Consider the following 113923-nt stretch of genomic DNA (forward strand, 5'->3'; position numbering starts at 1 on the left):
CTTCTCTCTCTGCAAAGCTCTCTTTTTTCATTCCAATCTCTTCTCTCTCTGCAAAGCTCTCTTTTTTCATTCCAATCTCTTCTCTCTCTGCAGAGTTCTCTTTTTTCACTTCAATCTCCAATGGCTCATAAATCTCTTCTTCTTGTGGATCAGAAGATGAAAAATAGGAAAACGGAGTCATATTTCTTTCAGAAGTATCAGAGCGTACCTCTTCCTCATACTCGTCACTTTGTCGGTACAGTGGTTCAAATTCAAACTGGGCGCTTTCTTCTTGCTGCTCTTCGAACTCCTCTTGTTGGTCTTCTGTTTCTTCTACACGGGCTACACTTTGCTGCTCACCATACAAACCGGTAATGGCCAGATCAGCTGTCAAACTTAAGCAGCTTTCCTGTGGTAAATCGTAATCAAACATGTCGATGGAAACGTACAAATCCTCCATATTTTGAATACGATTTTTTGGAATCGTAATATCCAGCGGAAAACGATGATAAAATTCTGATAAACCGTCCTCACGAAACATCACGTCTTGTACTTGCTTGCCGCTTGTATATTCACGTAAAGATTGCTCTTCATTGTCGTTTTGGGCAATTTTATATTCCCCTGATAATATTAATGCTCCACGGATGGACACATATTGTTCGTCTTCTTCGATGGAGATATCTGGATCCAATGAGATGGATAATAGTTCGCTAACTTCCTGTCCCTTTTGGAACCAAATGGACTCTTCAACTGAAAAACGTAGGCAAGATAGATTGTCCTGTGTCAACTTCTCCTCCTCCTTTCAAAACATCTGCGAATTGTCGATGTCATTACAACGTATGACCGTGTTCTTCTAATTATGTATATAAATTTCCTGCGATTTCGTAAAACGTCGGTATCTATACGAATCCATATAAAGAATTGAGCATAAGCAAAAAATGCTCATGTTCAATTCTTTACTCATAAAAAAAGGTCTATCCCTCAGTCCCGGATAGACCACCCAAAAGTGTTTTTCATCTTTTTATTTTCATACGAAACGGCTCTGCTCTGTCGATTTATTCCTGGAGACGAGTGAACAGAGAAACCCCTATTCACTTATCCCCTGATAACAGCAAATGCCTTCTCTGCTGCTTGAATCGTTTTTTCAATGTCTTCATCGCTGTGGGCAGTTGAAAGGAATAACCCTTCAAATTGTGACGGCGGTAAGAATACCCCGTTATTCGCCATTTCACGGTAGTATGTCGCAAAATAGTCCAAGTTCGATGTTTTCGCTTTTTCATAGTTGATAACCTCTTCATTTGTAAAGAAGAAGCCAATCATCGAACCTGCGCGATTTACTGTATGAGGAATCTCGTATTTAGAAGCTGCTGCTGTTAATCCTTCTTCTAGACGGTCTGCTTTGCGTCCGAATTCCTGATAAGAAGCAGGCGTCAATTGAACAAGCGTTTCATAACCAGCTGTCATTGCCAATGGATTCCCTGATAATGTTCCGGCTTGATAAATTGGTCCGCTTGGAGCGATGCGCTCCATGATTTCAGCTTTGCCACCGTATGCCCCAACTGGCAGACCGCCGCCGATTACTTTTCCTAAACATGTTAAATCAGGTGTGACACCAAAGTAATCTTGAGCACATTGATAATCTACACGGAAGCCAGTCATCACTTCATCAAAAATCAATAAAGCTCCGTATTGTTCAGTAAGGCTGCGCAGACCTTGCAAAAAGCCAGAAAGCGGAGGGACAACACCCATATTGCCCGCTACAGGCTCCACAATGATCCCTGCAATCTCTTCCCCAAATTGCTCAAATGCGTACTTCACACCTTCTAAATCGTTATAAGGAACGGTAATCGTGTTTTGTGCTACTCCTTCAGGAACACCAGGGCTGTCCGGTAAACCAAGTGTTGCCACACCCGATCCCGCTTTAATAAGCAAAGAGTCGCCATGACCGTGGTAACAGCCTTCAAATTTCAAGATTTTATTACGTCCTGTATAACCGCGTGCTAAACGAAGCGCGCTCATTGTCGCTTCTGTACCTGAACTCACCATACGCACGATTTCAATGGAAGGGACACGTTCAATCACAAGTTTTGCCAGCTCATTTTCTGTTAGTGTCGGTGCGCCGAAGCTTGTCCCGAACTCCGTCACTTTTTTAAGTGCTTCCACTACACGTTCGTTTGCGTGGCCGTGAATAAGCGGTCCCCATGAAAGCACATAGTCGATATACTCGTTTCCGTCAATATCATAAATCTTTGAACCTTTTCCGCGCGCCATAAAAATCGGATTCATCTTCACGGATTTAAACGCGCGAACAGGGCTGTTTACTCCGCCAGGCATTAATTGTTTCGCTTCAAGGAAAGCCGCTTTTGATTTTTCGTAGCTTCGCATTATAATACCCCTTTTATTTCATTATTGTTTGTCAGACAACCAGCGAGCAACATCTTTTGCATGATACGTAATAATTAAATCTGTTCCGGCGCGCTTCATGCCCGTCAACATTTCTAGAACAATCGCTTTTTCGTCAATCCAGCCGTTCGCTGCTGCCGCTTTAATCATGGAGTATTCACCGCTCACATTGTAGGCAACGACTGGCAGATTGAAGTTGTTTCTCACATCACGCACGATATCCAAATAAGATAAAGCCGGTTTTACAATCAAGAAGTCTGCCCCTTCTGCTGCATCCGACTCCGCTTCACGCAATGCTTCCAAGCGGTTTGCCGGATCCATCTGATATGTTTTGCGGTCCCCAAATTCCGGTGTAGATTCAGCTGCCTCACGGAAAGGACCGTAGAAAGCAGAAGCGTATTTAACCGCATAAGACATAATTGGCACATCTTCAAAGCCTGCCTCATCTAAGCCATGGCGGATTGCTGCCACGAAACCGTCCATCATATTGGATGGAGCGATAATATCAGCGCCTGCTTTCGCCTGGCTGACAGCCGTTTTGGCGAGCAAGTCAAGAGATTCGTCATTTAATACCTTTTCTCCTGCCACAACACCACAATGTCCATGGCTTGTATATTCACATAAGCATGTATCGGCAATAACCACTACCTCAGGGTAACGGTCCTTAATTCGGCGAGTGGCTTCTTGAACAATGCCATGATCATGATAGGCTCCGGACCCAACTTCATCTTTCTCAGCCGGGACACCGAAAACCATCACTGATTTGATACCTAGTTCTACAATTTCCTTCATTTCCTCATCCAACAAATCTAATGAAACTTGCTCAACGCCAGGCATGGATTGAACAACATTGCGTTTATTCTCACCTTCAATCACAAAAATCGGGTAAATGAAATCTTCCTTATGTAAATGTGTTTCACGCACAAGAGAGCGCATGCTCGCAGAACTGCGTAAACGACGATGACGTGTAAATTGTAAATCTTTCATTGCTTTTCCTCCTTACTTTCCTGCTTGAACCAAAAATGATGATTCAATACTTCTATCATACCACTTATCGTATATTGTTGTGGAATAAGATACTCAGTAATCCCGAATGATTCAGCCGTTTCCGCTGTAATCGGGCCGATACACACAATAGGACAACCTTTTATAAGTGACAGCCACGGCAAATCGCTGACCATCTCCACAAAGAAACTCACGGTCGAGGAGCTTGTAAATGTAATAGCATCAAGATTGCCGGCTGTAAGCAGTTCTCTTAATTGCTGTTTAACTGAATCATTAGGAACCGTTTCGTATACGATAAGTTCTCCGACTTCATAGCCATGTTCCTCTAACCCCTCTTTAATAACTGTTCGGGCCAAATTCCCCCGTACAATTAAAATCCGTTCCCCTTGATGTAGACAAGGCAAAAGGGATTCCAATAAGTTTTCCGCTACATATTGTTCCGGAACGACAGCCGCTTTTAGGCCATGTTTCTTTAACTCCAGTTCTGTTTTCCTTCCAACAACTGCTATCTTTAGTTTGTTCAAGATTTTTTCGTTTATATGATATTTTTGAAGAAGCTCCATTAAAAATGAGACGCCGTTTTGACTCGTTAGAATAAGCCACTGAAATGTATGTAACTCCTTTAACACTTTCATAGAATCTTCATTGTCGATCAGCTGAAACGAGAGTAAAGGCATTTCAACAGGAATGCCTCCTTCTTCTTTAATGAGCTTGGAGAAGGTGGATGCTTGCCTGGAGCCCCGTGTGACCAAAATTTTCTTTAAAAAAAGAGGAGCGTTGCCACTCATCACTTGTCAAGCTCCTCTTTCACACGTTCAATTAATTGTTTGGCTCCACGCTCAGTTAAACGTCTTGCGGCTTCATATCCAAGTTCGGTTGGATTTGTGCCTGTTAATTGTTCTTTGTAAATGATGGAACCATCCGGTGCTGCCACTAACGCTGTTAGCTGTACTTCATTCTCATTCAGCATTTGAGCATATCCCGCAATCGGAACTTGGCATCCGCCCTCCATTTTATGAAGAAAAGCCCGCTCAGCTTGAACTGCCTTGTTCGTCGTCTCATCATTCAGCTCATTTAATAATTGAAGTAACTCCTGGTCATCCTCACGACATTCAATCGAAAGGGCACCTTGACCGACCGCAGGAACACTCAATTCTGGATCTAAATATTCTGTGACAATCTCTTTTGTCCACCCCATTCTTGCAAGTCCTGCCGCTGCTAAAATAATGGCATCATAGTCCTCGTTTTTCAGCTTTTCAAGACGGGTGTCGATGTTGCCGCGAATCCACTTAATCGTTAAGTCCGAACGCTTCGCCAACAATTGAGCACTTCTGCGCAAGCTACTTGTCCCAATGACAGCCCCGCTTGGAAGCTCCGCAAATTTCTCTCCATTTTTAGAAATTAACACATCGCGATGGTCTTCACGAGGTGGAACACATCCAATCATTAGGCCTTCAGGCAGTACAGCCGGCATATCCTTCATACTGTGAACGGCCATATCAATTTCTTTATTTAACATTGCCTGTTCGATTTCTTTTACGAATAATCCCTTCCCGCCTACTTTTGAAAGGGTAACATTCAGGATTTGGTCTCCTTTTGTCACGATTTCTTTCACTTCAAATTCGCACGGAGCCCCCAGTTTTTTCAATTGATTGATGACCCAGTGTGTTTGGGTTAACGCTAATTTACTTCTGCGAGAGCCCACGATAATTTTTCGCATCTATTTCACCTCGTTATGAATACCAAATGTGGAAATTTGAGAGACTTCCAAATAGGAAAAAGTTAATAAGCAAAACTAAAAAAAGAGCCATATTCCACGTGGCAATTACTTTTCCTTGTAGACCTTTCCCTACACGCACATATAAATAAATGCTGTAAACGAACAAAACCAGGAATGAGCCTAAAACTTTGGCGTCATACCAATGGAAATTGGGAATTTTGATATAGGCCCAAATGACACCAAGCATCAATGATAGCAAAAGCATCGGAACACCGACCACATTCAGTACATACGACATATAATCAAGCTTTGACAAATCCTCAATCCGCAGCAAGCGCTTTCCCCATTTTTTTTGTTTTAACAACTTGTATTGTACAAGATACAAAATAGAAAATACAAAAGAGATAGAAAACGCCCCATACGATAAAATAGCCATCGTAATATGAATAATCAGCAATTCTGATACAAGCTGTTCGGCTTGAACAGTAGAATGATGCTGCATCGGCAAAAAGGTATGGAGTGCCATAATAAAAAAGCCAATGACATTGGCAAAAAAAACGATAAAATCAACGCGCAGGAAGCGGTTGATGGCTAAAGAAAGCGTAACAAGCACCCATGTATAAAAATAAAGTCCCTCAAAAAGAGTCAAAATTGGGAACCTGCCTGTTTCATACATCCTCAAGGCAAGGAAAACCGTTTGTAAAACCCAAACAATAGCAAGTAACCAGAAGGCCGTTTGATTCGCCTTCCGGTTATTCTGCAGAAAATCCATAAAATATAACAATACGCTCAAAGCATATAAAATTACCGTTAATTCGTAAATTCGCGTTAAATTAAAATCAACCATCAAGAAAATCCTCTCTTATGATTGATAGATAGCTTGATGAGCTATTGGCACATTGGCTGTCTTCTCTACTTGCTTTTGCTGTGCCGCCGCTTCTTCAATGTCAAAAATTTTCATGAATAATTGCAAGGATTCCTCAGCGTTTGGCTCAGCTGCAAGCTCTTTTACACGTAAAATTGGATCGCGAAGAAGCTGATTGATGATGCTTTTCGTGTGTTTGTTCAATACTTTTCGATCACGCTCAGATAAATGAGGTAACTTACGCTCAATGCTTTCCATCGTCTCTGCTTGAATGGCAAGCGCTTTTTGACGGAGAGCAGAAATAACCGGAACCACCCCAAGCGTTCCTAACCATTGTTTAAATTCGACGATTTCCGCTTCAATCATTATTTCGATTTGTCCAGCTGCTTTTTGACGTTCTTGAAGGTTTGCCTGTACAATTCCTTCTAAATCGTCTATATCATATAAAAAGACGCTCTCCAGCTCAGCAAGAGCAGGATCAAGATCACGCGGAACAGCAATATCTACCATAAATAATGGGCGTCCTTTTCTTAAGCGTTCCACTTTTTTGATCATGTTTTTGGTAATCACGAAATCTTTGGCACCTGTTGAACTAATTAAAATGTCTGCCTCAATTAAAGCACATTGAAGCTCTGATAGCCGCTTTGCTTGACCTGAAAAACGATTTGCTAATTCCTGCGCTTTCTCGAATGTACGATTCACAACCGTGACTTTTTTCGCTCCGCTGCCATATAGGTTTTGTACAGCAAGTTCTCCCATTTTCCCTGCACCTAAAATAAGTACCTCTTTCGATGCTAAATCCCCAAAAATTTTCTTTGCTAGCTCAACGGCTGCATAACTCACTGAAACTGCATTTGCTCCAATCTCTGTTTCATGATGCGCACGTTTTGCCAACGTTACAGCTTGTTTAAAAAGTTGATTAAAAACCGTACCGATCGTTTGTTTCTCTTGCGCTAATAAAAAGCTGGAACGAACCTGTCCTAAAATTTGAGTTTCACCTAACACCATGGAGTCAAGACCGCATGCCACCCGGTAAAGATGCTCAATGGCTGCATCTCCTTCAAAGATTCGCAGAAACGGTGAAAGCGCTTCTTTATCTATTTGAAACCATTCAGATAAGAAAGCTTTAACATAATAGCGTCCTGTATGCAATTGATCTACTACCGCATAAATCTCTGTGCGGTTACAAGTAGAAATAATGATGTTTTCCAGAATACTTTTTTGATTTTGTAAGGCTGTCATAGCAGACACTAACTCATTCTCATTGAAGCTAAGCTTCTCACGAATTTCAACAGGGGCTGTTTTATAATTTAGGCCTACTGCGATAATATGCATTTCCTTGTTACCCCCTCATCCAGTGAAAATAAAAAGTCATACCCATTCCATTATAGCATGTTTCGAATTGTTTCTTATAAAAAAATGTGAACAGTGTTTGAAAACATGTGATAAGATTATGAATGTCATCTGTCCAGAAAAGCGGAGCCGACTGTTTAGCACTGACGCAGGAAGAGCCGGGAGGCGCAGCTAGACAACCTTAACGTGCACTTGATACTTTTTTACATAGTAAAAAAACGTAACATACAAGTTTCCTGTATATGTAAACATCAGGAGGTTATCTATGAAAAAACAATCGGTATTCTACGGCATTATGTTTGTGGGACTTGCCGTCTTTCTTTTATTGGATCAATTCGAATCTCCATTAACGGCAAAACTTTATTCATGGCCTTCCGTTTTACTGCTGGTAGGGATTGCTATGATTGTACAAGCTTACAAATCACAAGATTTTCAACAACTGCTGCCTGGAATGATTTTAGTGACTTTAGGCATTCATTTTCATGCAGTCACGCTTTTGAACTTTTGGCCTAAGCATCTTGGCATGGTGCTGCTCATGATTGCCATTAGTGCTTTATTGAGTTCCCGCAAAAATAAATCCGGCTTTCTTCAAGGACTCTTTTTATTTGCACTTGCCATGATCATGATGTTTTCAGACCAACTAAAAACATGGACCGCTCTTTTGGAACAAAATGCTAATGATGTTTGGAAATTTTGGCCGCTACTCTTGTTAATTATTGGCTTTTACTTATTATTCTTTAAACGCAAATAAAATATTCAAGAAAAGCGGAAGCGGCTCCCTTAGGGACGAAACGCGCTGGACGCTTCTTTACCAGTTGCGCTTTCTGCTTCATTTTAAGGAACGTCAACGTTAGTCACGTCCTGTGTGACTAACGTTGACGCCTGAACATCCTGTTTTTCGAAAATGCGGGAAGAGCTAGGAGGCGTAGCTGACAATAAAGAAAAGGGGGCCTCAAACGCGCGCGTTTGAGGCCCCCTTTCTCTCGATTAATCCCTTTTTGAATCAATATAAAAGCGAGTTTGGTCTATTGAACGTTTGTAAACCTCTGGATCGCCGCCCATGCCTTATCTTTTCCTTCCCCGGTTTCGGAGGAGAATAGGATGAGCTCGTCACCTTTTTCGAGATCCAGCGTTTCTCTCGTCACTTTTAAATGTTTTTGCCATTTGCCTTTTGGAATTTTATCCGCTTTTGTGGCAATGATGATGGCTGGAATCTCATAATGTTTGAGAAAATCATACATCATGATGTCATCGTTCGTTGGTGGATGACGCAAATCCACGATAAGAACAACCGCTTTCAGTTGATCTCTCGTTGTAAAGTATGTCTCAATCATTTTTCCCCATGCTTCCCGCTCTTTCTTAGATACCTTGGCATATCCGTAACCAGGTACATCTACAAAATGAAGAACCTCGTTGATTAAATAAAAATTCAAGGTTTGTGTTTTCCCTGGTTTAGATGATATACGGGCTAAGCTTTTACGGTTAAGCAATTTGTTAATAAACGATGATTTGCCGACATTTGAACGCCCCGCCAGAGCGATTTCAGGTAAATCGCCTTCTGGATATTGACTAGGCTTTACGGCACTAATCACAATTTCTGCACTTTGTACTTTCATTTTGACTCCCTTACTAAGGCGTGCTTCAATACCTCGTCCAAGTGAGAAACAAGGACAATGGTTAAATCGTTGCGCACACTCTCCGGTATATCCTCAATATCTTTTTCATTGTCCTTTGGAATAAGGATTTTTGTCAACCCCGCGCGATGGGCACTTAGTGATTTTTCCTTTAGACCGCCAATCGGCAGCACACGGCCTCTCAGCGTAATCTCTCCTGTCATCCCGACTTCTTTACGGACAGGAACATTTGTTAAAGCTGAAACAAGTGCCGTTGCAATCGTAATCCCTGCAGATGGTCCGTCCTTCGGAACCGCTCCCTCCGGAACATGGATATGGATGTCATTTTTCTCGTGGAAGCTTTCATCTATGTTTAGTTCCTTCGTACGAGAACGAATATAACTAAATGCTGCTTGGGCTGATTCTTTCATCACATCGCCCAGCTTTCCGGTTAATACCAATTTCCCCTTCCCAGGTGTCACACTCACTTCGATAAATAACGTATCGCCGCCGACTGTTGTATATGCCAGACCTGTCGCTACTCCGACTTGGTCTTCCAATTCAGCCTGACCATAACGGAACTTTGGCTTACCTAAAAACTCTTCAATGTTTTTCTCGGTCACAACGACCCGTTTTCGTTCTCCTGACACGATGATTTTCGCCGCTTTACGACAGATAGAAGCAATTTCACGTTCCAGGCTTCGAACTCCCGCTTCTCTTGTATATAAACGGATGAGAGCCATAAAAGCATCGTCACGAAGCTGCAAATGGGATTTTTGTAAACCATGGCCCTTTAATTGTCTCGGAAACAGATGGCCTTTGGCGATTTCAAGCTTTTCTAGCTCCGTATACCCGGCGATATGGATAATTTCCATACGATCACGCAAAGGCCCCGGAATCGTCGCTAAATTATTGGCCGTTGCAATAAACATGACTTTGGATAAGTCATATGTTTCTTCAATATAATGATCACTGAAATTATGGTTTTGTTCCGGATCTAATACTTCGAGCATAGCAGCGGATGGATCCCCTCGAAAATCGCTGGACATTTTATCGATTTCATCCAATAAAAAGACTGGATTGATCGTTCCTGCTTTCTTCATTCCCTGAATGATACGCCCAGGCATTGCGCCCACATACGTACGGCGATGACCGCGAATTTCCGATTCGTCTCGAACACCCCCTAATGACATGCGGACAAAATGACGATTCATAGAAGTTGCAATCGAACGTGCAAGAGATGTTTTCCCTACACCAGGAGGACCTGCCAGGCACAAAATAGGCCCTTTTAACGAGTTCGTTAATTGCTGGACAGCTAAGTATTCCAATACACGTTCTTTTACTTTTTCTAGTCCATAATGCTCATCATTTAAAATCTTCTCTGCTCGATGGATATCTAATATATCTTCAGTCGCATTCGTCCAAGGAAGAGAAATGAGCCATTCAATGTAATTACGAATAACAGAACTTTCTGCTGAACTTGCCGGTATTTTTTCATAACGATCCAGTTCTTTTAGAGCTGTTTGTTCAACATGCTCCGGCATGCCGGCAGCTTCGATTTTCTCTTTTAAAGTCGCAATTTCTCCAGTTTTTCCTTCTTTGTCTCCAAGTTCTTTCTGAATAGCCTTCATTTGCTCGCGCAAATAATATTCCTTCTGGGTTCGCTCCATCGATTTTTTTACACGCTGACCAATTTTCTTTTCAAGCTGCAGAACTTCTTTCTCATTTTGGATATATGAAATGACTCTGTTTAAGCGTTCTTTAATATCAAACAGCTCGAGAATGGATTGCTTTTCGCTTACCTTAATCGGCAAATGGGAGGTCACGAGATCAGCCAGACGTCCCGGTTCTTCAATATCAGCAACCGATGAAAATGTTTCAGCTGATACTTTTTTGGAAAGCTTTATGTATTGACCAAAATAATCCAGCAATGTTCTCATTAATGCTTTATCTTCTAAATCAGGTTCGTATTCTTCTGAGTATGACTCAATATTGACTACGTATACTTGCTCCTGATCAGCAAACGAGATGATTTTAGCACGATTTAGTCCCTCTACTAAGACGCGAATCGTCCCATTTGGAAGTTTTAGCATTTGCTTAATTTTCGCTAATGTCCCAATACGATATAAGTCTTCTTCCGCCGGTTCATCAACCGACATGTCTTTTTGAGTCACTAAAAACACAAGATGCTCTTCTACCATTGCTCTTTCTAATGCTTGGACGGATTTATCACGGCCAACATCAAGGTGAAGAACCATTGTGGGATAAACCAACAAGCCTCTTAACGGCAGGAGGGGAACGATTATCTCTTTTGGATTCGCCATTACACGAACACCTCCAATAAATTAGTTGAATGAAATATAAAATCTTTTTACAATTCTATCTCATTTATATGGTAATGTCTAATACATAGCTGCCTGAATACTCTTCTTATAGAAACCACTGTTACTGTAAACGAAAGAGAAGAATTCGAAAAAGCTGCCCGTCTTATTTTGGACCCATTTATTAAAATCTATTTTAAAGAATGAAAATATATAAAACGCATTCAAAAGTTGAAGGTGCCGCAAAAGGAGAATAGTCCTGTTGCGGCACCTTGACCATGTGCTGCAGTTTATCACTCTCCAGTGGGCAGCAAGCCCCCTGCGGAGTATAGTTTCATGATTTATGGAAATCTCATGTTGTCAAGAATTAAATCGATTCTGTTGCAGAAAAAGAAGAACGATCATCGAGGTCCAAAATGTTTGTTTGGTTAAGCACAAGCGATACTGCCAATACCTCATCCAGATGGTTGACGGGAAGAACTTGAATATCTTCCACTTCCTTCATGATGGAGTTCATGTTCTCTTTTGGCACAACCACTATTTTGGCTCCCGCTTGTTTCGCCGCTTTTATTTTTGGAATGATACCCCCTATTGGTTTGACATGGCCATGAAGGCCGATTTCCCCTGTCATGGCCACCGTGTTTTTAATTGGGATTTTATAAATAGCAGAATAAATTCCTGTTGCCATAGCAATTCCAGCGGAAGGTCCATCAATTGGGATACCTCCTGGAAAGTTGACATGGATATCATGCTCGTGTGCCGGGACTCCCATGGATCGAAGAACCGTTACGACATTTTCAATCGAACTTCGCGCCATGCTTTTGCGGCGGATTGATTTACTCCGGTCCCCGATACTTTCTTCTTCTACAATTCCCGTTATGGTAATATTACCTTTTTCCTTTGCAGGGATTGCTGTTACTTCAATTTCCAGCAACGAACCGGAGTTTGGGCCATGTACAGCTAATCCGTTCACAATTCCGACCTTTGCTTCTTCCTGAATCTTTGGTTCGTAACGGGGAGAAAGTTGGCTTGAGTGAATAACCCACTCGATATCCTCATCTTTAATGTCATGCCGGTTGGCCGAAATGGCGAGACCTGCTGCAATCTGCACCATATTTACAACTTCCCGTCCATTTCTGGCGTATGTAGAAAATAAAGACAAACCATAATCGGAAATTGTCATTTTTACTTTTTCTGCTGCTTTTCTCGCTACGGCCGTAATCTCTTCGCGTTCCAGCTCCCGAAAGAATACTTCAAGACAGCGAGAACGAATGGCAGGGGGAATTTCGTTTGGCGTTCTAGTTGTCGCTCCAATCAAACGAAAATCAGCAGGTAATCCGTTTTGGAAAATATCATGGATGTGAGAAGGAATTTGGTTGTTTTCCTCGCTATAATAGGCACTTTCTAAAAACACTTTGCGATCTTCCAACACTTTCAACATTTTGTTCATTTGAATGGGATGGAGCTCTCCAATCTCATCAATGAATAATATCCCCCCATGTGCATCCGTCACCGCTCCTTGCTTCGGTTGGGGAATACCGGCTTGTCCCATTGCACCGGCTCCTTGATAAATGGGATCGTGAACGGAACCAATGAGAGGGTCTGCAATTCCTCTTTCATCAAAACGTGCAGTCGTTGCATCAAGTTCAATAAATACAGCAGAAGGTTTAAAGGGAGATTTGACATTTTTCTTTGCTTCTTCCAGTACGAGACGAGCTGCAGCCGTTTTCCCGACCCCGGGGGGGCCGTAAATGATCACATGCTGGGGGTTCGGTCCGCAAAGAGCAGCCTTTAAGGAGCGGATGCCGTCTTCTTGTCCTACGATATCATCAAAACTTGTTGGTCTGACTTTTTCGGCAAGCGGCTCTGTTAAAGTGATAGAACGCAATTTTCGCAGGTGTTCCATTTCTTTTTTCGATTCACGGTCAATGGAAATTTTTTGTGTACGCTGATTACGCAATAAATTCCAAAAATATAGACCAATGACAACTCCGAAAAAAAGTTGTATTACGATAACAATGTTAGTCCAACTCATATAAATCCTCCTGCATTCTTTGATGTAATTATATGCTAGTATCTCCCTGCATAAGTTGGAATAAACAGTCTTTCACACAAAAAATACCACTCGAAAAAAGAAAAGGGATTTGATGTTTGACATCAAATCCCTTTTTCGAATTAATGAGAAAGCCATCATTTTTAAGCAGATGTCTTGCTTCCTTCTTCAATCGTTGAGCCATCTTGCATTACGAGTTTTGGAGCTGATTGTTTTGCAACTGTATCAGCTGTAATAATACATTTTGCAATATCTTCACGCGAAGGAAGCTCAAACATTACATCAAGCATAATCCCTTCAATGATCGAACGCAATCCGCGCGCACCTGTTTTACGTTCAATCGCTTTTTTGGCAATTTCTTCAAGCGCCCCTTGTTCAAATTCAAGCTCTACATCATCAAGCTCGAGCATTTTTTGATATTGTTTCACGAGCGCATTCTTCGGCTTCGTTAAAATCTCGACTAACGCCTCTTCATCTAGCTGCTCAAGGCTTGCAATAACCGGAAGACGGCCAATGAACTCTGGAATTAAACCAAATTTCAATAAGTCTTCAGGCAATACTTTCGAAAGGATTTCTTTTTGCGATAAGTCTTCCTGCTTAGCTTCAGAACCGAATCCAATTACCTTTTTACCTAAACGGCGTTTAATGATTTGTTCAATCCCATCAAACGCACCGCCGCAAATGAACAAGATATTGGTTGTATCAATTTGAATGAATTCTTGATGAGGGTGTTTGCGTCCACCTTGAGGAGGAACGCTCGCTACTGTACCTTCTAAAATTTTAAGCAAGGCTTGTTGCACCCCTTCACCTGATACGTCTCTTGTGATGGATGGGTTTTCTGATTTGCGGGCTACTTTATCAATTTCATCAATATAAATAATTCCTTTTTCAGCTTTTTCTACATCATAGTCAGCTGCCTGGATTAGTTTTAATAAAATATTCTCAACATCTTCCCCAACGTACCCTGCTTCTGTTAATGATGTAGCATCCGCAATCGCAAACGGCACATTTAAAATACGGGCTAACGTCTGGGCTAGTAATGTTTTACCGCTACCAGTTGGACCAATCATGGCGATGTTACTCTTTGACAGTTCAACATCGTCAATTTTACTGTTTGAATTAATGCGTTTGTAATGGTTATACACAGCAACAGACAATGCTTTTTTTGCCGCATCCTGTCCAATTACATATTCATCTAAAATTTCGCAAATTTCTTTTGGCTTTGGAACATCTTTAAACTCTACTTCTTCCTCTGAACCTAATTCTTCCTCAACAATTTCAGTGCACAATTCAATACATTCATCACAAATATACACACCTGGTCCGGCAACTAATTTACGAACTTGGTCTTGAGTTTTACCACAAAATGAACATTTTAATTGTCCTTTTTCATCATTAAACTTAAACATGATTTCACCCCTTATAGTTATTCATTTTTACGGAGCCTTTTCCCATCCATTTAGAAAGCCAATAGAATGAAATGTTTTTCAAGTTGATGACAAGCCTCTTCTTTAAGCAATCATGATGCGGATCATTTATCTAAGAACCGTAATGTCCTTTTCCAAGCTTGGCAATAGAAAATTTCGTATTTTCTTCTCCCAAAAAATCCATTTTTCTATGTTTCCCTCAGATCATGAAGAGAAAAAGTATTGTATTGCATTTTACCATAAACGAAAACCAAATAGATACTAAAAACATTCTTATGTACAAAATTCTTTCTAAGCAAGGCTTAGTGCTTAATCGGTATGTAATTTTCATTCTACGGGACTTTCCCTTATTATAATGGACTGTGCTGTGTATCCCGCATTAACTGTCCGTAAAGTAATTTTTCTTAGCACGGAACATCAACGGTCAGTAAATGCCCGATAAGTTCAACTAACTTTCACCGGAAAAAGCTTTGGTGAGAGAAGTTTCACTTTATAAAACAAGGCACGATCAAGTCGCGCCTTGTTCTTACTTATTATTATGCAACAGTTTTGCTGTTTTCTACAAGAAAATCAATCGCTTTACGAATTTTAAGGTCTTCTTTTAAGCCTTCAACGCTCACCATACCTTTGATGTTTTCAGCAGGAATGTTGTACATTTCAGCCATTTTTGCTAATTCTGCTTCCACTTCTTCTTCTGATACTTCAAGGTTTTCAGCTTTTGCGATTGCTTCTAATGTTAAGTTGATTTTTACGCGTTTCTCAGCATCTGGACGCATTTGCTCACGAAGAGCTGCCTCGTCTTGACCAGAGAATTGGTAATATAAATCAAGGTTTAAACCTTGCATTTGAAGACGTTGTTCAAATTCTTGCATCATACGATCGCTTTCAGTGTTAAACATCGCTTCTGGGATTTCTACTTCTGCGTTCTCAGCAGCTTTTTCTACTAGAGCGTCACGAAGAACTGCTTCTGCTTCGTTTGTTTTCTCCGTTTGCAAACGCTCTTGAATTTTTGCTTTTAACGCATCAAGAGTTTCTACTTCTTCATCTACATCTTTTGCAAACTCATCATCTAAAGCTGGAAGTTCTTTTGTTTTGATTTCATGAACTTTCACTTTGAAGACAGCTGGTTTACCAGCTAACTCTTCTGCATGGTACTCTTCAGGGAATGTTACTTCCACGTCTTTTTCAGCACCAGCTTCTAAACCTATTAATTGTTCCTCGAATCCCGGGATGAATGTGCCTGAACCGATTTCTAACGAGTAGTTTTCGCCTTTTCCGCCTTCGAATGCTTCGCCGTCTACGAAACCTTCGAAATCGATGATAGCAATGTCGCCGTTTTCTACTTTGCCATCTTCTTTTACTACTAGTTCAGCATGACGCTCTTGAAGAGTTTTTAACTCGTTGTTCACGTCTTCTTCTGTTACAGTAGTGTCCATTTTTTCCACTTCTAAGCCTTTGTATTCACCCAATTTCACTTCAGGCTTTACTACAACTTTTGCAGTAAAGACTAAGTTCTGGCCTTGTTCGATTGTCTCGATGTCGATTTCCGGACGGTCTACAGGCTCGATGCCAGTTTCTTCGACTGCTTTGCTGTAAGCCTCTGGTAAGATGATATCTAAAGCATCTTGGTATAAAGATTCCACACCGAAACGCTTTTCAAATATCGTGCGTGGCATTTTACCTTTACGGAATCCAGGTACGTTCACTTGTTTTACAACTTTTTGGAACGCTTTATCTAATGCTTCATTGAATTGAGCAGCTTCAACTTCTACAGTTAAAACTCCTTGATTTCCTTCTTGTTTTTCCCATTTTGCAGACATGTATGTTTCCCTCCAAAACATGGTTTTTTAATATAGTAGTTTTGAACAGATAATGAATCTACCTTGTCCATCATCTATCTCATTCCCTACCTTGAAGTATGTAGGAAAAATTGCAAACTTTAAAAGTCTACTTTTTCGCTCACGTAGATGTGCATTATGCAACCACTATATTATACCATACAACTCTATCGTTGCAACTAAACGGGGCTTTTTATATAGTAGAAAATTCTTCAATTTCTCTCACTGTTTCAACGGCCTGGATTAACTCTTCTTCTCCTATTCCATAAAGCTCCGTCATATATTCAGCAGAAGAGTGTAATCCCTGCATGTCCATTGCTACATAATGAATTGCGCTTGCCCACGTAATGGCATCCATCGGTTCCGGAAGAAAAGGAAACAACATGAATAAGTGCCGATGCCAAAGTTCTTGTGCCACTTGCAGCAAAGTAGGGTTCAACTGTCCGATATGCTGTTCAATCGTTTTTTCCACTTCTTGGATGAACGTATGCTGGACAACAGATTGCAAATAAGGCAAATCAATCGTTAAATGCCGATTGAATTTCGTTAATTCCGCTGTTATATTTAACTCTTCTTGCAGAATCCATCTGGCTATTAATGTTTTGACAATGGGGTGAATTTGTTCTTCCTTTAAGATCTTTCGACAAAAGGATACATACCGTTTAATATCAGCGCCTTTCAAGGAACGAATCATGTCCATCTGATGGTTGAGCGTCGCACGTCGAAAACTTTCCCATCGCTCTTCCTCTGACTCTCCTACCACATCATCCCCACTGGTTCTTATTTTAAAAAACTCATACAGTTTATAAAAATGTTCGGCATGTTCGGCAGGGAGCCGCTGTTCCTGCAGTACAGCTGATAACGTTTCGTACCCCTCATCATAAGCTCCGTCCTGAATCAACACCATCATATAAATCTGCAAGACATTGTAGTAGTCACCGATTCCCTGGTGAAGCATTCCTTTACAACGCCGCTTCGCTTCTTTCAATTCTCCGACCTCAAATAAACACATAATCAAGCCAATTAGCAATTCAGGATTTTCTTCGTCCAGTTCCACCGCTTGGTGAAAAAGAGGCAAGGCTTCGTGGTACTTTTTAACCTCCATTAACGATGTTGCTTTTTCGATGATGCGCCTTTTTAAATTGGGAAAAGAAACTACTTTTCCTAAATCTTTAGAACTCATTTGTTTTCCTCACTTCACACCCGTTTGCTTTTCAGTTTAGCAAGGAATATTCTTAAAAACAAGAAAAGTTCCCGGAACGGTAAGGAGAATGAAAAGTTTAACCTGTAAACGGCAAATCCCTTTTAAATTCCCTTCTCTTCATAAGCTTTAATGAACGGTTCAAACGACAAAGTATAATCGATTTCATCCCACCCATTTATCAACATGTTTTTCCAATGATTGTGGATATCGAAGCCGCAGGCAAAACCTTGATCGTCTTTGATGGTTTGCTCCTGTAAATCGATGGTACATGAGTATTCTGCCTGCTTCGATTGTTCCAATAAGTATTTGATGTCTTCAGCGGGCAATACTATCGGCAATATTCCATTCTTTAAACAGTTTTGATGAAAGATATCTGCAAATGAAGGAGCAATCACAGCTTTAAAGCCATAATCCAACAATGCCCACGGAGCGTGTTCTCTTGAAGAACCGCACCCAAAGTTTTCATTAGCCACTAAAATGGTTGTGTCCGCATTCTCAGGATAATTTAGTTCAAACTCTGGATTTAGCGTTCCATCCTGATTATACCGCCAATCAAAAAACAAGAACTTTCCAAAACCGCTGCGTTCAATCCGCTTTAAAAACTGCTTTGGGATAATTTGATCTGTATCAACATTCGAACGATTTAATCCTGCTACTTTTCCTGTATGACAAGTAAATGGCTTCATGTTATCCCCCCTCTTATATAACCACTGATTTTTCTAACGTACGTACATCCACAAAATGGCCGTGTAAAGCGGCCGCTGCAGCCATAGCCGGACTTACTAAATGTGTGCGTGCTCCTTTTCCTTGACGGCCCTCGAAATTTCGGTTAGAAGTAGAAGCGCAATGTTCTCCTTCTGGCACTAAATCCGAGTTCATACCGAGACACATACTGCATCCCGAATCACGCCATTCAAAACCTGCTGCTTGGAAAACTTGTGCTAATCCTTCCTCTTCTGCAAGACGCTTCACTCGTTGTGATCCAGGTACAACAATGGCTCTTACTCCAGGGGCAACCTTCTTCCCTTTTACTACTTCAGCAGCTTCCCGCAAATCGGATAAGCGGGAGTTTGTACAGGAACCAATGAATACATGCTGGATAGCAATCGAGCCGATCGGTGTTCCAGGTTCCAGTCCCATGTATTTCATTGCACTCTGTGCCATCTTTCTCTCCACTTCTGTAGCAAAGCTGTCAAGTGTCGGTACCGTACCTGTGACATAGCTGCTCATTCCAGGGTTTGTTCCCCATGTAACGACAGGTTCAATTTCCGATGCATCAATCTCCAGCGTTTGGTCATACTTTGCCCCCTCATCTGTTGCCAATGCACGCCATCTTTCCACCGCTTCGTCAAACTCTTTTCCTTTTGGGGCAAACATACGCCCTTTTAAATAAGCAAACGTCGTTTCATCAGGACTAATTAAGCCGGCTTTCGCTCCAGCTTCAATGGACATGTTGCAAACCGTCATTCGTTCTTCCATTGATAAGTCGCGAATACCTTCCCCCGTGAATTCAATAATGTGGCCTGTACCAAAATGGATTCCATATTTTTGAATAATAGCCAAAATGATGTCTTTCGCCGTTACATCCTTTTTCTTCTTTCCTTGCACATGGACTTGCAACGTTTTCGGACGTGCTTGCCATAACGTTTGAGTGGCCAGCACGTGCTCTACTTCACTTGTTCCAATCCCAAACGCCAACGCTCCAAATGCTCCGTGTGTGGATGTATGGCTGTCTCCGCATACAATCGTTTTACCTGGTTGGGTTAGCCCTAGCTCTGGTCCGATAACGTGTACAATTCCGTTTTCTTCGCTTTCTAAGTCCAGCAGCTCTACCCCAAATTCCCGGCAGTTATCAGCTAATGTATCAATTTGCTTTTTAGCGATGGTATCTTCAATAACAAAACGGTTCACTGTTGGTACATTGTGATCCATAGTAGCAAAGGTCAAATCAGGCCTTCTTACTTTTCGGTTTGTTGTGCGAAGCCCTTCAAATGCCTGCGGCGACGTTACCTCATGGACAAGATGAAGATCGATATATAACAAATCAGGCTTTCCATCTTCCTGATGAACTATATGCTGTTCCCACACTTTTTCAATAATATTTTTTGGTCGCATCTTCAAAAGCTCTCCCTCTCTTCTTTCCACATGTTATAGCGTATTGATAAAATAAAGGATATCGCCCTTTATCTAACCTGCCGGGAAGACGAAGGGCGATGTCTCTGCTTATATAGGCTGGTACTCAACTATAGCAAGTCATGATTTTAGAGATAGCCGAATCATCAACGATAGCATCAATGATTTCTTCTACCATTTTTGCCGTAGAAATAAAATGCCCTCCACCTACTGATAAATCAGCCGTACGATAGCCTGCACTTAAAACTTGCTCTACCGCCTTTTCAATGACTCTTGCTTCTTCCTCCATTTGAAAGGAATGACGAAGCATCATTGCTGCGGAAAGAACGGCAGCAATCGGGTTAGCCTTATTTTGTCCAGCAATATCAGGAGCAGAGCCGTGTATTGGCTCGTATAAAGATGGTCCCGCCATGGAGAGGCTCGCTGACGGCAACATTCCTAGTGAACCTGTTAACACGGATGCCTCGTCACTTAAAATATCTCCGAACATATTCTCCGTCACCACGACATCAAATTGTTTCGGATTGCGAATAAGCTGCATAGCTGCTGAATCGACAAGCATATGATCCAATGTAACGTCCGGGTATTTCTTTGCCACTTCTTCCGCTACTTCTCTCCAGAGTCGGCTAGACTCCAACACGTTTGCTTTATCAACAGAGGTAACCTTCTTTTTGCGCTTAGATGCAATTTCAAATGCCGTTGTTATAATGCGTTCGATTTCACTGCGTTTGTAAACCAATGTATCAACAGCCGTCTCTTCTCCTTGTTCGACATTACGGCCTCTTGGCTCCCCAAAATATAGCCCTCCTAATAGCTCACGAACGATGATAAAATCAACGCCTTCAACATATTCCCTTTTTAATGGGGAGGCGTCTATTAAACTCGGAGAAAACGAAACAGGCCGTAAATTAGCATACACGTCAAGCGCTTTGCGCATAGCCAGCAATCCCTTTTCAGGACGCAAATGAGGAGGGTTGCTGTCCCATTTCGGTCCTCCTACGGCCCCAAGAAGAACAGCATCTGCTTGTTGGCACATTTCAGCAGTGGCTTCCGGAAAAGGCATCCCTTTCTTGTCAATAGCCTCACCACCAACGAGTCCATACGTAAACTCAAACTCGTGATCAAAACAATTGGCTACTGCTTTGAGTACCTCAACGGCACCTTTTGTAACTTCTTTACCAACACCGTCACCCGGCAATACAGCTATTGTCTTTTTCATGTCACCTCTCCTTTCTGCTCCATAAGAAAATGGCTTCTATATTACTTCTTGCTTTTCACGTGATTCTTGAATAAGTACAATTCGATTAATGGCATTTAAATAAGCTTTCGCAGATGACTCAAGCACGTCATAGGCTACCCCGCGCCCGCTTGCTTCGATTCCATTACATTCAATTTTGACATATACCTCTGCAAGGGCATCTGGCCCGCCGTTAATGGCTTGGATGCGATAATCGACTAACTTCATCTGCATATCCAAACAGCGGCCAAGCGTGTTATAAATGGCTTCTACGCTGCCGGCACCTGTTGCGGCTTCTTGCACAATGGTACCGTCGTATTTTTTCAGTGTAATAGTAGCTGTTGCAATTTGATTCATTCCGTGTTGAACTTGCAACGCTTCCAATTTATATAATTCGTCGCCGTTTACTTGCTTTTGAATCACAAGAGCAAACAAATCGTCGTCTGTAATATCTTTCTTTTTGTCCGCCAAATCTTTGAACTTTTGGAACAGGACATTGACTTTTTCATCAGATAAAGAGAATCCGATCTCTTCCAAACGATTGCGGAATGCGTGTCTGCCGGAATGCTTTCCAAGTACCATTGTTTTTGGTTTCACACCGACAAGTTCCGGTGAAATGATCTCATATGTTGTCGGCTCTTTTAGTACACCATCTTGATGGATACCCGATTCATGGGCAAAGGCATTTCGGCCAATTACGGCCTTGTTAGGCGCAATTACCATTCCTGTTAATTTACTGATTAAGTCACTTGTACGTTTGATTTCATTTAAGCGCATGTTCGTCTCAGTCTGATAAAAATCTTTTCGAGTATGAAGAGCGACTGCCACTTCTTCCAAAGCGGCATTTCCTGCACGCTCGCCAATGCCATTAATCGTTCCTTCAATTTGTGTTGCTCCAGCTTGCACAGCGGCAAGAGAATTCACGACTGCCATTCCGAGATCGTCATGGCAATGAGCAGATAAGTCCACTTTATGAATGTTTGGAACATGTTCTCTTAAGTATTTAAAAACATTGCCGTATTCCTCCGGCGTAATATAACCAACTGTATCTGGAATATTGATTACTTTTGCCCCTGCATCAATAACAGCTGTTACAATTTTTGCAAGAAACGGCAAATCGCTGCGGCAAGCATCTTCAGCTGACCACTGGACGACCGGAAAACGTCTGGAGGCATATTTAACCATTTCGACTGCGGTTTCGAGCACTTGATCAGGCGTTTTCTGTAATTTATGCACCATATGAATCGGAGAAGTAGCTATAAATACATGAAGCCTTGGCTCCGCACTTCCCTTTAGCGCTTCCCATGCAGTGTCAATATCCGATGTAACGGAACGGGCCAGGCCCGTTACCGATGAATTTTTAACAATGGAAGCAATTTGTTTAACTGATTCAAAATCTCCTTTTGAAGCAGCTGGAAAGCCCGCTTCAATAATATCGATTTGTAGGCGCTCCAGCTGTTTCGCGATTTCAATTTTTTCTTGTAAATTCAGATTGACTCCAGGAGATTGTTCACCGTCTCGAAGTGTCGTATCAAAGAATTTAATTTTTTGCACTCGCGACCACCGCTTCTTTCTTTTCTTTTTTAACGAATGGCATCATTGCACGAAGCTTTTCTCCTACTTCTTCAATTAAATGTTCATTTTCTTGGCGGTTAATAGCAGTAAACTCTGGACGATTTGCTTGGTTTTCTAAAATCCAGCCTTTAGCAAACTTACCTTGTTGAATTTCTTCCAATACCTTTTTCATTTCAGCCTTAGTATCTTCAGTTACAATGCGCGGACCTGTTACAAAGTCACCCCATTGTGCTGTATCAGAGATAGAATATCTCATACCTTTAAGTCCGCCTTCATACATAAGGTCAACAATTAGTTTTAACTCATGTAAACATTCGAAATATGCCATTTCAGGCTGATAGCCCGCTTCGACTAATGTTTCAAAACCAGCTTTTACAAGTGCTGTTAATCCACCGCAAAGAACTGCCTGTTCACCGAAAAGGTCTGTCTCTGTTTCTTCTTTGAACGTTGTTTCGATAACACCCGCTCTTGCTGAACCGATACCTTTTGCATAAGCTAATGCTACATCTTTCGCTTCTCCTGTTACGTCTTGATATACCGCGATTAGTCCTGGTACGCCAGCACCTTCTGTGTATGTTCTTCTTACAAGATGGCCAGGGCCTTTTGGAGCTACTAAGAATACGTCCACAAAGGATGGAGGCACGATTTGGTTAAAGTGGACACTGAAACCATGAGCGAATACAAGTGATTTTCCTGGTTTTAACACTGGTTCAATTTCTTCTTTATATACCTGTGGCTGACGCTCATCAGGAAGTAATACCATAACTAAATCAGCTTGCTCAGCTGCCTCGCGAACAGATAATACAGTGAAACCATCATTTTCCGCTTGATTCCAAGACTTACCCTGGCGTAAACCAATCACTACGTCTACTCCGCTGTCACGTAAGTTTTGTGCATGGGCATGTCCTTGTGATCCATAACCGATAATCGCTACTTTTTTCCCTGCTAATAATTGTTCGTTTGCATCTCCGTTATAATAAACTTTTACCATTCTTATTCTCTCCCTTTACCATGATTAATTTGATTATTCTGTATTTTAATATTAATAATCAGCTGGATTTATAAAATAGATGATATTTTTTGATGGGACACTTGCTTTTGAGTTCCTCTCGGAAAAGCAATCGTGCCTGTTCGCATAACTTCTTTCAAGCCATAAGGCCTTAATAAATCAAGGATGGCCTCAATTTTGCCGGACTCCCCGGTTACTTGAATAATAACGCTATCTCGGCTCACATCAATGATTGTGGCTCGAAACGGCTCAATCAACGCATATAACTCATTCCTTGAAGCCGGCGCAGAAGCTACTTTAATGAGAGCTAACTCTCTAGCAACAGTCGCTTGGTCTGTAATATCCTGCACTTTCAGCACATCAATTTGCTTATTTAATTGTTTAATGACCTGTTCGGCTGATTTTTCATCCTCCACATTAGCGACAAAGGTCATGCGGGAAATCCCCTCTGTTTCGGTATGGCCGACCGAAATGCTCTCAATATTGAAATCACGCTTTGTGAATAAGCCGGTAATGCGGTTTAACACTCCCGCTCTGTTGTTAACAGTTGCTGTAATAATTCGTTTCACGGTTTCACCCCCACCATTTCATGCAAACCTTTTCCAGGTGCCACCATCGGGTACACATTTTCAGTCGGTGCCACATAAAAATTCATTAAAACGGGTTCATTAGTTGCAAACGCCTCTTTCAATACTTCATGGGCCTCTTTTTCAGTAGCAGCCTGAAGTCCTTTAATACCGTAAGCTTCAGCTAATTTTAACCAATCTGGCTGATTCGGGATCAAGGAATGAGAGTAACGTTCTTCATAGAAGATTTCCTGCCACTGGCGAACCATTCCTAGTGACTGGTTGTTGAGAATCACTACTTTAACCGGCAAATCAAGCTCTTTAAGAACGGAAAGTTCTTGAAGAGTCATTTGGAATCCTGCGTCTCCTACAATTGCTACAACCGTCGCTTCACGGTCAGCCAATTGAGCGCCAATCGCAGCGGGGAAGCCAAACCCCATTGTGCCCAATCCCCCGGATGTTACCCATTTACGCGGCTCCTCAAATTTATAATATTGAGCCGCCCACATTTGATGCTGTCCGACGTCTGTTGTGACGATCGCTTCACCCTTTGTATATTGATGAATCAATTCAATGACTTGTTGCGGTTTTAACAGTTCATCAGATTGTTCATACCAAAGAGGATATTCTTGTTTTCTTTCGGCCAATTGTTTATGCCACTCCGTAAAGTCCCCTTTCCCGCCTTCTTGGAGTAACAATTGTGTTAAAACTTCCTTCGCATCCCCTACAATCGGAATTTGGGTCGGAACATTTTTTCCAATTTCAGCGGGATCGATATCAATATGGGCTACCTTCGCATTCGGAGCAAAATGCTTAAGATTCCCTGTTACCCGGTCATCAAAACGGGCTCCGATGCTGATAAGCAAATCACATTCATACAAAGCCATATTAGCGGTATATGTCCCGTGCATTCCTGCCATTCCCAAGTTTAAAGGATGATTAGCCGGAAACCCTCCCAAGCCAAGCAATGTATTGGCAACAGGGATGTTTTCTCTCTCAACATATTCCTTAAATTGTTGTGCTGCATTGGCATGAAGCACTCCTGCCCCAGCCAAGATCACAGGCTTCTTTGCTTTCGTTACGGCTTCTGCCAGTTTCTTCACTTGCAGCAAGTTAGGCTGATAAGTGGGTTGATAGCCTGGGAGATTCACTTCTTGATCGTAAGAAAAGTCTCCCGCTCCTGTTGCCATATCTTTTGGAATATCAATCAATACCGGACCAGGCCTTCCTGTTGTCGCGATATGAAAAGCTTCTTTAATAATTCTTGGCAAATCTTCAACATGACGGACTTGGTAGCTATGTTTGGTAATAGGCATCGTAATTCCTAATACATCCGCTTCTTGGAAAGCGTCAGAGCCAATTACATTAGAAGCAACTTGCCCAGTGAAAACAACTAACGGGAGTGAATCGATCATTGCATCTGCCAAACCTGTAACAATGTTTGTTGCACCCGGTCCGCTTGTCGCGATAACGACACCTGGCTTTCCAGAAATTCGAGCATAACCCTCTGCTGCATGAATGCCGCCTTGTTCATGACGCGTTAATACGTGAAACATTCCAGAATTGTAGAGCTTGTCATAAATTGGAAGCACCGCTCCACCAGGGTAACCGAAAATGACTTCTACTTTCTCCCTCTTTAACGCTTCAATGAGCATTTCTGCCCCACTCATTTTTACTTTTGTACTTACAGGTTCTTTCGTTTGCATGTTGGCTCCCACTGTTTCCATCCTTTCTTTCACCTCATTTTTTATAAAATAAAAAGTCTCCCCACCCCATAATAGACCTAACCATTAGTTAGGCCAAAGGGGTGGAAAGACTTTGCTCTCTCCACGGTACCACCCTTGTTCACAATCGTAACGATTGCCTCAAGAATGTGACGAATACGATCACATTCGTTTTGATAACGGGTGCATCCGCTCCTGAACACCCGTCCAACCTTACTCTTTTCATTTCAGGCTGGCGCTCAGAGGTGAGTTCGGCCTAAGGAGGTAACACCGGCTTCCAGCAACCCGGCTCTCTGTGGATACCTTTTTCCTTAGGATTACTTATCCTCTTCTTCGCTTTATATATGTCGGTTTTTAGCTTACATTGGCATTAACGTCATAAACCTTGATACCATCTGCTACTACCCTTTGACGGAATGCTTCCAGCAAGCGTTTTGTATGCTCGCCGGGTACACCCTTACCAATCACTCTTCCATCCACTTTTACAACAGCGATTACTTCAGCCGCCGTTCCAGTTAAAAATACCTCGTCAGCGATATACACATCATGACGTGTAAACGGTTCTTCTTTCACTTCGTAACCGAGCTCTTTGGCAATATCAATAATAGCATTGCGAGTGATGCCCTCTAATGCTCCAAGATATGTTGGAGGTGTATATAATATGCCTTTTTTTAGAATGAACACATTATCAGCGGAACCTTCGGCAACATAACCTTGATCATTTAACATAAGCGCTTCGCTTACCCCTGCTAAATGAGCTTCAATTTTCACTAATACGTTATTTAAATAGTTCAAGGATTTTACTTTCGGACTTAATACATCAGGGCGATTGCGTCTTGTTGCAACTGTAATAATTTCTAATCCTCTCTCATAAAGTTCCTTTGGAAATAAGGAAAGAGGTTCGGCAATAATGACTAAATTCGGCACACCGCAGTTATAGGGATCTAATCCCAAATTCCCGATCCCGCGTGATACTACCACACGAATATAAGCATTTTCTAATTTATTTTTAGCTACCGTATCTACAATGAGCTTTGTCATCTCATCTGGTGTTTGTTGAATGTTCAACATAATGGAATGTGCTGATTTATATAAGCGATCGATATGTTCTTCTAAACGGAAGACGTTGCCGCTGTAGACGCGAATACCTTCAAAGACCCCGTCTCCGTATAAGAAGCCATGGTCATATACAGAAATCTTCGCATCTTCTTTCTTTACAAACTCGTTGTTTAAATAGATCCACTGTTCTTCCACGATGTACACCCTTCCCTTTGTTACTAAAACAAAATAAAGATCTATTCCAAGATACTCATTTTTTAAATTTTTCAAAAACTTTTATTTGAGGACTATCTTACGCCGATTTTCCGGCTTCGTCAACACCTTTTTATAAATTTTTAGACAATTTAGACAAGAACAATAAATTGTATACGCTTACAATATTGGTATAGTAATCTTTCCCCTTTTCAAACTTTTTTGTTCACAAATCGAATCAGCTTAGTATTATTCCATGCCAGAAAATCTGACGAAGCCATTGTTCGGCTATATCGAATACTAATTGTTGAATTTTCTATTCACCGGCAAGTGCTTTTTACCTTTCCGAATTTCAATCATAACGCAAAAAAACGCTCCTTTCTGATAGTGACAATTCACTAACGAAAAGGAGCGCTTTACGCACACGTTCTGTACGATTATTCTATATGTAAATCCATCGGTTTCGATTTTCCGTCGAGTCATCGTATACTTGATGCGATGTGATATGTATAAAATGGCGTCCCGGGAGGGATTCGAACCCCCGACCGACGGCTTAGAAGGCCGTTGCTCTATCCAGCTGAGCTACCGGGACTTAATAACCTTAACGACAATATTTATTATAAAATGTGTTTTTTTAAATGTCAACTCTTTTTATATTTTTTAAGGGTATTCTCTCATTCATTGCTCTTCTATAATAAACGAGAGAATACCTTTTTTCAATACTTCAAACGGATTATTGCTGCATTCAATGAGAAAAGCGAAATCTTGCTGTCATATGCTCCAGCTTTGTTCCATCCACTTCATAAAACGTCACTTCCGCGTCTTCATTTTCGAGGCTTAATATTACGTATGTTTTTTCCTTACGCATGCGCGGCAGCAAAATACTGCCTGGATTGATCATTAGAATTCCGTCAATCATTTCAGCTCCCGCTTCATGCGAGTGGCCAAAACAAACAATGTGAGCACCCGTTTCTCTCGCTTTATAATGTAAATTGACAAGGGACATTTTAACGTTATGCAAATGCCCATGAGTAATATAAAATGTTTTGTCCCTGATTAGTTCGATCCGTTCATTTACATATATGCTGTCATAATCGCAGTTTCCCCTGACAGCGTAAAACCCTGCCATTTCTGCACAATCTGCCGGCAGCTCTGAATCTCCGCAGTGAATCATGGCTGCCACTTCATATTCATGACGTTTTTTAATAGCTGCCAGCTCTTTCGTTAAGCCATGGCTATCACTTATAATCAGCACTTTCATTTCAAAGCACCTCCCCGACATTTCCCTTTATCCGGCAACGTGTTACACAAGACGAAATAAAGCTGATCATTTTTTGAACATTTCATCAATGATTGGACCAAGCTGTTTTAACGCATTTGCACGGTGGCTAATTTTATTTTTCTCCTCTTTTTCCAGCTGTGCCATTGTCTTTTTTAATGACGGCACATAAAAAATAGGGTCATAACCAAAACCATGCGTTCCTTGTTTCTCTTCGGTGATCAGTCCTTCACACGTACCTTCAACAACTATTGTCTCATGGCCCGGCACAGCAATTGCTAGTGCACAATGAAAATGGGCGGTTCTTTCCGGTAAAGGAATTCCCTGCATGTTCTCCAATACTTTTTTCATGTTTGCTTCGTCGCTTTTTTCACTTCCCGCATAACGGGCAGAATAGACACCAGGCTCTCCATTCAATGCGTCAATACATAAACCCGAGTCATCTGCAATGACCATTTTATTAAATTGTTTAGCGATAGCTTCAGCTTTTAAAATCGCATTTTCTTGAAAAGTCATCCCTGTCTCTTCCACATCTATGGCTTCGGGAAAGTCCAGCACTGATTTGACTCTAATACCTTTTGGAGAAAATAATGCTTCAAACTCTTTGACCTTCCCCGGATTCTTGGTTGCGATAATTACTTCACTTTGCATCTTTTAACCTTCACTCCCTATGCTCTCCGCTACTTCACCAAGTACCGATTTTTGCTTTTCCATAAGTTTTAAAATACCTTCCTCAGCCAGGGCAAGCATACCGTTAAGCTGTTCGCGGGAAAAGGTAGCCTCTTCCCCTGTACCTTGCAGTTCCACAAAGCGTCCCTTTCCGGTCATCACTACATTCATGTCCACTTGGGCTGCTGAATCTTCCACATAATTCAAGTCTAATACTTCTCCAATTTCTTTAACTATTCCGACCGAAGTAGCGGCAAGAAAATCAGTAATTGGCAGTGACGATATTTTTTTGTCCTCCATCAGCTTTTGAAGAGCTAATGTCATAGCGACAAACGCTCCTGTAATTGAAGCCGTACGAGTTCCTCCATCTGCCTGGATGACATCGCAATCGATCCAAATCGTTTTTTCCCCCAGCCTTTCCAAATCTACAACTGAACGAAGAGCTCTTCCAATAAGACGTTGAATTTCCATCGTTCTGCCTGATACTTTTCCTTTTGTTGCTTCACGCATGTTACGCTGCTCTGTCGCACGCGGAAGCATGGAATATTCTGCGGTGATCCACCCTTTTCCTTGTCCTCGCATAAAAGGGGGAACACGGTCATCAACGCTTGCCGTACAGATCACTTTCGTATCACCGACTGTAATTAACACAGATCCTTCCGGATGCTTTAAATATCCCTTTTCAATTGTTACAGGTCGCAGTTCATTTGACAATCGTCCATCAACACGCATGTTTCCATTCTCCTTTATCCTTGATAAATGATGCTTTATGTATGATTGTTGCATCTAAATATATAAGTCATTCTATACAAAAGATGAAAGAGGTCGCCTTGGAAGCTGACCTCTTAAGAAATGTCCTCTATAGTATATCAAAAATGAAACAGTTAACAAATTGTCTGTTCCCCCTAAAAGCTCCCCGTATTAACATCCGCTGGACGAACAACAGGTTCTGTCAATTTTTTTCCGTCTTCATTCATCAGCTTCTCTTTACCGTTTACTTGAATGGCAACACTCTCTACTCCTGGTTGTTCCGTTAGAGATAAAACAAGTGATTGTAACACGTGGTCAGAGATTTTGTTTCCTTCCATATTTCCGAAAAGCGATTCATTGAAATTTAAAGTAAGCTGACCATTCTCATACTTTGGCTTATCCAACAGCTTAACATCCGTATTGAAATCAGTTACTAAGCCGGACGTTGGATTCGGCCCTTTTACCAGCTCATTTATAACTGCCGCAAATTGGTCCTTCTCATTGGCTGAAATGCGCTTTGTCACTGGAACATAATACGTTTGCTTTCCGTTTTGCGCTAAATAATAGACGGTAGCCGATTTAGTATTGGTGATATCGACAGAATTACTGCTATCCAGATTAATGCCATCTGCACGGCTGACCCCTTCGCTGATCGGTGTATTATTCACTGGCATCAATTCTTTATCATATCCGTTAATGCGAATTTTCACGCGTTCCACTTTATCGAATTGCGTTAAAGTCCATGTCACAGCCTGCAAAATCTTCAGTTCGTCTTCCGCTTTATAATTAGCGAATTCTGGTGAAAAATCCGCAATGATTGTTCCGTCTTTTTCCAATTTCACCCCTAAGACTCTTGTATCTGCCGGTAGTACTGCTCTAAATCCATTTGGAAGCATGTTTGTAACGGGGCCGCCCTCTACCAAATATTCAAGTGCTTGTTTGGCAACCCCTTCTGTTTTGGGCAGCACCAGTGTTTGAGGCACAACATAGCCGTTTTTATCAACTAAATAAAGCTCCGTTTTCACCGAACCAGCCGCAGCTTCTTCTTTTGATGTTTCTTTGTTCTCTTGTTTGTCTCCTGCCGTATCCAACGACTTCTCATCTTTCACATAGGAAACATCTTTTGGTGGATCAATTTCTTCAACTGCTTTATCTCCTCCAAATAATCCACACCCCGTTAACAGCATAGAAGAAGCTAAAATCGTAGAAAAAACGATTGTGTTTGCCTTTTTGGACATTGTTTTCCCTCCTAGGACAGTTTGTACTACTATGTATACGGGCCTTTTTTCTAATTAGACCGCTCGAACAGATTTTTATCTCAAAAATCCTCAGGACTGCCTTGGGGCACAAGAAAATAGATAAAAAAACAGGATTTCCTCTGCAATATAGGGAATCCTGTTTTTTAATGTCATTTAATTAGTGGACGTTAATGAAATATGATGAACATTACGAATAGGATGTTCAAACCACTTAGATGCAATCATTTGAAAAAGTTGATCTGAACCTGTTGTCAAAAATAAATGCTCAGCTTTTTCTTCACCGTCATTCAATAGATCACTGTATGAAAGAATGGCACTCACTTCACTTGCTGTCTCTTCCCCTGAACTAATGAGCTTCACTTTCGGGCCAATGACTTCCTGAATCACTGGCTTTAAGAGCGGATAGTGGGTACATCCCAAAATGAGCGTATCAATATCGCTATTCCGGAAAGGCTTTAATGTCTCTTGTACAATTCTCTTCGCCTCTACCCCTTCAAAATTTCCGCTTTCTACTAAAGGAACAAATAAAGGACAAGCTAAACTTTCCGCCTCCACGCGATCGTGGAGCTCTTTTAAAGCGGTAGGATAAGCATTGCTTTTAATCGTACCATTCGTTCCAATAATACCAATTTTGTGATTATTAGTGGATTTCAAGGCAGCGCGAGCCCCTGGTTCAATAACTCCCAGCACCGGAATATCCACTTGGTTTTGAATCTCTTCCAACACAACAGCTGTAGCCGTATTGCAGGCAATCACCAGCATTTTAATATTCCGATTCAATAAATAATTGGTCATTTCCCACGTAAATTGCCGAACTTCCTCGCTTGGTCTTGGCCCATAAGGACAGCGTGCCGTATCGCCTATGTAGATAATATTTTCTTTAGGAAGCTGACGCATAATCTCTTTGGCAACAGTTAAACCACCTACTCCTGAATCAATAACTCCTATTGGTCTATTCAAAAAATCGCCTCATTCGTCTTTCATTTCTAGATGTAATTGATGTAAGCTCTTTTGAAGTTGTTCAACGTCCTCTGCAGACAGATTTTTCAAAATCCCCGCCAAGTATTCCTGACGTTTTCGGATTACTTCTTCAATTAGACGCTCGCCTTCTTTTAATAAATGAATACGAACAACTCTTCGATCACTCGGATCCTTTACACGCACTACAAGTTCGTTTTTTTCCATTCTATCGACTAAATCCGTTGTTGTACTGCAGGCTAAAAACATTTTACTGGATAGTTCTCCAATGGTCATATCACCATGCTCCAGCAGCCATTGAAGCGCCACAAACTGAGGAGGGGTAATGGTATAGTCATTTAAAATCTCCCTGCCCTTTTGCTTAACGATTCCTGCAATGTATCGCAACGACTTTTCGACTTCTGCCACAACTTGCTCATTCGGTATTTGAGAATGTTGATTTGATGACATACTCATTTCCTCTCTTACATTTTTATGCTGCTAACCATTATGTTGATTCTCTATCTATTCTCTCTACTTTTCCTGCAAATTTCAAGACACAATTATATGAATCGACATAAATCATTTGACATGAGCCAAAAGCGCCCATATCAAGTAATTTATGCTTAAGCAGTTGGCAAGCAACCTCGCGGCCTCTTGCCAACTGCTTATACGAGAACCTTGTAAGCTTCAAGATGAGAGAACGGAAGGGCTTGAATAGGAGAAGATGCAAGGGCAGAGGTGAATGATATAAATAACCGGCTGCCTTAAAACAGAAATAAGGAAAGCCGGTTATTATGATCGTTCATGTTCTTCTATGCGCAGGCGTTCTACTATTTCACGAAAATGCCTTCCTCATTTTCAGGGAAGTACGGATTTAAGTGTATAAATACTTCTTTAATATTATCATATTTATTCATGAGAGCCTGTTTTATTTCTCTTGCAAGATCATGACCCTCTTTAATCGTTTTGAAGTGGTCAATTGAAATCCTTAAGTCCACTAAAATATAGTGGCCATGCTCTCTGGCACGTATTCTATCAATGCGCCTTACTTCCTTAAATTCCGAAGTTATGGCAACATATTCTTGAAGCAATTCCGGATCGACATTTCGCTCAAGTAAAATATCAAAAGCCTCGGCCAACATTTCTTTGGCAATCTTAAAAATCAGGTAGGCTACAAAAATACTGGCAACTTTATCTCCATACAACAAGAATAGAATGTCAAATTTGTCCCCGATTACTGATAAGATGACCCCGATAGCCGCCGCGATCGAAGCAACAATATCAGCTTTATGATCATATGCAATCGCTTCAATCGCTTTACTTTTGTACTGTTTGGCTACTATTAAAGAGTAGCGGTATAAAAGTACCTTTGAAACATACGAAAACAATGCGACCCACATGGCAATGATACTTGGAGCTTCAATCGGATGAAAAAAACCTACAAGTGCCTCATATACAACATATATAGATACTAAAAATAAAAGGATTCCCACTATGCCCGATACAATGACTTCCGCTTTTCCATGTCCATATGGGTGGTCCTCATCTGCCGGTTTATTGGCAATTTTTATAACTAGAAGCACAATAACCGAAGCAAATACATCAGCCGCCGAGTGAATACCATCCGCAAATACCGCGTCACTTTTCCCGTACCAGCCTATAAATATTTTGCCAACTGTTAGGAGGATATTGCTCCATACACTTATCCAAGCCACCTTTTTGGCTATGGATTCCCTTAATTCCATTGATTTCACCTCACATAGTCAACCTTTTCGTATATTACCAAATCAAATATTGATGAATCTAGAAAAAATTGTTTAAATCAATGTGTTTAGATATATACAAATACTTCTTAATGAACAAAAAAGTATTGAACGGTGGCAAAAAAATGAACTCGATAATCATTTTCTCACAATCACAGGAATATTAACCGGCTGTTCTCCTACAAAAAGTTCCCTAGAAACACGGGAAATAACCATTTACTTTTTCTCCTTTTAAAGAGATAAGCAATATTAAAGAAATCAACAGTAGCTGTCTTTATAGAAACTCCTCCATTCTAAAATCTTCTGCAGTGATTTTTCTATTGTTAAGTACTACTTTCAATCGGATAAGCTTTATCGCAAAATGATGTTATGGAAATATAAAAAAGCTGCCGGTTCTGCCGACAACTTTTCTGTTAAAATGTCCTCGCTATAAATGATCTATTTCGTACCGGGAGCCGGTTGATCGACGCCTTTAACATGGTGTCGATGACCACTTGCTTCCTCGGTATAGAAATCGTAATAATGAACATGCATACCGTTTCCAGTAGGAATGGCCGGTCCCGAATACGCTTTATAATAATGGTTGTGTCCATCTTCAAAAAGGACATACCCTTCTGTGTAGTGAATGTGGCTGCCGTCTTGTGTGGGAATTGGCGGGGACGTTACATCCAGGCATTGATGAACGTGGCCTGCATCAAAGGATGTATAGTCGACGGAACCATGATTATGGTTTGGGACAAAACCAGAAACAAAGTCGTCTTTTCCTACTCTTTTCATCTCAATCATCTCCCCCGCAATCGGTTAATCAGAAATAAGGAGCTGGAATTTGATTCACCAAAATCAGTTCCCCTTAATAATCAAATATACGGTTAATATATTGTATAAAAGCTCAAGTCATCTTATTACCTCTATCATTAAATAAAGGACTCATGATACATAAGAAATTCTCTATACTTTTTTAATCATAACACGGTTTACATTGTTTAGTATCTGCTCACAATAATATCTATGGAATCTAAAAGGAGGTTACATAATGGAGGAAAGCAAATCTCTAAGTATGTTTAACAAAAAGGAAGCAGAGTGGTCCACAAGTGATAACCCTGTATTCCAAGTCTATCAGGAAGATATACTGGTTGCTGAAGTAAGGGGAACTGACCCTGCAATCCAGCGCATTATCCCAATGCGAGAGCTGAACGATTATGAAGAAAGTAAGCTCCATGAGTACATTGGACATTTTTGTTCAAAATCATAAATAGTGAGACAAAAGGGGCTGACTCAAAAGCCTTCAGATGAGGGTAATCATCCATTTTTTCTGTGATGGGCCGTCACCGCCATGCTTGATTTTGCTGGATTTTTAATGACGGTCCATCGCGGGAGGGTGTCCCCTTTATATCACTCCAATCCAGTGTGCGACCTGATTAATGATGAATGTTACTACAACAGCAATCACAGTCGGAATTAAAAATGACATGAAAGTCCACTTCACGCTTTTTGTCTCTTTATATATGTTGAATAAGGTGGTGCCACACGGATAATGCAGTAAAGAAAACAACATTACATTCAACGCTGTAATCCAAGTCCATCCATGATCCAGGAAAATATTTTTCAAATCAACTAAATTATCCACTTCCGCCAAGGCTCCAGTTGACAGATAGCCCATCAGAAGAATGGGTAAGACAATCTCGTTAGCGGGTAATCCTAAGATAAAGGCCAATAAAATATATCCGTCAAGACCAAGTTGCTGAGCAAATGGATCCAAAACGCGGACCAGATGCATTAAGATACTTATATCTCCTGCATATATGTTGGCAAGAGCCCAAGTTAATACACCGGCTGGAGCAGCCACAATAACAGCCCGCTTTAAGACAGCAAGAGAGCGGTCGATTGTTGAGCGAACAATCGTATCAATAATTTTAGGACGACGGTAAGGCGGTAACTCCAAGGTATAGTGAGTAGGGACGCCTCGTAATGCCGTTTTGGATAGAGTCCATGAGACAGCCAATGTTATGATGATTCCAAAAAGGACGATACCAATAATAACCCCAGAAGTTACTAACGCCTTCATTCCTCCTGTATAATTGGCTGCCATAAATAAAGATGCGAGCAGAATGAGAGTACCCCACCTGCCATTACAAGGTACAAAATTATTCGTTAAAATAGCTAACATACGTTCTCTCGGAGATTCGATAATCCGTGTAGACATAATTGCTGCTGCATTACATCCGAATCCCATCGCCATTGTCAAAGATTGCTTTCCATGCGCTCCCGCTCTTTTGAATAAGCGGTCCATATTAAATGCTACACGAGGTAAGTATCCAAAGTTTTCGAGCAAGGCGAAAGTTGGAAAGAAAATCGCCATTGGAGGCAACATTACACTAATTACCCATGTTGTTCCTCTATATAATCCCAATATCAATACTCCATGCAGCCAATCTGGGGCGTGCACTGCTTGAAAAAACTGAGTTAAATAACTTTCTATTTTCCCAAACACCTCAGCCAGCATGGCAGAAGGGATGTTGGCTCCTGCAATCGTAATATAAAAAACAATTCCCAACATTAACAACATGATTGGAAACCCCCATATTGGGGACGTAAAAATTGAGTCAAGCTTTTCCGTTCTTCGATCCCGCTTTCCATTGGAGTAAGAAACTGTTTCCTGGCAAAGTTGTTGACTCAGCCCGTATAGCCGCTGCACGACCTGATCACGTAAAGATGAATTGGATAATGATTGGGCATGTATAACTAAATCAGAAAAAGAATTTACTTGTTGATTACGTGATAATTCCATGCAAATCTACATCTCCTCTCACATCACTATATTACGTTTCTTCATTTCCTCTAACAGTGACATATCTCCATCTAAGAGCCTTAGTGTCACCCACCTTACCGGAAGCTGTCCTCCTACCATTTCTTTAATTTTAGGCTCCAACTGACTGATTTTTTCTTCAGTTTCCTTGTCATATTTGATGATAAGGGGGTTCGTTGAAATTTGTCCTTTCATCATGCGATCTATTGTATCCAGCAAGATTGGAATTCCTACTTTATTTCGAGCTGAAATTTTAATAACCGGCACTCCCAATTTATTCATTAGCTTTTTTTCATTTATATGAATTCCCTTTTTTTCCGCTTCATCAATAAAGTTGATACAAACAATTACTTGACTGGTCATCTCTAAAACTTGTAATGCTAAATTCAAATTTCGCTGTAATGAAGTTGCATCCAATACTACAATCGTTAATTCGGGTTTTTCAAAAACAATAAAGTTACGGGCTACCTCTTCGTCTAGGGAGTTAGAAAAGAGGGAGTACGTTCCCGGTAAATCTATTAATTTGTAATCTATCCCTTTAAACGAAAAATCTCCTTCAGCCATGCCTACAGTCTTGCCCGCCCAATTTCCCGTGTGCTGTTTGAGTCCCGTAAGTGTATTAAATAAGGTGCTTTTCCCTGTATTTGGATTTCCAGCCAACGCAATTCGATAACTCTTGTCTTCACTCATTTAACACCACTCCCCCAAAATCTTTGAACTCTCCTCTTTACGTAAAGCAATGGTCGTATGACTAACCCGAAACGCAATCGGATCTCCCAACGGGCTTTTTCGCAACACCTGGACAGTAGCTCCCGGTACAAACCCTAAGTCCAGTAACCTTCTTCTCATCACACCTTCAACCTGTAAATCTGCAATTTGAATGGTATCCCCTACTTTACCTTCATAAAGACTTATCATATTAGACATCCCCATCTCTTTTTCTCCTAACCTATAAAATTGTCTACAATTCATTTTTTTTCCCTTAGCCAACTTTTAGTTTATAGTATGCTGTTCTTTCGATTTTGTCAAAGGATAACATTTACATCTTTTCTTTATGATAAATTTTCATAAAAAGAACCGATCAAAAATTGCTTATAGACAAAGACATAAGGGTTGTTCAAGAGTTTCAGAAGCTTTATTGATTACGTTAAAAATTTTTAGGTTTACCTTTCCGTTTTTATATACCTTATGGTAATACACACTATATATACCGTTAAACAAGATACTAAATGAAAATGAATAAAGGAAGCTGCTGACGTTATTCTCGAAATATATTCATTTTATTGTACAATAGACAGTATATGTATTGTTTTTGATTTATTTAATAGATGTAGTAGAGGGGAATTTAAATGAGAAATCAATTTATAACAACCTGCTTATTGCTTTTCCTTACAGGCTGCCAAAGTGAATCCCAGCAGGATTATTCGAATTGTAATAAAGATTGGGCGAAAGGCGATAAATGTACAAGAAACGAATTTAGGGAGTACCTATATTATAAAGCAAACGAACAGGCCATTATCGGCGATTTAGAAGATGTGACATATGAGGTTTATGGGATACAAGCTAATAAAATTAACGATAAGGTAAATGAAATTTTTGGCGAAGAGAAGAATAGATAGTTTACCTTACAAAAAAGAACCTCTCCTCAAATTTCCGGTCTCTTCTGATGTACTCATTCCATTGACGCTTGGCCTTAATTCGATAAGGTAGAATAAAAGGAGCTACTACACTACGACAGTAACTTCTTTTATAACGTTATCTCTGCTTGTTTCCAGCGGCGATTCAAGAGACTTTCTAACAGGAAAAACAGAAGAACAAAAATCACTCGCCCTGCCGGCTTTAAAAAAATTTTTTCCTCCAGAAAACGATGGCTGTGATGCTGGACAAGATAAAGGCCAAGAGTAGGATTAAGAAAAAAGCATGAGGGGAATCTTGAAAAGGCAAATCCACGTTCATACCATAAAAACTGGCCACCATCGTAGGAAATGCCAAAATGACGGTAATAGAAGCCAAAAATTTCATCACGATATTTAAGTTATTCGAGATCACAGACGCAAAGACATCCATCATGCCATTTAAAATGGTGCTGTATGTGTCAGCCATCTCGATAGCTTGTGTATTTTCTATAATGACATCTTCCAGTAAATCTCTATCTTCTTCATACATTTTCAAATAATTTAAACGAAGAATCTTTTCCAGGACAGCTTTATTCGATTTTAATGATGTGCTGAAATAAACCAAGCTCTTTTCTAAAGCTAACAGAGCATAAATTCCTTTATTTTTCATGGATTGATGCAATTCTTTCTCAATTTCGTCCGTTTTCTTATTAATCTGTTTCAAATACCTTAAGTAATAAGTGGCGATAGCATAAAGAATCTGTAAAGCAAACCGTGTTCTCTTAAAGGTGTAAAATCCCTTCATTTTCTTATGTTTGAAATCTGCTAGGATAGGCGTTTCCTTTAAAGAAACCGTAATAAAGCAGTTATTGGCTATAATCATACCAATTGGAATGGTTTCATAAATAGGAAATCCTGCTTCATCATGTGTAATGTAAGGATAATCTACGATAATTAATATATCGTTGTCCTCTTTTTCGATTCGAGATCTTTCTTCATCATCTAGAGCGTCCTTAATAAAGTCAATTGGCAAATTCAAATGATTGGCAACATAATTAATTTCTTCGACAGCCGGATTAATCATGTTGATCCAACACCCTCTAGAAATTTCCGTCACTTCTTGAAGTTTTCCAGATTCATCGCTTAAATACATCTCCAACATTACTTACCCTCCTCACTCAAATGGAGGAAGACCCATTATCTCTCAAGGGGCTGATATCCTTTAAGAGTGTATTTTTGATTGTAATGGCAGCTTCCTCAGAAATACTCATCGGTTCAGATTCCATAAAACCGTAACTGTTCAAAATATCCCCCTTTGTAATGTTTGAATAATCTTCCCTACAGTAGAAACATTTTTAATAAATGCATTCCTTAATAATCCATAAGGCCTTTTGTTATTCGGCCATTCAATATGTCTTCAATTTCTTGGATAAGGAGTTCAATCGTTTCATCGGAAAAACCGGCATCGAATACTTCTTGTTTTTGTAAAACATATATAGGGTCTTCTTGTTGTTTTTTTTGCTCATAGTGGACGGAAGCGATTACAGACCACTCTCCATCTAGCCAAATGGCAATCCGGTCAAAATCCCCTTCCCATAAAATTTCTCGAAATACTTCTTTTTCCTGTAATTCCAGGTCAAAGTCCAATTCATATCCCTCCATAAAAGAGTTCCATTATATTATACATCTAAAGCCAGGAGACTCCAATTTACTCTTTTCAAAATGTAATATTTTATTATAATGTTTATACTCGATTTCTATCAAAAATATAGCCATTTTTTAAATGATAAACAAAAAGGCGCAAATAGAAGAAGGACCGGTGACAGAGGGTAAAATAAATGGGACTTATATACATTCAAGCTCTGTAATCATTGAACTATCTTTTCCTGAATCCGAAAAAAGGACATGACCATTTTGGGAATTTTATGCACTAAACAGGGCGAGCGTTAGTTCTTCATTAGAGTTTACGAAGATTCAAGATAAGCTTCAAACTGAGATAGCAGCTTTAGATAGTTATCAGGTGGATCAATATCCGATTTTCGACTTCGTACAGCTGCCAAAGCCTGATCTCGACTCAACCCAAAACGCTGCATATAAAAGGCGGTAATGACAAACCCTAATCGGTGAATACCTAACGTATCATGCAATAGAATAGTGTGGCCAGGATCCATTAAGCTATTCATTAATTTAGTCATAGCTATTATCCATTGGAGCTCCGGGGGATGAAGAACGGTAAGCGGAGCCCAAATCATGGTTCGGTGACTGAAATCGAAAGGAGGACGATCCGGCGTTATTCGAATGTTAATAATGGCGGTAATATGTCGCTGAATAAATCCCCAATCAGAACTGCGAATTCTTCCCCCAATGTATAACCGACCGGGTATCATTTCTACAAAGCTCATTTTTTCACTCCTCTGTAAAAAGTGATGTTCATAAAATCGAAACCAGGCTTTTGATGCCCTATTTAGCCATACCTGATTGTTGCTTGAAGCTGGGGCGTTTCCTATACCTATTTAAGTAATGACTAACGAGAATAGAATACAAACAGTTTTATATGCCAATCTATAAACGAACTTTCTACGAACAAAATAAGGTCGAATCACAGTCCTGGCAAAGGGGAAAGAAATGAAGTATACTGATTTTAAAATCAACAATTTTTGATATAGGAGATGAATAACATGAAAGAAATCCCCTTACGTGATACATCATTAGAAGCCACTTTCATCGCATACGAAGCAAAATTCAAGGCTTTGGCCGATCAAAAGCGACTCCACATTATGCATCTACTTTGCCAGCACGGTTCCACTTGTGTCTGCGATTTAAGCGAGATGATCACAATGCCTCAATCCAAGCTGTCTTACCATTTAAAGATTTTATTAGACGCAGGTCTGATTAGAAAAGAAACAAAAGGGACTTGGAGCTATTATGAGCTGAATAGTGAAGAAGTAAGTCATTTATTATCTGAAAAACTTTGTTGCCTTTTCCGTCCTTCTTGCTAATTTTTTTAAGTACAACATGAAAACGAGTGGGGATTTTTTTATACAAAAGAGGATGTAGAAGTAAGAAACGGAGGTACGGGTTGATGCACGTCAAATTAATTTCTTGGCTGGAGAGCTGCTAAAAAATAGTATCAGTGCTCCGGGCCGTCGGGAAAGCTCGCTAGTTTTTCAGGTTAAAACGAGAAATTCTTTTATTTTCCATCAAGCGATTAAAAAATAGTCTTATTCTCCTTAAAGTACAAATAACCGGCTTTCCTTAACGCATAAATAAGGACAGCCGGCCATAATTATAGTTCAAGTTCTCCCATGCGCAGGAGTTCAACGACTGCTTGAGAACGCCCCTTGACTCCAAGCTTTTGCATTGCATTTGGGATGCGTACCCTTTGCAAACCTTGGGCATACTAATTAATTTAAGGACCTTCAAACGTATACTTGATGTCCACAGTTCCGTCTTGATGAATTTTAATTTCTTCAATTAATGTTTGAAATACATGGAATAAATCCTGATTTTGCAATTGGAGTTGCCGGAAGGCCTCTTTGATGGTTTTAATATTGGTTTCGTTGTGGTTATTTTGTTGGAGCAAAAATAATTGATTGTTTGCTTTTCCAATTTCTATATCAAGTTCTGCTCGTTTTGATTCAAATTCTCCCTTATTAATAAGTTGTTCTAAATAAAGATCAACTAAATGCTTCTTTTTCTGTTCCAACTTCTGAATGCTTTGTTGTATCTTCTTGGTTTGCTTTTGCTGCTCTTCCTGGGCGTTCCCTTGAAACTGCAGCGATAACTTCTCTCCTTTTTGGATCAACAAATTGATGATGAACTCACGAAAGTCTTCATATTGAATAGGGACATGATTAACACATCCATGTTTACCCGCCCTTCTATATTGAGAGCACTTCAAGTATTTCCATTCTGTACGCTCACCGTTTTTCTTTGTTTTGCATGATTGTACGATAACCATATTGGAACCACATACTGCACACTTGGCTATCTGGCGGAACTCATTCCACGGAGTAATTTTTGTCTTTTTGAATGTAAACTGTTTTGAATTCGCCTGGTCCCATATCTCCTCGCTCACTATAGGAGGATGATGTTCCTTAAATACAAACCATTTTTCTTCAGGATTACGAATTTGTTTCTTCCGTCCTCCTACTTTCACATTTGTATATTGGTTAAGTATGAACGTTCCTTTATATAATGGATTTTGAATGATTCTTTGAACCGTCGTCATTTGCCATGTATCCTTTTTCTTTGGCCTAACTCCTAAGTGATTTAATTCATTGGTTATTTTCTTAAATCCCCACCCGTTTTTGTACCACCCATAAATCTGGCGTACCACTTCCGCTTCTTCCTCATTTACAACAAGCTTTTGATCCACTCGTTCATATCCATAGGGTACTTTTCCAATATGCTCACCGCGGCGTACCTTTGCTGCCAAAGCTGCACTAATGCTAGAAGACAATGTCCGGCTATACTGAGCTGAAAACAGTGACCATAACTCAAACGCCATATCATTCTTGCCAGCCTTACTAGAGTCATAGCCCTCTTCGACAGAAATGATGCGAACTTGATGAGCAATGAACACTTCCCTGATTTCTAAGGAATCTTTAAGGTCACGGGCCAAACGAGATATAGATTTAAAGACAACCATGTCAATTTCTTTTTGTTTCACCTTTTGTAGGATAAGCTGAATGGCCGGCCGTTCCGTAAACAAGGTACCGCTAATTCCTTCATCTTTATATACCCATTGATCATCCCATTTATATCCGTTACGTTCAAGCCAGTTTCGGCAAATATCAATCTGGTTTTCTACTGAAGAGACTTGTTCGTCTCGATCAGTGGAAACGCGGACGTATACTGCGTATTTCTCCAAATTGTTCACCTTCCGCTTCCGTTAGGAGTTTGAGTTATTAAAATAAGATCAGCGAAACATTCCTCCATTTAAATATATGATTGACGCAGGACCTCATATTTAGATAAAACGCATGTGATAAAAAAATAAACCTTCCATTATGAAGGCTTATTTTTTAGGGTATGTTTGTTTTTGGGATTGTTATGGCGAACCTTGATCCATTCCTTCTTCAAAGCTGGAACAATCCAACGATCCAAACCGATTTTTCCGGCATTTGCTCCAGCAACTAAAAGGAACATTGTTAAAAGCAGCATTTGCGGATTAATACTTGTTGTGCCAGAGAACAGAAACGCGAAGTTCATCACAACGCCCATTAGAGCGGCAAACGTTGTAAATGTACCAAGAAGTAAGCCAATGCCGACGAAGAATTCTCCCCAAGGTATAAGGACATTAAATAATCCAACGTTTGGAATGGCAAAATGTGTTTTTTCTAATTGGTGTAAATACCTTCATTTCGGTCAACATTTACAACCGACAAACATGTCGCGGGCATTCCTCACAATGGCATATATTCCTTAAAGCCTCTAAATCAAAAATCACGAGTAATCCTTCATCATACCCCAATATACACTCTTTTTTTAACTGATTGAGCATTCGGTTTACCGTTTCCCGCGTTGCTCCGATCAGACCGGCAATCTCCTCGTTTGTAAACTTTCTTGTCATATAAAAAACGTTTCCATCCTTTTTTCCATAGGTATTAGTCATCCGTATGAGCGTCGACGCAAGAGCTCCATTTTTTCCAAAGAACATCAAGTCCCGCATCTTCGTTTGGGTAAATTGCTGCATATACCCCATCCATTTCGTAAACTCGATGGACAAGTCGCCATCCTGCCAGAGAAGAACCTCTAAATCTTTTTGTTGTATAACCCCTATTGTACAATCTTTTAATGCCCTGGCACTAAACATACATGTCTTTCCATCAACATATTGATATTCCCCAAACATATCATCAGCGCCAAAATGATAAAATGAAAGTTCTTTTCCATCATCCATCACTTTAGAAAGGTTGACAGCACCTTCTTTTAAGAAATAAAGCTTATCGGCTGCATCGCCTTCTTCAAAAAGATACCTTCCACTTTTCACTTTCTTTTCATACATCATCTCTTTTAGCCTGCTCATATTTTCTTTAGAGAATAAAACCGTATTAGATAGAATGGTGTTACTTAATGGACAGATTGCCTCCATGTTCCCTCGCCTCCGTCATCTTATTGATTCCGTTCATGCACTTCATCCTTTAGTCTATTGTAAGATGACAATGATTTTTTTGTTATCAGGGAATTCCCCTATTCCTTTGCAGTAATACCCTTAATTTGAGTTGAACAAATAACTAAGATAAAGTGTGAGAATGTTCACAGCTATTTGGACGGAGTTGATTTAAATTTATATATAAGTAAAATAACGGAGGTGATGGATATGTTAACAGGCGTGATTTTGGCAGGAGGTAAAAACGATGTACTGAATGACACGTTGAAATCATTTTTAAACATTTCAGAGCGCTATACCATTGATTATCAGCTTCACGAAATGAGGAAGATCTGTCAAGAGATTCTCATCGTCACAAATACTCCACAAGCCTTTTTACGATACGTTCCACGGGATATACGTATTATTACAGATTACTTTAAGAACTGCGGAGCGCTCGGAGGAATGCATTCGGCGCTTTCTCTTTCACAAAGTCCGTTTGTTTGGGTCACAGCCTGCGGGATGCCTTTTATCTCTTCACAGGCTGCCGATTATATGTCTAAACTTTGCCAGGAAAGAAAAGCAGATGCCGTTTTACCCATTCTTCATACGAAAGCCTATCCTTTTCATGGGATTTACCATAAAAGAATACTGCCTGCTGTCAAGGCACAAATTCGATTCAAAAACGGATCGCTGGAGAATCTAGTAAATACTCTCAACTGGATAGGGGTCTCTGAAAAAGACTTATACAGCATGAACATCCCGGAATCAATGGTCTTTACGATTAAAAATAACAAAGATTACGAAACAGCTCAAAACCTTGCAGGGCAAATTTCATTATGTTAATCGAATTCCTTTCTCTTTCATACAAATAATAAAGAAGGGCTTGCAAATGAAGTCCTTCTTGCCATTAACAAAAACAAGCCTTTTACTATTCGTACCTACCAGCTTCTTTAGAAAGGGATTTGTAAGAGGACTGTTGTACCATGGTTTCTCTCCGAATGAACCTCCAATATTGCCCCTATAGATCTTGCTCTCTCCTTCATGCTGAACAAACCGATGCCGTTCCTTTTCTGGCGAGTATCGAAACCGGTCCCTCTATCAACAATTAATCCTCCAATCTGATGGCAAGGTATTGATACGGTTTTCTTTTTTCATCTAAAAACGGCCCAATCGTCATATCCACCCAGTAATACGTCCCATTATACTCCGTATCCCAACAGTCCTTTTTTTACGGCATATTCTACTAATTCCGGTCTTGTTTTCATCTTTAATTTTTCCATCAGGTTGGATTTATGAGTCTCGACCGTTTTAACACTAATCACGAGCTTCTCAGCAACTTCCTTGTTTGAATAGCCTTTTGCAATTAATGTCAGTACTTCTTTTTCCCGATCTGATAGGAGAGAATAAGTGTCCATATTTCCTCCCTGCTTTAAATGGCCGACGTATTCCTCCATTAGCCTTTTGGTTGCAGAAGGATAAAGATAAGCTGACCCGCCTGCAACGGACTGAATCGCCTTTATTAATTCATCATGGGGAGCGCTCTTTAAAATGCATCCAGACGCCCCTGCTTGAATCGCCCGGAACAAATACTCTTCATCATCATGCATCGTTAAAATGAGAATATAAATGTCAGGCAACAGTTTCTTTATTTCTGAAGTAGCTGAAAGACCGTCTTTTCCATGAGGCATGCTAAGGTCCATTAATACAACATTCGGCTGTAACTCCTGTACTTTTTGGATGGCTTCATTTCCTTCTGAAGCTTCACCAATCACTTCCATATTCTTATTGTCATTCAGAAGCATTTTAAGCCCCATTCGAACAACTGCATGGTCATCAACTAGTAAAATTCGAATCAATTCCCTCACCTCTCGATTGGAACAGAAATTTTTGCTATGGTCCGTTTTGTTGATTTTATCATTTCTGCAGCAGGCGGTCTAACGGTTTCTTGCTCAAGACCTTTTTCCATAAGCTGCAGATTTGTAGATAGGCTGTACAGGTTTTGAGCAATGCCTTCATTTTGAAATTCCTTTATCAATGACCGTATTTCTTCAACCAAAACCACGTCTTTTTCACTGGATACTTGTAATGTTGAGTGAGATTCCATTCTTATCTCTCCCTTTATAAGACTTGTGATTGTTCTCTTCTGCAACCACAGCTTAAAATAAAGATGACTGCCTAATTATAAATTATAAGATTTTCATTGATAATTCTGTGATATTAATCACTGAAACAGAATTTTCACAACAAAACTAATGGATGTCATCTTTCTATTTCTAGCACGATAAGCCGGCTAGTTTATTGATTATCATAAGGTAGACTCACTCTCTATTTTTTCAATATACTTGTGAAACATTTCACAAATTAAGGGGGATGGCTCTCATGAAATGGTTACAAGGACCAAAAATGGCGATCGTGTCGTTATTCCATACATCAAAAAGTTCATGTACAACCATTTTATCAAAGGTGTAAACACGGTCATATCCCAGCTCACTAAATAGGCGATTGATGAAACATATAGAGTTACCATGACACTCGTTTTAGGAAGTCGGCACAAAATAGACCCCTTGGCGCGCCAAGGGGTTTCCACTTGTCCATTTTTCTTGTTTATGCATCATTTTATACATCCCTGATGAATCAACGTTTTCGGCTTATGAAGAAGTCTTGTGGCTCATAAAAAAGTGGGCATTTATGCAATTTCTTCTTCAATTAACCCCTCTGTTGGTCATAATAAGAATGATTTCTTAAATTATTCTCCGGCCACTCTGTCCTAATGCATAATAAATCCCATGTTGCAGGGTTTGGAAACTGTCAAATGAGGATAAATTGATATCTGTTTGAGAGATAATTAGACTCAATTCGGCAGAGATTCCCACTAAAAGGGTTTCCGTTCCAATTAGAGAAGCAGCAGAACCCAGTTTCTCAATTACACTTGCCGTATACTCTGTAATATCTTTATCCAATCCAGTCAGGTCCAAAAGAAGATACTTCGCCTTGTATTTTGGGAGATTATTTAAAGTATTGACAATGAGATCCTCAGCCCGATCATTGTCATATCTGCCTAGTAGTGGAACCACAACAATTCCTTCGAGGACGGGAATGATTGGTGAGGAAAGTGCCTTAACAAGATCTTGTAGTTCTTTGGTTTTTTCTTCTACAAGACCTTCTAATTGTTGAATTTGTTCTGCTTCTTTTTTTCTAGCTAACTGGTGAATATTTTGTGCAACATTGATATTCGAAGGAAAGTATTCAACTACACTATATTCATATCCCTCTATCTGATGTTGAATCACCTTATACCAAATATTTGTTCCGAACAAACCTGTAAATATTCCGGCATAGTGAGCAGGCACAAAATTTCCTCCCGTTTTCTTTCCTTGTGCCAGGTTGATTTTATATTCCCAACTATCCTTCAACTGAGTAACTAATGTTCTGTTTTCAGGATTTAAATCCCGAATAGAGATCTTGCCCCACCCAGCGGAGGCATAGGTATTAGTGATTAGCTCAGCAGCTTCAAATACACTTACACTCTTCATATTCCGAAAGTATTCCCCTACCACTAATCCTTGGCGAAAGCCAGTTGTCTCCAGAACAAGATTCGTTGCTTCTTCTCCAGAAATTTCTTCGATCGTATCAAACAACGTTTTCATTGCGGAAGAAATCCAGAAAAGTACAGCATCTTCACCTTCAAAAAGAAACTGTCCTTTCTCTAAATTCCATTCGAAGTTAAGTCCACCTATATTAAGTTTAGATTTTGTATCCATATAAGAAAATCCCCCTCTCAAAATCCGGGTGTAATATAGTTACAATTATATTTTTAATTGTTTAGAGAAGCAAAATTAATTGATTATCTACTCTTAATCTATTTCAACAATTGACCTTTAATTTTATTATTTCTTATTTAACTAACGCATCGGTTCAACAAGTGATGCTATGGTAAGACAAGGCGGTTATAAAAATTTGTATAAGATAATTGTTATTTTACACTTTCCAATGCTTGCTTAACATGTGCAAAGGTTTTAATAGATGACATATCAATTCCGCCATTTACAACGGTCTGAGCTAATTCAGGGCGTAGACCTGTTACAATTGTATTTATCCCTAACAAACGAAGAACGTTTTCTATTTGGTACAGATAACGTGCAATTTCTATATCAATAGTCAAAATGCCTGAAAAGTCAGCAATAAGATGATTTACCTGTAGTTCAGCAATTTGGGGAACAACTTTCTCTAAAATATATGTTGCCCTATAAGAATCGATAGCACCAATCAAGGGGAGAACCGCAATACCATCTTTAACCGGTACAATGGGTGCTGATAATTCTGCCATTTCCCTTTGCGTCTCATCCATAATTTTATCAGTAAGGCGTTCGAATGCGAAAACAGTTTCATTAAGGCTTATATCCAGCATTGCGTTTATCCGCTTTATAATAAAAGCCGTTTCTTTTATCGAAAGTCCAAACTCTAAACTAATTCTCGTTAGAATTTCAGTAAAGATGTCTCGTGTTGGTGGATAACGAACAATAATCTCTGAAATTCTTCCCCCTGAAGATGCCTCCCTTTCTCCATTTTTTTTACTCCATACAATAAGGTCTTCCGGCACTCCCTCTTTATCATCAATAAGGGATTTCCCTAAAAATCCCATAAACTCAATATACATGGTGATTGCTTGTTCTTTTTCCCATTCAGGAATCTCTAATTTCATTTTATGAAGAACACCTTCAACGATTTCAACAGCCAGAGATTCTGCATTTTCAATTAAGTAGTCAGAAACATTGAAAACCAAGGTCATTTTTAGTCCACACCTTTTTCTGTATTAATTAAATTATTATAACCTAAATAAAGAACAACGCATGCCAAAAAATTTATTATTTTGTCACACATATATTAATTCATAATAAATGAATCTTATTGACCTGCCCCCGTTTGTTGAATAACATTTGCTTTTAGTGTAAAAATATCATGAACCTGAGTTGAACTGTGGACTCACGTAAGTAACTGTCTTAACTCTTCTGTCATTTGTTCAACTAACTCAGGTCTTCCATGAAACTGAGCTGGGGTATTCTGAAAAAGTTGGATACGCCAATTTCCTTCGTTATTTACGACAACTAGAGTATGATGTGTATTGACTTTAGGGTTGATGTCTGATTGTCCAGGAGGCACCATACCTGCTATAGCACGTAAAATGGCTATATCAGAACCCAGAAAGCGCACACCTTTAACTTTGCCTACAAATTGAGCAGTGGGGTGATCTTCAAAGATCGGGTTGAGGTGTAAAAATATCTCATCACGTCCAATCGACTGACTCCCATCAAAACCAATACTCTCGCCATCCTCTGTGAACAAATCAGCCATTGCACGGGCACTGCGGTTGTTCCATGCATCTAATAGTTGTTGATAGAGTGCTTGGATTTCATTCGATATAGAAGATTTCATAATCATTTCCTCCTTAAAAGTTCTTATATACTTTCCTTGTTCCACGGCTACCAATTCATCGTAATCTACATCTGGCTCTTATTCAATTACCTAGCTGTTTTTTGTTAATAATTATCTTTCCCGATCATTTTCTTATTCAACTATCTACGTTAGCCAACCATGCCCCACTTTACGGCACCGCAGATTATAGAAGAAATTCTGTTCTTCCATGGGAGCTCAATATGAAAAACTGCGTCAGTTGTTGGGGAATAGAAGATTGGAATATATCGTTTTAAAAAAAAATATAGAAAATGTGGAGACATATCTTTACCAATTTCGAAAGGGGAGGATTTATTTTTGTTCGTACGTAAAACAAGGAGTTACAAAGATAATTATCCAAATTCTATTGCAGCGTTTGAAAAGGTTCAATTAGGAGGGTTAGAACAGACGATCCTAATTCGCGGTGAAAACCGAGATAATCCTATTCTTTTATTTTTACAATGAAGGGACTAAGTTATATTTACTCAGTCCTTTTGTCTGTTTTGTTTAAATAATGCCCCCAGTAGTTCAATATGAACCTGTTACGTTTATTGAGTAGTTGTGTTGTGCCCTGTTCTTGCACAATAAAAAAAGCCAGCATTATTTTTGCTGACGTCTGATTTTATGATTTAATTCTTATTACAAGATAAAAAATTTTTTGGTGCTACTCAAACCAAGTAGAAATGCACCATTATAAGTAAAAAATTTATGCCCACTTTAGTAACCATTTTATCTAACACATCCTATTCTAAATAGAATATCGTTGCCTTCATCGTTACAATTTAAAGTTAACATAATTTTATTTAACTAATGTTAATTGATTATAAATATTTAATTAATTCACCAAACGCCCCACCCGTTCGCTCAATAAAAAAGACAGCTTGCTTATCAAAGTAACGCCGCCTGTTAGCCATCCATGCCATATGCCACGGTACCAGAGATTATAGATATCTTCATTCTGGACCGCATCCTCTCCTTATTCAATTAAGAAAAAAGCAACCAAACCCTTTTTAGGAATTTGGTTGCTCTTTTACATTATTCAACTCAACGTATTGTTTCTGACTCGAAAAGAATGCTTCCAAGGCTGTCTTGAAAGTTTCATCCACTTTTAGGGTTCCATATGTCTCTTTACCTAGCTTCAGTGGTGATGAGCTTTTCATCCACCTCACCTCATTGCTACTATATGTCAGTAGATGAAGTGGACTATCCTACTTCTTTCAAGTTCTTTCTTCCGATTTCATGATAAGGTATACCCATTGAACTACTCCCACTTAGCTAACGCTTGAAGTGAGAGATTCCTGCGAACACTAGTGTATCCACCAGTTTCTTAGCAGGCTACCCTCGTAGTCCCTACGATTGATACGAAATTCGTATGGTCTTGCCGTCTTGTTTTTGGTTTTTTGACACTTGGTTTTCGTGCCACAAGTTTACTGGTTTCTTCTTTTTGCGACTTTCGAATGGTATAGGCGAACGACAGCCACCAGACAAGTTCTATTTACTTTTGCTTCTGTAGATAATAAAGAAAATTCTTTCCTTTACATCAGTTTGCAATCACTACGCATTACATTCGAGATGTGGTTTCGAACTGTTTTCTCACTAATGAATAGATCACTCGCGATTTCTTTTGTTGTTTTGTCTTGTACTAACAATTCGAAAACTTCTCGTTCTCTTTTCGTAAGTAACGGCTTTGGTTGAAAATCTTTCTCCTTCAATGTAACCCTCCTTGCCTGATTCAGAGTTGAACTATCGGATGGGTATAAATTTAGTCACCATATCTTATGTAAAAATGCCTCAAGCGGTTACTCGTGTTAGGAAGTTAGGCTCTATTGAAGAAAAAAATTTTTCGTCTTCCTTAACGTGCAGCAAGATTCCCAATTCAAGCAGCAGTAATTGGAGGATAACTGTCCATTAGAGCCCGTTTGCAGGGTAGTGGAGACATTAGCCTCACTTTATTTCGGCTGTTTGCGAAAGGCATTGCTTCATCTCTTCCGTCCATGGAATCGATTTACCTGTTTTTTTTGAAATCTGAACCATTGTTCCTCTTCCGGCTAAACAAAGTTCCCCCTGTCCGTTTTTTATCATGTAATGCAGATCCACAGATGAATTGCCTATTTTATTTGCTTTAACGTAGATTTCCAATTTTTCATCAAAGAAAATTTGTTTGATAAAATCACATTGTAAGTCTGCTACAACAGGCATCGCTTCATAAAGGGGATTGGTCCACTCTGCCATAAACCCTAATCGTTGAAAAAAGTGAATTCTCGCTGCTTCAAAATAAATAAACGGAACCGTATTGTTTAAATGACCAAACATATCGGTTTCGGAAAAACGCACGCGTGTTTCATAATACACATCATCAAAAGAAGACTTCCATTCTTCTAAATTATGAATATAGCTAATTTTCCCCATCTTTTCCACCCTTGTTTCCCATGAATTTTTTATATGAAACGGGCCGTCACAGAAACCCTTCACTTTAGTGGATTTCATATGACGGCCCATTTTATCAGGCTGATTATACTTGGTCGCTTCCAAAGAAATTACGGAATGATTGAATCGCTGTATCTCGGTTTAATGCCGCGATCGATGTTGTTAATGGAATACCTTTTGGACATGACTGCACACAGTTTTGAGAGTTACCGCAGTTCGCGAGTCCACCGTCTCCCATGATGGCATCTAAACGCTCACCTTTGTTCATCGCTCCTGTTGGATGTGCGTTGAATAAGCGGACTTGAGATAACGGCGCAGGGCCGATGAAGTTAGACTTGTCGTTTACGTTTGGACATGATTCAAGGCAAACGCCGCATGTCATACACTTTGATAACTCATATGCCCATTGACGTTTCTTTTCAGGCATACGAGGGCCTGGTCCAAGGTCGTATGTTCCATCGATTGGAACCCATGCTTTAACACGTTTTAACGCATCGAACATACGGCTGCGGTCTACTTGCAGGTCACGAACAACCGGGAATGTTTTCATTGGCTGCAGGCGAATCGGCTGCTCCAGCTTATCAACAAGCGCTGTACAGGATTGGCGCGGCTTACCGTTAATGACCATTGAACACGCACCGCACACTTCTTCTAAGCAGTTCATATCCCATGTAATAGGGGTTGTTTTATTTCCTCTTGCGTCAACAGGGTTACGTCTGATTTCCATGAGCGCCGAAATGACGTTCATATTCGGACGATAGGGGATTTCGAACTCTTGTTCATAAGGAGTTCCATCTGGTCCATCTTGACGAGTGATAATGAATTTGATCGTTTTTTGTTCAACCATAGTCGTACTCACGGCTTAACGAACCCCCTCTTCTTTTTTCTCTGGTGCTGCTTTCTTTTCATTTTTTTTCTTTGTATAGTCACGTTTACGAGGTTTAATTAATGAAACATCTACATCTTCATAATGGAAAGCCGGCGCTGATTTATCGCCTGTGAAGCTTGCCATTGTTGTTTTTAACCATTCTTCATCGTTACGATCCGGGAAGTCTGGTTTGTAGTGGGCACCACGGCTTTCGTTGCGGTTGTAAGCGCCCAATGTCACAACACGCGCTAATTCAAGCATATTTTTCAATTGTCTTGTAAATGTCGCTCCCTGGTTGCTCCACTTCGCTGTATCGTTAATGTTGATGTTATCAAAACGCTCCATAAGCTCTTGGATTTTTTCATCTGTTTTCAACAATTTATCATTATAACGAACAACCGTTACGTTATCTGTCATCCACTCTCCAAGCTCTTTATGAAGAACATACGCATTCTCGCTGCCATCTAAAGACATGATGCGATTCCATTTTTCTTGTTCTCGTTGCACATAACCGTCATATAAACTTGATGGCAGCGCATCTGCACTCTTTTCCAAACCGTTGATATATCGAACTGCGTTAGGGCCCGCTATCATACCGCCGTAGATAGCAGATAACAATGAGTTGGCTCCTAAACGGTTCGCTCCGTGTTGAGAATAATCACACTCACCAGCTGCGAAGAGACCTGGAATGTTGGTCATCTGATCATAATCGACCCATAAACCGCCCATTGAGTAGTGAACAGCCGGGAAGATTTTCATCGGTACTTTACGAGGATCGTCTCCCATGAACTTTTCATAAATTTCGATAATTCCACCCAGTTTAATATCCAACTCTTTCGGATCTTTATGGGAAAGGTCAAGATAAACCATGTTTTCGCCATTGATACCTAGTTTTTGATCCACACAAACGTGGAAGATTTCACGTGTTGCGATATCACGAGGCACAAGGTTTCCGTATGCCGGATATTTTTCCTCTAAGAAATACCAAGGTTTTCCATCTTTATATGTCCAAACGCGTCCGCCTTCTCCACGGGCTGATTCACTCATCAAACGCAGTTTGTCATCCCCGGGAATGGCTGTTGGGTGGATTTGGATAAACTCACCGTTCGCATAATAAACACCTTGCTGGTAGACGATTGATGCTGCTGAACCTGTATTGATCACAGAGTTTGTTGACTTACCAAAGATGATACCAGGTCCTCCGGTAGCCATAATGACGGCATCAGCTGGGAATGATTGAATTTCCATGGTTGTGAGATTTTGAGCAACCACACCACGGCAGATGCGATCATCGTCTATAATAACCCCTAAGAACTCCCAACCTTCATACTTCGTTACAAGGCCTGCAACCTCATGACGGCGAACTTGCTCATCTAATGCATAAAGTAACTGTTGTCCTGTCGTTGCACCCGCAAATGCAGTACGGTGGTGCTGTGTACCGCCGAAACGACGGAAATCGAGCAATCCTTCAGGAGTACGATTAAACATTACTCCCATGCGGTCTAATAAGTGAATAATTCCTGGTGCTGCCTCACACATCGCTTTTACAGGCGGTTGATTCGCTAAAAAGTCTCCACCATAAACCGTATCATCAAAGTGCTCCCAAGGAGAGTCGCCTTCCCCTTTTGTATTGACCGCACCATTGATACCGCCTTGAGCACATACTGAGTGAGAACGTTTTACGGGAACAAGTGAAAATAAATCAACTTGCTTTCCTGCTTCCGCAATTTTAATTGTGGCCATTAGCCCTGCTAAACCGCCGCCAACGACGATAACTCTCCCTTTACTCATCGTAACCCCACTCCTTTAAAACTGGATCAAATTATGCAAACGCTAAAATGGCACGTACACCGACGAATGCCAATACTACAAAAACTCCTAATGTCACATATGTTGAAATTCTTTGAGAACGAGGAGTTACCGTAAGTCCCCAGCTTACTGCAAATGACCATAATCCATTCGCAAAATGGAATACAGTTGATAGGATTCCAACAATATAGAACGCTAACATAGCAGGATTGTCTACGATATTAGCCATCATTTCGTAATCAACATGTGCGCCGAAGAATACTTGAATTCTTGTCTCCCATACGTGCCATGCTACGAAAATTAATGTAATAACACCTGAAACACGCTGCAATAAAAACATCCAATTTCGGAAATAGCTATAATTGCTCACATTGTTCTTAGCCGTAAATGCAATGTAAAGCCCATAAATTGCATGGAATAAGAGCGGTAAGAAAATGATAAATGTTTCTAGTGCTAAGCGGAAGGGTAAACCCTCCATAAAGCCTGCAGCTTTATTAAACGCTTCGGGCCCTCTTGTCGCAAAGTTGTTCACTACTAAGTGCTGGATAAGGAAGATCCCTACCGGAATGACACCTAACAATGAATGCAGCCTGCGGTTGAAAAACTCCTTGTTTGTTGCCATACATTAAACCCCCTTTGATAAATGAACGAATTTTGGAAAAATTACAAGATTCCCCATCCATCTTAATAGATTAATAGGTCGACAAAAAATGAAAACCTTTGCATTTTTTATCGAATAAATGTGACAAATTTATTGTACTCCCATCTACTATACCCGTCAAGGAACCAAGGCATAAATGTTGTATAAAATAAGAACAATAAACAATCTTCAATAAATGACATTATTTGGTTAATAAATGAATAAAAATGCATTCTTATAAATAAAAAATCTATCTGTAAATGCATTTTACATCTATATTTAATTAAGTGTTCATATGTCATTTTTTGGTGAATAAAAACTTTATAAACAAGAAAAGCGGGGAAAGCTTATTCATGCTCACAGCTGGACAAATCCAACACACAACCGATGCTTTCTTGTCTTTTCGCAAAAAAAGGGGTGAGACAACCATCACCTTCATATATAATATAAGCTATAGAAAGAGGGGAAGAAATTGAACAACTTATCGATACAACATGAAGAAACTTTAGATGAACAAATTTTTCCTTATTTTGGTTATAACCTGATCCGTGACGTCTTACTGCCAGATTTACTCGGCAATGAATCCCACCAAATCTTATATTGGTCTGGAAAAAGTCTGGCTCGAAAATACCCTTTAGAGCAAATACAAGATGTTATGGCTTTTTTCCTGCAAGCAGGTTGGGGTACCCTTACTCTTAGCGAAGAAAAACGTCGTGAGTTGGAATTCATTCTATCGGGTGATATTGTGACAAAGAGAATCCAAAATAATCCGAATGCTTCCTTCCACTTAGAGGCAGGCTTTATCGCCGAGCAAATTCAATTTCAAAGAAGTTGTACGGCTGAATCAATCTTAGAATTAAAAGCTAAACAAAACAAAGTTCTTATTACGGTAAAATGGGATAAAAAAGATATCATCGAATAGAGTCATCCTCCTGAAAGGGCCCGTCATGAAAATCCAGCAAAATCAGAGGATTCCGTGACGGGTCCTTTCAGTAAAGATCAACTTTTGTCATTGATTAGAGACTTATGGGACAGCCCCCATTATTCGTTTAGAAAACTAAAAATCGGTCTCTCAAGGGGCCTCGCTTTTTACTGATTTCAAATGGATTGAAGAACATCTGTTAACGCAATGCACTCTTGCTCAGATAACGGAACAAGCGGTAAACGGACAGAGCCTACATCTAATCCTTTTAACTGTAAAGCTGTTTTCACAGGCGTTGGGCTTGGCGCCGCAAATAGCGCCTTCATGATCGGCAGCAGCTTTTGATGTGCCTTCGCGGCTTTTGCTAATTCGCCGTTTTCAAAACCTTTGATCATCTCTTGCATTTCATTGCCGATGATATGAGAGGCCACCGATATAATTCCATTACCGCCAATCGCCAATACGGGCAATGTCAAAGCATCATCGCCGCTGTATAACGCAAAACCCTCATCTGTGTTAGCAATGATTTCAGTCATCGCATCAAGGTCACCGCTTGCTTCTTTAACGGCTACAACATTTGGAAGTTTAGATAGCTTTATAACCGTCTCGGCAGCAATATTTGTGACAGCACGCCCCGGAACGTTATAAAGCATGACAGGCAGGGATGTGCTTTCGGCAATCGTTTTAAAGTGTTGATAAAGTCCTTCCTGGTTTGGCTTATTATAGTATGGTGCCACCAGCATAATGGCATCCACACCGGTTTCTTCCGCTTTTTTTGTCAATTCGATGGAGGCATATGTGTTATTGCTTCCCGTACCCGCAATAACAGGTACTCGTCCGTCTACAACTTCTGCAACATGGCGAAATAAAGCTAATTTTTCTTCTGTTGATAAAGTAGGAGATTCACCGGTTGTTCCTGCAATCACCAATGAATCGGTGCCGTTTTCAATTAAATAATTGACAAGCTTGGTTGTTTTAGGAAAATCGATATTTCCTTTATGGTCAAAAGGTGTAACCATAGCAGTTGACACTTTTCCAAAATTAATCATATTTCCACTCCTTCATAACAATCCCCGTCTTTTGACGAGATGATCTTATTATTTTGCGCCTGCCATTTCTGCATCCAATTGGAAAGCTTGGTGAAGCACTTCTACTGCCCGCACCATCTCTGCTTGATTCACCACTGTTGAAATTTTAATCTCGGATGTGCTGACCATTTTCACTTCAACTTTTTCTCCTGCCAATACTTCAAACATGTCTGCGGCCACGCCTGGATTAGAAACCATTCCTGAACCGACAATCGATACTTTGGCTAACCCGCTTTCGTGCTCAATGCGTTCATACCCTAATGTGTCTGCATATTGTGAAAGTACATCTACTGTTTTCTGTAAATCGTCCGTCTTGACAGAGAATGAGATGGAAGGTTCACCGGATGATATGATGCTTTGAATAATAATGTCCACATTAATTTGATGCTTGGCCAATGTAGTAAAGATAGTGGGTAGTGTATGTAGTTGATCTTCCATTCCCACTACTGTCACGCGCGATACGTTATCTTCAAATGCAATCCCTCTTACAATTAAATTTTGCTCCATTGATGCTTCCTCCTCCACGATTGTTCCTCGCTCCAATTCCATGCTTGAACGCACTTCAAGCGAAACATGATAGTTTTTTGCAAGTTCAACAGCACGGGGATGCAAAACTCCCGCCCCTAGGTTCGCTAATTCTAACATCTCATCATAAGAAATAGATTGTAACTTTCTTGCTGTTTTGACATAACGGGGATCTGTCGTAAATACACCTGTTACATCTGTGTAAATATCGCATTTATCGGCTTGTAAAGCGGCGGCTAATGCCACAGCTGTTGTATCGGACCCTCCCCGTCCCAATGTGGTAATCTCTTTATCTGCTGTGATTCCCTGAAATCCTGCCACTACTACGATTCGACCTTCGTTCAACAAACCTTGGACACGCTCTGTTTGAATATGTTCGATTCTTGCATTACCGTGTATCGCTTCTGTCTGGATTCCTGCTTGCCAGCCTGTAAGGGATACGGCCTCATATCCTTTTTCCTTTAATGCCATACATAGCAAGGAAATCGTCATTTGCTCTCCTGTTGCCATCAGCATATCCATTTCTCTCTTGCTAGGACTCACGGATATCTGCTTTGCGAGGGAAACAAGTTCATCCGTTGTTTTTCCCATCGCCGAAACGACTACCACCACTTGATTTCCTTGCTGTATTTCCGCAATGACGCGATTGGCTACATTTTGAATGCGCTCAACAGAACCGACTGATGTACCGCCAAATTTTTGAACAATTAATGCCATACTGGACCATCCTTTACTATTCATTTTTCATATAGGCTTTTCAAATGATAGGTTTTCTCAAGGTAAAAAGTATTGGTTGAGACCAATTTTGAAAATAAAGCTGTTTTAGGAACCCGTTTACATCCTCTTTAAAAAACAAAAAAGCAATGAGATAGAAAACTATCCCATTGCTTAATATGAACAAATAGTAAAATTAAGTTCCGCAACGTGAGATAGCTCTCCAAGGTTTCATTTACCTTGACAGTCCTACATTTCTTCAATGCAAAACCAGCAAAAGCAGCAATGAGGCTGCCTTTGCTTCGGCGAATTTTCCTTTCCATCATGTTCACCGGAGCTCACTCTCCTCCCATGATTTACTCTTAAAATTCGCACCTCTATCTTCACTTCAACGTAATGAAGTGTTAAATCAATATGAAATTATTTACATCATAACAAACTTTTTGGGCTCTGACAACCCTAACTTTGCAATTTCTCAAAAATAGCTTCTGCCACATTTCTCGGAATATCGGCTTCTTGTATCTCTTCTATCGTAGCTTCTTTCAAACGTTTAACAGAGCCAAAATGTTTGAGCAGCGCTTTTTTTCGTTTTTCCCCCACGCCTGGAATGTTATCGAGGACAGACTGGAACGCAGATTTAGAACGAACTTGGCGATGGAACGTAATCGCAAATCGGTGCACCTCATCTTGAATGCGCTGCAACAAATAAAACTCCTGGCTGTTTCGCTCCAATGTGATAATTTCCGCTGGTTGTCCCATGATCAAATTAGAAGTACGGTGCTTCTCATCTTTCACAAGTCCTGCGGTCGGAATGAACAAGCCCAATTCATTTTCCAATACGTCCTCAACAGCAGCTAAATGTCCTTTCCCGCCGTCCACAATAATTAGATCCGGAAGAGGTAAATTGTCTTTTAGAACACGGCTGTATCTTCTTCGAACCACTTCGCGCATGGATTCATAATCATCCGGTCCCTCTACTGACCTAATTTTATATTTACGGTACTCCTTTTTGGCCGGTTTGCCATCGATGAACACAATCATGGCGGAGACCGGATCGGTTCCTTGAATATTGGAGTTATCAAATGCTTCAATACGCAGAGGAGCCGCAATACCAAGCTGTTCACCCAAGCTTTCTACCGCCTTAATCGTTCTTTCTTCATCCCGTTCAATCAAAAAGAATTTTTCTTGAAGAGCAATTTTAGCGTTTTTACATGCTAACTCTACTAGCTCTTTTTTCTTTCCGCGCTTCGGATGGTGAACATTGACCTCTAACAATTGCTCGACAAGCGAAGCGTCAATCGTATATGGCAATAAAATCTCTTTTGGCTTAAAATGATTATTTTGGTTGTAAAACTGACCAATAAACGTTAAAAAGTCCTCTTCCGGCTCATTATAAAACGGAAACATAGACACATCACGTTCAATCAATTTTCCCTGACGGATGAAAAAGACTTGGACACACATCCACCCTTTATCATAGGAGTAACCGAACACATCCCGGTCAACAAAATCCCCCAGCATCATCTTTTGTTTCTCAATAGTGGCTTCGATATGGGCTATTTGATCCCGGTATTCCTTTGCCCGTTCAAAGTCCAGCTCTTCGGAAGCCTTCATCATTTTTTCCGTCAGCTCTTCTTTTACCTGCTGATAGCCGCCATTTAAAAAGCGGCTAATGTCATCAATAATTTTCTTGTTTTGCTCTGCCGAAATGTCCTTCACACATGGGGCCATACATTGGCCGATATGATAATACAAACACACCCGGTCCGGAAGTGTCGAACATTTCCTTAATGGATAAATGCGATCCAGCAGCTTTTTCGTTTCATTTGCCGCCTGTGCATTTGGATACGGACCGAAATACTTTCCGTTATCCTTTTTGACTTTTCGTGTAATAATGAGACGCGGATGCTTTTCACCCGTAATTTTAATGAACGGATAGCTCTTATCATCCTTTAACATAACATTATATTTAGGGTCATGCTTTTTAATCAAATTCATCTCTAAAATAAGAGCCTCAATATCGGAAGAGGTAACAATATACTCAAAATCCACAATCTCATTCACAAGACGCAACGTTTTCCCGTCATGGCTTCCCGTGAAATATGAGCGTACCCGGTTTTTTAACACTTTTGCTTTTCCGACATAAATGACCGTTCCATATCGGTCCTTCATCAAATAACAGCCAGGCTGATCTGGTAAGATAGCCAGCTTTTCTTTTAAGTGATTATTCATTTCAATCACTCCAATTATTAGTCTATCCATTTATATAGGGTAATTTCCCCATATACCGGATCTGATAATTTACTTGATTTATATTTTCGTACTTTTTTCACCCTATTTTCAATGTTAATTCCTTGTTCTGCAAACCCTTTTAAAACATGGTCAGTAAGATAAATTGTAGCATGTTTATAATTCGATTTTCCCTGTAAAAAAATGTTAAAACGATAGACCTCTTGATGAGGAAAATTCACCTGCAGGTAATTTAGTACTCTCGTTTCTTCCCACGTATATAAAACAAACTCTTCACGTTTATCTTCCAAATCGTACGCTAACTGGTAAGTTGCCGGTAAAGAGTCAGATTGCTTTTTCATGTCCACTGCGCCAATCGTAATTTGCACCGTTAAAACAACTGTTGCAAACACCATCTTTTTTAATGTAAGCTCCGTTCTCCAGAAATAGCTCCACAAATAAAACAGAATGATGGCCGCAACCGGTATAACATGACGCGGTTTATCAATATTTTGCCCAAACAGGGCCCATATAAAATAGACGATGCCCATCATTGCTAACCATGCATCCGCTTTAAGAGTAAGCCGTTTTAAATAGATAAAGAAAAGGAGAAGAGTATATAAAAATAGGATAAGAAATGATTGACTACAAATACCGGTCCAAATAATATTGTAAAAAATCAACGTCAGGGCTCTTTGTAAAAAAGAGTGATCATCCGTAGCGGCTGTTCCTCCCCACTCGTGAAAGTGTCCATTGGTAAAAGAAAGAGCCAGTTTAAAAAAGCTAATAACTCCTCCCTCTGAGGCCATAACAGCGAATAACCAGATTAATTGAAAAAAAACAGCAAAAGAACAAAGGATAAATAGTCTTTTCCAACTCTTCAATATCTTCCATTCATGCCACCATAAAAGCAAAATTCCGCTTACAAACGGTAAATAAGATAAGCGAATTCCGAGTACAATGCTAAATAAAAACAATGGAATAATTTGAAATAAAAATTTTCGATTTTCCTTCGCTAAATGGAGAGACCAACCATACCACCAGAATGCGGCCATGGCTGCCCCTTCTGACATCGGCTGCGTAACAATGAGCAGCATATAGCTTGACGATTGAATTAAAGCCGTTGTTAGCCAAGCTTGACTAAAAGTTTGATACCTCTTTGCTAATAAATAGATGGGAACTGTTGCTGAAAGCATCATTATACTATTAAAGATGGCTAATGCTTGAGCCGGATTATTTACAAACTGATTGACAAATGTCCCGCCAAGAATAAAATAAGGATAACCTGGAAAATGAGGCTGCATTGCCAATAAATCGTAACGTTTCAATGCTAATGCAAAATCAACCTGGTCCCATGAAGCTGCATATGGACTAGCATAACTCAATTGAAAGTAATAAATCAAAAAAAGGGCACAAAAGCCAATTATAATCGATAAACGGAATGTACATCCCTTGTTTTTAAAAAATTCTCCTAACATATACCTCGTCTCCTGTATAGATAAAAAAGTACAAGACATTATGCCTTGTACTTTTTAAATAATATTTTTTGTTTGGGATTCAAGCGTCTGTACATTCTGATCTTTTTTTTGTTTAGTTTCTGCCTTTGAAGGTTGCTTTCCTGCATTTTTTGTATTAATCAATAAGTAAATGACAACAAAGTATCCAAGATAAACAATGACCTCTTCAATTGAAGGCATAGATGAGTAACCAAACAATGCTTTTAAGAAAATCCCTATATCACCGGATAAAATCGGTGCTTCTCCATTATCCCGAAGGTAATGATCATAATCAATCGGATGCTCGGGTAAAAACCAAGTCAAATCATATACATGAGGCATAACACTGCCAATAATATTTAAATCTTGCAGCATGGAGATTCCCTGAACGAGCAGGCCTGCCGCTATTAAAATGATAAACGTACCTGTCACCTTAAAAAATGTTTTAAGCGGCACACGCATTGTACCTTTAAAGAAGAAATAGCTTACTACTGATGCAATAAGCACTCCTGTAATAGCACCCCATCCTTGCATGGCAGCACCGATGTTTCCACCTGTAATCGCTGCAAAGAAAAATACGGTTTCTACCCCTTCGCGCAGCACGACTAAAAACGAGTGAATAACCATTCCAATGATATTGCCTGTCGAGATAAATTGGTCCATTTTTCCTTCCATGTTGCTTTTCAAGTCTCTGCTATGTTTAGCCATCCAAAAAACCATTTGCGTGAGCAAAATAGAAGAAATAAGGATAATACTAATTTTTAAATACATTTCACTTCCCATTGCAGCAAATCCTGTGAAAACCACCTGAAATAACATGGCTACTCCGATGCTTGCTAAAACAGCAAGACCAGCGCCTGCCCACACGTATTTTGTATATTTTTGATGGTTTACCCGTTTTAAATATGTCGTAATAATTCCGACAATCAATAGGGCTTCCAATACTTCGCGAAATGTAATCAACAGGGCTTGAATTTCCATTTTTTATTCTCCCCTCCCCGCATAGAAATCTTTATTTTCTCTTTTTAACAATTGAGTATACGACAATCATGATGATAACGGCGACAATTACAATAATTGGAATCCAGTTCTTTATTTTTGAAAGATCCGTCCAATCCTTTTTCGCTGTATTCTCCTCTGTTGCACTCTCTGAAAAATGCCCTACTTTTAAGCTTTTCAACTTAAATTCTTTTTGCAGGGATGTAAGAATGGCATCTTTGCTCTCTTTAAATGCCTCAATATCTTCTTCTCTGTTGCCTACCCCGAACAGCCCAGGGTTACCGAGCGATTGTAAGGCCTTATCAAATTCTGCTCTGATTTGTCGATCCAATTCCTGATTCTTACCTTGAACAACCGGAGATAAGGCTTCATATGTAGCAAATGCTTTCGCTATAAGCCGTTTACTTGTATCATACTCTTTAAAGTTTTTTTCAATGCTTTCTAAACGACGCGCGATATTCAAAACAAGAATTTTCTCCATGTCTTGAATAACTGCCTTACTGTCTTCATTTTTTAGATCCTTCAAGACCGTTTCCGATGGCTCTGTTCCCATGTGCTTATCAAGCTCTTCTTTTACAGTTTCAAACACTGCCTTTGCTTCATCAAACTTCGGCGGATTATTATTTAACTTTGTAACCATTTCCTTATATACTTCAGCTACTTTTTCTTCATTCGGATCACCATATGAATAGGCCGCCACTTGTAAGGTGTTAATATTAATAATGAATATTAGCATTAAATAAAATAAGAATAGTTTTCTCAATTTTTTCATTTTTTTACCCCCACAATGATAATGATAATAATTATCAATAATGTTGTCAATAACAGCATGCAAAAAAAGTTGGACCATAAAGAGAACCTCTATGATCCAACCTTCTATAACGAAATCACACAAACTGAGATTTCTATCATAAACAGACATTCCTCAAAATTTCATCCCATTTAATCGTGTACCAATAAGTGGGCGTCTTTCACGATTTCCGCTCTGGAAACGGGGGTGCTCATTTCTTTTACAATGGCCGGAATGACAGAGGTCATGTAAGCATGGAATTTAATGAACGATTTACCGGTTTTCCGAACTTGATATCGAATAGGAATTTCTTTCATACGGAATCCCTTACGTACAAGATTTAGTGTCAAAACTTGCGCATAGTTATAGTCATGAATAATTTCCGCATGTTCCATAGCCTGCCTTGTAAAAGCTCTCATCCCCGACTGTCCGTCATGAATCCACATCCTAAGTAAAATAGACTGTAAAAGAGTGAAACAATAATTCCCTAAGCGTCGGTGAATTTTCATGCCATCAATGGTTCCTAAGAAACGAGAACCCATTGTATAATCAGCTTCTCCCTGAAAAATAGGGACCAATATGTCAGGAATTTGTTCAGGTGGATATTCGTTATCGGCATCAATCATCACTCCAATATCAGCCCCCAGCTTCACACATTCCGTTAAACCGAGTCTTACCGCTGCTCCCAGTCCATGATTGTGCTTATTTTGAACGATGAAATCAGCACCTGCCTTTTTCGCCGCTTCCACCGTCCCGTCGGTCGAGCCGTCATCAACGACCAGAACCTTCACTTCCACCCGCGGATGAAAATCTCTTGGAACCCGCCTAATTACCTCTCCAATTGCTTCCTCTTCATTATGGGCAGGCAAAAATACGATTACTTGCTGCTTCCTCAATTTTGTTCTTCCTTTCTAATTGCCTCTGTTAACACAGGACCGCGGCTATGGTTCGGATATGGTGCTCCAAGTAAATAGGCGATAGTCGGAGCCACAGATACTAAGCTTTGTTTTTCATTCACAACATGTCCCTTTTTAATATGAGGCCCATGCATAAAGAACGGAACATATCTTTCTCCTTCATCCAAATGGCCGTGCCCTCCGATCCCATCAGCCTGACCATGATCGGCACAAACAATTAAGGTCGTATTGTTCATTTTTCCTTTTTCAGTGAGCCACTCCACATATTCTTTCAGCAGGGCATCTGCTTCCTCAATCTTTTGAATATACTCATCATACAGCACACCGCGGCTGTGTCCGGTTTGATCTGTGCTGATCAACTGTACAACAAGCAGATCAGGGTCTTGCTCACTCATAATATTTTTGGCTCTCTCGATAATGTTCCGGTCCGCCACATCGTTATGCATAACCGCTGTGACTGTTTCGACGTCATCTCCCATCGAATCTACCAAATGGGCAATCCCTAATAATCTACCTTTTTTGTTTACTTTTCTGAGAGCATCAAAAATGCTTTCGACTTTAATGCCGAGCTTCCACACCATATTGGACGTAATCCCGTGTTCAAAGGGATACGTTCCCGTAAACATCGACGTAAAGCAGACAACCGTCCTGGCCGGATATAGAGTCTCCATTTGTGAAAAGTCCGTTCCGTTGCGGCGAAGCTCGTCCAGAAAAGGCGTATTGGCTTCCTCAAAACGTTCCTTACGCATCCCATCGATGACCAGCACAACGACCTTCTCACTGAGAGGTTTTTCAGGCTGGACATTGTTGGTGTATGTCGGAATGACTTTTGGTTTCCAATCAAATAAATTGCGGTGCAAAATAAAAGAGAAGACAAAAATAAACAAATAAAAGCCTAACAGTCTCAGCCACTCATCACTGCCGGCATTCATTTCCCCATTGTTAAAAGTATGTAGATAATAGGTCCAAATCGATAAAACCAAAAGAAATTTAGGCATTTGCTCTTGGGCATTCCCACTCGTTGAATCACTGTTTTTTAAGACAAGTTTCCAAAAACGTGTGAAGTTCAGCCATGAAGTTCCAATGCGAAGATGGTAATAAAGGGTCCCCCAAAAGAACACGGTAAAGAAAAAATAAAGTCCCAAGGCAAAAAGCCACAATGAAATAGGGGCCTCTTTCCAAATAACTAAATAGATAATGAACGGAATCCATAAATAATTTCGTAAAAACAATGGAAAATCATAAATGAAGTACATAGTTAAAAGCGGCACGACCAATAAAAAACTGAGGCCTAAAGCCTGCAAAAAGTGGGTGCTTCCCAATTGTGACACGCAAAAAAGCAACATGGTACCTGTCACAAAAATAGGAGTAAAAGGCTTTCCTTCATTCAGCAAGTTCCAGCACCTTGCTGCCACTTTTTCAAAACTGGATGCTTGTTTCATGACTGTTTCTCCCCTTTCTTTCTCATCCACAGTCGTAATTGACTTACTGTAATGGGCATGAAAAGCAAGGCGATGATGCCTGCTGCATAAGAATAGATAAACTTATAAGCATGGCTCGTCAACGCAATAATATAGCTGTCTTCCAAAGGCAGTTTGATCAAAGTGAGCGCCCCGCTCATGATCGTCTCGTATGTAGCAATACCTCCCGGTGTAATCTGAAATACTTGACCGCCTATTGTCATGCTGTTAACCCATACACTCTCCACCGCAGATAATGAGCAACCGATCACATTTGCGATACTATACACGACAACTCCTTCGCTAATCCAGCTCAACCATATCAATACTAACAGAAAAGGAAACTGTTTCGTCAACACGCTTTCTCTTAACAGTCCAAATTGTCTCCTTCCTAAATGGCGGGCTTTTTTGAGTCCAACGAATAATGCCAAACAAAAACAAAGACCCAGTCCAAAAAGAAGAGAAAAAGGAACAACGAAAAATCGGATATAACCCGCTACTAGATAAAGTCCAATGGCTGCTATTCCGATTAAAGAAAGCATGTCAAACAGTCTCATCATCACAACAGAATGAATGGCCTCATCGATTGCGATATTTTTATTTTTGTTTCGTATGATGCCAATGCGCACCATGTCACCCGCTTTTACAGGAAATAAATGGTTGATCGCCAAACTGTAAAAAAGAGAGACAACAGCGCTTGAGAGGGTAATTTTCCCTTTCATATACATCTTCCACGCAATGGCTCTTAACAAAAAAGCTAGTGTATAAAAAAAGGTCATCAGAAAAAGCCATTGGGGATGATTCCATAGCGAATGAAGCGAAAAGTGTAATTTTGACCAATCAAACGCTTCAAGTGATATGTAACAAAAGGCTAAAACCAGTAAGATGCCAACAATGAAGATAATCTTTTTAATAAGCTTCATACGCTTTAAACCATTCAATGGTCCGGCGAATACCTTCTTCGATGGTTACCTGAGGTTTATATCCTAACAATTTGTTCGCCTTTGAAATATCAGCCCATGTATGATTGACATCCCCTGCCCGTTTTCCTTTTTGGATCGATTTCAGCTTTGGAAAATGATCGGTTAAAATGGACACAAGCTGCTCAATTGCGACAGGGTATGAAGAACCTAAGTTAAAAATCTCGGTTTCATGCTCATGATACATTGAAGCTTCTATTCCGTTAATAATATCTTCAATGTACGTATAATCTCTTGTTGTATGAGTACCGTACAATGGGATTTCCTGGTCTTTTAGCGCCTTCTTAATGAACTTGGCCATCGCCATATCAGGTCTTCCCCATGGACCATAAACCGTAAAGAAACGTAAAATCGTTAATTGAAAACCGTACAAATGTTGATAGGCCTGGCAAAAAGATTCAGCGCTATATTTGGCAGCGGCATACGGGGAAACAACTTGACCTGTTGCCATTTCTTCTTTTACCGGTCCCCCATGCTGATTGCCATATACGGATGAAGAAGATGCGAATAGAACGTGCTTTGTTCCTGTTTCCCCCGCTGCTTTTAATGCGTTGATCGTCGCTTTAATATCATAATCAACGTATTCTAAAGGTTGCTTTAAAGAAGGCGCCACTCCCGGAATGGCTGCCAAATGAACGACAGCTTCGGGTTTAAGCTCCTTAAACAGCTGCATTGTTTTTTCTTCATCCAATAAATTTAGTTGATAAAAAGAAAAGTTGCCTGCTTCCTCAATAAAAAAAAGTTGTCTTTTCTTTCGTTCAATTGAATAGTAAGGGTGAAGCATATCGACCACCGTCACTTCGTGGCCTTTTTCAATAAAACGCCTGCTCAAGTGGCATCCGATAAAGCCCGCCCCCCCTGTTATTAATACCTTCACGGTCGACACCTCTTTGTTGCATCAAAAATAAACTCATAATCTTTATGGTATCTTTTCATCATCATTTATGCAATTTCCAAATCATTGTAACAGGAAAAAAGCCGCAATGATGCGGCTTTTTTTACTAATGTTTGTCAAGACCGATGTTAATGCTTACTATCATTGACTCATTCGTACGAATGGCTGTTTTGGACTAAAATCAATGTTAAGCTTTAGCATGGTCAAAAACCCAAACACTATTTCGTATATTATTTTGCCTTTTCGATAACTGTATTTAATGCAGCCTGAATTTGAGCAAGAAGCTGATCAGCCTCTTCTTTATTCTTCGCTTTTGCCGCCTCTAAATATTTTTGCGCCTGATCTCGAAGAGTCGTATACGCTTTATCACCTAAAAGCGATTTAATATCGCTATCAATCATGTCAATAAATAATGCTCCTTCAAGAGCGGTAACAGGAGATTTTTCTTGTCCCCAATATTCTTGGCTTTCCTCATACTCATGTAAAGCAATTTTTGCGAATCCGCGTACAAATGCTTTATTGACCGCTGCCGGGTCTAATGTTTTTACATCTGTTTGCAGATCAAACTGCTTTAAAATATACTCTCCTTCTTCAGGTGCATTTTTTTGTAAGTAGCCGTATAAAGATTGATAGAAGGCCCAACCCTCTGCTTGCTCTACCTTCGCTTCAGCTTCATTTTCTTTTGCAGCACCCGCTGCTTTCGTAGCATAACCGTTTGGAAGTGCTCCTGTTGCTAAGTAAAAGGTTTTCATTAATGACTTATCCACAACTTGTTTTCCAAGAAGAAATCCTAGTTTGTCATCGTTGTCTACCGCTTTTTCAATTTCACTAAATCCGCCTGCAACCTGATCCACTAAAACAGTTCCGTATGCTGCATCACGTTTTTCAACAGTAGATTGCAGGATGGAATAAAATTCCTTCGCCTCTTCTACTTCCTCTTTTACAAGCTCTTTGTTGCCCCAATTTTCATCAACCTCAACAAATTCATGTCTCAAAGTTGTAAAGAATACCTTTTGCATCAATTTATCAAAAATTTGTTTTACAACCACTTTGTCCATAGAGCCATCTTTTCCAGCCTCTAATGCAGTTGTAATGTGTTGATCAACAGTATCTTGGAATTCTGCATCTCTTTTTTGGACAAGAGTTTGCAAATTTGTTTGATAGATGTTTATTACTTTATCAAAGTCAACATCTTTTCCTTCTTTAGCTTTTTCCAGTTCAGTCACTGCTTCTTTAAATGCTTCAGCGTAATTAGCCTCTTCTTTCTCTGTCTCTGGTGCTTTTTCTGTTTTTTCGTTACCTTTGTTTTCTGTCTGTTCTTTTTTCTCTGTGTTCACTTTCGCACTTTCCTCATTATTAGAGCACGCACTTAGTGCAAGTGATAATACTGAAAGTGCAGCTAGCAGCTTAAACTTCATTGCCATATGTATTCCCCCTGTAGATCACTCAAAATTGATAATGATTTTCATTCACAATTTTTATTATAAGAGAGAACGATTCTCATTGTCAATCTCGATTTTCAAGCCTTTTCATTATTGTCTTGTATTTGCAAAAAAATAACGCTGCCTATGTACATAGGCAGCGTTATTTTTTACGCGTGTTGAGATAAACGCTCAGCAAGTGCTTCTTTTGGTTGGAAGCCCACTACTTTATCCACCACTTCGCCGTTTTTGAATACAAGTAAAGTTGGGATGCTCATTACACCGAATTTAGCAGCAGTTTCTTGGTTCTCATCCACATCAACTTTAACGATTTTTACTTTGTCGCCCATTTCTGAGTCTAACTCTTCTAAAACAGGAGCGATCATTTTACAAGGTCCGCACCATGGAGCCCAGAAGTCCACAAGCACTAAACCTTCAGTTGTTTCATTACTAAAAGTTTGATCTGTAGCATTTACAATAGCCATTGTAATTCCTCCTAACATTTCCAATATCGAAAACTAATCACAGTATATCACCTTACATTGTTCAATGCTATTTATTTGACTCGCTTCCCGCAGCTCGCGTGCATGGCTATTTTCATACAAAAAGCGGGTACATTATACTGTGCCCGCTTTTTGTCGTTCTTAAACTTTCATCGCAAGAGGGGTGCGCTTTCTACCTGCTGCCTTACTCCTCAAAGACAGCAGGTTACCTGTACCCTTTTACCCCTTTTCACAAATGTTTAAACATCATCTTTTGACCTTCAATGCTGCTTGCAGCATTGAAGGCATCTTGATTGGAAGGGGATTCACCCTTCCGATCAAGATGAATGAATTTTCAACTTCTTAAATTCTTCTGTTAACATCGGTACAACTTCAAACAAATCGCCAACAATTCCATAGTCGGCCACTTTGAAAATGTTTGCTTCAGGATCTTTATTGATCGCCACGATCACTTTTGAGTTAGACATACCGGCTAAATGCTGGATGGCACCGGAAATACCACAAGCAATATATAAGTCAGGTGTTACAACCTTACCTGTTTGGCCAATTTGAAGTGAGTAGTCACAATACTCGGCATCGCAGGCCCCGCGTGATGCACCGACCGCACCGCCTAGTACGTTCGCCAGTTCTTGTAATGGTCTAAAACCATCTTCACTTTTCACCCCGCGGCCTCCTGCCACGATGACTTTTGCTTCCGATAAATCAACGCCTTGTGCCGCTTTACGCACCACTTCTTTAACAATCGTACGCAAGTCTTTAATCTCTGCTTGCACACTTGTTACTTTACCAGTACGAGAACCATCTTTCTCAAACGGTGCAATATTGTTCGGACGCACTGTTACAAAGATAAGACCATCTGTTACGATTTTCTTTTCAAATGCTTTTCCAGAATAAATTGGACGCGTGAATACAAGGTTTCCTCCAGCTGCTTCTAATGCTGTAACATCAGAAACCAATCCGCTGTCTAGCTTGGCTGCCAGTTTTGGAGACAAGTCTTTTCCTAAAGCTGTATGGCCCATTACAATGGCTTCAGGCTTCTCTGTCTCCACAACCGCTAAGAAAGCCTGAGAATAGCCGTCTGGTGTGTATTGCGCCAATTTGCTGTCTTCGACTGTTACAACACGATCTGCTCCATAAGCAATCAATTCATTCGCCAGGCTGTTGACACCCTCACCTAATAAAACACTCACAACCTCTCCGCCTTCAGCTACTATTTTCCCGGCTGCAATTGCTTCAAATGAAACGTTACGTAATGCCGACTCACGTACTTCTGCCAATACTAATACTTTGCGTGCCATGATTTATACCCCCATTTACCTTTTTAGTCCAATGATTAAATGACTTTCGCTTCAGAATGTAAAAGTTGAACCAATTCTTTTACTTGATCAGCCAGTTCTCCTGATAATACTTTTCCTGCTTCTTTTTTCGGCGGAAGATAAATTTCGATTGTTTTTGTTTTCGCTGCTACATCATCTTTGTCTAAATCAAGATCATCCAACTCTAATTCTTCTAATGGTTTTTTCTTTGCTTTCATAATTCCAGGTAATGAAGGATAGCGGGGTTCATTCAATCCTTGCTGTGCTGTTATGAGAAGAGGCAATGAAGTTTCAATGACTTCCGAGTCTCCTTCAACATCACGCACTACCTTTACAGTACTTCCATCGATTTCAAGCTTTGTAATGGTTGTTACGTATGGAATGTTCAACAACTCTGCGACACGAGGACCTACTTGACCTGAACCTCCGTCAATCGCAACATTCCCTGCGAGAATTAAATCTGCTTCTTTATCTTTTAAATACTCGGCTACTATTTTTGCCGTTGTGTATTGATCGCCATAATCTAAATCATCTTCTGTATTAATCCACACAGCTTTATCGCACCCCATTGCCAAAGCTGTGCGCAGTTCTTTCTCTGATTCTTCGCCTCCAACCGTGAGCACCGTAATTTCACCGCCATTAGCATCTCTTACTTGTATGGCTTCTTCAATGGCATATTCATCGTACGGGTTGATGATAAACTCGGCACCTTCTTCAGCAATTTGACCGTTTGTTAATACAATTTTCTCTTCAGTGTCAAAAGTACGTTTCATTAATACGTAGATGTTCATAATGTCCCCTCCAATAAATTGAACGTTCATTCTCTTAAGAATTTTATGAATATTTATTGCAAAAAAATATTATATCCCTTTAAAATTTGGAGCGCGTTTTTCAATGAATGCTGCAACGCCTTCTTTTGCATCATTTGAAGCAAATACTTTTCCAAACAGTTCTGCTTCTTTTTGCATCCCTTCATAAAATGATTCAGCGTTCGCATATTTTAATAATTGCAAGGTTGCTGCGACAGAAATAGGGCTTTTCTTAGCGATCTTATACGCAAATTCCATTGTTTTATCAAACAATTCTTCTTCTGGATAAGCTCTGTTCGCCAAACCTGCTTTTGCTGCTTCCATACCGGAAATGGGTTCGCTTGTCAGCATCATTTCACAGGCCTTTCCGACCCCTACGTATCGCGGTAAACGTTGTGTCCCGGCAAATCCCGGAATGATGCCCAACTGCAGCTCAGGTAATCCGAGCTTAGCTGTTTCGCTCACAAACCGCATATGGCAGCTCATAGCCAATTCCAGGCCGCCGCCGAGTGCTGCCCCATGGATGGCTGCAATAATCGGCTTTGGATATGATTCAACGTATTGGAGCAAGTCCTGTCCGTTTTTCGCCAACTGACGATAATCTTCCTCTTGGGATAGCGTCGTAAATTCCTTAATGTCAGCACCAGCACAGAAGAAACGTCCCTCCCCACGCACAACAATAACGCGAGTTTCGTGATTGTTCTCTAACTCTTCCAATACATTAGAGAGCTCTTGCAAAAGCCCCTGTGATAATGCATTAGCCGGCGGACGACTGATATTGATGACGCTCACATAATCAGCTGTCTTCACTTGTAAAAAGCTCATTTTCTCCACTCCTTATGTATTTTTGGTTGACGCCTCCCAACCTTACTTAAGCAGGTTGAGAGCCGTTACATCCAGTTAAGAGAAGCTGGTGCACTTTCGGTGCCAATGAGATGAGATCATATTTATGTTCATTCATTACCCAAGTAGTGACTGTCTCATCAATCGTTCCGAAAATCATTTGCCTTGCTAAACGAATATCTAATTTAGAATCGAACTCCCCTGTCTCGATACCTGTTTGCAGAATGCTGTCCACTACATGTAAATATCCCTTTAACACCTCATTGATCTTTAAACGCAGTTCCTTATTCGACTGCCTTAGCTCCAATTGGGTGACAGTTGCTAAAGGATGATCCTCCGCAAGAAGCATGAAGTGTTTTTCAATTAACATATATAACTTCTCTTCTGCCTTTTCTTTTCCTGCAATTTCCTCCTCAATTTTTTCGATGAATTGTCCCATCTTTTCTTGAAATAAAGAAATTAAGATATCCTCTTTGCTGTTAAAATATAAATAAATGGTACCATCAGCTACTCTGGCTTGCTTGGCGATTTTAGATACTTGTGCGTTGTGATAACCATTTTCTGCGATAACGATGACAGCGGCATCAATAATTTGCTTATATTTAGGTCGATTTTTTTTCAATCGTTCTTTCTCCTTCTAAGTGATCAATTTCCTGTGAGTTTTTTTCCTATGCAACAACGTGGACATAGATGCATCCTGTTTTCCCATGATTATAAAATATGAATGAATAGTCATTCATATTCCAATAATAAAAAAACTTACCATTTCTGTCAATGGTCATTTTCAAAAAAAGAAATGGCAGAACCCAGAAAATCTATGTTGCTTTTTTCTGTTTTTCTCTTTCTTCTTCCACTAACGATCTTCTTAATATTTTTCCGACAGCGGTTTTCGGAAGTTCACTTCTGAACTCATAGATTCTTGGTACTTTGTAGGCAGCTAAATGCTGGCGTATAAATGCATCAAGTTCTTCTTCCGTACAAGCGGCTCCTTCTTTCAGAACGACATACGCTTTCACTGTTTCGCCCCGGTATGGATCAGGTACTCCCGCGACTACAGCTTCCTGGATTTTTTCGTGCTCATACAGTACTTCTTCCACTTCCCTCGGGTAAATATTGAATCCGCTCGCAATGATCATATCCTTTTTGCGGTCGACAATATAAAAATAGCCCCGCTCATCCATATATCCTAAGTCTCCGGTGAAAAACCAGCCATCCCTTAACACTGCTTCTGTCTCATCCGGTCTGTTCCAATACCCCTTCATAACTTGCGGACCGCGAACGGCTATTTCCCCAATTTCGTCAATCTCTGCTTGTTCTCCCGTTTGCAGCGAGACGACCATTGCATCCGTATTAGGCCACGGCACTCCAATACTTCCAGTGACACGGTCTGTCCATAAAAAATTAGAATGGGTAACAGGAGACGTTTCTGTTAAACCGTATCCCTCAACCAGCTTACCACCCGTAATCTTTTCAAACTTTTCTTGTACTTCTACCGGTAACGGAGCCGATCCGCTGATGCAAGAATCAATGGATGATAAATCGTATTTCGTCAGATTCGGATGGTTTAATAAAGCTATATAAATAGTTGGTGCTCCAGGAAAGAGAGTTGGTTTTTGCTTATGAATGGTTTTTAGCACCATCTCTGTATCAAATTTCGGTAAAAGAATCATTTCATATCCTTGAAGAACAGATAAGATCAAGACAGTGGTCAAGCCATACACATGAAAGAATGGCAGTACTCCTAAAATTTTCTCTTCTCCTTTTTTGCATTTATACAGCCAATGGGAGCACATCGTAGCGTTTGCGACAAGATTGCTGTGAGTAAGCATGACACCCTTTGGAAAGCCCGTAGTCCCGCCTGTGTATTGCAATAAAGCTAGGTCTTCTTTTGAATTAATCGGCACGGGGATATAGGTGGCAACGCCGCTTTTGATAATTTCCGAAAGCAGGTGATTTTTCCCGCGGTGTTCGACTTTTACGACCACTCCTTGCTGTTTCTTCTGTATGAATGGATATAACAAGTTTTTCGGAAACGGCAAATAGTCCTGGATTCTGGCCACAATAATGTGTTCCACATTTGTTAGTGCTTTCATTTTTGAGATTTTTGGATATAAAATATCAAGCGAAATCATATACTTTGCATTTGAATCATTAAGTTGGAACATTAACTCCCTTTCCGTATAAAGGGGATTGGTTTGTACGACCGTTCCTCCTGCAAGCAGCACGCCGTAGAAAGAGATAACTGCTTGCGGGGAATTCGGCAGCATGATGGCAACTTTCTCCCCTTTAAGAAACCCGAGTTTTTGTAAATAGGCCGCCAGTGCTAACGCTTGTTCGTATAGTTGGCTGAATGTCAATTCTTTACCCAAGAAATGAACAGCCGATTTATAGCCATATAGTTGAACTGCTTCTTGAAATAATTCCACCAAACTTTTATCCTCGATTTGAATAATGGACGGGATTTCCTCCGGATAAAGTTTGAGCCATGGTTTGGCCGTTTCTTCTCTCATCCAATCACCTCCAAATAGTCATAATTTTTAGAAATATAAACAATTAAATTATAGTATATGACAAGCCACATTGCCAAGATGATGTGGGTAAAGAACACCCACATCATCTTGGCAACGCATAAGGCTTATGCGTAAATAAAGGAACATGGATGTTTTTTATCCATGTTCCTTTATTTATGTGGATTCCATGCTTTAGGTAAAAAACAGCATGTAAATGATTCCTACGATCAAAAAACCCCCGCATAATGTCAGCAATACTTTTGCTAAAGTCTCCATGTTTCTCTCCTTATCCGATTCTCGCCCCTATTACATATGACATTCCGACCGAAATAACCATGGCAATAAAACCGACAGCTCTATTATCTTTTTCGATTTCATCATCTATTTTAAACTTAGGTGTTAAAAACTCAAAGATAAAGTAGCTGATTAATAACAAGATAAATCCAAACAGCCCCCAGCCGATCATTTGGAATAAAGAATCATGCTGTTCGATGGAATATCTGAAAATATTAGCCAGGCCGAAAATTTTCCCGCCGGTTGCCATGGCTACCGCCACATTCCCTTTTTGGATTTCTTCCCAGTTTTTATATTTTGTCACGATTTCAAAAATTGTCAGAAAGACAATCATGCAGAGAATAACTACACTATAGTAAGCAGCTGTTTCTACGTAAGGATTTTCCCAAAAGGTTTTCATGCTCTTTCCCTCTCCCATCATCTGAACTCAACAATCGTTACACCGGTGCCCCCTTCGGTCGCTTCACCAAATCGAATGTTTTTAACGGAACGGTGATTTTTTAAATACTCTTGCACCCCTTTGCGCAGCGCTCCCGTTCCTTTCCCATGAATGATGGAAACACGGGGATAACCTGCTAACAGTGCATCATCAATATATTTCTCTACACGCTGCAATGCATCTTCATAACGCTCTCCCCGCAAATCCAATTCGAGATTCACATGATAATCTTTCCCTCTGATTGTAGCAAGGGGTTTCGTTTCCACAGGCTTTGGCGAACTAATATACTCCATATTGCTTTCTTTTACTTTCATTTTCATAATTCCCATTTGCACTTGCCACTCATTGTTACCCGTTTTTTCAAGAAGTGTTCCTTTTTGGCCGAAGCTAATGACCTTTACTTCATCACCTGGATGAAAAGTTTGGGCTTTCTTTTTCTCAACTGACGTTTTGGCACTTTTTTCAAGAGTTGGAACAGCTCCCTCCAGCCGTTTTTTCGCCTCGATCAATTCATGCTCTTTTATGAGTGAATGTTGATTTTTACTCATTTTTCGGAGCTGGCGAATGATTTCTTCAGCTTCTTCCTTCGCTGAATCGACTGTCTCTGCTGCTTTTCGCTCCGCTTTTTCATATAAACGATCACGCTGCTCATTAAATTCAAGAACTTGAAGCTGTAGTTCTTTATGAAGCTTTTCAGCTTCTTTTCTCAACCTTTCCGCTTCTTTCAATTCATCTTCCGCTTGACGTCTGCTTTCCTCAAGAGAGGCGATCATATTCTCCACTGTATTCGTTTCAGTATCAATAAAACCTTTGGCACGCTCGATTACACGATCTTCAAGCCCCAATCGCTTGGAAATTTCAAACGCATTACTTCGGCCAGGGACACCGATTAGTAATTTATACGTAGGACTCAGTGTTTCGATATCAAATTCCACACTTGCATTAATAACCCCTTCCCGATTATAGCCATAAGCTTTTAATTCGGGATAGTGGGTAGTCGCGATAACGCGTGCTCCTCTTTGATGCACTTCATCTAAAATAGAGATGGCAAGCGCCGCTCCTTCCTGTGGATCTGTACCGGCCCCAAGCTCGTCGAACAAGACAAGGCTCTTATAGTCTACATGTTTTAAAATCTCTACGATATTGACCATATGAGAAGAAAAGGTACTTAAGCTCTGCTCAATGGACTGTTCATCACCGATGTCGGCAAAAACATGATTAAAGACAGCCATTTCCGAACCATCCAGTGCAGGGATTTGCAAGCCTGATTGGGCCATTAATGTAAACAACCCAATCGTTTTGAGGGTAACGGTTTTCCCCCCGGTATTCGGTCCTGTAATGACGATTGTCGAATAATCGCTCCCCAGTTCAATATCATTCGCCACCACTTCTTCTTTTGGAATGAGCGGGTGCTTCGCTTTCAAAAGGTTAATATAGCCGTTTTCATTCATTTTAGGTTTTGATGCTTTGATTTTATGGCTATATTTTCCTTTTGTAAACATAAAATCCAATTCCGCTAAAACACCGACATTATGCCGCAGTTCGGAAGAGACTTCCGCCACTTCTTTTGTAAGCTCAATCAAAATCCGCTCAATCTCCTGCTTTTCTTGTACTTTCGCTTCTTGCAATTCGTTATTTAACGTCACAATCGCTTGCGGCTCAATGAACAATGTAGCACCGGATGACGACTGATCATGCACAATTCCGCCGTATGCGTTCCGATACTCCTGCTTTACAGGAATAACGAATCGTTCGTTCCGAATGGTCACAATAGCATCGGAGAGCATCTTTTGTGCCGAAGATGAGCGGATTAAACTTTCCAATTTTTCGCGAATTCGTGATTCTGTTGAACGAAGCCGCTGACGGATGCTTCTTAATTTATCACTCGCTCCATCCAGCATGACTCCATTTTCATCAATACTATTTTTGATCGCCTGCTCGACTTGGGGCAATACAGTCAGCTGTTCTGCCAGCTCTTGCAAAATCGGCAAGTTCACTTCTTCTTCCAGCAATTCTTCCGCAAATTTCTTCATCTGTCTCGTTCCATAAATGGTACTTGCCACGTCTAGAAGCTCCGTTGGGCCTAACGTACTGCCGATGGAAGCACGCTTTACATAAGCCCGAATGTCAAAGATCCCGCCGAGGGGAACGTTGCCCTTTAATCTTAAGACTGTGACTGCTTCATCTGTTGCTTCCTGCCATTTGACTACTTCATCATAATTGGTAGACGGCATTAGCTGTACTGCTTTTTCACGCCCTAACGAAGAGGCTGCATGAGCAATGAGCTGTTCTTTTACTTTGTCGAATTCTAATATGTGTAAAATGCGTTGTTGCAAAACTTCTTCCTCCCTTGACTGATTCCGTTCTCGTTATCTGTCATTACGTTTTAAAAACGCTGTTAATTCCTCTAAATTGTACGTATTAATAACCTGTTCCGGTCGAACCCATCCTTTTACCGCTGTAGCCACTCCAATTTTCATATCTTCAAGCATTTCCAAATTATGAGCATCTGTATTGATCACAAGTTTTACTCCCGCATCCCGCGCTTTTTTTAAATGTTCAGCTGCCAAGTCAAGACGATGCGGGTTCGCATTTAACTCCAATGCGGTATTCGTTGATTTTGCCAGCTCAATCAGCATATCTATATCCACATCATAACCTTCCCGGCGTCCAATTAGCCTTCCCGTTGGATGTGCAATAATGTCCACATGGGCATTTTCCAAAGCGGTCTTCAGGCGCCGCATGATGACATCACGGGACTGCGAAAAACTAGAGTGAATAGAGGCAATAACAAGATCCATTTCACTCAACAACCCATCATCATAATCAAGAGAAGCATCCGGTAAAATATCCATTTCTACACCTGCTAAAATCGTAAAGTCATCATATTTTTTATTTAAACGATCGATTTCTTCCCGCTGTTTCCGTAAACGTTCCGCCGTTAATCCATTGGCCACTTTTAAATATTGAGAATGATCCGTAATCGCCATATAACGATATCCTTTTTGGCGGCATGCTTGAGCCATCTCTTCAATGGAATAAGCACCGTCACTCCAAGTTGAATGCATATGTAAATCGCCTTTAATATGTTCTAGTGTAATCATTTGATGCGGCTTTATGAATGCATCCACTTCTGTGCCATCTTCTCTTAGTTCAGGCGGGATAAAGCTCAAACCGAAATGACGATAGAACGCTTCTTCAGATTGGAAAGTCGTCACTTCCCCCGTTTTGGTATCTTCCACTCCATACTCGCTTATTTTTTCACCGCGTTCTTTGGCCAACTGTCGCATACGGACATTATGCTCCTTTGACCCCGTAAAATGGTGTAAAGTAGTCGCAAACTCCTGTTCCTTGACTAGACGGAAATCGACTGATACATCGTATTCGCATTCTAGCACGACCGATACTTTCGTCTCTCCGCTCGCAATGATTTCTTTTACTTGCCGCAGAGCCGTTAGTTGTTCGCGCACTTGTCCATTTTTCTCCGTTGCGATGATAAAATCTAAATCTTTGATTGTCTCTCTCATGCGGCGCAAGCTTCCGGCCCGGGAAAATCTGCTGATCCCATCCATTTTTTCTAAAGCCTGCTCAATTTCCTCGGCAATCGGTAACATGACAGCCAGCGGCAAACGTTCCGGCCGTTTGCCGAACTCCTCGATCGCCGCAAGGATTTTTTCTTCTGTTTTTTTGCCAAAACCGCTTAATTGCTGTACTTTTTGTTGTAAACAGGCTTCCTTCAACGATTCGATATCCTCTACTTGAAGTTCTTGATACAGTTTGGAGATTTTCTTCCCGCCAAGTCCCGGTAATTTTAATAGAGGAATCAATCCAGCCGGAACTTCCTGCTGCAATTCCTCCAACACTGAAGAACTCCCGGTTTGCATGTACTCTTCGATTACAGCCGCTGTTCCTTTCCCGATTCCCGGAAGTTGAGTAAAGTCGTCTATATCAGACAGACTTCTTTCATCCGTTTCTATAGCAGCCGCCGCTTTACGGAAAGCAGAAATTTTAAAAGGGTTGTCCCCCTTAAGTTCCATATAAACCGCAATCGTTTCCAATAATTTGATAATTTGTTTTTTATTCATTTTCATCACACCACCTGTGGGATATATCATAGGAATTTTCTTATAGATTGTACTTTTTCTATTGTATATCAATTCTTCTTTCGTAAAAAGAAAACGACAAAAGGCAGGAATGGATTCTTTAAAATGAAACAAAAATAGAGGTAATTGAAATGAACCGTCAAAGGAATCCCTAATTTTAACGGATTCCTCATGACGGTTCATTTTCAGATTAAACGGGCGTATATTGTTTCCATAAATCTTGAATAACCGAAGATAAAAACGGAGTGTCATTGACAATGGTCATTGCCATAAATGATTGTTGGATGGGCTGCTGGATCTCATTGATAGGAAGAATCGCTCCAATATAAAGGAGAACGAATACAACAAGGTATACTTCCATAAACCCGAGGATACCGCCGCCCCATTTATTGATTTGCTTTAATATCGGAAGCTGTGCCAACGAATTAAGCATGGATCCAACTATTCGCAATAAAAATTTTGTGGCGAAAAAAAGAATGGCAAATGCAATCATACGATAAAACGCTTCTTCTGCATGGGTTGCTTCCAATAAAATAGTAGCAATCCCTTGCATATTAGCTTCTGGAAACGGAATGATCAGCTTTAACCTTGGGGCCAATTGATCATTGAGCGAATAAGCAACGATAAAAGCTACAGCAAAACTGATTAAATGAATTAATTGAAGAATAAACCCCCGCTTAATTCCCGCTAAAAAGCCTAAAATGAGTAAACCGATCAAGATAATGTTTAACATATATGGTCATTCCTTCTGATTTCGAGGTTGTCTCTGTATCATTTCATATTCATCTTTCAATTTAAGAAAGTCATGTACTACATTCACCGCTGTTAAGACAGCTAACTTGTTTATATCTAAATGTGGATTTTTTGCACTAATTTCACGCATTTTATCGTCAACAATTGAAGCAACGAGACGCACATGGCTTGTGCTTTCTGCCCCGACGATTGTATATTGTTGTCCGAAAATATCAACTGTCGTACGCGATTTTTGTTGTTCTGACACAAAAAGTCCTCCGTTCCACACAATCCTAATCCTTATCATACCATGAAGAACCACGGAATGGAAAGCCATGTCCACTTAAATAACGGAACACGAATAAAAAACAAGAGCTTGTGTTTATAAATTGGTGTAGAGTTATATTAAATTCATATTGAATCTTTGAGGGCATTTTCAGGGTGCCGGGATTGTGGATAAACTGTACATCCCCTATAAAGAGTCAGATATATCATCACATGAAAAAAGTTTTAAAGGAGTCATTCGAATGTCAAATACAGTTTTAAAAGTTGATGCCGGACAGTTAGAAAAGATGCGGCATTACTACCAAACAAAGTTAACGGATAAAATTCCACAAGGCGGTTTGTTTACCGCTAAAACAACGGGATGCACCATTACTGCTTATCGCTCGGGCAAGGTGTTGTTCCAGGGAAAAGAAGCTGCAAAGGAAGCAGCCAAATGGGGAAACGGAGATTCACAAAAATCCTCTCCATCTTCTTCCGCTTCCCGTAAGCAGGTCAGCTCATTGCCCGATAATATTGGTCGGCAATCCTTCATCGGATCGGACGAAGTCGGTACAGGCGACTATTTCGGTCCAATCACCGTCGTGGCCGCTTATGTGGACAAAAAGCAAATTCCTTTGCTTCAGGAGCTGGGTGTGCGCGATTCTAAAAGCTTAACAGATGAAAAGATTATCAACATCGCCAAGCAGCTGACCGCTTTTCTTCCATACAGCCTGCTCGTATTGCATAATAACAAATATAACGAGTTGCAGCAAAAAGGAATGTCTCAAGGAAAGATGAAAGCCATTTTACATAATCAAGCAATCGGGCACGTACTAAGAAAGATAGAACCAGAAAAGCCAGAGGGCATTCTAATCGATCAGTTTGTCGAAAGCGCTATTTACTATAAACATATCGCAGCACAAAAGCAGATTGTCAGAGAAAATGTTTATTTCAGCACAAAAGGCGAAAGCGTCCATATTGCAGTTGCCGCCGCTTCGATGATTGCCCGTTATGCCTTTTTGAAGGAAATGGACAAACTAAGCAAACAAGCTGGTTTTACGTTGCCAAAAGGAGCCGGGACCCAAGTAGACGTAGCAGCAGCACGACTTATAAAAAGTAAAGGAGAACAATCCCTTCCATTGTTTACGAAACTTCACTTCGCCAACACGCAAAAAGCGATGAAAATCGCACAAAAATAATAAAGAGGATGATTCCAGAGCATAAAAGACATGCTTTGGAGTCATCCTCCCGAAAATGAACCGTCATAAGAAACTCGGTAAATCAAGGGTTACTTGACGGTTCATTTCAGTTATAAAACAAGATTATCTATCTTATTTACGTTTGCTTTTTATGCTATCCATGACCTTTCTGTTATCACACCTTGAATAAGCTGAAAAGCATTTCGTTATGTGGATTTCAATCATGAACGCAGGGAAGCGCCGAATGCTTCTTCCACTGCTTTTAATACGTTATTATGCGCTTTTGTAACTTCTTCATCTGTTAATGTACGCTCTGGATCGAAGTAGCGAAGAGAGAAGGCAACTGATTTTTTACCAGGTTCCATTTTTTCTCCTTCATATAAGTCAAAGACCATTACCTCTTTTAGCAGCTTGCCGCCCGCTTCCTGAACCACACGTTGAATTTCGCCCGCAGGGATCTCTTTTTCCACAACAAGGGCAATGTCACGTGAAATAGATGGAAAGCGTGGAATTGCTTCATATTGTACTTCTTTTACATCTACCGTTAAGAGAGTTTGCAAATCTAGTTCAAATACATATGTTTCGCGTAAATCCAACTCTTTTTGGACAGCAGGGTGAAGCTGGCCTACAAATCCGATGCCCACACCGCTTAAGAATACTTCCGCTGTACGGCCAGGATGCATGCCCTCTTTGGTTGCAAGCTTGTATTCGATGAGGTCCGCTGTACCTAATAGCTCGAATAGACCTTCTAAAATACCTTTTACTACATAAAAGTCAACGGCCTTCTTCTCTCCTTGCCATCCGTGCATATGCCACAAACCAGTTACAGCACCAGCAAGACGCTCTTTCTCCTGCGGAAGCTCTCCTTGAGCTGTCGGCAAGAACACAGAACCAATTTCATACAGAGCCACTGAGTCGATCTGGCGCGCATTGTTGTGTTTAACCGTTTCTAAAAGATGAGGAATTAAGCTGAGACGAAGCGTACTGCGCTCTTCACTCATCGGCATTGCAAGACGGATTGGCGCTGCTTGTTCGAATGCGAATTGCGTTGCTTTTTCTTCACTTGTCAATGAGTACGTAATGGCTTGAAGAAGGCCTGCCCCTTCTAGGAAACGACGCACCTTACGGCGTTTTTCTTGATAAGGAGTCAAACGGCCGGGCGTTGCTTCCGAAATCGGCAGTGTTGTTGGTAAATGGTCATAGCCATAAAGCCGGGCTACCTCTTCCACTAAATCTTCCTCAATCGTAATATCTCCGCGTCTTGTCGGAACGGTTACGACGAAGCTGCCTTCTTCTTCTTTCACCTCAAATTGAAGGCGAATGAAAATGTCCTTTACTTGCCCCGCTGTTAAAGCCGTACCAAGAACACCATTGATGCGATCCAATGTAATGGATATAACCGCAGGCTCAATCGTTAACGTATCCACTTCCACGGTGCCGCCTACTACTTCACCGTCCGCATATAGCGCCATTAATGCCGCTGCACGATCTGCCGCCGCACGTGTACGATTTGGATCAATGCCTTTTTCAAAACGGGCACTAGCCTCACTGCGCAGGCCGTGATCTTTTGAAGCTGTTCGAACTGTTAACCCTTTGAAGTAAGCAGACTCAATTAAAACCGTTCTCGTGTCGTTTTGCACTTCAGAGTTCGCACCACCCATGACACCCGCTAACGCTACAGGCTCTATACCATTTGTAATCACAAGGTGATCTTCTGTTAACGTACGTTCCGTATCATCAAGCGTTACCATCTTCTCCCCGTTTTGGGCGCGTCTCACTAAAATCTCTTTGGAACCAAGGCGATCATAGTCAAATGCATGGAGCGGCTGACCGTACTCTAATAAAATGTAGTTTGTAATGTCTACCACATTGTTGTGCGGGCGGATACCTGCAGCCATTAAGCGCGTTTGCATCCAAAGCGGTGATGGACCAATTTTTACGTTTTTCACCACTCGCGCCACATATAAAGGATTGTCTTCTTTAGCTTCCACTTTTACCGTAATGAAATCAGAAGCTTTTTCATCGTTCTCTTTCACGGCTATTTCCGGATATTTTACATCACGCCCCAGAATTGCCGCTACTTCATGGGCAACCCCCAGCATGCTTAAGGCATCGGAACGGTTCGGAGTTAGCCCAAGCTCCAGCACTTCGTCATGTAAGTTTAATAGCTCAAGCGCATCTGAACCTACTTCTACATCGCTCGGAAACACAAAAATCCCTTCTTGATATTCTTTTGCTACAAACTTTCCTTCAATGCCGAGCTCCTGAAGTGAACAGATCATACCATTTGATTCTTCACCGCGAAGCTTGGCACGTTTGATTTTGAAATTGCCAGGTAACACAGCACCCACTTTAGCTACAGCTACTTTTTGTCCCTGTGCTACGTTCGGTGCGCCGCAAATAATTTGAACAGGCTCGCCTTCACCGAGATCTACTAAGCATTTGTTTAGCTTATCAGCATTCGGATGCTGCTCACGTTCCACGACATGTCCCACTACTACTCCGCTGATGCCTTCTCCTAATTCTTCCACGTTTTCAACTTCAATTCCACTTCTTGTAATTTTTTCAGCCAAGTCACTAGCTGAAATCCCTGTTAAATCTACATACTCTTGTAACCAACGATATGACACAAACATGTGCAGATCCTCCCTTTACGCTCGTTTAAATTGTTGTAAGAAACGTACATCGTTTGTATAGAAATGACGGATATCATCGACACCGTACTTTAGCATAGCAATACGCTCTGGACCCATACCAAAAGCAAAACCTTGATATTTCTTAGAATCATAACCCGCCATTTCAAGCACGTTCGGATGCACCATGCCAGCACCTAAAATTTCGATCCAGCCAGTCCCTTTACATACGTTGCAGCCATGCCCGCCGCATTTGTGGCAAGAAACGTCTACCTCAACAGATGGCTCTGTGAACGGGAAGAAACTTGGGCGAAGACGGATTTCACGCTCTTCACCAAACATTTTTTTGGCAAATACCTCAAGCGTCCCCTTTAGATCACTCATACGAATGTTTTCATCAATAACAAGGCCTTCAATTTGAGTAAATTGATGTGAGTGTGTCGCATCGTCATTGTCACGGCGATATACTTTACCAGGGCAAATAATTTTGATTGGTCCTTTACCTTGATTTTTTTCCATCGTACGTGCCTGTACAGGTGATGTGTGCGTACGGAGTAAAATTTCCTCCGTAATGTAGAAAGAATCTTGCATATCACGTGCCGGGTGGCCTTTTGGCAAGTTCAACGCCTCAAAGTTATAGTAGTCTTTTTCTACTTCAGGACCTTCGGCAATACAATAGCCCATTCTTAAAAATAAATCTTCAATCTCTTCGATAACCGCTGTTAGCGGATGATGATTTCCCACCTTTACCGGACGGCCTGGAAGTGTGACATCAATCGTTTCAGACGCCAGCTTACGCTCCACTTCTGCCTCCTCTAGTAACGCTTGCTTCGCTTCAAGACTTGAAGCGATCGCTTCGCGTACTTCGTTTGCCAATGCTCCCATTACAGGACGTTCTTCAGCAGATAATTTCCCCATTCCGCGCAATACTTCTGTAATCGGGCCTTTCTTTCCAAGATAAGCGACACGAACATCGTTCAGCTCTTTTAAGTCGTTTGCCGATTCAATTTTTACGATTGCTTCCTGCTGCAGCTCTTGTAAACGTTCTTTCATGCTAAAAATCCTCCTTTATATCATCCATCTTTTTATGATAAGAAAAGCGCAAGCGCCTTGGTCAGCCCCGACAAGCGCCGGCCGACTAAAAGCGACACGTCCTGCGGCAACGTCGGCACCAGTACATCCTGTACGTCGGAGGCCAGAAGGTGAAGCCGTTCTTTGACTTCACCGGCTGGACCGAAGCGGCTCGAGGGGCTGGGCGCTGGAGCTGGACACTGTGGTAAGCCAAAATTTCTTAAGCTTAAATAAAAAAACCTCCTCCCAAAAAGGGACGAGGTTTGATCGCGGTACCACCCTTATTTACGACAAACATATATATGCCGTACAACTTCATCTACATAACGGTTTAAACCGGAGCACCTTTACATCTACTGATGGTCCAAGTGTCAGCTCTTGAGGTGAATTCACTTATTCTGACCATAAAAATGCTTTCAGTCACGGCATTTCCTCCCTGGATGGCGAGCGATAAGCTACTCTTCTCTGTCTACGCTTTTTCATATGTAATTCATTTTGTTTCACTTTATTATATGGAAAAAGAAACGATGTTGCAACTACATCCCGCGTAAATAATACAGTAAAATTCCGGTTGCGACCGCTACATTAAGCGATTCACTTTTTCCATAAATCGGAATGTACAAATTTTCGTTTGTTTGTGCTAACAACTGCTCCTCCACACCATTTCCTTCATTGCCGACTAACAGAACAAACGAACCCACTGGTGGAACCTCCGTATAAGGACGACCATTCTCCAAGGAGGTTCCGTAAATTGGAACACCTTGCTCTTTTAAGACAGGAATAATGTCCTGGAGGTTCCCTTTAGTAATTGGCAAATGGAAAATTGCCCCTTGTGTTGAGCGGATAACCTTACTATTGTACAAGTCTACACTCCCCGTTCCCACTACAACAAGTTGAACGCCGGCAGCATCTGCTGTCCGAATGATCGTTCCGAGGTTTCCCGGATCCTGAATGGAATCAAGCAACAACACTTTTTGTGCATCTGCCGGTAACTCGTTGTGTTGTTGATAACATAATGCCGCGATTCCCTGGGGCGTTTCCGTATCAGATATCATTTTCATGATTTCATCACTTACGATGGTAATAGAAACATTGTCTACATTCCATGCAGAAGGGATATCCACATTCTCTGACACAATCAATTCTTTCACCACTTGTTTCGTCCTCAAGGCTTCTTCCACCAAATGATAACCTTCAATTAAAAACAATCCCGTTTTATCGCGTTCCTTTTTAGTATGTAGTTTCTTCCACATCTTCACTTGTGGATTTTTAACTGAATCAATTCTTTTCACCATTCTGTCCCCTTTTTTTAAACTGTTATCATTATATCTCAATTCTGTTTACATATAAAATACCCATAAGACTAACAATAATAGTGAGATTCTACATAACAATCGAGGTGACTAAACATGAGCTTGAATTTACGAAATGCTGTTATATCAAATGTTGCAGGGAATACACAACAAGAACTCGAAGCGACGATCATTGATGCCATTCAAAGCGGTGAAGAAAAAATGCTTCCAGGTTTAGGAGTTTTATTTGAAGTGATCTGGAAAAACTCCAATGAAGAAGATAAACACGAAATGCTTTCAACGTTAGAAAAAGGCTTGGGCAATAAATAGCATATTACAAATAACTGACAAAAGAATTAAACATTAAGAAGAGGCTGCCCAGAAGTTACAAACTTGGGGACAGCCTCTTCTTTCGAATTTTCGGGAGACCCCTTGAGTCTCTCGAAAATCTGAAAATGACTCTTTTACGTTAAAATAAACGCAAAAGAGTCATTTCATATGACGTTATGCTGTTTTTCTCTGATTAGTTAAATGTAATATTCTTCACAGCTTCTGCATCCAAACGTTTGATGACTTCCACAATCAATTTAACGGCATTTTCATAGTCATCCCGGTGAAGCATTGCCGCATGTGAATGAATATAGCGGGTAGCAATGGTAATGGATAAAGCAGGCACTCCGTTTGCAGACACATGAATGGATCCAGAATCCGTACCGCCTCCGGCCATTGCATCAAATTGATATGGAATATCCAATTCGTCTGCTACATCTGTCACAAAGTCACGTAATCCTTTGTGAGACACCATGGACGCATCATATAAAATAATTTGCGGACCTTTGCCCATTTTGCCCATCGCTTCTTTTTCGGATACTCCAGGTGTATCACCCGCAATTCCTACGTCTACGCCGAATCCAATATCAGGCTGGATAAAGTTAGCCGATGTTTTGGCTCCGCGCAATCCCACTTCTTCTTGAACGGTTCCAACCCCATATACGATGTTTGGATGATCTGCATCCTTTAACTGCTTTAATACATCAATCGCAATGGCGCATCCAATACGGTTATCCCACGCTTTAGCCAACAGCATCTTTTCATTGTTCAGTACAGTAAATTCAAAATAAGGGACTACTTGATCACCAGGACGCACGCCCCACTCCATTGCCTCATCACGGCTGGAAGCCCCAATATCAATGAACATATCTTTAATTTCAACCGGCTTTTTGCGTGCATCCGGAGATAAAATATGAGGAGGCTTCGAACCGATAACTCCCGTTACGTCTCCCTTTTTCGTCACAACCGTCACACGTTGAGCGAGCATGACTTGAGACCACCAGCCACCGACAGTTTGGAAGCGGATAAATCCCTTATCATCGATTTGAGTCACCATAAAACCTACTTCATCCAAATGACCTGCTACCATAATTTTAGGACCGTTTTCTTTGCCTGTCTTTTTGGCAATCAAACTCCCTAATCCGTCTGTTGTGACTTCGTCAGCGTAAGGCTCGATATATTTTTTCATTACTTCACGCGGTTCGCGTTCATTGCCTGGAATTCCTTTTGCATCCGTTAAATCCTTTAACATGGTCAATGTTTCATCCAATTTTGTCATAAAATCACTTAGCCTCCTTCAATATGTACCTTTACTAACATTATACAGAAAAATTAAACGAAAACGAATTAGTAACCTTGCTCTTGGCGTTGAAAATTAATTTCGTTTTTCACCATATATGCCTGCTTCATATCCTCTGGTGAAAACCCGAGCAATTCACCTAATATTAAGTATTGCGAAAACATGTTAATGTATGTATCTTGTGACATATTTGTTCGGAAATGCGAGATGCACTCATATACCTTCAAAAACTGATTCGTTAATGTGGAATCCGTTTTTGCCGTTGGGATGGAGGTATGCTCAGGAACATCCAATTCTAGCCCAAGAGACAACAAGAAATGGATACCGTCTACATATTCCTCCAAAATCGTTTCCTTCGCTGCCGGCGGCTTTACGCTCCAAAACTTAAAGCAGCGCGTCTCATTTGCAAGCTCCCCCACCTCTACGAGCAAAGCCAGGATTTTTCTTTCTATTAACCTTTCCTGCTGCAAATCATGTTTTTCTTCAATATGCTGATCAAGCTGTTTTTGCATCTCGAACAACTGTTCATAATTCATCGTATTTGCTCCTTCTTTCGATACTATATTATATTTCACTATCCATTTTCTCTTTTTATACACGATTGATAGTCTTTCTGTTCGGACATCTCGAATAGACTAAAATGGTCTTCTACGTAGCTAACTGGACATGGAGGGTTTTGTCTATGTTCAGTTAGCTATAAAAAAATTATAACAAAATGCAGGAAACTTGAAACCTTTTGAGAATTTCTACGTAAAGTAGTGGAATACGGAAATGGGAGGGACAAGGAATGATTGTCATTCTATTGCGTTTGCTCATTATCGCAGCTTTTTTCTATGTTGTCTTTAAAGCGGTACGTTATTTCCTAGACCCAATGCGTAAGCTTGAACATGCACATGAGAAAAAAGAATTTCACCTCCTTGATGAAAAAAGAAATGTTCGCAAAAACTTTTTGCTCACATATAAAGGCGTACTGTTTGACGGGGAAAAATATTTGGGCACCACACCGGATTCTTTTGAGGTGGTCTCCATCATTATTTCCATTCGGGATCCAGATCAATTGGAAGGGTTAACCCGCATGGATTTTTCAAGGATTGAACAAGAAGTTCAATTTGTATATCCGTACGCCAAGATTGAGTGGAAAAGTCCCATTAAGGAATTTATCAAGTCCATGTAAAAAAGGAGGATGCATATCCTCCTTTTTTACATAAATTGAAACAAGATGAATAAGTGGCCGATCGCCAACAACGGAAGACCTACTTTAAATTGAGGGTGCTTCGTTTTGTGACGAAATGTGGACATCCCGACCGTTGAGCCGATAGCACCTCCAAATAATGAGCATATCCATATGGTTCTCTCCCGGATACGCCACCCGTGGTGTTTGGCCCTGCTTTTATCCACAGCCATGATCAATAATCCAACTGTGTTAATCAGTACATAATAAACAAAAATAAAATCACCCATCATTCACAACCCCCTATTGCAAAGATGTCATTGCTAAATAAAAAACCTCCTTCCTTAACGGAAGAGAGGTTTTTTTGAAATTATTTATTTAAGCCGTTTTTAGCAGCAGTCGCTAATTCAGCGAATGCTTTTTCATCGTTAACAGCTAAATCAGCTAACATTTTACGGTTAACTTCGATACCAGCTACTTTTAAACCGTGCATTAAACGGCTGTAAGAAAGACCGTTCATACGAGCAGCAGCGTTGATACGAGTGATCCATAATTTGCGGAAGTCGCGTTTTTTCTGACGACGATCGCGGTAAGCATACATTAAAGATTTCATTACTTGTTGGTTAGCAACTTTGTATAATGTATGTTTAGAACCAAAATAACCTTTAGCTAATTTTAAAACTTTTTTACGACGTTTGCGAGTTACTGTACCGCCTTTTACACGTGGCATAGTTGTTTCCCTCCTGTATTATCTATCTTCGACCGAAATTATTTCATGTTAGTTAATAAAGAACGAATGCGTTTGAAATCGCCAGTGCTTACTAATGCACCTTTGCGAAGTTTACGTTTTTGTTTTGTAGATTTGTTAGCAAATAAGTGGCTTGTGTAAGCATGGGAACGTTTAAGCTTACCAGTTCCAGTTTTTTTGAAACGCTTTGCAGCGCCGCGGTGAGTTTTCATTTTTGGCATAGGGTGTTCCTCCTCGTTCAATTACTTTTCATTTTTAGGTGCTAAAACTAAGAACATGCTGCGTCCATCCATCTTAGGAGCAGCCTCTATTGAGCCGACATCAGCACAAGCTTCTGAAAAACGATCAAGTACTCGTTGACCGATTTCCTTATGCGTAATAGCACGGCCTTTAAAGCGAATGCTTGCTTTTACTTTATCGCCTTTTTCAAGGAACTTACGCGCATTGCGAAGTTTCGTATCGAAGTCATGTTGATCAATTGTTGGACTTAAACGAACTTCTTTTAGGCTAATAATCTTTTGGTTTTTGCGAGCTTCTTTTTCTTTCTTTTGTTGCTCAAAGCGGAATTTACCGTAATCCATAATGCGGCATACCGGTGGTTTCGCATTTGGAGCAACCATAACAAGATCTTGATTTACGCGCGACGCAATCTCTAGCGCTTCTTGTTTCGTTTTAATACCTAATTGTTCTCCGTTTTGGTCAATTAAACGAACTTCGCGAGCACGAATGCCCTCGTTTACCATCATATCCTTGCTAATAAGTAGCCACCTCCAAGGTTTTATGAGCGAATACATCGTTTGAGCAGACGCACACTGTCTTGTTCAAACAGAACCCACAAAAAAAGTGTGAGTACATACCGCACCCACACTTTATATTTACACATACGTAAATAGTCAAATTCATACCTGCCAACTGCTTATTGCGTCAATCAGGTGAGAAGCGGGTGCTTCTGCTTTCGCACAAACAAGTATTCAATTACCTTTCCAATTATAACATGTACAACGAGACATGTCAATGTGAAAAGCTACTCTAATCGCAACAAAAATTATTTTAACAGAATCAAATTACTAATGCAACAACTTTTTTCGGATTTTTATTCGGATAAAAAACTGGAAGGAGCGACCTCCCAGTTTTTAAGCGCTGCTTTTTACTTCGCTACTTCTTGTTTTAAAGAAGCCCTGAATTGTTCAAAATTAACTGTTTCCGATTTTTGCTCACCGTATTTGCGTACGTTCACGGCACCTTCTTCCACCTCTTTATCCCCTACGACAAGCATGTAAGGGATTTTTTGCATTTGGGCTTCACGGATTTTATAGCCGATTTTTTCATCACGCTCATCCAGTTCTACACGGAAACCTTCAAGTTGCAACTTTTCCTGTACGTGTTTTGCATAATCCAAGTGAACCTCAGGAGATACAGGAATGACTTGGACTTGGACAGGCGCTAACCAAGTCGGGAACGCTCCCTTGTATTCCTCGATTAAGAAAGCAACAAATCGTTCCATTGTAGATACAACACCACGGTGAATAACAACCGGACGGTGCTGTTTACCATCTTCTCCTACATATGTTAAGTCAAAGCGCTCCGGCAATAAGAAATCAAGCTGTACTGTAGATAATGTCTCATCTTTACCAAGGGCTGTACGAACTTGAACATCCAATTTCGGACCATAGAATGCCGCTTCACCTTCCGCTTCATAATAATCTAAGCCAAGCTCGTCCATTGCCTCTTTTAACATGCTTTGCGCTTTTTCCCACATTGCATCATCATCATAATATTTTTCTGTATCTTGCGGATCACGGTAAGATAAGCGGAATGAGTAGTCGCTTAGATCGAAGTCTTTATAAACCGCTAAAATCAAGTTTACTACACGCTTGAACTCATCTTTAATTTGGTCAGGACGTACGAAAATATGAGCATCATTTAGTGTCATACCGCGTACACGCTGTAAACCTGATAACGCACCTGACATTTCATAACGGTGCATTGTACCAAGTTCTGCAATACGGATTGGCAATTGACGATAGCTGTGAATTTCATTTTTATAAATCATCATATGATGCGGGCAGTTCATCGGACGAAGAACAAGCTGCTCGTTATCCATTTCCATGGCCGGGAACATGCCGTCTTGATAATGATCCCAGTGACCGGATGTTTTATAAAGCTCCACGCTCCCTAAAACAGGTGTATACACATGTTGATAACCTAAACGCTCTTCTTTATCCACAATGTAACGCTCAATTACGCGGCGAATAGCGGCGCCTTTTGGCAGCCATAAAGGAAGGCCTTGTCCCACTTTTTGAGAGTTTGTGAATAAGTTCAGTTCTTTCCCAAGCTTGCGGTGGTCGCGCTCTTTCGCTTCTTCCAATAAACGGAGATGTTCAGCTAAATCTTCTTTTTTAAAGAATGCTGTACCGTAAATACGCTGCAACATCTTGTTTTTGCTGTCACCACGCCAGTAGGCACCTGCAATGCTCAATAACTTGAACTCTTTGATTTTACCAGTTGAAGGAACATGAACCCCGCGGCAAAGATCGAAGAATTCGCCTTGTTCATAAATTGAAACGGTCTCGCCTTCAGGAATGGCTTCAATCAGTTCAAGCTTTAAGTTATCCCCGATTTCCTCGTACAGTTTAATAGCATCTTCACGGGATACCTCTTTACGAACGATTTCCAAGTTTTCATTCACAATTTTTTTCATTTCTTTTTCAATGTTGACAAGGTCTTCTGGAGTAATGGATTCCTCCATATCAATGTCATAGTAGAAGCCGTTTTCAATAACAGGCCCTACACCAAGCTTCACATTTTTATATAAACGTTTGATCGCTTGCGCCATTAAGTGGGCTGTACTGTGACGTAAAATCTCTAAGGCGTCTTGTGTATCCTGCGTTACGATTTCAATGCTTCCATCTTCTTGGATTGGTGTACGTAAATCGATTAATTCGCCGTTAAATTTTCCGGCGATTGATTTTTTCTTTAAACCGGGACTGATTGAGCCGGCAATGTCTTCTGTTGTTGCACCTTTCGGAAACTCCTTTACAGCACCATCTGGAAATGAGATTTTTACCATATCAGACATGTTGTGACACTCCTTTTATATAGTTGAGGTTCGTTAAAACCTTTTTTAAACAATAAAAAACCCGTCCCTCAAATAAGGGACGAGATATATCGTGGTTCCACCCTTGTTCCTGTTTCAGCGAATGATCAGCGGCGAATCTCTTCGCCTCCAAGTCGACGATGATCAGCGGCGAATCTTTTATGTAAGTGAGTCACCAGCCAAAACAGCTCAAGAATTGATAACGGCAATACCGTCAGTAATTACTGAAATGCATCATTTGTTCACTACTGAAGTTTAGAGGCGGTAAATATATTTCTCGTGATAGAAAGCTCCCAGCCTTGGCTTCCCTCTCTGTAAACCGTAAAAATATACTCGTGTCCTCGTCATGACCTATGTCCATATAAGATTATGTGTTCATTATAAGTTCTTTATTTCTAGAAATCAACCTCTTGTCGATAGTTGTTTTGGCCCATTAAAACAAAATCTTGCTTACAGCGGATTGTTACTTTTTCTTGAAAAATATTTTGAAGTGTATAAATGATGGAATGGGATGGACAATCTGTATAAATGTAAATTCGGGAAGGCGCGATTGCTAGCAGCGGTTTGACTACGTCTTCATCTATGTATAGATTTGGGTGACACATCATCAATTCTCCCCTATATCGCTTCTTCTCCTCTTCTGTAATCTCTAAAAAATGCTCATCATACAAATAGAAACGCTGATCATGGACAATATGAACACTCTCTGTTTTTGAAGCCTGTTTATCGGCTATATAGCGAAGCTGGTCTAAAAGAACTTGATAATCCTGCTCCAATTTATATTCATCAATGCCAAGTTCTATATAATATATGAGTCGCTGTATATAGTCCTTTAGCCGAAACCTCATGAACGATTCAAACGTAAAGCTCACATTTCCCGTAAAAAAGCGCTTTAAAGAATCCGTGATAAGCTCTTCTATTGATTGTGGAAAGTTTTTTATTGGAACGTCTTCTTTTTCTCCGCTCATAAGGGAACGAATCATAGTGATAATTTGAAACCTTTCTTCCTCATCCGTGTAAAAGAACATTTCCTGTAAGATACGCACCATGATTTCTTCTTCTTTATGCACCAAAATATATTCCTTTACAACAGGAATGACTAATTTCCCTAGGACGATTTCACGGTTTGAGGACGTATCAATGATTAATAGCTGCTGTTCTACTAACTGAAAGCACGGATGAAAATATAATAAAGCGCTTTGTCGCGCACATAGCCGTTCATAAACGATTCGAGCATCGTTTTTTGACTTAAAAAATACTTTGATCAATCATATCCCCCCTTTAGGACACGCTTATTACTAATATGTATATGGGGGATTTCATAAAAAATGAGCAAGTGAAGAATACTTGCCCATTTTTTACTCTCTTTTATTTCGCCCGATTACTTCTACAGGAATTGCCAGGGTTTTGATACGCTCCATAATCCTTGCCGCCTTCACCTTTTCTTCTTCTCCTCGCTGCGTGTAGGTTAAATGGTGTTCAAGTTCTTTTAAATTCAAATTGGAGGTAAAAAAGGTTGGCAAGTTTTCCAGCATGCGGAATTGAAGAATGGCTCCCAGTACATCATCCCTCATCCAACTCGTGACCGATTCCGCTCCTATATCATCAAGCATAAGAACAGGTGACTTCTTCACGAATTCAATTTTTTCATTAAAACTTTGATCCTGGAAAGAACCTTTTAATTCCCTAAGAAACTCCGGCAAATATACGATGAGAGAACGCACTTTTCTTTCGGCCAACTGATTGGCTATGGCTCCTAACAGATATGTTTTTCCAACACCGAACGGGCCAAATAAATAAAGACCCTTCATTCTCTTCTCAGGATTGTAATTCCGTAAAAATTCATGGGCTAATTTGATTGCCTCGATTCGTCCCTGCTCGATCTCAATATCTGCAAGTGATGCTCTTAATATATCTTTTGGCACGTACAAGCTTTGAATGAATTCCTCCTGTTCTTTTCGTTCATCATCACGGACTTTACTTGGACAGCGTTCGTACTGCAAGTCAATCGTTTTTCCTTGAATGACTAAACGAGGCTGATATCCCTGTAACATATTGACGCATTTTCCAAGTGATTCACATTGTTCACAACGTTTGCTTTGCGTCGTATACTCATACAATTTAATCAGGCTTCGCTCAATCATTTGATTATCTACTATTTCTCTATGTTCATTGATGAATGCCGCAATATCGGGATCCTTCATGATTTCACTTTTCAACGACTGAAATCTTTTTTGAAAGTCTTCTTTTTTGACTAATTCTTGTAAAGCATTATTTATTCGCTGCAATTCGCTCACCGCTTTCTTGCCTGTCAGCATGAGTTATGTTTGTTTCCGCTGACGATATTGTTGTAATTCTTCCTCTAATTTTCGCTTTTCTTCCTCAAAGTCCACAACAGCAGGTGCTTCTTCTTTCTTTTCTTTCTTTTCTTCCTTTTTGCCTTGAAGCCAATCTGGTACGATTTCTTTTCTGATTGCGGTCTTACGGGTTGAACGCTTTGCTTGCTTGGTTTCCGTCCAGTTTTGATATTGCTTTTGCTCATGTTTTGCGAGTTCCATCGCTTCTTTTACGGTTTTAATCTTCTTTCTTGCCCAATGGCTTGCGATTTTTTCAACATACGCTTTAGACAACTTCATATCTGCCTTTAGCATAACATAGTAAATAAGAACATTCACAACACCAGGGGTCAGCTTCTGGTGAAACAGCACATCCTCTATAATTTGCAAATCCGATTGAGCCGGCTCTGCTCCTCCTGAAAGCTCAATTAACAATTGTTTGGGAGAAATCGTTTCAAGCTGGCGAATCAACTGCTCTTCTTGCGTTTGGGGCACTTTTTCATTCATCGTCCGTAAAGCAGCTGATTGAATTTGTTCTACAAGATGCGGAAGCTCATTCCCATGTTCGAATTGATAAAAATCACGTGCGGATTTTCGCAATAATTCAATATCAATTTGGTCATTCTCATCTAATGAGCTCAGCACAATATTTTTCATCTGGAGTGCATCAATGCCATACAAGAAGGCCAATTTTTCAATGGCGTTTTTTACCTTTGTTGTTATTGCTTTCTTAGGAACAAGCGATTCACTGAGCCCCGCATAAAATAGCTCAAAATCGAATGTTTCATCGATGATATTAATGTGCCCTTTGGTAGAGGTGGACATATATTGAAACGAAGGGTCCGCTCTTAAATCTTTCTGCGCTTCTTCTCCTATATTGCTAATCATTTCACTCGTATGAAGGGAACGAAAAACATCATTGAAAGAGCGGGTAACCGACTGAAATCCACCCTCTTCTAACGAACGGTCAGAGAAATAATGTTTTACTTTTTGAAAAATGCTTTTCCCCAGTCGATTATATAAGTAGATATTTAATACACCATCGTTAAAAAATTGTTCCGGTGTAAGCGGAGGCATGAGTTCGTAAACAAATAGACGGCTGTCCTCCTCTTGTTTTACATACGTTTTTAACAAGCCGATTCCTTCAAGTTTTAGACGCTCCTCATAAATGGTCCGCAAGTTCATCTGCATCATCGCCATCAAGTAATGATGGGTCGATTCTTTCCCCCATAAGCGGTCTTGTTCCAGCTCACTCCACAATGTCATATATAAGCTAAAGCAAACAGAACCGACTAGTGGTTGGTAAAGCATCGTTAATACTTTACGGTCGTAATCCTGAAGAATGCCATTTGAGCGCACAATATACCGATCCACGGGAATCAATTCTTTCCAATGCTGTTCTGCCATATCATTCGAACCTTTCTATAAGATAAAAAAAGAGCTTAAAGGGGTCCTTATGAGCTCTTTTTACGCACGTTCTTTTTTTATTAGTTCTTTTAACTCGTCAATAAACACATTAATATCTTTAAATTGTCGATAAACGGACGCAAAGCGCACATAAGCCACTTCATCAATTTTTGCTAAACGCTCCATTACCATCTCACCGACCGCCTCTGATTTCACTTCTGCCACTCCCTGACTGCGAAGCTCTTTTTCAATGTCGAATATGGTATCTTCAAGTTGTTTTAAAGTAACAGGACGTTTTTCACAAGCCTTGATTAGCCCGCGCAAAAGCTTGTCCTTACTAAATTCTTCTCTTGCTCCATCCTTTTTTACAACGATAAGGGGAAGTTCTTCGACTTTTTCAAACGTTGTAAACCGGTAATGGCATTGTTCGCATTCACGTCTTCTGCGGATAGACCGTCCTTCCTCAATAGGACGAGAGTCCAATACTCTTGTTCCATTAAAATGACAAGAAGGGCACTTCATTCTCTCAGCTCCAATAATTTCTTTTAATCTCATCTTATAGAAAATGATGTGCGAATACAAGTCTATCCTACTGAAATCTTGATTGCTTCGTTAATGATTGTCCCGTTTTCATAAGTACTAATTTTTGGTCCAATAGCTCGTACATTTTCTTTACCAATTCTTTGCTATAACCGAAATCAAAGGGAATAAAAACGGTTTCGGTTGTTACCGAGAAATCAACAGCTGTTTCAAACGGTCTTAGGGAGACAACACTGATGACCATAAACGCTTTCTTTCCCTTTTTTATATTCACGCTTATTTCGCCATGTTCTTCCGAAGCTGATAACAACTCAAACCCATCCAATTCTTCCACCAATTTTTTGATTGCCGTAAATGCATTGGCTGTTGTCGCTTTATAGTAGTGTGTTCTTAATTGGTCATTGTCATGATGATCAGCCGTTTCACAGTGATTAGAGAATGCTTGTTTTAAAGATTGCAGCAGACCCATTTGCTCCAACTCCTCCTTACTAAATTATTACAGAATATAATAAAAAGAGGTGCATAAAATACACCTCTCGTCATTTTTCACATTCATTAAAGAGCTTTCACTTGCGCTTGTTTTACCTGCACAGGGCCCATACCGCGCGGTACTTCAATTGTTTCGCGAGTTTGAGCTCCTAACGCTTCTGCAATATAATCAGCAGCGATTGTAGGATCTAAATCTCCACATGTATATACATCAATGCTTGCATAACCATGTTCAGGGAAGCTGTGGATGGTTAGATGGGATTCAGAAATAATCACCACACCACTTACACCTTGTGGAGCAAACTTATGGAACGCTACTTCACGAACTTCAGCGCCTGATTTTAACGCAGCATCTACAAATGTCTTTTCAATAAACTCCATATCATTCAACTTATCAAAATCGCAACCCCATAACTCCGAGATTACGTGACGACCCATTGTTTCCATATTAATGGTTCCCCCTTTAACAAATTTTGATCGACTAATCATGAAATCCTTTGCTGTATGGAATGTCAACTACCACGGGGGAAAGTTAGTCCAAAGAGGTCCTAACCCTTTAAGTAGCCACATCGCCGAAGCGGATTAAGAAGTTCACGAAACATAGTATACTTTGTTTAATTTAATTTTGCAACACATGATTTTATATTTTTTTCATGAGATTGTTAAAGGGTATTTGCGGCGATTCTTTATTACTTTATCCTAAACTTCGTGGAGATAAACGCAAAATTAAAAATGCGCTTATCCTGGTAATGGTTAAGCGCATACAAAGAAATACCATTCAATTCATTATTTGGTAAACAAATTTATCATTATCCAATTTTCATCATTGAGGGTCGGGCCATTTTGGCTGCCATATATTTAACTAAATCCACCACTCTTGTTGAATAGCCCCACTCATTATCATACCAGGCAAGCACTTTTACCTTACGCTGATCCATAACCATTGTAGAGAGACCATCAATAGTGGCAGAATGAGGGTTCGTATTAAAGTCGATGGACACAAGCGGTTCAACCGTGTAATCAAGAATCCCTTTTAATGTTCCCCCAGCTGCTTGCATGAAAGCTGTGTTTACTTCATCTACTGTTACGTCCTTTTTCACATCAACCACCAAATCCACTAAAGAGACGTTTGGTGTTGGAACACGTAAAGACATTCCGTGTAATTTACCTTCTAAATGAGGCAAGACAAGAGCTAACGCTTTCGCTGCACCTGTTGTTGTTGGAATAATGGACTGCGCACAAGAACGGGCACGGCGTAAATCTTTGTGTGGATTATCGATATTCTTTTGATCGTTTGTATAAGCATGAACCGTTGTCATCAAACCATTTTCAATTCCAAACGCATCATCGAGCACTTTTACAACAGGCGCTAAACAATTTGTTGTACATGAAGCATTGGACACAATGAAGTGCTTTTCCACATCAAACTTATCTTCGTTGACTCCCATTACAATAGTAATGTCCTCATCCTTTCCAGGTGCTGTTAGCACTACTCTTTTCGCACCTGCGTCCAAATGAAGCTTTGCATTGTCACGTGAATTGAATTTTCCGGTTGCTTCAATGACAAGGTCAATATTTAGGTCCTTCCAAGGTAAGTATAAAGGATCGCGCGAACTCAAAAGTTGAACCGTTTTACCGTTTACAATTAAGGCGTCATCTCCCGAAATAACTTCCCCCTCGAATTTACCGTGAACAGAATCATATTTCAATAAATGGGCTAACGTCTCGGCAGGATAACTTGCATTTACTGCCACCACCTCAATGTTTTCCTCATTTATAATGTTGCGAAACACCATTCTTCCGATTCTCCCAAAACCATTAATAGCAACTCTTGCTTTCATGGCTAATCCCCTCTCTATATATGTCATACTTATTTAACGTTTATCACAGTTTGAGTATAACACATTTGAACAAAAAACGGTTGATTAAAATATCTATTTTTAAATTAAAAATATTTCGAAAAATATAAAAGGGCTGACTCGAAGGAATAAAAAACATTCCTTCGAGTCAGCCCTTTGTTCATGAAAGAACATTCCACTTGGCGAGGATGGCTAATAATTGTCTCTTTGTTTCGTCAATGGACCCGTTATTATTAATGACCTCATCGGCAAGGGGCACTTTTTGGCTAAGCGGCATCTGTGATTGAATCCTTGCTTCCGCTTCCGCCTCTGTAAAATGGTTTCTCTTCATTAAACGTTCAAGCTGAACATGATCATCCACAAATATCAATAAAATCTTATCCACAAGGGAAGTTAACTTGCTTTCAAACAGCAAGGGGATATCCAATACAACGGTTGAATGCCCTTCTTGCAAAAATGCCTCTTTTTGTGCAAGCATTTCTTTTCGAACAGCCGGATGAACAATTTGATTCAATAACTGCCTCTTTTCTTCTTGATGAAACACAATGGCTCCTAATTTGGCACGATCAATTTGTAAATCGGGTGCTAAAATATCCACTCCAAATGTCCGTACAATTTCTTCATAGGCTGGTTTATCTTTTTGAACTACTTCTCTTGCGATTTGATCAGCATCAATAACAGGAATGGAAAGTTCCTTTAACATATTAGAAACTGTGCTTTTCCCGCTGGCGATACCTCCTGTTAAACCAATAACAAGAGCCATATTCGTTTCCCCTTTCTTCGATCTAAAAACTATAAGCGCAAAATCCCCAACATAATCAGCAGCACTCCAGGTATAAAGGAAAATGCTCGCATCCATTTGAAGCCGGCAAGAACTTTTCCGCACTTTATTCCCATCGATAAGAAAAACGAGCTCATCACCGCTACAATTATGGCTAAATAAATGGGAGAGTAGCCCAGGAGCGCTGCACCAATCCCCGCACCAAATGCATCCAAAGACAAGGCCAAACCAAGCATGATTGCTTCGATTCCAGTGATGGAGCCCGATTGGTCAAAGTCAGCGGCAGTTGGCTTTTTCAATATGTGAATGACAACACCAAATGATTTGATTTCCAGCTTCCATAACACTTTTTCTTCTGGAGGGGAAGGAGATGAATCTTCAGGACGAAAAAACTGATAGAGCACATAGGCTCCAAGCATAACTAAAATAAATCCCCCGACCTTTTCTGTTAATTGCGGTGAGAATAAACGGGCAATTCCCTTTCCTAATACCATTGAAAGCCCCAACGACACTGCAGAACACATAGAAATAATGACAATGGATTTTAACGGAATGAACATATTTCGAAGCCCGTATGTGAGCCCTACACTGAAACTGTCTAAGCTGACTGCAAAAGCCAAAATAAATAAGGAAAGCGTACTGATCATCGTTCGGCTCCTTCCATTCATGTTTCTACGTTAGTATATGGAAAGAGCCCATCCATTGTTTATGCCTTTCTAAGGAGCAGTAGATATGAACGCGATTAATTTCACTTTATTAATCAAGACGCTGGCACTGAGGACAGATATGGGTTCCTCTGCCGCTTACCACCATTTTTTCAATGGCTGTACCGCACCTTTGGCATGCTTCTCCCTTTTTGCCGTACACAAATAACTGAAGCTGGAACATGCCGATTTCACCTTGTGTATTGACATATGTTCGGATGGTGCTTCCGCCTTTTTCTACTGCTTCTTTTAGTGTCTCAACAATTTCTTGATGAAGTTTCGTTACTTCCTCTTTATTTAACTGATTGGCTGTCCTTTCCGGATGGATTCCGGCCCGAAACAATGCTTCATCTACATAAATGTTCCCAAGTCCGACCACTGCTTTTTGATCCAGCAACACGGCTTTTATTTTCCGATTTGTTTTTTGCAGCTGTTCATATAAGGCAGCGGGAGTGAATTGATCAGAAAACGGCTCAGGGCCTAACTGGGCCAATGGCGGGGATAATTCTTCTTCTCCTTTTTTAAACAGATGCATCGTACCGAATTTCCGGACATCGCGATAGCGAAGCTCCGTTCCATCAGTAAATTCAAAAAATACATGAGTATGTTTGTCATATGGTTCTTCTCTCTCATATAGACCATACCGTCCCTCCATACGCAAATGAGAGACGAGCACATAATCATCCAAATAAATTTTCAAAAACTTGCCGCGGCGCCCTACATCGTAAATCCTTTGTCCAATGAGAGCATCCCTGAATTGCTGCACTTCTTCCGGCTTTTTCACAATATTGGGCCATAATACCTTTATATCTTGAATCGTTTTTCCTTTTGCTAATTTAAGGAGTGTCCGTCTAACGGTCTCAACTTCCGGGAGCTCAGGCATTTTGTTCACTTCCTTTACTTACTTTGCGTCAAACCAAGTCTTTCCGTATGAATAATCAACTTTGAGAGGAACGTTTAGTTCAATGGCTTGTTCCATGACTTCCGGGACAAGCCGCTTTAGCTTCTCAATCTCTTCCTCTGGTGCTTCAAAAATCAATTCGTCATGTACTTGCAACAATAACTTTGTTTGCAGTTTCTCCTCTTGAAGGCGCTCCGCCATATCAATCATTGCCTTTTTGATGATATCGGCTGCACTTCCTTGAATTGGAGTATTCATCGCTGTACGTTCAGCAAAGCTGCGCAAATTAAAGTTGCGGCTCGTAATGTCAGGAATATAACGGCGACGATGCAATAAAGTGGTGACATAGCCTTTTTCTTTAGCATCCCTTACGCTCTCTTCCATGTACTCTTTTACACCGGGAAAACTGTCTAAATAGCGTTCGATAAATTTCCCTGCCTCTTTTCTTGTAATTCCTAAACTTTGTGATAATCCATAATCACTAATTCCATAAACAATCCCAAAGTTTACCGCTTTAGCCTGACGTCTCATATTGGCTGTCACTTCTTCCGCTTTGACATGGAAGACATCCATGGCTGTTTTCGTGTGAATGTCCATATCATGGTTAAACGCGTCAATCAATTTCTCATCCTTAGCAATATGGGCAAGGACACGAAGTTCAATTTGCGAATAATCCGCCGCAAAAATGACCCAGCCTTCTTGAGAAGGAACAAATGCTTGTCTGATTTTTTTCCCCTCTTCAAGTCGAATCGGGATATTTTGCAAATTAGGATCTGTTGAACTTAAACGCCCTGTTTGGGTCAATGTTTGATTAAAGCGTGTATGAACTTTATCCGTTTCTTTATGAATGACTTTCTTTAATCCCTCAATATACGTGGACTGCAATTTTCCGAGCTGGCGGTAATGCAAAATTTGTGGAATGATTTCATGGGCCTCTGCCAGCTGTTCCAACACATCCGCTGAAGTAGAATAGCCGGTTTTAGTCTTCTTGATAACAGGAAGGTTCAGCTTTTCGAAAAGGATGGACCCAAGCTGCTTAGGAGAGTTGATGTTGAACTCTGTTCCTGCCAATTCATAAATATTTTTTTCAATCTCGTTCAGCTGCTCGCTGATTTCCTCTCCCATATTGTTTAAACGATTGAGATCAACTTTAACCCCTTGGTATTCCATATCTGCCAAAATGAAAGAAAGCGGCATTTCTAGTTCGGTGAACAACTCATATTGTTCATTTTCTTTTAGCTCTTGCAGCATTTGTGAACGTAATTGATATAATGCGACGGCTTTTCTGATTATATGTTCTGCCACGATCTTCTCTTCCGGCACATGTCGTTTGGCCCCTTTTCCATAAACCGCTTCCTCTGACCTTATCTGTGTATAGCCTTTATTCTTCGCGATGGTTGCCATGTCTTCTGTTGAATCAGCAGGGTTTAAAATGTATGAAGCAATTAACAAATCAAACTCGATGCCTTCCAAGGCTAAGCCTCTCCACTTTAAGGCGACAATCGACTTTTTGCCGTCGAACACATATTTCTTTTTGCTTTCATCTCCCAACCAGGCTTTGAAGACGGAAGACTGAAGGGCTGCTTCCGCTGGAATGAAATATTGCCCTTGATTATGCACAAGGCCAAATCCGACCAGTTCCGCATGATGGTAATTATCATCCGCCATCTCTACAATAAGGGCTGCTTCATCTTGTAGTATGGCTTCCGTAATGTCCTTTAAACGTTCAAAGCTAACTTCTTCAAGATCTTCTTTCGTTTCATCAACCGCGGTTCCTTCAATCTTTTCTAATAAAGAGTTAAATCCAAGTTCCTTGAACAGTTCGATCACTTTTTCCTGGTTATATCCCTCATAAGTTAGATTGTCTAACTCGATTTCCACTGGCGCTTCACGGGTAATGGTAGCTAGCTCCTTGCTCATGATAGCTTGATCGCGGAATTCTTCCAACTTTTCTTTTAGTTTTTTTCCGTTCACTTGTCCAATGGCATTTAGTAACTCTTCAACCGTGCCATGTTCCTTCAATAACTTTAAAGCGGTCTTCTCCCCGATTCCCGGTACGCCGGGAATATTGTCTGAATTATCACCCATCAGTCCCTTCATATCAATAATTTGGGCAGGGGTAATCCCATACTTTTCTTGAATGGCTTCAGGCGTGTAGGAGTCAACATCCGTAATTCCTTTTCTTGTGATATCAACCGTCGTATGAGGTGAAACAAGTTGAAGTAAATCTTTATCACCGGAAATGACTTTGACTTCAAACCCTTCTTGCTCCGCTTGTGTTGACATTGTTCCGATAATGTCGTCCGCTTCGTAGTTAGTAAGTTCATAGCGTTGAACTTTATATGCATCGAGTAATTCGCGAATAAACGGAAATTGCTCTGATAGCTCAGGGGGAGTCTTTTGTCTTCCACCTTTATATTCTTTAAAAGTTTCATGACGAAATGTTGTTTTTCCCGCATCAAATGCCACGAGCATATGCGTCGGCTTTTCCTCTTCCAAAATACGCATCAGCATCATCGTAAATCCATACACAGCATTTGTATGAATTCCTTTATCGTTATTCAGTAAAGGAAGCGCAAAGAACGCCCTATAGGCAATACTATTTCCATCAATCAACACTAATTTTTTGGACATACCTCATCCTCCATTTATGGTATTCAGCACTAACTTGTCAAATTATCATACCCTTATTCTAGCAGAACAAGGGACAGAAGGAAAAACGGACAGCTTATAATAAAAATCAGACTTCTATCACCAGGGGTCCCGCCAGTCTTAGGATGTGACAAAAAATAAGCCGGGGGGTGACCCAAAAGGGGAAAAATCGCCCCTTTTGAGTCACCCCCCGCAAAATGGACCGTTATATAAATCCAGTAGCACCATGGGTTTTGATTGATGGTCCATTTTGCATAAAACATAAAATCCATCATTTTTTTGAACTTATGGGTCAGCCTCAGCCAAGTTGCTGCTCCCTTTCGACAGAAAGACAAGCATTAATTTGAATTCCCCAGTAAAAGTCTCGTATACGGAGAATCAGCCGGAAGAACAATGACAGTTTCATCATCAATTGTTTTTATATATGATTTTAGCGTACGATATAGCTCATAGAATTGTGGATCTTTAGAATAAGAGCTGTTATAAATGCGGGCTGCTTCCGTTTCACCCTGTCCGCGTATTACCTCTGCATCCGCGTTGGCTTTGGCCAGCATCTCTTTTACTTCTTTGTCCGTTTGGGCTGTAATGCGATTTTTTTGTGCATCCCCCATCGACAAGTACTCCTGGGCTTTTGTTTCACGCTCTGAAATCATGCGTGTATAGACAGACTGCTCATTTTCCGGAGGTAAATCCGTTCGTTTCATGCGCACATCCGAAACAGTGATTCCGTAATTCCCTTTTGCCAACAGCTCATTCACTTGTTCCGTGACACGATCATTTACACTTCCTCTTTTCGCTTTTTCATCATTGATAATTTCATCATAGTTCAATTGTCCTAATTCAGCGCGGAGAACAGAAAAGATAAACTCTCCCATTTTGGTTTCCGCGTTTACAACAGACCGGGCATTGGAAATCATCTTTTTTGGATCTTCAATTTTCCAGACTGCATAGTTATCGACGAGCATACGCTTTTTATCTTTTGTATTGATTTCAGCCTCTTGCACATCGTAAACCATCTGGTATTTCGGCAGTGATGTAACCGATTGAATAAACGGAACTTTAAAGCTCAATCCCGGCTTGGATTCAATTCTTACCACTTCACCGAATTGGCGAATAACCTTATACTCGCTTTCTTTGACGATAAATACATTGCTTAAAAGAAAGCCGAGCAAAAGAATGATCAATAAAACCATGGATCCACTCTTCGTATATTTTCTCCAGTCCATGGACCCTTTCGTTTTTTCCTTCATATCCACTATATTTCCATTACTCATTTTGCCCACTTCCTTCTTTCTGAACTGGCGGTACCGCCTGTGTTTCCTTCTGCTTTTGAGCAGGTTGAATGGGCAAATATTTCATGGTATTTCCGTCATCTTTCATAATATAGATCTGTGCGTTCGGAAGGACTTGGTCGATTGTCTCGAGAATAAGGCGCTGTTTTGTAATATCAGGTGCATTTTTATATTCGTTATACAACGAGTTAAAAATAGCGACATCACCGCGGGCAGATTCAATGCGGGCTGCCTTATCCCCTTGGGCTGTTGAGATAATTGCATCCTTTTCCCCTTCCGCCTCTTTCGTCCGTTTATTGCGGTATTTATTCGCTTCGTTAATTTTCGTATTCATCGTTTCCCGAGCATCCGTTACATTCGTAAAAGCTTTCCTTACTTCCTCATTTGGCAGTTCAACATCCTGCAGCTTTACACTTAATATAGAAACCCCGATATCATAACTATCTACCAGGTCAGAAAGCAGGTCTCTTACTTGACCTTCAATTTCCGCTTTTCCTGACGTTAATGCATCATCAATTTTAGAGCTTCCGATGATGCTTCTTAACGAAGCACTTGTTGCATTATATAAAATTTTTTTCGGCTCTTCAGAATTATATAAGTATTTCTCCGGATTAGTGATTTTCCACTGGACAACCATGTCAGCCAGTACGATATTTTCATCACCAGTAATCATTTTGGTATCTTTTGGAAACTCCTTGATTTCACCATCTTTTTCTTTATACCCGAACTGTAAACTAAATGTTTCTTTTGATAATTTTTGTACCTTCTGAATGGGCCATGGCAATTTAAAATGAAGACCAGGCTCTGCCACTCCCTCATCTACGGCACCAAACGTGGCGATAACCGCCTGTTCAGACTCATCGACTGTATACCAGGTGGTAAAAGCGACAATCCCCAACAGTAAAATCCCAAGTCCAATGCCAACATACCTACTGATTCGCCTAGCACTCACCATCTGTAACACCTCTCTCCTCTCGTTCCACTTTTTCATACGAATATATGTATTAAAAGTTTCAAAATATGTAAATTTACATAACCTCTTTGTCAATCCATTTAAGATGAAAGAACAGAAACGCGTGAATAGGAGAAAGCATGGAGAGAGATCATCATTATTCTTCAACAAAGCGCTTTCTTAACATGCAAAAAAGAAGAGGTGGAAACAGCATGCTGTTTCCACCTTTCCACATTGGCTCCTTGGATGAAGGGGTTTCCAAAGATAAGTCTATCAACGTTTTATTAAGATAATTTAAACAAACTGTAAAATTCACGTAAATTTTTTTGAAGATTTGTAAAATGTGACTGTAAAGGTAGTCCCTTCTCCTACTTTACTTGCCACTTCAATTTTCCCATGATGGGCTTCAATTAGGTGCTTAACGATCGCAAGTCCTAATCCAGTGCCGCCTGAGTTTCGGCTTCTCGCTTTATCTACCCGATAGAACCGTTCGAAGATTCTCGGTATTTCCTCTTCACTGATTCCGATGCCTGTGTCCCGTACACTAATCTCAACACGATCCTCTTTCTCTTTCGCCCAAATATCAATAAAACCTCCGGCAGGTGTGTACGTAAGCCCATTATTGATTAAATTAATAAAAATTTGCTTCACGCGGAGCGGGTCGGCTTCAATATATAAAGGTTCATCCGGTAAGCGCAGCTCCATACTAATATTTTTGTCTGCCGCTTTGCCAGAAAGCATCATAGAGATTTCTTCAAACAACTCCTGCAAATGAACAGGCTGAATGGTTAACTTAAATCCCTGTTGCTCAATTTTGGACAAGTCCAGCAAATCTTGAATGAGGCCTTGCATCCGGTGACTTTCATTTAGGATAATCGTTAAAAATTGTTCCCGGATTTGCTCGTCTTCTCCCGCACCTTCAAGGAGCGTTTCCGCAAATCCCTTAATCGAGGTAATAGGTGTCTTTAATTCATGAGAAACGTTTGCCACAAAATCTTTACGCATTTGCTCGAGCTTTTTCAACTCCGTAATGTCATGAAAAACAAGAACGACCCCTTTCCATTCATCATTTAGGCCAATAATCGGGGCGCCATATACATCAAAATGTTTCCTCTCGATTTTCATCGGCAAAACAAGCTGTTTTCGAGTGTTTGTTTCTGTCATGAAAATTTCTTCTACGAGCGAAATCACTTCTTTATGCCGAAATGCCTCATAATATAAGTGATATAGGTAATCGGACGATTCAATTTTAAACTGCTCTTTATATGCTTTATTGACAAGATTGATGTATCCTCTACTATCAATTAAAATCAAACCGCTTCCCATATTCTCGATTAAAGTTCGCAACCGATCTTGTTGCATTTCCTGTGTGCTGATCAAATCCTGAAGATTGCGTGCAAGCATATTGATTGCTTGACTGAGCATGCCTGTCTCGTCCACATAATCTTCGTATGTTCTTGCTTTATAGTTCCCTTTCGCAAGTTCCATGGCTACTTGGGTGGCGGACTCAATTGGTTTCGTATATTGGGTCATAATTCGCACACCAAGAAGCAGAATAACAATTAGAGCCATGCCAAGGCTTCCAATCAGCAAGCCCCAAATTTGCTGATTGATTTTATTGAACGAATCAACAGATGTACTTAATACAATAAAACCAATATGCTGACCCTTATCTGTTAACGGCACGCCATAATAATAAAGATTATATTGCTCCTCTACCTTGTAAAAGCCTTTTTTGTTTTGTAGTTTTCCACGGACGATTTCCTCAATGACGGCCCTGCTCTCTTCTTTGATTTCTTTCCCGGTCCCATTGGAGTCAATCAGTACCTTTCCGTTTTTGTGTATAATGGTTGTTCTAACATTTAGTGTAGAACTAACTTGGTCCAGCTTATTTTGCAAAAACGGGTTCGTTAGTCCCTCTTCTTGTACAAGAAGTTCGACCACTTTTGCTTCTTTTTCCATTCGTTCATGAAAATTTTGCAGATAAAAGCTTTTAAAAAGTTGTCCTAAAAGCAAGCCCAGTCCAATTAATACAATGATAATTAAAATAAGGAGTGCAAAAAGAAGTCGTGATCGAAACTTATTCATCAAATTTTGGCTCCTCTAACTTATAGCCAAGTCCTCTTATTGTTTTAATGTATAAAGGCTTTCTTGAGTTCTTTTCGATTTTCTCACGAAGATGACTAATATGAACATCTACAATGCGGGTGTCACCCGCAAAGTCATAATTCCAAACGGCACTTAATAATTGGTCACGTGTTAAAACGCGGCCTTTGTGTTTAGAAAGGTAGAGCAGCAACTCGAACTCCTTCGGTGTCAATTCTAATCGCTCATCTAAAAAATAAGCTTCATAATGTTCCGGCAAAATCTTTAAATCTCCAATAAAAATACGTTCCCCTTCTTCATCTGCCGTCACTTCAGGTACACTAATCTGCGCCCGGCGCAAAATCGCCTTTACCCTTGCTACTACTTCACGCGGACTAAACGGCTTTGTCATATAATCATCGGCTCCTAATTCCAGTCCGAGCACTTTATCGAATTCATCATCCTTCGCTGTCAGCATTAAAATAGGAGTCATAATCTTTTGTTGACGAAGTCTCTTGCAAACTTCAATTCCATCCATTTTCGGTAACATTAAATCCAATACAATCAAATCCGGGCGTTCCTCAATAGCCATATAATAGCCTTCTTCTCCATCTTTTGCGGTCATCACATTAAAGCCAGCCTGTTGTAAGTTATATTGCAACAATGTAGCAATCGATTGTTCATCATCCACAACTAATAACTTCTTACCCATACATGCCTCCAAGTTTCTGAATTAAAACCCTGCCTTCATCCATACCTCTGTGTATATTTAGTTTACTTCCATCATACAATGATTTGTTGAAGTTCTCAATGAGGGGAGCTAAAAAGGGGGATTTCCCTTTTTAGCTCCCCTTAAGAAATAAAAAGAGTTGTCCAATAAATTCTTAAAAGATGACAATCATATTTTTAAACTGAAATGAACCGTCAAAGAAACCCTTGGCTATACTTGGATTTCTCATGACGGTTCATTTTTGTTTTTTCTTATACCAACTGTTTTGTGGGCTGTTACGCCTAGAAGTTTTCGAATATATGATGTTCAATAGTGTTGGTTTTGAATGTTAACTTTTCTCCAACTTTCATTTCTTCGATGGGCCTTCCTGTTTTCCTTTTTTCCCTAACATAAAAAAGTTACCTCCGCACCGTTTTTTTGAAAACGTTTATATTTATGTATGTATGTAAGAAGGAAAATTCGGGGTGTCCCTCGAATTTTCCTTCTTTCTTTATATGTTAAGAAAGGATAAGTTGGCAGCCCAGCTGCAGGTACGGTAAAGGGACCCGATTTTAAGTCTTAAGTATAAGTACAACTACGCCACTGCCTTCGCCTTTACAGGCTCGCCAATCGGCGAGTTTTCTTTATATATAATTAAGCTAATACGTTCATTACGTTCTTAACGGATTCGACTGATTTATTTAATGCTGTTTTTTCTTCTTCTGTCAGTTCTAATTCGATTACTTTTTCGATACCATTTGCTCCTAAGATTGTTGGAACCCCTAGGTAAATACCATCATATCCATATTCGCCTTCTAGGAAAGCAATAGCAGGTAACACACGGCGTTGATCCTTTAGGATGGCTTCTGCCATTTCTACTAGGGAAGCTGCAGGTGCATAGTACGCACTGCCGTTTCCTAATAGATTTACAATTTCACCGCCGCCTTTACGAGTACGTTCTACAATCGCATCTAAACGATCTTTTGGAATAAGTGTTTCAAGAGGGATACCTCCAGCATAAGAGTAACGTACAAGAGGAACCATATCGTCACCATGACCGCCTAAAACGAAGCCGGTAATGTCTTTTACAGATAAGTTAAGCTCTTGTGCTACAAACGTACGGAAGCGGGCTGTATCTAAAACCCCAGATTGACCGATTACACGGTGTTTCGGGAAGCCAGACTCTTTATAAACTGTATATGTCATAGCATCTACCGGATTTGTTAACACGATAATTGTAGTATCCGGGGAATATTTAACGATTTCCTGAGTCACAGATTTCATGATCTTTGCATTTGTTGCAACAAGATCGTCACGGCTCATACCAGGTTTACGTGCAATACCTGCAGTAATGATTACAATATCAGAACCAGCAGTATCTTCGTAATTAGAAGTACCGATGATATTTGCATCAAATCCTTGAACAGGGCTTGCTTCAAGCATATCTAACGCTTTACCTTTTGTCGGATTTTCAAATTGTGGGATGTCAACGATTACAACATCTCCTAGTTCTTTTTGCGCTAATAAGAATGCTGTTGTTGCCCCTGTAAAACCTGCACCGATGACTGAGATTTTTTTACGTTTGATTGTCATGAAAAAGACCTCCCCCATTGTCTTAGACAAATTATTCCCTTTGTTTGACTCTTCAAATCTTTCATTTTTGACAGAACTGATAGCATCCCTTTGTGGAAAGGAATGCTATCAAATTATACTTTACTCCATGTTTTTGATTAATTCATCACCAAATTCAGAACATTTCACTTCTGTCGCCCCATCCATTAAACGGGCGAAGTCGTAAGTAACCACTTTAGAAGCAATTGTTTTCTCCATGGAAGAGATGACTAGTTTAGCCGCTTCATGCCAGCCAAGGTGTTCTAGCATTAATACACCTGAAAGGATAACAGAAGACGGGTTCACTTTATCAAGGCCGGCATATTTTGGTGCTGTACCGTGAGTCGCTTCAAAGATGGCATGTCCTGTTTCATAGTTGATGTTCGCTCCTGGAGCGATACCGATACCGCCAACTTGTGCAGCCAGCGCATCAGAAATATAGTCACCGTTTAAGTTCATCGTAGCCACTACGTCAAACTCGCGCGGACGAGTTAAAATTTGTTGTAGGAAGATGTCGGCAATCGCATCTTTTACGATGATTTTGCCAGCTGCTTCTGCTTCCGCCTGTGCTTTATTAGCCGCTTCTTTTCCTTCTGCTTCTACGATACGATCGTATTCAGCCCATGTAAATACTTTATCGCCAAACTCTTCCTCAGCCAATTGATAACCCCAGTTTTTGAAGGCACCTTCCGTAAACTTCATAATGTTTCCTTTATGAACAAGTGTTAATGATTTTCTGCCTTCGTTGATTGCATAGTTAAGGGCTGCACGAACAAGACGTTTTGTTCCTTCTTCTGAAACCGGCTTGATTCCTAGACCAGAAGTTTCAGGGAAGCGAATTTTAT

At 40.3% G+C, this 113923-nt stretch carries 107 protein-coding genes, 1 tRNA gene, 2 pseudogenes, 1 riboswitch and 3 other annotated features (1 of these 114 only partly in view); of the genes and pseudogenes, 11 read left to right on the plus strand and 99 right to left on the minus strand.

Going from position 1 to position 113923, the window contains the following annotated elements:
* From spoVID to hemA, 7 genes are all read right to left on the minus strand, one after another.
* Nucleotides 1–766, minus strand: partial view of a stage VI sporulation protein D gene (gene spoVID / locus ACFOU2_RS06035; protein WP_377913170.1) — the 5' portion only. 605 nt of this gene lie to the left of the window's left edge; only the first 766 of its 1371 coding nucleotides appear in the window; it begins with the start codon at nt 764–766; its stop codon lies beyond the left edge, outside the window.
* Between the two features lie 308 nt (nt 767–1074).
* Nucleotides 1075–2364: a glutamate-1-semialdehyde 2,1-aminomutase gene (hemL, locus tag ACFOU2_RS06040; RefSeq protein ID WP_377913172.1), complete on the minus strand. Its 1290-nt coding sequence runs from the start codon at nt 2362–2364 to the stop codon at nt 1075–1077.
* Between the two features lie 21 nt (nt 2365–2385).
* A complete protein-coding gene (hemB, locus tag ACFOU2_RS06045; protein WP_377913174.1) occupies nt 2386–3369 on the minus strand; it encodes a porphobilinogen synthase in 984 nt (327 codons plus the stop codon).
* Entirely contained in the window at nt 3366–4175 is an 810-nt protein-coding gene (locus ACFOU2_RS06050; RefSeq protein ID WP_377913610.1) for a uroporphyrinogen-III synthase, read from the minus strand. Before ACFOU2_RS06050 ends, hemB begins: the two co-directional genes overlap by 4 nt.
* Nucleotides 4175–5107, minus strand: coding sequence for a hydroxymethylbilane synthase (hemC, locus tag ACFOU2_RS06055; RefSeq protein ID WP_377913177.1), 933 nt, complete (start codon nt 5105–5107; stop codon nt 4175–4177). Before hemC ends, ACFOU2_RS06050 begins: the two co-directional genes overlap by 1 nt.
* Nucleotides 5108–5120: 13 nt before the next feature.
* Nucleotides 5121–5954, minus strand: coding sequence for a cytochrome C assembly family protein (locus tag ACFOU2_RS06060; protein ID WP_377913179.1), 834 nt, complete (start codon nt 5952–5954; stop codon nt 5121–5123).
* 15 nt (nt 5955–5969) lie between these two features.
* Nucleotides 5970–7307 carry a glutamyl-tRNA reductase gene (hemA, locus tag ACFOU2_RS06065; RefSeq protein ID WP_377913181.1) on the minus strand — a complete coding sequence of 446 codons (1338 nt, stop codon included), beginning with the start codon at nt 7305–7307 and terminating at the stop codon, nt 5970–5972.
* Nucleotides 7308–7590: 283 nt separating this feature from the next.
* On the opposite strand from hemA, the gene ACFOU2_RS06070 reads away from it, so the two are divergent.
* Nucleotides 7591–8076 (plus strand): LiaF transmembrane domain-containing protein, encoded by a 486-nt coding sequence (locus tag ACFOU2_RS06070; protein WP_377913183.1) that lies wholly within the window; start codon nt 7591–7593, stop codon nt 8074–8076.
* A gap of 274 nt (nt 8077–8350) precedes the next feature.
* On the opposite strand, the gene yihA is transcribed toward ACFOU2_RS06070, so the two are convergent.
* The 23 genes from yihA to ACFOU2_RS06185 all read right to left on the minus strand — a co-directional run bounded on the left by yihA (nt 8351) and on the right by ACFOU2_RS06185 (nt 34733).
* Nucleotides 8351–8941, minus strand: a complete 591-nt coding sequence (gene yihA, locus ACFOU2_RS06075; RefSeq protein ID WP_377913185.1) for a ribosome biogenesis GTP-binding protein YihA/YsxC — start codon at nt 8939–8941, stop codon at nt 8351–8353.
* Nucleotides 8938–11262 (minus strand): endopeptidase La, encoded by a 2325-nt coding sequence (lon, locus tag ACFOU2_RS06080; protein ID WP_377913187.1) that lies wholly within the window; start codon nt 11260–11262, stop codon nt 8938–8940. The genes yihA and lon overlap by 4 nt, the downstream gene beginning before the upstream one ends.
* 364 nt (nt 11263–11626) lie before the next feature.
* Nucleotides 11627–13294 carry an ATP-dependent protease LonB gene (lonB, locus tag ACFOU2_RS06085; protein WP_377913189.1) on the minus strand — a complete coding sequence of 556 codons (1668 nt, stop codon included), beginning with the start codon at nt 13292–13294 and terminating at the stop codon, nt 11627–11629.
* Between the two features lie 161 nt (nt 13295–13455).
* On the minus strand, nt 13456–14721 hold the full coding sequence (gene clpX, locus ACFOU2_RS06090) for an ATP-dependent protease ATP-binding subunit ClpX (protein WP_377913191.1): 1266 nt from the start codon (nt 14719–14721) through the stop codon (nt 13456–13458).
* A 554-nt stretch (nt 14722–15275) separates the two neighbouring features.
* The gene (tig, locus tag ACFOU2_RS06095) at nt 15276–16559 is read right to left on the minus strand and encodes a trigger factor (protein WP_377913194.1); all 1284 of its coding nucleotides are present in this window, start codon (nt 16557–16559) and stop codon (nt 15276–15278) included.
* Between the two features lie 211 nt (nt 16560–16770).
* Nucleotides 16771–17760: a tetratricopeptide repeat protein gene (locus tag ACFOU2_RS06100; RefSeq protein WP_377913196.1), complete on the minus strand. Its 990-nt coding sequence runs from the start codon at nt 17758–17760 to the stop codon at nt 16771–16773.
* 122 nt (nt 17761–17882) lie between these two features.
* The gene (gene leuD / locus ACFOU2_RS06105; RefSeq protein WP_377913198.1) at nt 17883–18467 is read right to left on the minus strand and encodes a 3-isopropylmalate dehydratase small subunit; all 585 of its coding nucleotides are present in this window, start codon (nt 18465–18467) and stop codon (nt 17883–17885) included.
* 13 nt (nt 18468–18480) lie between these two features.
* Entirely contained in the window at nt 18481–19896 is a 1416-nt protein-coding gene (leuC, locus tag ACFOU2_RS06110) for a 3-isopropylmalate dehydratase large subunit (RefSeq protein WP_377913200.1), read from the minus strand.
* A 124-nt stretch (nt 19897–20020) separates the two neighbouring features.
* A complete protein-coding gene (gene leuB, locus ACFOU2_RS06115; RefSeq protein ID WP_377913202.1) occupies nt 20021–21133 on the minus strand; it encodes a 3-isopropylmalate dehydrogenase in 1113 nt (370 codons plus the stop codon).
* 36 nt (nt 21134–21169) lie between these two features.
* The gene (locus ACFOU2_RS06120; RefSeq protein ID WP_377913205.1) at nt 21170–22705 is read right to left on the minus strand and encodes a 2-isopropylmalate synthase; all 1536 of its coding nucleotides are present in this window, start codon (nt 22703–22705) and stop codon (nt 21170–21172) included.
* Nucleotides 22692–23717 carry a ketol-acid reductoisomerase gene (gene ilvC, locus ACFOU2_RS06125; protein ID WP_377913207.1) on the minus strand — a complete coding sequence of 342 codons (1026 nt, stop codon included), beginning with the start codon at nt 23715–23717 and terminating at the stop codon, nt 22692–22694. Before ilvC ends, ACFOU2_RS06120 begins: the two co-directional genes overlap by 14 nt.
* 68 nt (nt 23718–23785) lie before the next feature.
* On the minus strand, nt 23786–24304 hold the full coding sequence (gene ilvN, locus ACFOU2_RS06130) for an acetolactate synthase small subunit (RefSeq protein WP_377913209.1): 519 nt from the start codon (nt 24302–24304) through the stop codon (nt 23786–23788).
* Entirely contained in the window at nt 24301–26019 is a 1719-nt protein-coding gene (gene ilvB / locus ACFOU2_RS06135; protein WP_377913612.1) for an acetolactate synthase large subunit, read from the minus strand. The genes ilvN and ilvB overlap by 4 nt, the downstream gene beginning before the upstream one ends.
* A gap of 82 nt (nt 26020–26101) precedes the next feature.
* Nucleotides 26102–26368 (minus strand) — a binding site (T-box leader).
* An 11-nt stretch (nt 26369–26379) separates the two neighbouring features.
* Nucleotides 26380–27279 carry a branched-chain-amino-acid transaminase gene (gene ilvE, locus ACFOU2_RS06140; RefSeq protein ID WP_377913211.1) on the minus strand — a complete coding sequence of 300 codons (900 nt, stop codon included), beginning with the start codon at nt 27277–27279 and terminating at the stop codon, nt 26380–26382.
* A gap of 512 nt (nt 27280–27791) precedes the next feature.
* Nucleotides 27792–27868: transfer RNA gene (locus tag ACFOU2_RS06145), tRNA-Arg, on the minus strand.
* 153 nt (nt 27869–28021) lie between these two features.
* Nucleotides 28022–28537, minus strand: coding sequence for a metallophosphoesterase (locus ACFOU2_RS06150; protein WP_377913213.1), 516 nt, complete (start codon nt 28535–28537; stop codon nt 28022–28024).
* Between the two features lie 66 nt (nt 28538–28603).
* The gene (locus tag ACFOU2_RS06155) at nt 28604–29206 is read right to left on the minus strand and encodes an XTP/dITP diphosphatase (protein ID WP_377913215.1); all 603 of its coding nucleotides are present in this window, start codon (nt 29204–29206) and stop codon (nt 28604–28606) included.
* Between the two features lie 3 nt (nt 29207–29209).
* Nucleotides 29210–29956 carry a ribonuclease PH gene (rph, locus tag ACFOU2_RS06160; RefSeq protein ID WP_377913217.1) on the minus strand — a complete coding sequence of 249 codons (747 nt, stop codon included), beginning with the start codon at nt 29954–29956 and terminating at the stop codon, nt 29210–29212.
* 173 nt (nt 29957–30129) lie between these two features.
* Complete coding sequence (locus tag ACFOU2_RS06165) at nt 30130–31212, minus strand: GerMN domain-containing protein (protein ID WP_377913219.1); 1083 nt, start codon at nt 31210–31212, stop codon at nt 30130–30132.
* Nucleotides 31213–31386: 174 nt separating this feature from the next.
* Nucleotides 31387–32193 (minus strand): glutamate racemase, encoded by an 807-nt coding sequence (gene racE / locus ACFOU2_RS06170; RefSeq protein WP_377913221.1) that lies wholly within the window; start codon nt 32191–32193, stop codon nt 31387–31389.
* A 9-nt stretch (nt 32194–32202) separates the two neighbouring features.
* The gene (locus ACFOU2_RS06175) at nt 32203–32661 is read right to left on the minus strand and encodes a MarR family winged helix-turn-helix transcriptional regulator (RefSeq protein ID WP_377913224.1); all 459 of its coding nucleotides are present in this window, start codon (nt 32659–32661) and stop codon (nt 32203–32205) included.
* 362 nt (nt 32662–33023) lie between these two features.
* Nucleotides 33024–33938, minus strand: a complete 915-nt coding sequence (locus ACFOU2_RS06180; protein ID WP_377913226.1) for a cation diffusion facilitator family transporter — start codon at nt 33936–33938, stop codon at nt 33024–33026.
* Nucleotides 33939–34394: 456 nt separating this feature from the next.
* Nucleotides 34395–34733, minus strand: coding sequence for a YmaF family protein (locus tag ACFOU2_RS06185; RefSeq protein WP_377913228.1), 339 nt, complete (start codon nt 34731–34733; stop codon nt 34395–34397).
* A gap of 256 nt (nt 34734–34989) precedes the next feature.
* On the opposite strand from ACFOU2_RS06185, the gene ACFOU2_RS06190 reads away from it, so the two are divergent.
* A complete protein-coding gene (locus tag ACFOU2_RS06190) occupies nt 34990–35208 on the plus strand; it encodes a hypothetical protein (protein WP_377913230.1) in 219 nt (72 codons plus the stop codon).
* 135 nt (nt 35209–35343) lie between these two features.
* On the opposite strand, the gene ACFOU2_RS06195 is transcribed toward ACFOU2_RS06190, so the two are convergent.
* From ACFOU2_RS06195 to ACFOU2_RS06205, 3 genes are read right to left on the minus strand one after another with little or no spacing between them, the layout of a single operon-like run.
* Nucleotides 35344–36744: a nucleoside recognition domain-containing protein gene (locus ACFOU2_RS06195; protein WP_377913233.1), complete on the minus strand. Its 1401-nt coding sequence runs from the start codon at nt 36742–36744 to the stop codon at nt 35344–35346.
* A gap of 18 nt (nt 36745–36762) precedes the next feature.
* Nucleotides 36763–37452 carry a FeoB small GTPase domain-containing protein gene (locus tag ACFOU2_RS06200; protein WP_377913235.1) on the minus strand — a complete coding sequence of 230 codons (690 nt, stop codon included), beginning with the start codon at nt 37450–37452 and terminating at the stop codon, nt 36763–36765.
* Nucleotides 37453–37695 carry a FeoA family protein gene (locus tag ACFOU2_RS06205; RefSeq protein WP_377913237.1) on the minus strand — a complete coding sequence of 81 codons (243 nt, stop codon included), beginning with the start codon at nt 37693–37695 and terminating at the stop codon, nt 37453–37455.
* A gap of 416 nt (nt 37696–38111) precedes the next feature.
* On the opposite strand from ACFOU2_RS06205, the gene ACFOU2_RS06210 reads away from it, so the two are divergent.
* Entirely contained in the window at nt 38112–38381 is a 270-nt protein-coding gene (locus ACFOU2_RS06210; protein ID WP_377913239.1) for a hypothetical protein, read from the plus strand.
* Nucleotides 38382–38601: 220 nt separating this feature from the next.
* Here the strand turns inward: ACFOU2_RS06210 and ACFOU2_RS06215 are convergent, their stop codons facing one another.
* The 3 genes from ACFOU2_RS06215 to ACFOU2_RS06225 form a co-directional block, all read right to left on the minus strand.
* A complete protein-coding gene (locus ACFOU2_RS06215) occupies nt 38602–39540 on the minus strand; it encodes a magnesium transporter CorA family protein (RefSeq protein WP_377913242.1) in 939 nt (312 codons plus the stop codon).
* A 209-nt stretch (nt 39541–39749) separates the two neighbouring features.
* On the minus strand, nt 39750–40025 hold the full coding sequence (locus tag ACFOU2_RS06220) for a hypothetical protein (RefSeq protein WP_377913244.1): 276 nt from the start codon (nt 40023–40025) through the stop codon (nt 39750–39752).
* A 317-nt stretch (nt 40026–40342) separates the two neighbouring features.
* Nucleotides 40343–40780 (minus strand): dual specificity protein phosphatase family protein, encoded by a 438-nt coding sequence (locus ACFOU2_RS06225; protein ID WP_377913246.1) that lies wholly within the window; start codon nt 40778–40780, stop codon nt 40343–40345.
* A 276-nt stretch (nt 40781–41056) separates the two neighbouring features.
* On the opposite strand from ACFOU2_RS06225, the gene ACFOU2_RS06230 reads away from it, so the two are divergent.
* Complete coding sequence (locus tag ACFOU2_RS06230) at nt 41057–41377, plus strand: ArsR/SmtB family transcription factor (protein WP_377913248.1); 321 nt, start codon at nt 41057–41059, stop codon at nt 41375–41377.
* A 287-nt stretch (nt 41378–41664) separates the two neighbouring features.
* On the opposite strand, the pseudogene ACFOU2_RS06235 reads toward ACFOU2_RS06230, so the two are convergent.
* From ACFOU2_RS06235 to ACFOU2_RS06250, 4 genes and pseudogenes are all read right to left on the minus strand, one after another.
* Nucleotides 41665–41760: pseudogene (locus ACFOU2_RS06235) on the minus strand (DNA-binding response regulator); the annotation flags it as partial.
* 27 nt (nt 41761–41787) lie between these two features.
* The gene (locus tag ACFOU2_RS06240; RefSeq protein ID WP_377913250.1) at nt 41788–43251 is read right to left on the minus strand and encodes a recombinase family protein; all 1464 of its coding nucleotides are present in this window, start codon (nt 43249–43251) and stop codon (nt 41788–41790) included.
* A 137-nt stretch (nt 43252–43388) separates the two neighbouring features.
* Nucleotides 43389–43712 (minus strand): annotated as a pseudogene (locus tag ACFOU2_RS06245) (DoxX family protein); the annotation flags it as partial.
* Between the two features lie 43 nt (nt 43713–43755).
* A complete protein-coding gene (locus ACFOU2_RS06250; RefSeq protein ID WP_377913252.1) occupies nt 43756–44475 on the minus strand; it encodes a Crp/Fnr family transcriptional regulator in 720 nt (239 codons plus the stop codon).
* Nucleotides 44476–44703: 228 nt separating this feature from the next.
* Here ACFOU2_RS06250 and mobA point away from each other — a divergent pair, with 228 nt between their 5' ends.
* Nucleotides 44704–45318 carry a molybdenum cofactor guanylyltransferase gene (gene mobA / locus ACFOU2_RS06255; protein WP_377913254.1) on the plus strand — a complete coding sequence of 205 codons (615 nt, stop codon included), beginning with the start codon at nt 44704–44706 and terminating at the stop codon, nt 45316–45318.
* A 356-nt stretch (nt 45319–45674) separates the two neighbouring features.
* On the opposite strand, the gene ACFOU2_RS06260 is transcribed toward mobA, so the two are convergent.
* The 5 genes from ACFOU2_RS06260 to ACFOU2_RS06280 form a co-directional block, all read right to left on the minus strand.
* Entirely contained in the window at nt 45675–46331 is a 657-nt protein-coding gene (locus ACFOU2_RS06260) for a response regulator (RefSeq protein ID WP_377913256.1), read from the minus strand.
* A gap of 5 nt (nt 46332–46336) precedes the next feature.
* Nucleotides 46337–46579 (minus strand): hypothetical protein, encoded by a 243-nt coding sequence (locus ACFOU2_RS06265; protein WP_377913258.1) that lies wholly within the window; start codon nt 46577–46579, stop codon nt 46337–46339.
* A 637-nt stretch (nt 46580–47216) separates the two neighbouring features.
* Nucleotides 47217–48236 (minus strand): STAS domain-containing protein, encoded by a 1020-nt coding sequence (locus ACFOU2_RS06270; RefSeq protein WP_377913260.1) that lies wholly within the window; start codon nt 48234–48236, stop codon nt 47217–47219.
* A gap of 212 nt (nt 48237–48448) precedes the next feature.
* The gene (locus tag ACFOU2_RS06275; protein WP_377913262.1) at nt 48449–49264 is read right to left on the minus strand and encodes an STAS domain-containing protein; all 816 of its coding nucleotides are present in this window, start codon (nt 49262–49264) and stop codon (nt 48449–48451) included.
* 194 nt (nt 49265–49458) lie between these two features.
* Nucleotides 49459–49908: an SgcJ/EcaC family oxidoreductase gene (locus ACFOU2_RS06280; RefSeq protein WP_377913264.1), complete on the minus strand. Its 450-nt coding sequence runs from the start codon at nt 49906–49908 to the stop codon at nt 49459–49461.
* A gap of 336 nt (nt 49909–50244) precedes the next feature.
* Here ACFOU2_RS06280 and ACFOU2_RS06285 point away from each other — a divergent pair, with 336 nt between their 5' ends.
* Entirely contained in the window at nt 50245–50391 is a 147-nt protein-coding gene (locus tag ACFOU2_RS06285) for a hypothetical protein (protein WP_377913266.1), read from the plus strand.
* A 1070-nt stretch (nt 50392–51461) separates the two neighbouring features.
* Here the strand turns inward: ACFOU2_RS06285 and ACFOU2_RS06290 are convergent.
* The 5 genes from ACFOU2_RS06290 to ACFOU2_RS06310 all read right to left on the minus strand — a co-directional run bounded on the left by ACFOU2_RS06290 (nt 51462) and on the right by ACFOU2_RS06310 (nt 55652).
* The gene (locus tag ACFOU2_RS06290; protein ID WP_377913268.1) at nt 51462–51638 is read right to left on the minus strand and encodes a helix-turn-helix domain-containing protein; all 177 of its coding nucleotides are present in this window, start codon (nt 51636–51638) and stop codon (nt 51462–51464) included.
* 232 nt (nt 51639–51870) lie between these two features.
* On the minus strand, nt 51871–52335 hold the full coding sequence (locus ACFOU2_RS06295; RefSeq protein ID WP_377913270.1) for an acyl-CoA thioesterase: 465 nt from the start codon (nt 52333–52335) through the stop codon (nt 51871–51873).
* 103 nt (nt 52336–52438) lie between these two features.
* Nucleotides 52439–53200: a succinate dehydrogenase iron-sulfur subunit gene (gene sdhB, locus ACFOU2_RS06300; RefSeq protein WP_377913614.1), complete on the minus strand. Its 762-nt coding sequence runs from the start codon at nt 53198–53200 to the stop codon at nt 52439–52441.
* Between the two features lie 15 nt (nt 53201–53215).
* On the minus strand, nt 53216–55012 hold the full coding sequence (gene sdhA, locus ACFOU2_RS06305) for a succinate dehydrogenase flavoprotein subunit (RefSeq protein ID WP_377913272.1): 1797 nt from the start codon (nt 55010–55012) through the stop codon (nt 53216–53218).
* Between the two features lie 31 nt (nt 55013–55043).
* Nucleotides 55044–55652: a succinate dehydrogenase cytochrome b558 subunit gene (locus ACFOU2_RS06310; protein ID WP_377913274.1), complete on the minus strand. Its 609-nt coding sequence runs from the start codon at nt 55650–55652 to the stop codon at nt 55044–55046.
* A 490-nt stretch (nt 55653–56142) separates the two neighbouring features.
* On the opposite strand from ACFOU2_RS06310, the gene ACFOU2_RS06315 reads away from it, so the two are divergent.
* Complete coding sequence (locus ACFOU2_RS06315; RefSeq protein WP_377913276.1) at nt 56143–56592, plus strand: YslB family protein; 450 nt, start codon at nt 56143–56145, stop codon at nt 56590–56592.
* A 176-nt stretch (nt 56593–56768) separates the two neighbouring features.
* On the opposite strand, the gene dapA is transcribed toward ACFOU2_RS06315, so the two are convergent.
* From dapA to zapA, 22 genes are all read right to left on the minus strand, one after another.
* Nucleotides 56769–57641 (minus strand): 4-hydroxy-tetrahydrodipicolinate synthase, encoded by an 873-nt coding sequence (dapA, locus tag ACFOU2_RS06320; RefSeq protein WP_377913278.1) that lies wholly within the window; start codon nt 57639–57641, stop codon nt 56769–56771.
* 48 nt (nt 57642–57689) lie between these two features.
* Entirely contained in the window at nt 57690–58922 is a 1233-nt protein-coding gene (locus ACFOU2_RS06325; protein ID WP_377913280.1) for an aspartate kinase, read from the minus strand.
* Between the two features lie 205 nt (nt 58923–59127).
* A riboswitch (Lysine riboswitch) is annotated at nt 59128–59307 on the minus strand.
* Nucleotides 59308–59378: 71 nt separating this feature from the next.
* Complete coding sequence (uvrC, locus tag ACFOU2_RS06330) at nt 59379–61151, minus strand: excinuclease ABC subunit UvrC (RefSeq protein WP_377913282.1); 1773 nt, start codon at nt 61149–61151, stop codon at nt 59379–59381.
* Between the two features lie 17 nt (nt 61152–61168).
* Nucleotides 61169–62626 carry a nucleoporin-interacting protein gene (locus tag ACFOU2_RS06335; RefSeq protein WP_377913284.1) on the minus strand — a complete coding sequence of 486 codons (1458 nt, stop codon included), beginning with the start codon at nt 62624–62626 and terminating at the stop codon, nt 61169–61171.
* A gap of 54 nt (nt 62627–62680) precedes the next feature.
* Nucleotides 62681–63625, minus strand: coding sequence for an FTR1 family iron permease (locus ACFOU2_RS06340; RefSeq protein ID WP_377913286.1), 945 nt, complete (start codon nt 63623–63625; stop codon nt 62681–62683).
* Between the two features lie 31 nt (nt 63626–63656).
* On the minus strand, nt 63657–64415 hold the full coding sequence (locus tag ACFOU2_RS06345; RefSeq protein WP_377913288.1) for a hypothetical protein: 759 nt from the start codon (nt 64413–64415) through the stop codon (nt 63657–63659).
* Nucleotides 64416–64585: 170 nt separating this feature from the next.
* Nucleotides 64586–65329: a glycosyltransferase family 2 protein gene (locus ACFOU2_RS06350; RefSeq protein ID WP_377913290.1), complete on the minus strand. Its 744-nt coding sequence runs from the start codon at nt 65327–65329 to the stop codon at nt 64586–64588.
* Nucleotides 65326–66792, minus strand: a complete 1467-nt coding sequence (locus ACFOU2_RS06355) for an alkaline phosphatase family protein (protein ID WP_377913292.1) — start codon at nt 66790–66792, stop codon at nt 65326–65328. Before ACFOU2_RS06355 ends, ACFOU2_RS06350 begins: the two co-directional genes overlap by 4 nt.
* The gene (locus ACFOU2_RS06360; protein ID WP_377913294.1) at nt 66789–67733 is read right to left on the minus strand and encodes a lysylphosphatidylglycerol synthase transmembrane domain-containing protein; all 945 of its coding nucleotides are present in this window, start codon (nt 67731–67733) and stop codon (nt 66789–66791) included. Before ACFOU2_RS06360 ends, ACFOU2_RS06355 begins: the two co-directional genes overlap by 4 nt.
* Complete coding sequence (locus tag ACFOU2_RS06365; protein WP_377913296.1) at nt 67720–68667, minus strand: NAD-dependent epimerase/dehydratase family protein; 948 nt, start codon at nt 68665–68667, stop codon at nt 67720–67722. Before ACFOU2_RS06365 ends, ACFOU2_RS06360 begins: the two co-directional genes overlap by 14 nt.
* A 248-nt stretch (nt 68668–68915) precedes the next feature.
* A complete protein-coding gene (locus ACFOU2_RS06370; RefSeq protein WP_377913298.1) occupies nt 68916–70109 on the minus strand; it encodes a hypothetical protein in 1194 nt (397 codons plus the stop codon).
* A 167-nt stretch (nt 70110–70276) separates the two neighbouring features.
* Nucleotides 70277–70591 (minus strand): thioredoxin, encoded by a 315-nt coding sequence (gene trxA / locus ACFOU2_RS06375; protein WP_377913300.1) that lies wholly within the window; start codon nt 70589–70591, stop codon nt 70277–70279.
* 335 nt (nt 70592–70926) lie between these two features.
* The gene (locus ACFOU2_RS06380) at nt 70927–71907 is read right to left on the minus strand and encodes an electron transfer flavoprotein subunit alpha/FixB family protein (protein ID WP_377913302.1); all 981 of its coding nucleotides are present in this window, start codon (nt 71905–71907) and stop codon (nt 70927–70929) included.
* Between the two features lie 35 nt (nt 71908–71942).
* Nucleotides 71943–72716, minus strand: coding sequence for an electron transfer flavoprotein subunit beta/FixA family protein (locus ACFOU2_RS06385; protein WP_377913304.1), 774 nt, complete (start codon nt 72714–72716; stop codon nt 71943–71945).
* Nucleotides 72717–72785: 69 nt separating this feature from the next.
* Nucleotides 72786–73559, minus strand: coding sequence for an enoyl-CoA hydratase (locus ACFOU2_RS06390; RefSeq protein ID WP_377913306.1), 774 nt, complete (start codon nt 73557–73559; stop codon nt 72786–72788).
* A gap of 46 nt (nt 73560–73605) precedes the next feature.
* Entirely contained in the window at nt 73606–74199 is a 594-nt protein-coding gene (locus ACFOU2_RS06395) for a TetR/AcrR family transcriptional regulator (protein WP_377913308.1), read from the minus strand.
* A 193-nt stretch (nt 74200–74392) separates the two neighbouring features.
* Nucleotides 74393–76087 carry an AMP-binding protein gene (locus ACFOU2_RS06400; protein ID WP_377913310.1) on the minus strand — a complete coding sequence of 565 codons (1695 nt, stop codon included), beginning with the start codon at nt 76085–76087 and terminating at the stop codon, nt 74393–74395.
* 286 nt (nt 76088–76373) lie between these two features.
* Nucleotides 76374–76781, minus strand: a complete 408-nt coding sequence (locus tag ACFOU2_RS06405) for a DUF350 domain-containing protein (protein WP_377913312.1) — start codon at nt 76779–76781, stop codon at nt 76374–76376.
* Nucleotides 76782–76798: 17 nt separating this feature from the next.
* Nucleotides 76799–79156, minus strand: a complete 2358-nt coding sequence (locus ACFOU2_RS06410; RefSeq protein WP_377913314.1) for an endonuclease MutS2 — start codon at nt 79154–79156, stop codon at nt 76799–76801.
* 33 nt (nt 79157–79189) lie between these two features.
* Complete coding sequence (gene polX / locus ACFOU2_RS06415) at nt 79190–80911, minus strand: DNA polymerase/3'-5' exonuclease PolX (protein WP_377913316.1); 1722 nt, start codon at nt 80909–80911, stop codon at nt 79190–79192.
* A gap of 202 nt (nt 80912–81113) precedes the next feature.
* Nucleotides 81114–81656, minus strand: coding sequence for a CvpA family protein (locus ACFOU2_RS06420; protein ID WP_377913318.1), 543 nt, complete (start codon nt 81654–81656; stop codon nt 81114–81116).
* A 6-nt stretch (nt 81657–81662) separates the two neighbouring features.
* Nucleotides 81663–81923 (minus strand): cell division protein ZapA, encoded by a 261-nt coding sequence (gene zapA, locus ACFOU2_RS06425; protein WP_377913320.1) that lies wholly within the window; start codon nt 81921–81923, stop codon nt 81663–81665.
* 259 nt (nt 81924–82182) lie between these two features.
* Between zapA and rnhC the strand changes: the two genes are divergently transcribed.
* Nucleotides 82183–83118 carry a ribonuclease HIII gene (gene rnhC, locus ACFOU2_RS06430; protein ID WP_377913322.1) on the plus strand — a complete coding sequence of 312 codons (936 nt, stop codon included), beginning with the start codon at nt 82183–82185 and terminating at the stop codon, nt 83116–83118.
* A gap of 221 nt (nt 83119–83339) precedes the next feature.
* Here the strand turns inward: rnhC and pheT are convergent, their stop codons facing one another.
* The 3 genes from pheT to ACFOU2_RS06445 all read right to left on the minus strand — a co-directional run bounded on the left by pheT (nt 83340) and on the right by ACFOU2_RS06445 (nt 88117).
* Nucleotides 83340–85754, minus strand: a complete 2415-nt coding sequence (pheT, locus tag ACFOU2_RS06435; protein WP_377913324.1) for a phenylalanine--tRNA ligase subunit beta — start codon at nt 85752–85754, stop codon at nt 83340–83342.
* A 15-nt stretch (nt 85755–85769) separates the two neighbouring features.
* Entirely contained in the window at nt 85770–86804 is a 1035-nt protein-coding gene (pheS, locus tag ACFOU2_RS06440; protein WP_377913326.1) for a phenylalanine--tRNA ligase subunit alpha, read from the minus strand.
* A 267-nt stretch (nt 86805–87071) separates the two neighbouring features.
* Nucleotides 87072–87303: a binding site (T-box leader), on the minus strand.
* A gap of 55 nt (nt 87304–87358) precedes the next feature.
* Entirely contained in the window at nt 87359–88117 is a 759-nt protein-coding gene (locus ACFOU2_RS06445) for a TrmH family RNA methyltransferase (protein WP_377913329.1), read from the minus strand.
* A 114-nt stretch (nt 88118–88231) separates the two neighbouring features.
* On the opposite strand from ACFOU2_RS06445, the gene sspI reads away from it, so the two are divergent.
* Nucleotides 88232–88444, plus strand: a complete 213-nt coding sequence (sspI, locus tag ACFOU2_RS06450; RefSeq protein ID WP_377913331.1) for a small acid-soluble spore protein SspI — start codon at nt 88232–88234, stop codon at nt 88442–88444.
* Nucleotides 88445–88637: 193 nt separating this feature from the next.
* On the opposite strand, the gene ACFOU2_RS06455 is transcribed toward sspI, so the two are convergent.
* Together ACFOU2_RS06455 and ACFOU2_RS06460 are read right to left on the minus strand one after the other, a co-directional pair.
* Nucleotides 88638–89723 (minus strand): M42 family metallopeptidase, encoded by a 1086-nt coding sequence (locus ACFOU2_RS06455; protein WP_377913333.1) that lies wholly within the window; start codon nt 89721–89723, stop codon nt 88638–88640.
* 68 nt (nt 89724–89791) lie between these two features.
* Complete coding sequence (locus ACFOU2_RS06460; protein ID WP_377913335.1) at nt 89792–90280, minus strand: dUTP diphosphatase; 489 nt, start codon at nt 90278–90280, stop codon at nt 89792–89794.
* Nucleotides 90281–90531: 251 nt separating this feature from the next.
* Between ACFOU2_RS06460 and ACFOU2_RS06465 the strand changes: the two genes are divergently transcribed.
* Nucleotides 90532–90918 carry a sigma-w pathway protein ysdB gene (locus tag ACFOU2_RS06465; protein WP_377913337.1) on the plus strand — a complete coding sequence of 129 codons (387 nt, stop codon included), beginning with the start codon at nt 90532–90534 and terminating at the stop codon, nt 90916–90918.
* Nucleotides 90919–90944: 26 nt separating this feature from the next.
* Here the strand turns inward: ACFOU2_RS06465 and ACFOU2_RS06470 are convergent, their stop codons facing one another.
* From ACFOU2_RS06470 to thrS, 5 genes are all read right to left on the minus strand, one after another.
* Nucleotides 90945–91205: a DUF1294 domain-containing protein gene (locus ACFOU2_RS06470; protein ID WP_377913339.1), complete on the minus strand. Its 261-nt coding sequence runs from the start codon at nt 91203–91205 to the stop codon at nt 90945–90947.
* A gap of 80 nt (nt 91206–91285) precedes the next feature.
* Nucleotides 91286–91645: a 50S ribosomal protein L20 gene (rplT, locus tag ACFOU2_RS06475; RefSeq protein ID WP_377913341.1), complete on the minus strand. Its 360-nt coding sequence runs from the start codon at nt 91643–91645 to the stop codon at nt 91286–91288.
* Nucleotides 91646–91683: 38 nt separating this feature from the next.
* Complete coding sequence (gene rpmI, locus ACFOU2_RS06480; protein ID WP_377913343.1) at nt 91684–91884, minus strand: 50S ribosomal protein L35; 201 nt, start codon at nt 91882–91884, stop codon at nt 91684–91686.
* Nucleotides 91885–91905: 21 nt separating this feature from the next.
* A complete protein-coding gene (gene infC / locus ACFOU2_RS06485; protein ID WP_377913345.1) occupies nt 91906–92457 on the minus strand; it encodes a translation initiation factor IF-3 in 552 nt (183 codons plus the stop codon).
* 37 nt (nt 92458–92494) lie between these two features.
* Nucleotides 92495–92624 (minus strand) — a sequence feature (ribosomal protein L20 leader region).
* A gap of 186 nt (nt 92625–92810) precedes the next feature.
* Nucleotides 92811–94742, minus strand: a complete 1932-nt coding sequence (thrS, locus tag ACFOU2_RS06490; RefSeq protein WP_377913347.1) for a threonine--tRNA ligase — start codon at nt 94740–94742, stop codon at nt 92811–92813.
* 91 nt (nt 94743–94833) lie between these two features.
* Between thrS and ACFOU2_RS06495 the strand changes: the two genes are divergently transcribed.
* The gene (locus ACFOU2_RS06495) at nt 94834–95019 is read left to right on the plus strand and encodes a hypothetical protein (protein WP_377913349.1); all 186 of its coding nucleotides are present in this window, start codon (nt 94834–94836) and stop codon (nt 95017–95019) included.
* Nucleotides 95020–95155: 136 nt separating this feature from the next.
* Here the strand turns inward: ACFOU2_RS06495 and ytxC are convergent, their stop codons facing one another.
* The 17 genes from ytxC to ACFOU2_RS06580 form a co-directional block, all read right to left on the minus strand.
* A complete protein-coding gene (gene ytxC, locus ACFOU2_RS06500) occupies nt 95156–96028 on the minus strand; it encodes a sporulation protein YtxC (protein WP_377913351.1) in 873 nt (290 codons plus the stop codon).
* Between the two features lie 90 nt (nt 96029–96118).
* Complete coding sequence (gene dnaI, locus ACFOU2_RS06505) at nt 96119–97078, minus strand: primosomal protein DnaI (protein WP_377913353.1); 960 nt, start codon at nt 97076–97078, stop codon at nt 96119–96121.
* 3 nt (nt 97079–97081) lie between these two features.
* Nucleotides 97082–98503 (minus strand): replication initiation and membrane attachment family protein, encoded by a 1422-nt coding sequence (locus ACFOU2_RS06510; RefSeq protein ID WP_377913355.1) that lies wholly within the window; start codon nt 98501–98503, stop codon nt 97082–97084.
* 60 nt (nt 98504–98563) lie between these two features.
* Entirely contained in the window at nt 98564–99025 is a 462-nt protein-coding gene (nrdR, locus tag ACFOU2_RS06515) for a transcriptional regulator NrdR (RefSeq protein WP_377913357.1), read from the minus strand.
* 67 nt (nt 99026–99092) lie between these two features.
* Nucleotides 99093–99512, minus strand: a complete 420-nt coding sequence (locus ACFOU2_RS06520; RefSeq protein WP_377913616.1) for a cytosolic protein — start codon at nt 99510–99512, stop codon at nt 99093–99095.
* An 86-nt stretch (nt 99513–99598) separates the two neighbouring features.
* Complete coding sequence (gene speD / locus ACFOU2_RS06525; protein ID WP_377913359.1) at nt 99599–99979, minus strand: adenosylmethionine decarboxylase; 381 nt, start codon at nt 99977–99979, stop codon at nt 99599–99601.
* Between the two features lie 362 nt (nt 99980–100341).
* Nucleotides 100342–101373 (minus strand): glyceraldehyde-3-phosphate dehydrogenase, encoded by a 1032-nt coding sequence (locus tag ACFOU2_RS06530; RefSeq protein WP_377913361.1) that lies wholly within the window; start codon nt 101371–101373, stop codon nt 100342–100344.
* Nucleotides 101374–101551: 178 nt separating this feature from the next.
* Entirely contained in the window at nt 101552–102154 is a 603-nt protein-coding gene (gene coaE / locus ACFOU2_RS06535) for a dephospho-CoA kinase (protein WP_377913363.1), read from the minus strand.
* 29 nt (nt 102155–102183) lie between these two features.
* Nucleotides 102184–102819 (minus strand): sporulation membrane protein YtaF, encoded by a 636-nt coding sequence (gene ytaF, locus ACFOU2_RS06540; RefSeq protein WP_377913365.1) that lies wholly within the window; start codon nt 102817–102819, stop codon nt 102184–102186.
* Nucleotides 102820–102928: 109 nt separating this feature from the next.
* The gene (gene mutM, locus ACFOU2_RS06545) at nt 102929–103759 is read right to left on the minus strand and encodes a DNA-formamidopyrimidine glycosylase (RefSeq protein WP_377913367.1); all 831 of its coding nucleotides are present in this window, start codon (nt 103757–103759) and stop codon (nt 102929–102931) included.
* Between the two features lie 18 nt (nt 103760–103777).
* A complete protein-coding gene (polA, locus tag ACFOU2_RS06550) occupies nt 103778–106411 on the minus strand; it encodes a DNA polymerase I (RefSeq protein WP_377913369.1) in 2634 nt (877 codons plus the stop codon).
* A gap of 356 nt (nt 106412–106767) precedes the next feature.
* Nucleotides 106768–107703: a protease modulator HflC gene (gene hflC / locus ACFOU2_RS06555; RefSeq protein ID WP_377913370.1), complete on the minus strand. Its 936-nt coding sequence runs from the start codon at nt 107701–107703 to the stop codon at nt 106768–106770.
* Nucleotides 107696–108676, minus strand: a complete 981-nt coding sequence (gene hflK, locus ACFOU2_RS06560) for an FtsH protease activity modulator HflK (RefSeq protein WP_377913371.1) — start codon at nt 108674–108676, stop codon at nt 107696–107698. The genes hflC and hflK overlap by 8 nt, the downstream gene beginning before the upstream one ends.
* A 309-nt stretch (nt 108677–108985) precedes the next feature.
* Nucleotides 108986–110761: a two-component system histidine kinase PnpS gene (pnpS, locus tag ACFOU2_RS06565; protein WP_377913372.1), complete on the minus strand. Its 1776-nt coding sequence runs from the start codon at nt 110759–110761 to the stop codon at nt 108986–108988.
* Nucleotides 110754–111470 carry a response regulator gene (locus ACFOU2_RS06570; RefSeq protein ID WP_377913373.1) on the minus strand — a complete coding sequence of 239 codons (717 nt, stop codon included), beginning with the start codon at nt 111468–111470 and terminating at the stop codon, nt 110754–110756. The genes pnpS and ACFOU2_RS06570 overlap by 8 nt, the downstream gene beginning before the upstream one ends.
* Before the next feature lie 651 nt (nt 111471–112121).
* Nucleotides 112122–113060 carry a malate dehydrogenase gene (mdh, locus tag ACFOU2_RS06575; RefSeq protein WP_377913374.1) on the minus strand — a complete coding sequence of 313 codons (939 nt, stop codon included), beginning with the start codon at nt 113058–113060 and terminating at the stop codon, nt 112122–112124.
* 120 nt (nt 113061–113180) lie between these two features.
* The coding region (locus ACFOU2_RS06580; protein WP_377913375.1) for an isocitrate/isopropylmalate family dehydrogenase at nt 113181–113923 on the minus strand (743 nt) is incomplete at its 5' end.

This window comes from Bacillus songklensis (assembly GCF_042649685.1).
Taxonomy (GTDB): domain Bacteria; phylum Bacillota; class Bacilli; order Bacillales; family Bacillaceae_H; genus Bacillus_BA; species Bacillus_BA songklensis.

Excerpts from the sequence above, each read along its gene's own strand:
- hemL (WP_377913172.1), bottom strand. The coding sequence starts at position 2,364 with ATGCGAAGCTACGAAAAATCAAAAGCGGCTTTCCTTGAAGCGAAACAA.
- hemB (WP_377913174.1), bottom strand. The coding sequence starts at position 3,369 with ATGAAAGATTTACAATTTACACGTCATCGTCGTTTACGCAGTTCTGCG.
- ACFOU2_RS06050 (WP_377913610.1), bottom strand. The coding sequence starts at position 4,175 with ATGAGTGGCAACGCTCCTCTTTTTTTAAAGAAAATTTTGGTCACACGG.
- hemC (WP_377913177.1), bottom strand. The coding sequence starts at position 5,107 with ATGCGAAAAATTATCGTGGGCTCTCGCAGAAGTAAATTAGCGTTAACC.
- ACFOU2_RS06060 (WP_377913179.1), bottom strand. The coding sequence starts at position 5,954 with ATGGTTGATTTTAATTTAACGCGAATTTACGAATTAACGGTAATTTTA.
- hemA (WP_377913181.1), bottom strand. The coding sequence starts at position 7,307 with ATGCATATTATCGCAGTAGGCCTAAATTATAAAACAGCCCCTGTTGAA.
- ACFOU2_RS06070 (WP_377913183.1), top strand. The coding sequence starts at position 7,591 with ATGAAAAAACAATCGGTATTCTACGGCATTATGTTTGTGGGACTTGCC.
- yihA (WP_377913185.1), bottom strand. The coding sequence starts at position 8,941 with ATGAAAGTACAAAGTGCAGAAATTGTGATTAGTGCCGTAAAGCCTAGT.
- lon (WP_377913187.1), bottom strand. The coding sequence starts at position 11,262 with ATGGCGAATCCAAAAGAGATAATCGTTCCCCTCCTGCCGTTAAGAGGC.
- lonB (WP_377913189.1), bottom strand. The coding sequence starts at position 13,294 with ATGAGTTGGACTAACATTGTTATCGTAATACAACTTTTTTTCGGAGTT.
- clpX (WP_377913191.1), bottom strand. The coding sequence starts at position 14,721 with ATGTTTAAGTTTAATGATGAAAAAGGACAATTAAAATGTTCATTTTGT.
- tig (WP_377913194.1), bottom strand. The coding sequence starts at position 16,559 with ATGTCTGCAAAATGGGAAAAACAAGAAGGAAATCAAGGAGTTTTAACT.
- ACFOU2_RS06100 (WP_377913196.1), bottom strand. The coding sequence starts at position 17,760 with ATGAGTTCTAAAGATTTAGGAAAAGTAGTTTCTTTTCCCAATTTAAAA.
- leuD (WP_377913198.1), bottom strand. The coding sequence starts at position 18,467 with ATGAAGCCATTTACTTGTCATACAGGAAAAGTAGCAGGATTAAATCGT.
- leuC (WP_377913200.1), bottom strand. The coding sequence starts at position 19,896 with ATGCGACCAAAAAATATTATTGAAAAAGTGTGGGAACAGCATATAGTT.
- leuB (WP_377913202.1), bottom strand. The coding sequence starts at position 21,133 with ATGAAAAAGACAATAGCTGTATTGCCGGGTGACGGTGTTGGTAAAGAA.
- ilvC (WP_377913207.1), bottom strand. The coding sequence starts at position 23,717 with ATGGTAAAAGTTTATTATAACGGAGATGCAAACGAACAATTATTAGCA.
- ACFOU2_RS06150 (WP_377913213.1), bottom strand. The coding sequence starts at position 28,537 with ATGAAAGTGCTGATTATAAGTGATAGCCATGGCTTAACGAAAGAGCTG.
- ACFOU2_RS06155 (WP_377913215.1), bottom strand. The coding sequence starts at position 29,206 with ATGCAAAGTGAAGTAATTATCGCAACCAAGAATCCGGGGAAGGTCAAA.
- rph (WP_377913217.1), bottom strand. The coding sequence starts at position 29,956 with ATGCGTGTTGATGGACGATTGTCAAATGAACTGCGACCTGTAACAATT.
- ACFOU2_RS06165 (WP_377913219.1), bottom strand. The coding sequence starts at position 31,212 with ATGTCCAAAAAGGCAAACACAATCGTTTTTTCTACGATTTTAGCTTCT.
- ACFOU2_RS06175 (WP_377913224.1), bottom strand. The coding sequence starts at position 32,661 with ATGTCATCAAATCAACATTCTCAAATACCGAATGAGCAAGTTGTGGCA.
- ACFOU2_RS06180 (WP_377913226.1), bottom strand. The coding sequence starts at position 33,938 with ATGGAATTAAGGGAATCCATAGCCAAAAAGGTGGCTTGGATAAGTGTA.
- ACFOU2_RS06185 (WP_377913228.1), bottom strand. The coding sequence starts at position 34,733 with ATGAAAAGAGTAGGAAAAGACGACTTTGTTTCTGGTTTTGTCCCAAAC.
- ACFOU2_RS06190 (WP_377913230.1), top strand. The coding sequence starts at position 34,990 with ATGGAGGAAAGCAAATCTCTAAGTATGTTTAACAAAAAGGAAGCAGAG.
- ACFOU2_RS06195 (WP_377913233.1), bottom strand. The coding sequence starts at position 36,744 with ATGGAATTATCACGTAATCAACAAGTAAATTCTTTTTCTGATTTAGTT.
- ACFOU2_RS06200 (WP_377913235.1), bottom strand. The coding sequence starts at position 37,452 with ATGAGTGAAGACAAGAGTTATCGAATTGCGTTGGCTGGAAATCCAAAT.
- ACFOU2_RS06205 (WP_377913237.1), bottom strand. The coding sequence starts at position 37,695 with ATGGGGATGTCTAATATGATAAGTCTTTATGAAGGTAAAGTAGGGGAT.
- ACFOU2_RS06210 (WP_377913239.1), top strand. The coding sequence starts at position 38,112 with ATGAGAAATCAATTTATAACAACCTGCTTATTGCTTTTCCTTACAGGC.
- ACFOU2_RS06215 (WP_377913242.1), bottom strand. The coding sequence starts at position 39,540 with ATGTTGGAGATGTATTTAAGCGATGAATCTGGAAAACTTCAAGAAGTG.
- ACFOU2_RS06225 (WP_377913246.1), bottom strand. The coding sequence starts at position 40,780 with ATGAGCTTTGTAGAAATGATACCCGGTCGGTTATACATTGGGGGAAGA.
- ACFOU2_RS06230 (WP_377913248.1), top strand. The coding sequence starts at position 41,057 with ATGAAAGAAATCCCCTTACGTGATACATCATTAGAAGCCACTTTCATC.
- ACFOU2_RS06250 (WP_377913252.1), bottom strand. The coding sequence starts at position 44,475 with ATGGAGGCAATCTGTCCATTAAGTAACACCATTCTATCTAATACGGTT.
- mobA (WP_377913254.1), top strand. The coding sequence starts at position 44,704 with ATGTTAACAGGCGTGATTTTGGCAGGAGGTAAAAACGATGTACTGAAT.
- ACFOU2_RS06265 (WP_377913258.1), bottom strand. The coding sequence starts at position 46,579 with ATGGAATCTCACTCAACATTACAAGTATCCAGTGAAAAAGACGTGGTT.
- ACFOU2_RS06270 (WP_377913260.1), bottom strand. The coding sequence starts at position 48,236 with ATGGATACAAAATCTAAACTTAATATAGGTGGACTTAACTTCGAATGG.
- ACFOU2_RS06275 (WP_377913262.1), bottom strand. The coding sequence starts at position 49,264 with ATGACCTTGGTTTTCAATGTTTCTGACTACTTAATTGAAAATGCAGAA.
- ACFOU2_RS06280 (WP_377913264.1), bottom strand. The coding sequence starts at position 49,908 with ATGAAATCTTCTATATCGAATGAAATCCAAGCACTCTATCAACAACTA.
- ACFOU2_RS06295 (WP_377913270.1), bottom strand. The coding sequence starts at position 52,335 with ATGGGGAAAATTAGCTATATTCATAATTTAGAAGAATGGAAGTCTTCT.
- sdhB (WP_377913614.1), bottom strand. The coding sequence starts at position 53,200 with ATGGTTGAACAAAAAACGATCAAATTCATTATCACTCGTCAAGATGGA.
- sdhA (WP_377913272.1), bottom strand. The coding sequence starts at position 55,012 with ATGAGTAAAGGGAGAGTTATCGTCGTTGGCGGCGGTTTAGCAGGGCTA.
- ACFOU2_RS06310 (WP_377913274.1), bottom strand. The coding sequence starts at position 55,652 with ATGGCAACAAACAAGGAGTTTTTCAACCGCAGGCTGCATTCATTGTTA.
- dapA (WP_377913278.1), bottom strand. The coding sequence starts at position 57,641 with ATGATTAATTTTGGAAAAGTGTCAACTGCTATGGTTACACCTTTTGAC.
- ACFOU2_RS06325 (WP_377913280.1), bottom strand. The coding sequence starts at position 58,922 with ATGGCATTAATTGTTCAAAAATTTGGCGGTACATCAGTCGGTTCTGTT.
- uvrC (WP_377913282.1), bottom strand. The coding sequence starts at position 61,151 with ATGAATAATCACTTAAAAGAAAAGCTGGCTATCTTACCAGATCAGCCT.
- ACFOU2_RS06335 (WP_377913284.1), bottom strand. The coding sequence starts at position 62,626 with ATGTTAGGAGAATTTTTTAAAAACAAGGGATGTACATTCCGTTTATCG.
- ACFOU2_RS06340 (WP_377913286.1), bottom strand. The coding sequence starts at position 63,625 with ATGGAAATTCAAGCCCTGTTGATTACATTTCGCGAAGTATTGGAAGCC.
- ACFOU2_RS06345 (WP_377913288.1), bottom strand. The coding sequence starts at position 64,415 with ATGAAAAAATTGAGAAAACTATTCTTATTTTATTTAATGCTAATATTC.
- ACFOU2_RS06355 (WP_377913292.1), bottom strand. The coding sequence starts at position 66,792 with ATGAAACAAGCATCCAGTTTTGAAAAAGTGGCAGCAAGGTGCTGGAAC.
- ACFOU2_RS06360 (WP_377913294.1), bottom strand. The coding sequence starts at position 67,733 with ATGAAGCTTATTAAAAAGATTATCTTCATTGTTGGCATCTTACTGGTT.
- ACFOU2_RS06370 (WP_377913298.1), bottom strand. The coding sequence starts at position 70,109 with ATGGCAATGAAGTTTAAGCTGCTAGCTGCACTTTCAGTATTATCACTT.
- trxA (WP_377913300.1), bottom strand. The coding sequence starts at position 70,591 with ATGGCTATTGTAAATGCTACAGATCAAACTTTTAGTAATGAAACAACT.
- ACFOU2_RS06380 (WP_377913302.1), bottom strand. The coding sequence starts at position 71,907 with ATGGCACGCAAAGTATTAGTATTGGCAGAAGTACGTGAGTCGGCATTA.
- ACFOU2_RS06385 (WP_377913304.1), bottom strand. The coding sequence starts at position 72,716 with ATGAACATCTACGTATTAATGAAACGTACTTTTGACACTGAAGAGAAA.
- ACFOU2_RS06390 (WP_377913306.1), bottom strand. The coding sequence starts at position 73,559 with ATGAGCTTTTTACAAGTGAAGACAGCTGATTATGTGAGCGTCATCAAT.
- ACFOU2_RS06400 (WP_377913310.1), bottom strand. The coding sequence starts at position 76,087 with ATGAGAGAAGAAACGGCCAAACCATGGCTCAAACTTTATCCGGAGGAA.
- ACFOU2_RS06405 (WP_377913312.1), bottom strand. The coding sequence starts at position 76,781 with ATGAAAACCTTTTGGGAAAATCCTTACGTAGAAACAGCTGCTTACTAT.
- polX (WP_377913316.1), bottom strand. The coding sequence starts at position 80,911 with ATGAAAATGAATAAAAAACAAATTATCAAATTATTGGAAACGATTGCG.
- ACFOU2_RS06420 (WP_377913318.1), bottom strand. The coding sequence starts at position 81,656 with ATGTTAAACATTATCTTGATCGGTTTACTCATTTTAGGCTTTTTAGCG.
- rnhC (WP_377913322.1), top strand. The coding sequence starts at position 82,183 with ATGTCAAATACAGTTTTAAAAGTTGATGCCGGACAGTTAGAAAAGATG.
- pheT (WP_377913324.1), bottom strand. The coding sequence starts at position 85,754 with ATGTTTGTGTCATATCGTTGGTTACAAGAGTATGTAGATTTAACAGGG.
- pheS (WP_377913326.1), bottom strand. The coding sequence starts at position 86,804 with ATGAAAGAACGTTTACAAGAGCTGCAGCAGGAAGCAATCGTAAAAATT.
- ACFOU2_RS06445 (WP_377913329.1), bottom strand. The coding sequence starts at position 88,117 with ATGGTGAAAAGAATTGATTCAGTTAAAAATCCACAAGTGAAGATGTGG.
- sspI (WP_377913331.1), top strand. The coding sequence starts at position 88,232 with ATGAGCTTGAATTTACGAAATGCTGTTATATCAAATGTTGCAGGGAAT.
- ACFOU2_RS06455 (WP_377913333.1), bottom strand. The coding sequence starts at position 89,723 with ATGACAAAATTGGATGAAACATTGACCATGTTAAAGGATTTAACGGAT.
- ACFOU2_RS06460 (WP_377913335.1), bottom strand. The coding sequence starts at position 90,280 with ATGAATTATGAACAGTTGTTCGAGATGCAAAAACAGCTTGATCAGCAT.
- ACFOU2_RS06465 (WP_377913337.1), top strand. The coding sequence starts at position 90,532 with ATGATTGTCATTCTATTGCGTTTGCTCATTATCGCAGCTTTTTTCTAT.
- ACFOU2_RS06470 (WP_377913339.1), bottom strand. The coding sequence starts at position 91,205 with ATGGGTGATTTTATTTTTGTTTATTATGTACTGATTAACACAGTTGGA.
- rplT (WP_377913341.1), bottom strand. The coding sequence starts at position 91,645 with ATGCCACGTGTAAAAGGCGGTACAGTAACTCGCAAACGTCGTAAAAAA.
- rpmI (WP_377913343.1), bottom strand. The coding sequence starts at position 91,884 with ATGCCAAAAATGAAAACTCACCGCGGCGCTGCAAAGCGTTTCAAAAAA.
- infC (WP_377913345.1), bottom strand. The coding sequence starts at position 92,457 with ATGTATTCGCTCATAAAACCTTGGAGGTGGCTACTTATTAGCAAGGAT.
- thrS (WP_377913347.1), bottom strand. The coding sequence starts at position 94,742 with ATGTCTGATATGGTAAAAATCTCATTTCCAGATGGTGCTGTAAAGGAG.
- dnaI (WP_377913353.1), bottom strand. The coding sequence starts at position 97,078 with ATGCTGACAGGCAAGAAAGCGGTGAGCGAATTGCAGCGAATAAATAAT.
- ACFOU2_RS06510 (WP_377913355.1), bottom strand. The coding sequence starts at position 98,503 with ATGGCAGAACAGCATTGGAAAGAATTGATTCCCGTGGATCGGTATATT.
- nrdR (WP_377913357.1), bottom strand. The coding sequence starts at position 99,025 with ATGAAGTGCCCTTCTTGTCATTTTAATGGAACAAGAGTATTGGACTCT.
- ACFOU2_RS06520 (WP_377913616.1), bottom strand. The coding sequence starts at position 99,512 with ATGGGTCTGCTGCAATCTTTAAAACAAGCATTCTCTAATCACTGTGAA.
- speD (WP_377913359.1), bottom strand. The coding sequence starts at position 99,979 with ATGGAAACAATGGGTCGTCACGTAATCTCGGAGTTATGGGGTTGCGAT.
- ACFOU2_RS06530 (WP_377913361.1), bottom strand. The coding sequence starts at position 101,373 with ATGAAAGCAAGAGTTGCTATTAATGGTTTTGGGAGAATCGGAAGAATG.
- coaE (WP_377913363.1), bottom strand. The coding sequence starts at position 102,154 with ATGGCTCTTGTTATTGGTTTAACAGGAGGTATCGCCAGCGGGAAAAGC.
- ytaF (WP_377913365.1), bottom strand. The coding sequence starts at position 102,819 with ATGATCAGTACGCTTTCCTTATTTATTTTGGCTTTTGCAGTCAGCTTA.
- mutM (WP_377913367.1), bottom strand. The coding sequence starts at position 103,759 with ATGCCTGAGCTCCCGGAAGTTGAGACCGTTAGACGGACACTCCTTAAA.
- polA (WP_377913369.1), bottom strand. The coding sequence starts at position 106,411 with ATGTCCAAAAAATTAGTGTTGATTGATGGAAATAGTATTGCCTATAGG.
- hflC (WP_377913370.1), bottom strand. The coding sequence starts at position 107,703 with ATGAGTAATGGAAATATAGTGGATATGAAGGAAAAAACGAAAGGGTCC.
- hflK (WP_377913371.1), bottom strand. The coding sequence starts at position 108,676 with ATGGTGAGTGCTAGGCGAATCAGTAGGTATGTTGGCATTGGACTTGGG.
- pnpS (WP_377913372.1), bottom strand. The coding sequence starts at position 110,761 with ATGAATAAGTTTCGATCACGACTTCTTTTTGCACTCCTTATTTTAATT.
- ACFOU2_RS06570 (WP_377913373.1), bottom strand. The coding sequence starts at position 111,470 with ATGGGTAAGAAGTTATTAGTTGTGGATGATGAACAATCGATTGCTACA.
- mdh (WP_377913374.1), bottom strand. The coding sequence starts at position 113,060 with ATGACAATCAAACGTAAAAAAATCTCAGTCATCGGTGCAGGTTTTACA.